The organism is Spongiimicrobium salis, assembly GCF_043678055.1.
GTDB lineage: Bacteria > Bacteroidota > Bacteroidia > Flavobacteriales > Flavobacteriaceae > Spongiimicrobium > Spongiimicrobium salis.
Genome location: NZ_JBHEQA010000007.1, coordinates 57,672 through 169,746 on the forward strand (window position 1 = coordinate 57,672; position 112,075 = coordinate 169,746).

Annotated in this window: 131 protein-coding genes and 1 tRNA gene (2 of these 132 only partly in view); 30 read left to right on the forward strand and 102 right to left on the reverse strand. The window is 38.9% G+C overall.

Annotation, left to right across the window (positions count from 1 at the left end; all coding sequences use genetic code 11):
- From ccoN to ACEXOE_RS21460, 6 genes are all read left to right on the forward strand, one after another.
- Positions 1–1,303, forward strand: partial view of a cytochrome-c oxidase, cbb3-type subunit I gene (gene ccoN / locus ACEXOE_RS21435; RefSeq protein ID WP_394750918.1) — the 3' portion only. 899 nt of this gene lie to the left of the window's left edge; only the last 1,303 of its 2,202 coding nucleotides appear in the window; the start codon falls outside the window, past its left edge; it ends in the stop codon at positions 1,301–1,303.
- 3 nt (positions 1,304–1,306) lie between these two features.
- On the forward strand, positions 1,307–1,504 hold the full coding sequence (locus tag ACEXOE_RS21440; protein WP_394750919.1) for a CcoQ/FixQ family Cbb3-type cytochrome c oxidase assembly chaperone: 198 nt from the start codon (positions 1,307–1,309) through the stop codon (positions 1,502–1,504).
- Complete coding sequence (locus tag ACEXOE_RS21445; RefSeq protein WP_394750920.1) at positions 1,501–2,433, forward strand: cbb3-type cytochrome c oxidase N-terminal domain-containing protein; 933 nt, start codon at positions 1,501–1,503, stop codon at positions 2,431–2,433. The genes ACEXOE_RS21440 and ACEXOE_RS21445 overlap by 4 nt, the downstream gene beginning before the upstream one ends.
- Before the next feature lie 66 nt (positions 2,434–2,499).
- A complete protein-coding gene (gene ccoG, locus ACEXOE_RS21450) occupies positions 2,500–3,921 on the forward strand; it encodes a cytochrome c oxidase accessory protein CcoG (protein ID WP_394750921.1) in 1,422 nt (473 codons plus the stop codon).
- A 132-nt stretch (positions 3,922–4,053) separates the two neighbouring features.
- Positions 4,054–4,500 carry a FixH family protein gene (locus ACEXOE_RS21455; RefSeq protein ID WP_394750922.1) on the forward strand — a complete coding sequence of 149 codons (447 nt, stop codon included), beginning with the start codon at positions 4,054–4,056 and terminating at the stop codon, positions 4,498–4,500.
- Positions 4,500–5,207: a sulfite exporter TauE/SafE family protein gene (locus ACEXOE_RS21460; RefSeq protein WP_394750923.1), complete on the forward strand. Its 708-nt coding sequence runs from the start codon at positions 4,500–4,502 to the stop codon at positions 5,205–5,207. The genes ACEXOE_RS21455 and ACEXOE_RS21460 overlap by 1 nt, the downstream gene beginning before the upstream one ends.
- A 165-nt stretch (positions 5,208–5,372) precedes the next feature.
- On the opposite strand, the gene hemN is transcribed toward ACEXOE_RS21460, so the two are convergent.
- The 4 genes from hemN to ACEXOE_RS21480 form a co-directional block, all read right to left on the reverse strand.
- Positions 5,373–6,734: an oxygen-independent coproporphyrinogen III oxidase gene (gene hemN, locus ACEXOE_RS21465; protein WP_394750924.1), complete on the reverse strand. Its 1,362-nt coding sequence runs from the start codon at positions 6,732–6,734 to the stop codon at positions 5,373–5,375.
- 17 nt (positions 6,735–6,751) lie between these two features.
- Positions 6,752–7,039 (reverse strand): hypothetical protein, encoded by a 288-nt coding sequence (locus tag ACEXOE_RS21470; protein WP_394750925.1) that lies wholly within the window; start codon positions 7,037–7,039, stop codon positions 6,752–6,754.
- Positions 7,040–7,198: 159 nt separating this feature from the next.
- Positions 7,199–7,654, reverse strand: coding sequence for a YHS domain-containing (seleno)protein (locus tag ACEXOE_RS21475; protein WP_394750926.1), 456 nt, complete (start codon positions 7,652–7,654; stop codon positions 7,199–7,201).
- 8 nt (positions 7,655–7,662) lie between these two features.
- Positions 7,663–8,049: a DoxX family protein gene (locus ACEXOE_RS21480; RefSeq protein WP_394750927.1), complete on the reverse strand. Its 387-nt coding sequence runs from the start codon at positions 8,047–8,049 to the stop codon at positions 7,663–7,665.
- A gap of 526 nt (positions 8,050–8,575) precedes the next feature.
- Between ACEXOE_RS21480 and ACEXOE_RS21485 the strand changes: the two genes are divergently transcribed.
- The 6 genes from ACEXOE_RS21485 to ACEXOE_RS21510 are packed head-to-tail and all read left to right on the forward strand — an operon-like array spanning position 8,576 to position 12,781.
- Positions 8,576–9,229, forward strand: a complete 654-nt coding sequence (locus tag ACEXOE_RS21485; protein WP_394750928.1) for a LysE family transporter — start codon at positions 8,576–8,578, stop codon at positions 9,227–9,229.
- A gap of 4 nt (positions 9,230–9,233) precedes the next feature.
- The gene (locus ACEXOE_RS21490) at positions 9,234–9,719 is read left to right on the forward strand and encodes a DinB family protein (RefSeq protein ID WP_394750929.1); all 486 of its coding nucleotides are present in this window, start codon (positions 9,234–9,236) and stop codon (positions 9,717–9,719) included.
- Positions 9,707–10,435 (forward strand): NRDE family protein, encoded by a 729-nt coding sequence (locus tag ACEXOE_RS21495; RefSeq protein WP_394750930.1) that lies wholly within the window; start codon positions 9,707–9,709, stop codon positions 10,433–10,435. Before ACEXOE_RS21490 ends, ACEXOE_RS21495 begins: the two co-directional genes overlap by 13 nt.
- On the forward strand, positions 10,432–11,475 hold the full coding sequence (locus ACEXOE_RS21500; protein ID WP_394750931.1) for a D-alanine--D-alanine ligase: 1,044 nt from the start codon (positions 10,432–10,434) through the stop codon (positions 11,473–11,475). The genes ACEXOE_RS21495 and ACEXOE_RS21500 overlap by 4 nt, the downstream gene beginning before the upstream one ends.
- A gap of 1 nt (position 11,476) precedes the next feature.
- The gene (locus ACEXOE_RS21505; protein WP_394750932.1) at positions 11,477–12,061 is read left to right on the forward strand and encodes a hypothetical protein; all 585 of its coding nucleotides are present in this window, start codon (positions 11,477–11,479) and stop codon (positions 12,059–12,061) included.
- A 24-nt stretch (positions 12,062–12,085) separates the two neighbouring features.
- Positions 12,086–12,781, forward strand: a complete 696-nt coding sequence (locus tag ACEXOE_RS21510; RefSeq protein WP_394750933.1) for a hypothetical protein — start codon at positions 12,086–12,088, stop codon at positions 12,779–12,781.
- A 9-nt stretch (positions 12,782–12,790) separates the two neighbouring features.
- Here the strand turns inward: ACEXOE_RS21510 and ACEXOE_RS21515 are convergent, their stop codons facing one another.
- Complete coding sequence (locus tag ACEXOE_RS21515; protein ID WP_394750934.1) at positions 12,791–13,408, reverse strand: transglutaminase-like domain-containing protein; 618 nt, start codon at positions 13,406–13,408, stop codon at positions 12,791–12,793.
- Positions 13,409–13,530: 122 nt separating this feature from the next.
- Between ACEXOE_RS21515 and ACEXOE_RS21520 the strand changes: the two genes are divergently transcribed.
- Positions 13,531–13,605: transfer RNA gene (locus tag ACEXOE_RS21520), tRNA-Val, on the forward strand.
- Between the two features lie 51 nt (positions 13,606–13,656).
- Here the strand turns inward: ACEXOE_RS21520 and ACEXOE_RS21525 are convergent.
- The 5 genes from ACEXOE_RS21525 to gldJ all read right to left on the reverse strand — a co-directional run bounded on the left by ACEXOE_RS21525 (position 13,657) and on the right by gldJ (position 19,067).
- Entirely contained in the window at positions 13,657–14,043 is a 387-nt protein-coding gene (locus ACEXOE_RS21525) for a thiol-disulfide oxidoreductase DCC family protein (protein ID WP_394750935.1), read from the reverse strand.
- 23 nt (positions 14,044–14,066) lie between these two features.
- Positions 14,067–14,735 (reverse strand): ABC transporter ATP-binding protein, encoded by a 669-nt coding sequence (locus ACEXOE_RS21530; protein ID WP_394750936.1) that lies wholly within the window; start codon positions 14,733–14,735, stop codon positions 14,067–14,069.
- Complete coding sequence (locus ACEXOE_RS21535; RefSeq protein ID WP_394750937.1) at positions 14,732–15,949, reverse strand: ABC transporter permease; 1,218 nt, start codon at positions 15,947–15,949, stop codon at positions 14,732–14,734. Before ACEXOE_RS21535 ends, ACEXOE_RS21530 begins: the two co-directional genes overlap by 4 nt.
- An 83-nt stretch (positions 15,950–16,032) precedes the next feature.
- Complete coding sequence (locus ACEXOE_RS21540; protein ID WP_394750938.1) at positions 16,033–17,307, reverse strand: UDP-N-acetylmuramoyl-tripeptide--D-alanyl-D-alanine ligase; 1,275 nt, start codon at positions 17,305–17,307, stop codon at positions 16,033–16,035.
- 71 nt (positions 17,308–17,378) lie between these two features.
- Positions 17,379–19,067, reverse strand: a complete 1,689-nt coding sequence (gene gldJ, locus ACEXOE_RS21545; RefSeq protein ID WP_394750939.1) for a gliding motility lipoprotein GldJ — start codon at positions 19,065–19,067, stop codon at positions 17,379–17,381.
- A gap of 454 nt (positions 19,068–19,521) precedes the next feature.
- On the opposite strand from gldJ, the gene porV reads away from it, so the two are divergent.
- From porV to ACEXOE_RS21575, 6 genes are all read left to right on the forward strand, one after another.
- Positions 19,522–20,667 carry a type IX secretion system outer membrane channel protein PorV gene (gene porV / locus ACEXOE_RS21550; RefSeq protein WP_394750940.1) on the forward strand — a complete coding sequence of 382 codons (1,146 nt, stop codon included), beginning with the start codon at positions 19,522–19,524 and terminating at the stop codon, positions 20,665–20,667.
- A 91-nt stretch (positions 20,668–20,758) separates the two neighbouring features.
- The gene (gene cdd / locus ACEXOE_RS21555; protein WP_394750941.1) at positions 20,759–21,241 is read left to right on the forward strand and encodes a cytidine deaminase; all 483 of its coding nucleotides are present in this window, start codon (positions 20,759–20,761) and stop codon (positions 21,239–21,241) included.
- Positions 21,242–21,662: 421 nt separating this feature from the next.
- Positions 21,663–22,661, forward strand: a complete 999-nt coding sequence (pdhA, locus tag ACEXOE_RS21560) for a pyruvate dehydrogenase (acetyl-transferring) E1 component subunit alpha (RefSeq protein ID WP_394750942.1) — start codon at positions 21,663–21,665, stop codon at positions 22,659–22,661.
- A gap of 3 nt (positions 22,662–22,664) precedes the next feature.
- A complete protein-coding gene (locus ACEXOE_RS21565) occupies positions 22,665–24,314 on the forward strand; it encodes a pyruvate dehydrogenase complex dihydrolipoamide acetyltransferase (protein WP_394750943.1) in 1,650 nt (549 codons plus the stop codon).
- Positions 24,315–24,405: 91 nt separating this feature from the next.
- Positions 24,406–25,440, forward strand: a complete 1,035-nt coding sequence (locus ACEXOE_RS21570) for a M28 family metallopeptidase (RefSeq protein ID WP_394750944.1) — start codon at positions 24,406–24,408, stop codon at positions 25,438–25,440.
- Complete coding sequence (locus tag ACEXOE_RS21575; RefSeq protein WP_394750945.1) at positions 25,440–26,120, forward strand: SDR family NAD(P)-dependent oxidoreductase; 681 nt, start codon at positions 25,440–25,442, stop codon at positions 26,118–26,120. Before ACEXOE_RS21570 ends, ACEXOE_RS21575 begins: the two co-directional genes overlap by 1 nt.
- A gap of 12 nt (positions 26,121–26,132) precedes the next feature.
- On the opposite strand, the gene ACEXOE_RS21580 is transcribed toward ACEXOE_RS21575, so the two are convergent.
- Entirely contained in the window at positions 26,133–27,026 is an 894-nt protein-coding gene (locus ACEXOE_RS21580) for a 3-keto-disaccharide hydrolase (protein ID WP_394750946.1), read from the reverse strand.
- Between the two features lie 28 nt (positions 27,027–27,054).
- Complete coding sequence (locus tag ACEXOE_RS21585) at positions 27,055–27,684, reverse strand: peptidylprolyl isomerase (protein ID WP_394750947.1); 630 nt, start codon at positions 27,682–27,684, stop codon at positions 27,055–27,057.
- 101 nt (positions 27,685–27,785) lie between these two features.
- Between ACEXOE_RS21585 and ACEXOE_RS21590 the strand changes: the two genes are divergently transcribed.
- The 3 genes from ACEXOE_RS21590 to ACEXOE_RS21600 all read left to right on the forward strand — a co-directional run bounded on the left by ACEXOE_RS21590 (position 27,786) and on the right by ACEXOE_RS21600 (position 31,000).
- A complete protein-coding gene (locus ACEXOE_RS21590; protein ID WP_394750948.1) occupies positions 27,786–28,388 on the forward strand; it encodes a SprT-like domain-containing protein in 603 nt (200 codons plus the stop codon).
- Between the two features lie 68 nt (positions 28,389–28,456).
- The gene (locus tag ACEXOE_RS21595) at positions 28,457–29,536 is read left to right on the forward strand and encodes a mannose-1-phosphate guanylyltransferase (RefSeq protein WP_394750949.1); all 1,080 of its coding nucleotides are present in this window, start codon (positions 28,457–28,459) and stop codon (positions 29,534–29,536) included.
- A 3-nt stretch (positions 29,537–29,539) separates the two neighbouring features.
- Positions 29,540–31,000 carry a DUF389 domain-containing protein gene (locus ACEXOE_RS21600; protein ID WP_394750950.1) on the forward strand — a complete coding sequence of 487 codons (1,461 nt, stop codon included), beginning with the start codon at positions 29,540–29,542 and terminating at the stop codon, positions 30,998–31,000.
- Between the two features lie 175 nt (positions 31,001–31,175).
- Here the strand turns inward: ACEXOE_RS21600 and ACEXOE_RS21605 are convergent, their stop codons facing one another.
- Both ACEXOE_RS21605 and ACEXOE_RS21610 read right to left on the reverse strand, forming a co-directional pair.
- A complete protein-coding gene (locus ACEXOE_RS21605) occupies positions 31,176–31,943 on the reverse strand; it encodes an ABC transporter ATP-binding protein (RefSeq protein WP_394750951.1) in 768 nt (255 codons plus the stop codon).
- Positions 31,943–32,680, reverse strand: coding sequence for an MlaE family ABC transporter permease (locus ACEXOE_RS21610; protein ID WP_394750952.1), 738 nt, complete (start codon positions 32,678–32,680; stop codon positions 31,943–31,945). The genes ACEXOE_RS21605 and ACEXOE_RS21610 overlap by 1 nt, the downstream gene beginning before the upstream one ends.
- Before the next feature lie 111 nt (positions 32,681–32,791).
- Between ACEXOE_RS21610 and pafA the strand changes: the two genes are divergently transcribed.
- Entirely contained in the window at positions 32,792–34,480 is a 1,689-nt protein-coding gene (gene pafA / locus ACEXOE_RS21615) for an alkaline phosphatase PafA (protein ID WP_394750953.1), read from the forward strand.
- A 33-nt stretch (positions 34,481–34,513) separates the two neighbouring features.
- On the opposite strand, the gene ACEXOE_RS21620 is transcribed toward pafA, so the two are convergent.
- The 7 genes from ACEXOE_RS21620 to ACEXOE_RS21650 all read right to left on the reverse strand — a co-directional run bounded on the left by ACEXOE_RS21620 (position 34,514) and on the right by ACEXOE_RS21650 (position 40,522).
- Positions 34,514–35,371: a glycosyltransferase gene (locus tag ACEXOE_RS21620; RefSeq protein ID WP_394750954.1), complete on the reverse strand. Its 858-nt coding sequence runs from the start codon at positions 35,369–35,371 to the stop codon at positions 34,514–34,516.
- Positions 35,372–35,387: 16 nt separating this feature from the next.
- Positions 35,388–35,924, reverse strand: a complete 537-nt coding sequence (locus ACEXOE_RS21625) for a methyltransferase (protein ID WP_394750955.1) — start codon at positions 35,922–35,924, stop codon at positions 35,388–35,390.
- A gap of 105 nt (positions 35,925–36,029) precedes the next feature.
- The gene (locus ACEXOE_RS21630; protein WP_394750956.1) at positions 36,030–36,533 is read right to left on the reverse strand and encodes a hypothetical protein; all 504 of its coding nucleotides are present in this window, start codon (positions 36,531–36,533) and stop codon (positions 36,030–36,032) included.
- Positions 36,530–37,123, reverse strand: a complete 594-nt coding sequence (locus tag ACEXOE_RS21635; RefSeq protein WP_394750957.1) for a class I SAM-dependent methyltransferase — start codon at positions 37,121–37,123, stop codon at positions 36,530–36,532. Before ACEXOE_RS21635 ends, ACEXOE_RS21630 begins: the two co-directional genes overlap by 4 nt.
- Before the next feature lie 79 nt (positions 37,124–37,202).
- On the reverse strand, positions 37,203–38,096 hold the full coding sequence (locus ACEXOE_RS21640; protein WP_394750958.1) for a flavin reductase family protein: 894 nt from the start codon (positions 38,094–38,096) through the stop codon (positions 37,203–37,205).
- A gap of 5 nt (positions 38,097–38,101) precedes the next feature.
- A complete protein-coding gene (gene fahA, locus ACEXOE_RS21645; protein ID WP_394750959.1) occupies positions 38,102–39,349 on the reverse strand; it encodes a fumarylacetoacetase in 1,248 nt (415 codons plus the stop codon).
- 15 nt (positions 39,350–39,364) lie between these two features.
- On the reverse strand, positions 39,365–40,522 hold the full coding sequence (locus ACEXOE_RS21650) for a homogentisate 1,2-dioxygenase (protein ID WP_394750960.1): 1,158 nt from the start codon (positions 40,520–40,522) through the stop codon (positions 39,365–39,367).
- A 135-nt stretch (positions 40,523–40,657) separates the two neighbouring features.
- Between ACEXOE_RS21650 and ACEXOE_RS21655 the strand changes: the two genes are divergently transcribed.
- Both ACEXOE_RS21655 and ACEXOE_RS21660 read left to right on the forward strand, forming a co-directional pair.
- Positions 40,658–41,233 carry a TetR/AcrR family transcriptional regulator gene (locus ACEXOE_RS21655; RefSeq protein WP_394750961.1) on the forward strand — a complete coding sequence of 192 codons (576 nt, stop codon included), beginning with the start codon at positions 40,658–40,660 and terminating at the stop codon, positions 41,231–41,233.
- 101 nt (positions 41,234–41,334) lie between these two features.
- Positions 41,335–42,258 carry a pyridoxamine 5'-phosphate oxidase family protein gene (locus ACEXOE_RS21660; protein ID WP_394750962.1) on the forward strand — a complete coding sequence of 308 codons (924 nt, stop codon included), beginning with the start codon at positions 41,335–41,337 and terminating at the stop codon, positions 42,256–42,258.
- An 11-nt stretch (positions 42,259–42,269) separates the two neighbouring features.
- Here the strand turns inward: ACEXOE_RS21660 and ACEXOE_RS21665 are convergent, their stop codons facing one another.
- The 34 genes from ACEXOE_RS21665 to ACEXOE_RS21830 all read right to left on the reverse strand — a co-directional run bounded on the left by ACEXOE_RS21665 (position 42,270) and on the right by ACEXOE_RS21830 (position 68,879).
- Complete coding sequence (locus ACEXOE_RS21665) at positions 42,270–43,460, reverse strand: alpha/beta hydrolase (RefSeq protein WP_394750963.1); 1,191 nt, start codon at positions 43,458–43,460, stop codon at positions 42,270–42,272.
- Positions 43,461–43,552: 92 nt separating this feature from the next.
- Positions 43,553–44,050: a ClbS/DfsB family four-helix bundle protein gene (locus tag ACEXOE_RS21670; RefSeq protein WP_394750964.1), complete on the reverse strand. Its 498-nt coding sequence runs from the start codon at positions 44,048–44,050 to the stop codon at positions 43,553–43,555.
- Between the two features lie 4 nt (positions 44,051–44,054).
- Entirely contained in the window at positions 44,055–44,765 is a 711-nt protein-coding gene (locus ACEXOE_RS21675) for a metallophosphoesterase family protein (RefSeq protein WP_394750965.1), read from the reverse strand.
- A 10-nt stretch (positions 44,766–44,775) separates the two neighbouring features.
- Positions 44,776–45,351, reverse strand: coding sequence for a pyridoxamine 5'-phosphate oxidase (pdxH, locus tag ACEXOE_RS21680; protein WP_394750966.1), 576 nt, complete (start codon positions 45,349–45,351; stop codon positions 44,776–44,778).
- Between the two features lie 112 nt (positions 45,352–45,463).
- The gene (locus ACEXOE_RS21685) at positions 45,464–45,928 is read right to left on the reverse strand and encodes a nuclear transport factor 2 family protein (RefSeq protein WP_394750967.1); all 465 of its coding nucleotides are present in this window, start codon (positions 45,926–45,928) and stop codon (positions 45,464–45,466) included.
- Positions 45,929–46,130: 202 nt separating this feature from the next.
- On the reverse strand, positions 46,131–46,823 hold the full coding sequence (locus tag ACEXOE_RS21690; protein WP_394750968.1) for a LytR/AlgR family response regulator transcription factor: 693 nt from the start codon (positions 46,821–46,823) through the stop codon (positions 46,131–46,133).
- The gene (locus ACEXOE_RS21695; protein WP_394750969.1) at positions 46,820–48,505 is read right to left on the reverse strand and encodes a sensor histidine kinase; all 1,686 of its coding nucleotides are present in this window, start codon (positions 48,503–48,505) and stop codon (positions 46,820–46,822) included. Before ACEXOE_RS21695 ends, ACEXOE_RS21690 begins: the two co-directional genes overlap by 4 nt.
- A 130-nt stretch (positions 48,506–48,635) precedes the next feature.
- On the reverse strand, positions 48,636–50,012 hold the full coding sequence (locus ACEXOE_RS21700; protein WP_394750970.1) for an alpha/beta hydrolase-fold protein: 1,377 nt from the start codon (positions 50,010–50,012) through the stop codon (positions 48,636–48,638).
- A gap of 153 nt (positions 50,013–50,165) precedes the next feature.
- On the reverse strand, positions 50,166–50,660 hold the full coding sequence (locus tag ACEXOE_RS21705; protein ID WP_394750971.1) for a DUF2306 domain-containing protein: 495 nt from the start codon (positions 50,658–50,660) through the stop codon (positions 50,166–50,168).
- 134 nt (positions 50,661–50,794) lie between these two features.
- Complete coding sequence (locus tag ACEXOE_RS21710; RefSeq protein ID WP_394750972.1) at positions 50,795–51,586, reverse strand: alpha/beta fold hydrolase; 792 nt, start codon at positions 51,584–51,586, stop codon at positions 50,795–50,797.
- Between the two features lie 239 nt (positions 51,587–51,825).
- On the reverse strand, positions 51,826–52,725 hold the full coding sequence (locus tag ACEXOE_RS21715) for a hypothetical protein (RefSeq protein WP_394750973.1): 900 nt from the start codon (positions 52,723–52,725) through the stop codon (positions 51,826–51,828).
- Between the two features lie 131 nt (positions 52,726–52,856).
- Positions 52,857–53,243, reverse strand: coding sequence for a VOC family protein (locus ACEXOE_RS21720; protein WP_394750974.1), 387 nt, complete (start codon positions 53,241–53,243; stop codon positions 52,857–52,859).
- 49 nt (positions 53,244–53,292) lie between these two features.
- On the reverse strand, positions 53,293–53,823 hold the full coding sequence (locus tag ACEXOE_RS21725) for a GNAT family N-acetyltransferase (protein WP_394750975.1): 531 nt from the start codon (positions 53,821–53,823) through the stop codon (positions 53,293–53,295).
- A 55-nt stretch (positions 53,824–53,878) separates the two neighbouring features.
- The gene (locus tag ACEXOE_RS21730) at positions 53,879–55,045 is read right to left on the reverse strand and encodes an alpha/beta hydrolase (RefSeq protein WP_394750976.1); all 1,167 of its coding nucleotides are present in this window, start codon (positions 55,043–55,045) and stop codon (positions 53,879–53,881) included.
- Positions 55,046–55,133: 88 nt separating this feature from the next.
- A complete protein-coding gene (locus tag ACEXOE_RS21735) occupies positions 55,134–55,961 on the reverse strand; it encodes a LytTR family DNA-binding domain-containing protein (RefSeq protein ID WP_394750977.1) in 828 nt (275 codons plus the stop codon).
- 65 nt (positions 55,962–56,026) lie between these two features.
- Positions 56,027–56,767 carry a DUF2268 domain-containing putative Zn-dependent protease gene (locus tag ACEXOE_RS21740; protein ID WP_394750978.1) on the reverse strand — a complete coding sequence of 247 codons (741 nt, stop codon included), beginning with the start codon at positions 56,765–56,767 and terminating at the stop codon, positions 56,027–56,029.
- 104 nt (positions 56,768–56,871) lie between these two features.
- Positions 56,872–58,233 carry a S41 family peptidase gene (locus tag ACEXOE_RS21745; RefSeq protein ID WP_394750979.1) on the reverse strand — a complete coding sequence of 454 codons (1,362 nt, stop codon included), beginning with the start codon at positions 58,231–58,233 and terminating at the stop codon, positions 56,872–56,874.
- A gap of 72 nt (positions 58,234–58,305) precedes the next feature.
- Positions 58,306–59,109 carry a helix-turn-helix domain-containing protein gene (locus ACEXOE_RS21750; RefSeq protein ID WP_394750980.1) on the reverse strand — a complete coding sequence of 268 codons (804 nt, stop codon included), beginning with the start codon at positions 59,107–59,109 and terminating at the stop codon, positions 58,306–58,308.
- A gap of 6 nt (positions 59,110–59,115) precedes the next feature.
- Positions 59,116–59,565, reverse strand: a complete 450-nt coding sequence (locus ACEXOE_RS21755; protein WP_394750981.1) for an SRPBCC family protein — start codon at positions 59,563–59,565, stop codon at positions 59,116–59,118.
- The gene (locus tag ACEXOE_RS21760; protein ID WP_394750982.1) at positions 59,562–59,990 is read right to left on the reverse strand and encodes a hypothetical protein; all 429 of its coding nucleotides are present in this window, start codon (positions 59,988–59,990) and stop codon (positions 59,562–59,564) included. Before ACEXOE_RS21760 ends, ACEXOE_RS21755 begins: the two co-directional genes overlap by 4 nt.
- Positions 59,991–60,104: 114 nt before the next feature.
- On the reverse strand, positions 60,105–60,383 hold the full coding sequence (locus ACEXOE_RS21765) for a lipocalin family protein (protein WP_394750983.1): 279 nt from the start codon (positions 60,381–60,383) through the stop codon (positions 60,105–60,107).
- Between the two features lie 190 nt (positions 60,384–60,573).
- A complete protein-coding gene (locus ACEXOE_RS21770; protein ID WP_394750984.1) occupies positions 60,574–61,077 on the reverse strand; it encodes a DUF1440 domain-containing protein in 504 nt (167 codons plus the stop codon).
- 20 nt (positions 61,078–61,097) lie between these two features.
- Positions 61,098–61,730, reverse strand: a complete 633-nt coding sequence (locus tag ACEXOE_RS21775; RefSeq protein ID WP_394750985.1) for an FMN-dependent NADH-azoreductase — start codon at positions 61,728–61,730, stop codon at positions 61,098–61,100.
- Between the two features lie 152 nt (positions 61,731–61,882).
- Positions 61,883–62,467, reverse strand: a complete 585-nt coding sequence (locus ACEXOE_RS21780) for a Crp/Fnr family transcriptional regulator (protein WP_394750986.1) — start codon at positions 62,465–62,467, stop codon at positions 61,883–61,885.
- A 137-nt stretch (positions 62,468–62,604) separates the two neighbouring features.
- Positions 62,605–62,850, reverse strand: coding sequence for a DUF1059 domain-containing protein (locus ACEXOE_RS21785; RefSeq protein ID WP_394750987.1), 246 nt, complete (start codon positions 62,848–62,850; stop codon positions 62,605–62,607).
- A 17-nt stretch (positions 62,851–62,867) separates the two neighbouring features.
- Positions 62,868–63,326 carry an SRPBCC family protein gene (locus ACEXOE_RS21790; RefSeq protein WP_394750988.1) on the reverse strand — a complete coding sequence of 153 codons (459 nt, stop codon included), beginning with the start codon at positions 63,324–63,326 and terminating at the stop codon, positions 62,868–62,870.
- Positions 63,323–63,649 carry an ArsR/SmtB family transcription factor gene (locus ACEXOE_RS21795; RefSeq protein ID WP_394750989.1) on the reverse strand — a complete coding sequence of 109 codons (327 nt, stop codon included), beginning with the start codon at positions 63,647–63,649 and terminating at the stop codon, positions 63,323–63,325. Before ACEXOE_RS21795 ends, ACEXOE_RS21790 begins: the two co-directional genes overlap by 4 nt.
- Positions 63,650–63,774: 125 nt before the next feature.
- On the reverse strand, positions 63,775–64,551 hold the full coding sequence (locus ACEXOE_RS21800) for a hypothetical protein (protein ID WP_394750990.1): 777 nt from the start codon (positions 64,549–64,551) through the stop codon (positions 63,775–63,777).
- A 112-nt stretch (positions 64,552–64,663) separates the two neighbouring features.
- On the reverse strand, positions 64,664–64,855 hold the full coding sequence (locus ACEXOE_RS21805) for a hypothetical protein (protein ID WP_394750991.1): 192 nt from the start codon (positions 64,853–64,855) through the stop codon (positions 64,664–64,666).
- Positions 64,856–64,998: 143 nt separating this feature from the next.
- Complete coding sequence (locus ACEXOE_RS21810) at positions 64,999–66,135, reverse strand: DUF4369 domain-containing protein (protein ID WP_394750992.1); 1,137 nt, start codon at positions 66,133–66,135, stop codon at positions 64,999–65,001.
- A gap of 83 nt (positions 66,136–66,218) precedes the next feature.
- Positions 66,219–66,977 carry a response regulator transcription factor gene (locus tag ACEXOE_RS21815; protein WP_394750993.1) on the reverse strand — a complete coding sequence of 253 codons (759 nt, stop codon included), beginning with the start codon at positions 66,975–66,977 and terminating at the stop codon, positions 66,219–66,221.
- Positions 66,978–67,137: 160 nt separating this feature from the next.
- Positions 67,138–67,836 carry a hypothetical protein gene (locus ACEXOE_RS21820; protein ID WP_394750994.1) on the reverse strand — a complete coding sequence of 233 codons (699 nt, stop codon included), beginning with the start codon at positions 67,834–67,836 and terminating at the stop codon, positions 67,138–67,140.
- A 6-nt stretch (positions 67,837–67,842) separates the two neighbouring features.
- Positions 67,843–68,334 carry a DinB family protein gene (locus tag ACEXOE_RS21825; protein ID WP_394750995.1) on the reverse strand — a complete coding sequence of 164 codons (492 nt, stop codon included), beginning with the start codon at positions 68,332–68,334 and terminating at the stop codon, positions 67,843–67,845.
- 74 nt (positions 68,335–68,408) lie between these two features.
- Entirely contained in the window at positions 68,409–68,879 is a 471-nt protein-coding gene (locus ACEXOE_RS21830) for a DinB family protein (RefSeq protein WP_394750996.1), read from the reverse strand.
- A 67-nt stretch (positions 68,880–68,946) separates the two neighbouring features.
- Between ACEXOE_RS21830 and ACEXOE_RS21835 the strand changes: the two genes are divergently transcribed.
- Positions 68,947–69,633 carry an ArsR/SmtB family transcription factor gene (locus ACEXOE_RS21835; protein ID WP_394750997.1) on the forward strand — a complete coding sequence of 229 codons (687 nt, stop codon included), beginning with the start codon at positions 68,947–68,949 and terminating at the stop codon, positions 69,631–69,633.
- A 64-nt stretch (positions 69,634–69,697) separates the two neighbouring features.
- On the opposite strand, the gene ACEXOE_RS21840 is transcribed toward ACEXOE_RS21835, so the two are convergent.
- The 13 genes from ACEXOE_RS21840 to ACEXOE_RS21900 all read right to left on the reverse strand — a co-directional run bounded on the left by ACEXOE_RS21840 (position 69,698) and on the right by ACEXOE_RS21900 (position 79,385).
- Positions 69,698–70,381 carry a DUF6090 family protein gene (locus ACEXOE_RS21840; protein ID WP_394750998.1) on the reverse strand — a complete coding sequence of 228 codons (684 nt, stop codon included), beginning with the start codon at positions 70,379–70,381 and terminating at the stop codon, positions 69,698–69,700.
- 132 nt (positions 70,382–70,513) lie between these two features.
- Entirely contained in the window at positions 70,514–70,873 is a 360-nt protein-coding gene (locus ACEXOE_RS21845) for a DUF6463 family protein (protein WP_394750999.1), read from the reverse strand.
- Positions 70,870–71,388, reverse strand: a complete 519-nt coding sequence (locus ACEXOE_RS21850; protein WP_394751000.1) for a DUF4442 domain-containing protein — start codon at positions 71,386–71,388, stop codon at positions 70,870–70,872. Before ACEXOE_RS21850 ends, ACEXOE_RS21845 begins: the two co-directional genes overlap by 4 nt.
- A 76-nt stretch (positions 71,389–71,464) precedes the next feature.
- Positions 71,465–72,010, reverse strand: a complete 546-nt coding sequence (locus ACEXOE_RS21855) for a TetR/AcrR family transcriptional regulator (RefSeq protein ID WP_394751001.1) — start codon at positions 72,008–72,010, stop codon at positions 71,465–71,467.
- Positions 72,011–72,071: 61 nt separating this feature from the next.
- A complete protein-coding gene (locus ACEXOE_RS21860) occupies positions 72,072–72,527 on the reverse strand; it encodes an ester cyclase (RefSeq protein WP_394751002.1) in 456 nt (151 codons plus the stop codon).
- Positions 72,528–72,580: 53 nt separating this feature from the next.
- Positions 72,581–72,973, reverse strand: a complete 393-nt coding sequence (locus tag ACEXOE_RS21865) for a nuclear transport factor 2-like protein (protein WP_394751003.1) — start codon at positions 72,971–72,973, stop codon at positions 72,581–72,583.
- Positions 72,974–73,098: 125 nt separating this feature from the next.
- Positions 73,099–73,845 carry an amidohydrolase family protein gene (locus ACEXOE_RS21870; protein WP_394751004.1) on the reverse strand — a complete coding sequence of 249 codons (747 nt, stop codon included), beginning with the start codon at positions 73,843–73,845 and terminating at the stop codon, positions 73,099–73,101.
- 39 nt (positions 73,846–73,884) lie between these two features.
- A complete protein-coding gene (locus ACEXOE_RS21875; protein WP_394751005.1) occupies positions 73,885–74,409 on the reverse strand; it encodes a DinB family protein in 525 nt (174 codons plus the stop codon).
- Between the two features lie 76 nt (positions 74,410–74,485).
- Entirely contained in the window at positions 74,486–74,875 is a 390-nt protein-coding gene (locus tag ACEXOE_RS21880; protein ID WP_394751006.1) for a nuclear transport factor 2 family protein, read from the reverse strand.
- A 213-nt stretch (positions 74,876–75,088) separates the two neighbouring features.
- Positions 75,089–76,171 (reverse strand): alpha/beta hydrolase family protein, encoded by a 1,083-nt coding sequence (locus ACEXOE_RS21885; protein ID WP_394751007.1) that lies wholly within the window; start codon positions 76,169–76,171, stop codon positions 75,089–75,091.
- 34 nt (positions 76,172–76,205) lie between these two features.
- Complete coding sequence (locus ACEXOE_RS21890; RefSeq protein ID WP_394751008.1) at positions 76,206–77,684, reverse strand: serine hydrolase; 1,479 nt, start codon at positions 77,682–77,684, stop codon at positions 76,206–76,208.
- 258 nt (positions 77,685–77,942) lie between these two features.
- The gene (locus ACEXOE_RS21895) at positions 77,943–78,293 is read right to left on the reverse strand and encodes a hypothetical protein (protein WP_394751009.1); all 351 of its coding nucleotides are present in this window, start codon (positions 78,291–78,293) and stop codon (positions 77,943–77,945) included.
- Between the two features lie 3 nt (positions 78,294–78,296).
- Entirely contained in the window at positions 78,297–79,385 is a 1,089-nt protein-coding gene (locus tag ACEXOE_RS21900; protein WP_394751010.1) for an adenylate/guanylate cyclase domain-containing protein, read from the reverse strand.
- Positions 79,386–79,669: 284 nt separating this feature from the next.
- Between ACEXOE_RS21900 and ACEXOE_RS21905 the strand changes: the two genes are divergently transcribed.
- Positions 79,670–81,019 carry a TlpA family protein disulfide reductase gene (locus ACEXOE_RS21905; RefSeq protein WP_394751011.1) on the forward strand — a complete coding sequence of 450 codons (1,350 nt, stop codon included), beginning with the start codon at positions 79,670–79,672 and terminating at the stop codon, positions 81,017–81,019.
- A 67-nt stretch (positions 81,020–81,086) separates the two neighbouring features.
- Here the strand turns inward: ACEXOE_RS21905 and ACEXOE_RS21910 are convergent, their stop codons facing one another.
- From ACEXOE_RS21910 to ACEXOE_RS21920, 3 genes are all read right to left on the reverse strand, one after another.
- The gene (locus tag ACEXOE_RS21910) at positions 81,087–81,518 is read right to left on the reverse strand and encodes a VOC family protein (RefSeq protein WP_394751012.1); all 432 of its coding nucleotides are present in this window, start codon (positions 81,516–81,518) and stop codon (positions 81,087–81,089) included.
- Positions 81,519–81,628: 110 nt separating this feature from the next.
- Positions 81,629–82,567 (reverse strand): LuxR C-terminal-related transcriptional regulator, encoded by a 939-nt coding sequence (locus tag ACEXOE_RS21915; protein WP_394751013.1) that lies wholly within the window; start codon positions 82,565–82,567, stop codon positions 81,629–81,631.
- 136 nt (positions 82,568–82,703) lie between these two features.
- A complete protein-coding gene (locus tag ACEXOE_RS21920; protein WP_394751014.1) occupies positions 82,704–83,069 on the reverse strand; it encodes a winged helix-turn-helix transcriptional regulator in 366 nt (121 codons plus the stop codon).
- 120 nt (positions 83,070–83,189) lie between these two features.
- Here ACEXOE_RS21920 and ACEXOE_RS21925 point away from each other — a divergent pair, with 120 nt between their 5' ends.
- Positions 83,190–83,804: an FMN-dependent NADH-azoreductase gene (locus tag ACEXOE_RS21925; protein ID WP_394751015.1), complete on the forward strand. Its 615-nt coding sequence runs from the start codon at positions 83,190–83,192 to the stop codon at positions 83,802–83,804.
- 94 nt (positions 83,805–83,898) lie between these two features.
- Here the strand turns inward: ACEXOE_RS21925 and ACEXOE_RS21930 are convergent, their stop codons facing one another.
- The 3 genes from ACEXOE_RS21930 to ACEXOE_RS21940 all read right to left on the reverse strand — a co-directional run bounded on the left by ACEXOE_RS21930 (position 83,899) and on the right by ACEXOE_RS21940 (position 86,080).
- The gene (locus ACEXOE_RS21930) at positions 83,899–84,579 is read right to left on the reverse strand and encodes a DUF4386 domain-containing protein (protein ID WP_394751016.1); all 681 of its coding nucleotides are present in this window, start codon (positions 84,577–84,579) and stop codon (positions 83,899–83,901) included.
- Positions 84,580–84,725: 146 nt separating this feature from the next.
- On the reverse strand, positions 84,726–85,577 hold the full coding sequence (gene lgt / locus ACEXOE_RS21935) for a prolipoprotein diacylglyceryl transferase (RefSeq protein WP_394751017.1): 852 nt from the start codon (positions 85,575–85,577) through the stop codon (positions 84,726–84,728).
- Between the two features lie 131 nt (positions 85,578–85,708).
- The gene (locus tag ACEXOE_RS21940) at positions 85,709–86,080 is read right to left on the reverse strand and encodes a DUF1428 domain-containing protein (RefSeq protein WP_394751018.1); all 372 of its coding nucleotides are present in this window, start codon (positions 86,078–86,080) and stop codon (positions 85,709–85,711) included.
- A 238-nt stretch (positions 86,081–86,318) separates the two neighbouring features.
- Between ACEXOE_RS21940 and ACEXOE_RS21945 the strand changes: the two genes are divergently transcribed.
- Complete coding sequence (locus tag ACEXOE_RS21945; RefSeq protein WP_394751019.1) at positions 86,319–88,280, forward strand: hypothetical protein; 1,962 nt, start codon at positions 86,319–86,321, stop codon at positions 88,278–88,280.
- Between the two features lie 52 nt (positions 88,281–88,332).
- Here ACEXOE_RS21945 and ACEXOE_RS21950 read toward each other — a convergent pair whose 3' ends face one another.
- The 24 genes from ACEXOE_RS21950 to nfsB form a co-directional block, all read right to left on the reverse strand.
- The gene (locus ACEXOE_RS21950) at positions 88,333–89,199 is read right to left on the reverse strand and encodes a Cif family virulence factor (protein ID WP_394751020.1); all 867 of its coding nucleotides are present in this window, start codon (positions 89,197–89,199) and stop codon (positions 88,333–88,335) included.
- A 7-nt stretch (positions 89,200–89,206) separates the two neighbouring features.
- Entirely contained in the window at positions 89,207–89,494 is a 288-nt protein-coding gene (locus ACEXOE_RS21955; protein WP_394751021.1) for a YdhR family protein, read from the reverse strand.
- A gap of 191 nt (positions 89,495–89,685) precedes the next feature.
- The gene (locus ACEXOE_RS21960; RefSeq protein WP_394751022.1) at positions 89,686–90,579 is read right to left on the reverse strand and encodes a hypothetical protein; all 894 of its coding nucleotides are present in this window, start codon (positions 90,577–90,579) and stop codon (positions 89,686–89,688) included.
- 158 nt (positions 90,580–90,737) lie between these two features.
- Complete coding sequence (locus ACEXOE_RS21965; protein ID WP_394751023.1) at positions 90,738–91,181, reverse strand: VOC family protein; 444 nt, start codon at positions 91,179–91,181, stop codon at positions 90,738–90,740.
- Between the two features lie 31 nt (positions 91,182–91,212).
- Complete coding sequence (locus tag ACEXOE_RS21970; protein ID WP_394751024.1) at positions 91,213–92,097, reverse strand: hypothetical protein; 885 nt, start codon at positions 92,095–92,097, stop codon at positions 91,213–91,215.
- Between the two features lie 104 nt (positions 92,098–92,201).
- The gene (locus ACEXOE_RS21975) at positions 92,202–93,848 is read right to left on the reverse strand and encodes a serine hydrolase domain-containing protein (protein ID WP_394751025.1); all 1,647 of its coding nucleotides are present in this window, start codon (positions 93,846–93,848) and stop codon (positions 92,202–92,204) included.
- A 65-nt stretch (positions 93,849–93,913) separates the two neighbouring features.
- Complete coding sequence (locus tag ACEXOE_RS21980) at positions 93,914–94,717, reverse strand: helix-turn-helix transcriptional regulator (RefSeq protein WP_394751026.1); 804 nt, start codon at positions 94,715–94,717, stop codon at positions 93,914–93,916.
- Positions 94,718–94,800: 83 nt separating this feature from the next.
- The gene (locus ACEXOE_RS21985; RefSeq protein ID WP_394751027.1) at positions 94,801–95,505 is read right to left on the reverse strand and encodes a CPBP family intramembrane glutamic endopeptidase; all 705 of its coding nucleotides are present in this window, start codon (positions 95,503–95,505) and stop codon (positions 94,801–94,803) included.
- Between the two features lie 202 nt (positions 95,506–95,707).
- Positions 95,708–96,247 carry a dihydrofolate reductase family protein gene (locus ACEXOE_RS21990; protein WP_394751028.1) on the reverse strand — a complete coding sequence of 180 codons (540 nt, stop codon included), beginning with the start codon at positions 96,245–96,247 and terminating at the stop codon, positions 95,708–95,710.
- A 149-nt stretch (positions 96,248–96,396) separates the two neighbouring features.
- Positions 96,397–97,704: a DUF885 domain-containing protein gene (locus tag ACEXOE_RS21995; protein ID WP_394751029.1), complete on the reverse strand. Its 1,308-nt coding sequence runs from the start codon at positions 97,702–97,704 to the stop codon at positions 96,397–96,399.
- A 61-nt stretch (positions 97,705–97,765) separates the two neighbouring features.
- Positions 97,766–98,479: a helix-turn-helix domain-containing protein gene (locus ACEXOE_RS22000; protein WP_394751097.1), complete on the reverse strand. Its 714-nt coding sequence runs from the start codon at positions 98,477–98,479 to the stop codon at positions 97,766–97,768.
- 351 nt (positions 98,480–98,830) lie between these two features.
- The gene (locus ACEXOE_RS22005; RefSeq protein ID WP_394751030.1) at positions 98,831–99,316 is read right to left on the reverse strand and encodes a GNAT family N-acetyltransferase; all 486 of its coding nucleotides are present in this window, start codon (positions 99,314–99,316) and stop codon (positions 98,831–98,833) included.
- A gap of 56 nt (positions 99,317–99,372) precedes the next feature.
- Positions 99,373–100,125: a class I SAM-dependent methyltransferase gene (locus tag ACEXOE_RS22010; RefSeq protein WP_394751031.1), complete on the reverse strand. Its 753-nt coding sequence runs from the start codon at positions 100,123–100,125 to the stop codon at positions 99,373–99,375.
- A gap of 88 nt (positions 100,126–100,213) precedes the next feature.
- Positions 100,214–101,248: a serine hydrolase domain-containing protein gene (locus tag ACEXOE_RS22015; protein WP_394751032.1), complete on the reverse strand. Its 1,035-nt coding sequence runs from the start codon at positions 101,246–101,248 to the stop codon at positions 100,214–100,216.
- Between the two features lie 158 nt (positions 101,249–101,406).
- Positions 101,407–102,225, reverse strand: a complete 819-nt coding sequence (locus ACEXOE_RS22020) for a DNA alkylation repair protein (RefSeq protein WP_394751033.1) — start codon at positions 102,223–102,225, stop codon at positions 101,407–101,409.
- A 76-nt stretch (positions 102,226–102,301) separates the two neighbouring features.
- Positions 102,302–103,069, reverse strand: coding sequence for an MBL fold metallo-hydrolase (locus tag ACEXOE_RS22025; protein WP_394751034.1), 768 nt, complete (start codon positions 103,067–103,069; stop codon positions 102,302–102,304).
- 74 nt (positions 103,070–103,143) lie between these two features.
- Complete coding sequence (locus tag ACEXOE_RS22030; protein WP_394751035.1) at positions 103,144–104,013, reverse strand: AraC family transcriptional regulator; 870 nt, start codon at positions 104,011–104,013, stop codon at positions 103,144–103,146.
- A 122-nt stretch (positions 104,014–104,135) separates the two neighbouring features.
- Positions 104,136–105,008, reverse strand: coding sequence for an RNA polymerase sigma factor (locus ACEXOE_RS22035; protein ID WP_394751036.1), 873 nt, complete (start codon positions 105,006–105,008; stop codon positions 104,136–104,138).
- 58 nt (positions 105,009–105,066) lie between these two features.
- The gene (locus ACEXOE_RS22040) at positions 105,067–105,474 is read right to left on the reverse strand and encodes a YybH family protein (protein WP_394751037.1); all 408 of its coding nucleotides are present in this window, start codon (positions 105,472–105,474) and stop codon (positions 105,067–105,069) included.
- A gap of 300 nt (positions 105,475–105,774) precedes the next feature.
- Entirely contained in the window at positions 105,775–106,266 is a 492-nt protein-coding gene (locus tag ACEXOE_RS22045; protein WP_394751038.1) for a hypothetical protein, read from the reverse strand.
- Positions 106,267–106,393: 127 nt separating this feature from the next.
- Positions 106,394–107,317 (reverse strand): LLM class oxidoreductase, encoded by a 924-nt coding sequence (locus ACEXOE_RS22050; RefSeq protein WP_394751039.1) that lies wholly within the window; start codon positions 107,315–107,317, stop codon positions 106,394–106,396.
- The gene (locus ACEXOE_RS22055; RefSeq protein WP_394751040.1) at positions 107,318–108,121 is read right to left on the reverse strand and encodes an SDR family NAD(P)-dependent oxidoreductase; all 804 of its coding nucleotides are present in this window, start codon (positions 108,119–108,121) and stop codon (positions 107,318–107,320) included.
- A gap of 55 nt (positions 108,122–108,176) precedes the next feature.
- Positions 108,177–108,479, reverse strand: coding sequence for a DUF1330 domain-containing protein (locus ACEXOE_RS22060; protein WP_394751041.1), 303 nt, complete (start codon positions 108,477–108,479; stop codon positions 108,177–108,179).
- A 25-nt stretch (positions 108,480–108,504) separates the two neighbouring features.
- Positions 108,505–109,158, reverse strand: a complete 654-nt coding sequence (gene nfsB, locus ACEXOE_RS22065) for an oxygen-insensitive NAD(P)H nitroreductase (protein ID WP_394751042.1) — start codon at positions 109,156–109,158, stop codon at positions 108,505–108,507.
- Positions 109,159–109,259: 101 nt separating this feature from the next.
- Here nfsB and ACEXOE_RS22070 point away from each other — a divergent pair, with 101 nt between their 5' ends.
- Complete coding sequence (locus tag ACEXOE_RS22070; RefSeq protein ID WP_394751043.1) at positions 109,260–109,616, forward strand: winged helix-turn-helix transcriptional regulator; 357 nt, start codon at positions 109,260–109,262, stop codon at positions 109,614–109,616.
- Between the two features lie 27 nt (positions 109,617–109,643).
- Here ACEXOE_RS22070 and ACEXOE_RS22075 read toward each other — a convergent pair whose 3' ends face one another.
- From ACEXOE_RS22075 to ACEXOE_RS22090, 4 genes are all read right to left on the reverse strand, one after another.
- On the reverse strand, positions 109,644–110,267 hold the full coding sequence (locus tag ACEXOE_RS22075) for an FMN-dependent NADH-azoreductase (RefSeq protein ID WP_394751044.1): 624 nt from the start codon (positions 110,265–110,267) through the stop codon (positions 109,644–109,646).
- Positions 110,268–110,331: 64 nt separating this feature from the next.
- Positions 110,332–110,913, reverse strand: a complete 582-nt coding sequence (locus ACEXOE_RS22080) for a Crp/Fnr family transcriptional regulator (protein ID WP_394751045.1) — start codon at positions 110,911–110,913, stop codon at positions 110,332–110,334.
- Positions 110,914–111,105: 192 nt separating this feature from the next.
- Positions 111,106–111,735 (reverse strand): DUF998 domain-containing protein, encoded by a 630-nt coding sequence (locus ACEXOE_RS22085; RefSeq protein ID WP_394751047.1) that lies wholly within the window; start codon positions 111,733–111,735, stop codon positions 111,106–111,108.
- Positions 111,736–111,791: 56 nt separating this feature from the next.
- Positions 111,792–112,075, reverse strand: partial view of a Crp/Fnr family transcriptional regulator gene (locus ACEXOE_RS22090; protein WP_394751098.1) — the end only. The gene runs 292 nt beyond the window's last position; the window shows 284 of its 576 coding nt (coding positions 293–576); its start codon lies beyond the right edge, outside the window — the gene reads right to left on this strand; its stop codon occupies positions 111,792–111,794.

Consider the following 112,075-nt stretch of genomic DNA (forward strand, 5'->3'; position numbering starts at 1 on the left):
GAGAACAGATCCGGTATTGAAGTTCATGGTAGTGGCGATTACTGGATATGGTATGGCCACTTTTGAAGGACCTATGCTTTCATTGAAAAACGTCAATGCCATAGCTCATTTTAGTGACTGGGTTATCGCACATGTTCATGTGGGGGCATTGGCCTGGAATGGTTTTCTGACCTTCGGGATGGTGTATTGGTTAATACCAAAATTATTTAAAACTACCCTCTACTCCAAAGCCTTGGCCAATGTGCATTTTTGGATAGGTACCTTGGGAATTATCCTATACGCCCTACCCATGTATGTCGCTGGTTTTGTACAAGCTTCGATGTGGAAGCAATTTAATCCGGATGGTACTCTTACCTATGGAAATTTCCTGGAAACAGTAAGTGAAATTATCCCTATGTATTGGATGAGGGCCATAGGAGGAAGTATGTTTGTGGTAGGAGCTTTGATCGGGATATACAATCTTGTAATGACGGCCAGACGCGGAAGTTCGGTAACCGATGAGTTGGCCGAAGCCGCAGCTTTGCAAAAAGTAACGAAAAAGAGAACAGGAAAAGAAGGCTATCATACCTGGTTGGAAAGAAGACCGGTAAAACTGACCATCTTTGCCACTATAGCTATTCTTATTGGGGGAATGGTGCAAATTATCCCTTCCCTGATCGTTGACGATTATGTTCCCGTGATCAGTAGCGTAAAACCATATACGCCCCTGGAATTGGAAGGAAGGGACATTTATATTCGAGAGAGTTGTGTCTCCTGTCACTCGCAAATGGTACGGCCTTTCCGGAGCGAAGTAGAGCGCTATGGAGAATATGCCAAAGCCGGGGAGTTTGTATATGATCACCCATTCCTTTGGGGAAGTAAACGTACTGGTCCAGATTTACTTCGAGTAGGAGGAAAATATAGCGATAACTGGCATTTGAATCATTTTTATGACCCCCAAAGTACCTCTTCCGGGTCGATCATGCCCTCGTACAAATGGTTGATCGGAAATAAACTCGATACTGGGAAAACCGAAGCAAAAATGAAAGCAATGGTCCGTTTGGGAGTGCCTTATAAGGAGGCGGATATTGCCAGGGCCCAAGAATGGATGCTAGAGCAAGGAGCGCAGATCGAAAAAAACTTGTATGCCGATCCCGATTTTGTAAAGACCTACGAGGCAGACAAGGCCTATGCGGCTGAAAATGGGTCTCCTTTCGTTGAAATGCGCCAACGGGAAGTGGTAGCCCTCATTGCCTATATGCAGCGTCTAGGAACGGATATTAAAGTAAAAAACACCACACAAACTACTGATATAAACCCATAGGTCATGCTAAAATTTATAAAAGGAAATCTAGAAAATATAGATGGGGTAGCCATTTACCCTATCATCTCATTACTGATTTTTTTCCTCTTTTTTACGCTGCTTTTTTGGTGGGTGTTCACCGCAAAAAAAGCCCATATCGAAGAAGTAGGAAATATTCCGCTGGAAGATGATACCACTAACCCTAACGAAACAGAACTATGAGAAGTATAGCATCATTAGTACGAATAACCGTTTTTGCTGTTTTTGCCTACTTTTTCTTAGAGTGGGTAGGAAGTGCCGGTGACGAGGTATCGGCCTTCGAAAGCTTTCCGTGGCTTTGGGCCGTATATGGAACCTTGGTTGTTTTTCATATCGCCATAGAAATCAGCGTGGGTTCTTTACAGGCCGTATTGTACAGTACCTTATCGCCCCAAGCCAAGGAGAAGTACGATGCAGATAAGGCACTGCGGGAATCCCAGCGTTTTGGAAAATTAAAAGGGCTTTATCAAAAACTATTGGGCAGTACCCCCATGGAAGAGGAACACGAAATTATACTGGATCATAATTATGATGGCATCAAGGAATTGGATAATAATCTGCCTCCTTGGTGGGTCTATGGTTTCTATGCCACCATTGTATTTGCCCTAGTATACATGATACGTTTTGAAGTGTTCCATGATTATAATCAGGAGGAAGAGTATGAGGCTCAGGTAGCGGAAGCTAAAATTGCCATTGCCGAATGGAAAAAGACAGCTAAAGACCTTGTGGATATCAATACCGTGGAATTGCTTACCGAAGCCAATGACCTCAGTGCGGGGAAAAAGATTTTTGATACCAATTGTGTGGCCTGTCACAAGGCAGATGGAGGAGGGGGGATAGGCCCAAATCTAACGGATGCCTATTGGATTTTGGGAGGTGGAATCAAAAATGTTTTCCGAACGATCTCGGAAGGAGGGCGCGATGGTAAAGGAATGATTTCATGGAAGAGTGAACTGAAACCAGGTCAAATGGCGCAAGTAGCCAGTTATATCTTGAGTCTACAAGGAACAAGTCCTCTGGAGCCCAAGGCTGCTGAAGGGGATCTATGGGTGGATCCAAACCAACCCGATAGCCCAACAGAAGAAGTAGTGAAAGACACGATTACCGAATAAAAATAAGCGGGTTTGTTTTTCTTGAAGTGCGAAAGAAGAACCCATCGTATACGATAAACTAGCATCATGGCAGAACAAGGTCAGGATAATTTTAGGGACACCATTGGAACGCTCAATGAAGAAGGAAAGCGCGCATGGGTATATCCCAAAAAACCATCTGGCAAATGGTATAGGTATCGCAAATATGTGAGTTATGGGCTCCTGCTTTTTCTTTTTGCTTCGCCTTTTATCAAGATTGGAGGAAACCAGTTTTTATTGTTCAATGTATTGGAAAGGCGTTTCAATATTTTTGGGTTTCCTTTTTGGCCACAAGATTTTCACCTTTTTGTCATCATGATGATTATTGGGGTTGTCTTTGTAATCTTGTTTACGGTGGCTTTTGGGCGTCTTTTCTGTGGATGGGTATGCCCGCAAACCATTTTTATGGAAATGGTATTCCGAAGGATCGAATACTGGATCGACGGGGATCGAGGGAAACAGATTCGCCTGGATAAAATGCCCTGGACCAGCGAGAAAATTGGAAAACGAATCTTAAAGTGGAGCATTTTTTTTATCATTTCTTTTTTGATCGCCAATGTGTTTTTGGCCTATCTCATTGGCAGTGATCGTTTGCTGCGCTACATCGTAGATGGACCACTATCCCATACGGGAACCTTGGTATCCCTTTTTATTTTTACTGGGGTCTTTTATTTTGTATTTGCCTGGTTTAGGGAACAAGTATGCATTATTGCCTGTCCATATGGTCGTTTACAAGGGGTATTGTTAGACAATAAGTCTATTGTAGTGGCTTATGATCATAAACGCGGTGAAAAAACCAAGGGCAGGGCAAAATTCAAGAAAAATGAAGATCGGGCAGAAAGTGGGAAGGGAGATTGTATTGATTGTTTTCAGTGTGTGCAGGTATGTCCTACCGGAATTGATATCCGGAACGGAACACAATTGGAATGTATAAACTGTACTGCCTGTATTGATGCCTGTGATCATATGATGGATGCCGTTAATCTCCCCAAAGGACTGATTCGCTATGCCAGTGAGGACAATATTGAGAAAAAAGCAAAGTTTTCTTTCACGCCAAGATTAAAGGGGTATACGGTGGTTTTGGGAATACTCATTACCGTTTTGGTAGGAATGCTTTTTTTGAGAAACGATATTGAAGCCCGTATTCTGCGATTGCCAGGGCAATTGTATGAACGTAAAGCAGATAATATTATCAGTAATGTGTTTACCTATAAGTTGATCAATAAAACCGTGGTGGCCATTGATGAAGTGCATTTTGAGCTGTTGTCCCATGAGGGAAGCATAAAATTAGTGCCCGAGCATCGGGTGGAGATTCCCAAACAAGGCTTGGCAGAAGGAACCTTGTTCATTGAGATCCACACCAAGGCCTTGAGTGGGGATAAAAATAAATTGACCATAGGGATTTTTAAAGGTGATGAATTGATAGAAACCACCACAACGGCCTTTTTAGGTCCCCGGACTTATCGGTAAGTGGCCGTATTAAAATAAAGTGCGCGAGGGATAGTAGTGGAAATCCTTTATGAGGAACGAATGAAGATTGTAGCGAATAGCCCGGCCTGAAAGGACGCGCAAAAAAGAAGAAATATTAAAAAAACGAAACAGATGAAATGGAACTGGGGAAAAGGATTGGTTTTGGGAATGGTATTATTTATGGGGTTTATCCTCTATTTTGTAATTACCATGAGTACAGACAAAACCTATAAACACGATTTGGTCACAGAGGAGTATTATGCTAAAGAAATGCGCTATCAACAGGAAATTGACGCGGAAACCAATGTGCGCAATATGCAGACACAAATAATCAGTAAACGAACAGAAAAAGGGTGGCTTCTCCGTTTTCCTTCTACTTGGGAAACTAATAAAATACAAGGAAAAGTGTTCCTATACAGACCGTCTAACCAAAGGCTGGATTATGACTTACCTATAGTCCTTTCCGGATCTGATTTGCTCATACCTGACAAAAATTTGGTAGACGGTCGATGGAACATTATTTTGGAATGGACCTATGATGGCGTATCCTATCTGTATAAAGAAGAAATGATATACTAATGTTTTGGACCGCTCTTTTATTTGGTTTGTTAGGCAGTTTTCACTGTGTGGGCATGTGTGGTCCCATTGCATTTTTATTGCCCTTAGATCGTAAAAGCGCAAGTAGACGTTGGTTGCAATTAAGTAGTTATCATTTGGGCCGTTTGTGTATGTATTCCTTGATAGGGCTGTTTTTCGGATTTTTGGGAAAACGGATCGGCTTATTTGGTTTTCAACAACAATTGTCCATAATAATAGGGGTACTCATGATCTTGTTGGTACTTCTTCCCACAAGGATTTTTAATCGTTTCTCTTTTTCAAAACCTTTTTATCGCTTCGCGGCCAAGCTAAAAAATGCTTTGGGAAAATCATTGACAAAAAGAGATCCAGGTACCTTTTTTACCTTAGGCTACTTAAACGGCTTGCTGCCCTGTGGATTGGTGTATATGGCCATTTTTGGCGCCCTGGCCAGTGAAGGTGTTTGGGAAGGGGGAGTTTATATGTTCCTCTTTGGCTTGGGAACAGTGCCTTTAATGACTACAGCGATTTACATGGGCAATTTTCTAACGGTAAGACTGAGAAAACGGATGTTAAAACTCGTGCCCGTCTTTGTAGGGATAATAGGCTTACTTTTTATCCTTAGGGGAATGGGATTGGGCATTAAGTACCTATCGCCCTCGGAAATGGTGACCCAGGAAAAAGTAGAGGCCCGTTATGAATGTCACTAAGGAACAATCGCTATTGTTTTTAAGTCAGAAACAAACCGAGAAAGGAAAGCTAAAGAAGGAAATGTCTTCGACCAAAGATAAAAGGCTACCTGCCCAACAAAACAGATAGCCTTTAGGGTCTATCAACCTACAATTAATCTAAATACTAAACGAATACTTCAACGTTTATATCGCCATGGAAAACAGCTGACTGTTTGGCTTTTTTCGCTGTAACCGCAAATCAAAAGGGGTGCATATGGTACGTACGAAAGCTTGCCCTTTTTTAGTGACGATCATTTTTTTTGATTGGAATTCTACTAGTCCATCCTTTTCCAACTCTCCTAAGGCAATTAGAACATCGGGTAATTCTGGAAAAAGTAAATCTCTATCTTCCCAAGAAGTTTCAAACCTACACATAAGGTTCCGGATGTGTTTTTGAAGGATGCGATCTTCATCATTCAGTAAATGGCCTTTGGATAAAGGTAGAATGCCATCGTTGACCAATTTTTGATATTCCTCTACATTTTTAACGTTTTGGGCAAAGCTATAACTGCTATCACTGATGGCAGATACCCCTAAGCCCAGAAGCAGTTGTGTTTTCTTGGTGGTATACCCCATAAAGTTTCGGTGGAGTGTTTTATTTTGAGCGGCTATGGACAAAGCATCGGTTTTTAAGGCAAAATGATCCATTCCGATAGCTACATAGCCAGCAGCTACCAACATCGCCTTTGCTTTTTCATACAGTGCACGCTTTTCATCACTATTGGGCAGATCTTTCTGGTCAAAACCCCGTTGTCCATTCCCTTTTATCCAAGGAACATGGGCATAGCTGTAAAGGGCAATGCGATCGGGCTTTAAAGCAATTGTTTTTGTGATGCTGTCCTCAATATCCTTCTGTGTTTGAAAAGGAAGGCCATAGATAAGATCATGTCCTACAGAAGTATATCCCATAGCTCTTGCAGTTTGGGTTGCTTGGGCAACGGCCTTAAAGGATTGTACCCGATTAATGGCTTTTTGGACGAGTTCGTTATAGTCTTGAACACCATAACAGACTCTGGTGAATCCATGGTTTTTCAACACTTCCAAATGTGCTTTGGTCGTGTTATTGGGATGTCCTTCAAAGCTGAAATCACAGCTGCCCCCTCTTTTTCCGATGGTGAAAATCCCGCTCAGTAACCGATCTAGATGTTCTGGAGCGAAAAAGGTGGGTGTACCTCCTCCTAAATGTAATTGTGAGATGATAGGTTTTTTATTGAAAATGCCGCAATACAATTGAAATTCCTTTAAAACCGCTTGGATATAGGGGATTTCAACATTGTGATTTTTAGTAATACGTTTTGTACATCCGCAAAAAGTACACATATGCTCACAAAAGGGGAGATGGATATAGAGACTGATCTCCCCTTTAGCATTGCTTGCATCAAAGCTTTTTGTGAGCGTACTTTTCCATCCGTTTAAGGAAAAGCTTGTCGTATCCCAGTACGGTACTGTTGGATAGCTAGTGTACCTTGGACTGGGAACGTTATATTTTTGGGTCAGTGAACACATTTTCCGCTTGGATTATTTTAAAATAAAAGACTCACCGCGATGACAAATACACTTATGGCTAAGCTCGTTATAAGCAAATTGAGTACAAATTTTGGTTTTTGAACCGTTAGAATAGAAGCGTTGTGCGCACTACAGCCAGCTACGACCAGAAAGGTAAGAAACATATTCCCTATACTATTCCCTTGCATTAGGGCTGTCATAACGGCAACCGATCCAACACAAGTGGATAAGATAATGGCGAGCGCAGAATAACTCGTGAAATTCTGGTTCCAGTCCGTATTGATTCTTGCATATAAAGTATTCATAATGTGAAGTATTTAAGATTAATACCCCAAAATTATGAGCTGGACCGTAGGCAAACGATGACTTTTGTCAGTTTTTCAATATTTGAATGGAAGCACAAAAAAAAGGTTGTCATTATGACAACCTTTAGCAATCTTGAAATAAAAAAGTTTTCAGAGAACTTAGTTTTTTGTAATAATTTTTTGCCAATTTTTATCTGCATTCTTTAGCAGTTGTTCCGCCCCTTCTTTAAGCCATATTTCTAAGGTATTTGTGGATCCGGCATTATAAAAAAGGTATAGTTTTCCATCCCGGATTTCATAGGTTTCCGGATTGATTTTTACCTTTTTTCCATTTTTGCCTATAGCATAAGCGCACCAACCTCCATATTGTGGGACGTACTTTTTAGGATTGGCTTTGAATTTCTCCAGATTGGCGGCACTGGAAAATCGAAACTTAGCGCCATCATGGGTCGTGCTAAAGTCATTGACCCCTTTTTTAACTTCATGGTCAAAATAGGCGACCACATCGTATCCTTGGGCTACGAACCCTTTTTTCTGATTGTAATTGGATTTTTGGGCATACGAAAATGTAGAAGTCAAGATGACCAAAAGAATTAAAAAATGATACTTTTTCATGAGCTATTTTATTTAAATTTTGTCCCTATAAGCGGGATATCTTTTTTGTAGAACCATAGGATTACAAGGCCTAATACAAAGAGTAGGATGCCCGTATAAAACAATCCGCCTTCGTCGCCTTGAACTTCAATTCCAAGCAGGGTCAAATGCATGAGAATGGCACCTGCCAGAATACCTACGGCCAATGTGGCTCCTGCCCATACCGTTTTTGGAATTAAAAGTAGGATGCTGGCAATGAGTTCCAGAATCCCGATCCCAATTCTACCGTAAGGCTCCATGCCTACTTTTGTGAAAATGTAGACGCTATCCGGATGGGCGCCAAACTTAAAGTAAAGGGTTTGGATCAAAAGCCCGGCCAAAAGCAGGCGAAGGGCAATTAAAAAATATTTTTTCATGTTGTTTGTTTGTTAATGTGTCTGTATTTGGTATGAATTCATGGGTATTCATTACAAGATACTATAATTCTTGGCAAAAATTTAAGAATACAGGGGGCTCCCTAATACCACTTTTTGTGAAGATGTTAGTTTTTTTTGGGACTTACGTCTAAAAAAAGCAAATTTTCTAAAATTATTAGTTTATTTTACAGGCAATTGTACCAAAAAAGTATTGTTTTAACTTTTTGGATAGTGAAAATACTCAGCGTACAATTACAACAGTTTTTGGATAAAAATTGTTTTGCACCTCTGTGTTAGGTTTCTCTAATTCTGAGACTTACTATAGAGAGTAAATTGAAATTTTGGAGTGATATAGAAACGCAGAGGGTTTGATCCAAAGGAAAAGGCCCGAATGTGGAATGGAACAAAAGAAATCTTTTTTACGGCAATGGCACGTATATTGCTATGTTATAAATAGGATATCATTACTCCAAATACATGTACCGAATAAGGTACTATACTATAAATGTAAATATTCTATCTGGGAATGAAACGATGGTTAAAAGTATATATGTACGGACTGCTCATAAGTTTTTTGGGCACATTGCCTTTTGGTACATTGAACATTACTGCGTTTCACCTTTCCGCTTCCAAAAGTGTTTCGGAAGCCTTTATTTATGTTACAGCGGTGGTTCTGGTAGAACTCATTGTGGTACGGCTTACCCTGATGGGGGACAGTAAAATAAATTTTGAAGGCAAATGGTCTTTCTATGTATTGCCCCTTGGTGTTTTGCTATTGATGTATTTGGCCATCTCCAGTTTTATTTCGTTAAGTGCGCCACAGGAATTAAGGGCTAGTGCCAATTTATTTCCGGCCATACAATCTTCTTTTCTATTAGGATTATTGTTGAGTGTGCTCAACCCAATGCATATTCCATTTTGGATTGGTTGGAACAGGTTTCTAATTGCAAAGAAGACGTTGGATTCTGGTAAAGGAATGTATGCTTCATATATTTTGGGCATTGGATTAGGTTCCTTGGGAGCATTCATGATCTTCATCTTTGCAGGAAAGTATATATTCCAAAATTACGAGCAATACAGTTTTATAATTACCTTTGCGCTGGGCTTACTGTATCTAGGCTTTTCATTTTATCTTTTGTTTTTAATCTACAAGAGAATACTAAAATTAAAAATTCAATAATATTATGTTCCGATCTTCTTTACAAACATTAGAACAATTTAAAAATGTTCTAAAGCAACTTCCTGAGCATTGTTATACTCAGCCTTGTGAGTCATTGGCAAAAGCTTCTATAGGTCAACATGCACGTCATGTGATCGAGCTTTACGAATGTCTTCAAGATGGGTATGCCTCTGGTGAAGTGTGCTATGATAAAAGAAAAAGAGACAAACGTATAGAACAAGATGTAGATTTTGCGGTAGATAGAATATGTGAGATTCAAAAAACTTTGGAACGCCCTGATAAAACCCTTACCGTAAGCTATGAACTTAATGAAGGCGAAGTGGTGATCCAATCCAACTATATGAGGGAGGTGATGTATAATTTGGAACATGCCATACATCATGAAGCATTGATCAAGGTAGGGATTCGTCAAATGACCGATATTCTCCTGCCGGAATCTTTTGGAGTTGCTCCTTCTACAATGCAGTACAAGAGTCAATGTGCACAGTAAGTTTTATATCCCGAAATAATAGGTATATCATCACGTCCAACCGCGATGAACATACTTCCAGGCCTACTTCCTTTGAACCAAAGGAAGAACTGGTCAATGGATGTAAAGTGGTATACCCCAAAGATCCCAAAGCAGGGGGTACCTGGTTTGCCATTAATGAAAACGGTACGGTAGGCGTGCTCCTCAACGGGGCATTTGAAAAGCATATTTCCAAAGGAGGTTATGCAAGAAGCAGAGGCCTTATTTTATTGGATATTATTAGCTCCGATGCACCTGGGAAACATCTTGAAAAGATAGATTTGGATAATATAGAGCCTTTTACCTTAGTGCTTTTTGAACATAATACCTTATTGCAATTTCGTTGGGATGGCAAGGAAAAGCATCGCAAACCCTTGAATATCGACGAAGATCATATTTGGTCTTCGGCCACATTGTACAGTCAGGAAATCAGGGCACATAGAGAATCGCTTTTCAGAACATTCTTAGGCTCCAGCGATACTGTAGATGCGGCAGCCATTGTAGATTTTCATTCCTCAAATAATGATGACTATGAAAATGGATTTATCATTGATCGATCTACAGGCCTTAAGACTTTTAGTGTGACTCAGGCCGTCATAGAAAAGAATGAAATTGCCCTTGATCATTTTGATCTACTTCAAGATAAGAAGCATTCCATAGTGCTTTCGCCCAATCATCTGTTGGATCAGTTGCAATGAATTATCTACAGCTACAATGGTATAAGGTATTGCACTGGGAGTATTGGCCCATGAAGGTGATTTATTATCCCATTTTTCCTGCTTGGTTGTTTTTTGCGATCAGAGCACGTTCTTTTTTCTTTTTCAATGCCGCGAACCCGTCTATTAAAAACGGAGGGATGGCCATGGAATCCAAAAAAGAGATTTACGATATGATTCCTTCACAGCATATTCCCAAGACGATACTGGTAGAAAAGAAAGCGGCCATTACGGAGGTTTTAAAACAAATTGAGGCAAAACAAATAGATTTTCCGCTTATTGCCAAACCAGATATTGGAATGAAGGCCTTTGGGGTATCCAAAATTAAGGATGCAAAAGAATTACAGGAGTATATAGATGGTATTGATCATGATTTTCTGGTTCAGGAACTGATCCAATATCCCAATGAAGCCGGAATTTTCTATGTACGTTATCCTGGGGAGGAACATGGGCGAATTACCGGGATAGTCTCTAAAGAGTTTCTATCCGTGATTGGAGACGGCAGCAGCACCATCGAGGCCTTGATCAAGAAAAACCCCAGAAGTCATTTTCAGTTAAAGGCCCTTCAAAAAAAGTATGGAAATCGCTTATCTGAAGTATTGGATAAAAATGAAACCTTTATTTTAGTACCTTTTGGAAGTCATACCCGAGGTGCTAAATTCATTGATGATTCTGCCAAGATTACAGAGAAGCTATATCAGACCATACACGATATTTGTGTTCAAGTACCCGATTTTTATTACGGAAGACTGGATATTCTGCTTTCCTCTATTGAAGAATTGGCAGAAGGAAAGAATTTTAGCATCATCGAAATCAATGGTGCGGGCAGCGAACCTACGCATATTTATGATCCTAAACATTCGTTGTTCTTTGCATGGAAAGAAATTATACGACATTGGGGCATGTTGAACAAAATTAGCATCATGAATAAGAAGAAAGGGCATAAATTTCTTAGTTTTAAGGATGGTAGGGCCATGCTTCGTGAAAACAGTAAATTGGAAGAACAACTAAAAACCATATAAAATGAAATCTATACTAAAGTCTACGCTGATTATTCTATGTTTTTTATGTATCTCTTTTTCCTATGCACAGGACACAACAGATGGGAGTGCATCCAATGGAACTAACCTGGCTTTTTCTGTTCAAGTATATCCGGCAGGTATTATTCCTACGGTGAACCTGGAGCAATTTGTCAATGAAAATTCATCTTGGGTGTATCGATTGGGAGGAAATTTTACGGATCGTCGGGACTTTAGTGATGAAAATGATAATGAGGAAGGTGCTGGCTTTGGAGGATCTGTTGGGTTTCGTAAGCATTATGCTGTAGGGAAAGGAAAAATCATTGCCGGTTTTAATGTGGATCTGTGGAATCTCTGGATCGATTGGGAGGATGCCTCTGCCACCCCCAATGAAGGGACTACTTATATTTTTGTGGTACAGCCTTGGTTGGAAACAGGTTATTTTTTTAATGTAGGAAAAAACAAATCTTCCCAATTAGGAATCACTTTGGGATTTGGACGTGAGATCAATGCGATTACGAGTGGTGACGATGTTGCTCAGGATTGGATTGGCAGTATAGGGGTTCAATATCAATTTGCCATTAAATAAGCTGCTAAGCCGTATTGGGAGAATATGAATTTTAAGTATTTCTATATTCTTGTTTTTTTGGTATCCTTGGGCAAGGCACAAACACCTATAAAAGAATTTCAGGAACAAGATTTCGATGAAACCACCTATGCAGCCTATGCACACCGAAAGAAGATTCCAAAAGAGATTCGACAACAAGCGCTTATTGCATTGTCGTATTATCCCGAGCTTAAAAATATTGATATCACATTTCGCCTGCGAAAGCGAACTACTCCTTTAACCTCCCGTCCCAGGTTTATTGGAGTGTTTCAAAAGAAAAAAAACAGGCGTTATGTCATCACCATAAGCACAAAATCCAATGCTAAGTTGGCCCCCATATTGTTTTCCAATTTGCCCTATAATGCACAGATCGGGGTTTTGGGACATGAGTTGGGACATATTGCCCACTACAATACGAAAAACACTTTTCAGATTATTGGACTTTCCTTTAAAATTCTGAAACCTAAATTTGTCGATAGCTTTGAGTTCAATACGGATTTTGTCTGTATTGAGCACGGTTTGGGATATCAATTGCGCGATTGGAGTACCTATGTGCGTAAGGCATTGAATATTGTAGCATGGAAAGGAGCTCCTGGAGGCGTTCCCACAAAAGATAATAATGAGGAAAACCAACGCTATATGAATCCTGAGACCATAAGCAAGTATATCGAAGCCAATAGCCTATATCAAACTACAAACTAAAAGTCTCGCTTAAATTTCTTCTTCCAAAAATAAATGGGGGTAATGGGATTTAATGTTTTGTTCAATAAAATCTAAGGGGACATCGGGAAAATGACCATAATCCTCCAGATATTCCATAAATAAATTTCCGTCAATGCTGTACTCTTGAAATACAGAATCTTCTTCCCCATTAAAATCCAATGGAGCTACATTACACTTTAGGCATAATTCCTTGTTGAAGGCTGGAGACGCTTTAAGCCATTTTTCATCAATAAAGAGATTTACCATCCCATGGGGGGTTAGTTCATTCGTACCCAGTTTTTCCATTAAGCGTTCTACGCCGATATGATTTTTTACTTTGGCCAAATGTATGCGCGCAGGAATACCAAGGGCCCTAAGGCCGCTAATATAGAGAATGGATTTATCCAAACAATGCCCTGTTTGCCTTTTTGAAATTAAACTGGATCGATAGCGATCGGCAGAGAAACTAACATCGTAGGGATTATAACGATAAGAATCGCGAATTAAAAGATAAAGGGCTTTGGCCTTTTCCTTTTGGCTCATGTCATTGGATTTAAACGGAGCGATCATTGTTTGTATCTCATCGCTTTCATAGTCAAAATAATAGGTGGGGGCCAAGTAGTCCATACAATGAATTTTAGGTTAAAGATAGGATTCTTTTTAGAATAGTTTTAGAAATATAATTTTAGGTTTAAAGTGGTCATAAATGAGAAATATTAGCTAATATTGCAAAACCTATTTTGTCGTACGGGGTATTAGCTCAGTTGGTTTAGAGCGCTGCCTTGACAGGGCAGAGGTCACTGGTTCGAATCCAGTATGTCCCACAAAAAAGTCCCGCATTGTTGCGGGACTTTTTTTATGATATGTACTGTTCTTTAGGAGGTCATTTGTTGTTTAAAGCTAATGGTACAGCTTTTGGATTTCCCGAACCATTTTACCCTATTTTTGGAGGCCATATTGTAAATAATATCACGGATGATTCTTGGAATATAGGCCAATAATGCTGCAACAAAACGCCATTTTGGAATTTTTGATACGATTCTTAAGAATCCATCCGAATGCGTATGGATACTGTTGTTCTCTACAAGGATAACTGTTTCCAATTGCTCAGTGGGAAAGCCATATTTTCGCAATAGGTGTTGACCCTCTACAGATTGAAAAGCTACAAATCTAAAAAGGTCATTGGGCGCAAAACGCAGCAACCAGCCAACGACTCCATTACATAGATTACACTCTCCGTCAAATATGATAATACTTTCCATAACGCTTTCATTTACAACTGCTTTTATAGTCGTACAGAACCGTCAATAATTTCAATAATGCGTTGGGATTTTTTTTGAATGCTTAAATTATGGGTTGCCATAATCACTGTTTTGTCTTTCGTGGCCGTAATTTCCTGTAGTAAATTAAAAATGGTAGCCGTATTTTTTTGATCTAAATTTCCTGTAGGCTCATCGGCAATGATTAACGAAGGATCATTGATCAGGGCACGGGCAATGGCCACACGTTGTTGTTGTCCTCCTGAAAGTTGATAAGAGGGCCGATCTGTAAATGCTTCCATTCCCATTTCCCGCAGTAACAAAAAAGCATCCTCCTTAATCTCTTCCTTCTGTTTACGACCTAATTTCAAGGCAGGAAGCATTACATTTTGTAAGACGTTGAATTCGGGCAATAAAAAATGAAATTGATATACAAAACCAATATGTTGATTTCTAAAGGCGGTTAGTTCATCTAAACTCAACTTCTTCACGTATTGATCATGAATAAGCAACTCTCCTTCAAAATCCGTATCCAAAGTAGATAGGATATAAAGTAATGTGGATTTTCCGCTACCAGATTCCCCAAAAATAGAGATCAACTCCCCTTTTTGGGCACTGAGCGAAACCTGATTGAGCACCTGATGTTTTTCTGGCGATAGAAAATACTTACTGATATGCTGTGCGTTTAGAATCATATGCCTCTGATGATGGTTACGGGATCTACCCTACTTGCCTTTCTAGAGGGAAAGTAGCCTGCGAATAGGGCAGTAAGTACGCCAAAAACGGCTCCCAACACATAAAAAAGTGGGACAAAAGTAACGGGATAGGTATCTGCAATTAAAAAATCTGAGGTTTCCAAAGGTGTAATGGAAATCGCATAACTGATGCCATATCCCAGCAGTATGCCCAAGACAGCACCTGTAAATCCAATAAGAAATGACTGTACTAAAAAAATAAATACAATATCTTTAGCTGTGTATCCCATGGTTTTTAACACGGCAATATCCTTTCTTTTCTGAATAACAGTAATGTTTAAGATGTTATAAATTCCAAATCCCGCGACTAGTAAAAGCGCAAAAGAAATGCTCCAAGTTAGTACGTTGCGCACTTTATTGCCGATAACAATGGTTTTGTTACTGTCTTTCCAATCGGAAACAGTGATGTTGTCCCAGTCTGCCAATAATTTGTTTTTTAGCTGGGTGTCTTTCCTGTCCTTAAGTTTAATGTGGATATGGTTGATCAGGGAAGGCTCATTTAACAGTTGTTGTGCCGTTTCTATATGGATATAGGTTCTTAGGTTGTCAACAGTAGTAATCCCAAAACTGAATGTTCCGCTTACTTCAAGTGCTTTTCTTGCTCCATTGGGCAAAATAATGGTTAAGGTATCTCCCTTGCCTACCTGTAGACGTTCCGCAAGACTTACCCCCAGCAGTATGGATGACTTTTTCTGAAGACTTTGAAAACCCTGTCCTTGGACCAATCGCCGATCCAAGTCTACCATTTTTTCCTCTCTTTCCGGGGAAACCCCATTAATGCTTATAGGAAATTGTTGGGTCTCACTGATGAGGATGGCAGGAGATATGAGTTGGCGGGAGAAAGCCTGGACATTGCTGTCTTTCCCTATCCGGGTCAGAATATCGTCAACATTTTCCAGAGCCGCCAACCGTGTGCCCAATATTCCTTTTTTGGAGGAAGCCTTGGCCTTTGTGCCCACAATAATGTCAGGGCTCCCGTTAAATACAGCATCGTCCAAAAAGTCATTGACCCCGGTCATAAAACTGATCATGACAATAAAAATGCTCACCCCCAATAACACGCCAATAGTTGCCAAAATACTTTGTTTTTTTCGGCTAATGAGGTATTGATATGCAATAAATAGGTTTACCCTATTGAAACCATTTTTGGACATAGCATTTAAAAATACAATTTGTAGGTACTAAAAAGGCCTTTTTGGCGTAAAAAAGTGAAAAAATAAAAAAGAAACAGACTAAACTAAAGCAGATCTAGTATTCTTTCCAAAGCCATTCCCCTGGATCCCTTGATCAAGATATGGCTGTTTTTCCATTTTTTCTCTTTTAGAAAAGTAGCCAAAAGCTCAAAGGTGTTGAATTGTTGCAGGGAAGTATGGATCGCATTGAAATTCTCCCCGATCAAAAATACTTCTTCGAAATCCATTTGCAAGGCCATATCGGCGATATATTGGTGTTCTTTTGCGGCAGTTTCGCCCAATTCAAACATATCCCCAAGAAAAAGAACTTTAGGTTCCCCGTCCAGGGCTTTAAAGTTGCGTAGTGCCGCCTCCATACTTGTTGGATTGGCATTATAGGCATCCAAAATAATACGATGACCGCTTTTTGAGATGATCTGCGACCTATTGTTTTGGGGAACATAAGCTTCAATAGCCGTTTTGATATCCTGTAGGGGAACATTGAAATATTTTCCCATAATAATGGCAGCAGCACAATTGGTAAAGTTATATGCCCCTATAAGCTGTGACTGTATTTGTAGGCCTTCCACTTCTAGGGATACGAAAGGATTGGCCTCTTTAAATTGTATTTGGAAATAGTTGCTGTTACGCGCACTAAAACCGTATTTTTTGGTGTAGGAAGATAGTTTTTCTTCTTGGATCGGGTCATCTGCATTCAAGAAAATGGATTTTTTATAGTCCATGAGATGAGCGTACAACTCACTTTTTCCTGCTATGACACCTTCGGGCCCACCAAAACCTTCCAGATGGGCTTTTCCAAAATTAGTGATATAACCATAGTCTGGTTGGGCAATAGTGCAAAGAAATTCAATTTCCTTTTGGTGATTGGCCCCCATTTCCACAATGGCGATCTCCGTATCCTTTTGAATGGAAAGTAGGGTAAGGGGAACGCCTATATGATTGTTGAGATTCCCTTTGGTGGCCACGGTGTTGTATTTCTTGGAAAGCACCCGGTGAATCAATTCCTTGGTGGTGGTTTTTCCATTACTTCCGGTAAGTCCTATGATTTTGGCATTGCAATACCTCCTATGGTGCGTTGCGAGTTCTTGAAGAGTCTTAAGCACATGGTCAACCATAAGGGTTTTATCTCCCAAAAGATATTCTTTTTCATCAATAACGGCGTATTTTGCGCCTTTTTGAACGGCTTCTGCCGCATATTGATTGCCGTTGAAATTATCGCCTTTCAAGGCAAAAAAGATACAATCCTTTGTTATTTTACGTGTGTCGGTGCATACGCCTGAAGATTCAAGAAAGTAAGCGTGTAATTGTGATATGGTCATGGCGCAAAGGTAAAAAAAAGCCCTGACGCTAGGTGCATCAGGGCTTTTTTTAAAGAGAAGCTAAAAGCGAATTATCTTCTAGCCTTTTTTGCTTTTTTTCCACGGATAGTTTTGTTCTTTGTTTTTGATTTAGAACCAACTCTAGACATGGCACATCGGAAACCGATATAATCAGTGGCCATATATTGTGGTAAATATCTTCTTTGCGCAGGATCTAACCAATACGCCCTGTCTTTCCAAGATCCACCTTTGTAGACTCTAACTTCATCATTGATCAAGGAAGTTCTGTGGTTGGATTTGTCATACTGACGTATAATATTCCCTAAGGAGTCACGCTCAACTTTGTGTTGGGGAGAATTGTACATGGTCTTTCTTTTTCCTCCTTCTTCCACTTCTTCCTCTTCTCCACTGAATTTGTCGAAGAATCGTGTAGAACCAGGCTCCCCATCTCTATAGCCTCTATTGTCACTGGAAGAGAAGTTTGTTCTTAAATAGGTTTCCTGATCATCTACAGCAACCATTTTAATTTCTCCAGGTAAGTTTACAGCAACTACTTTTCCATTGGGTAGGGTGTCATATACCACATCCTCCTTTAAAATGTTTACCTTACCATCTTCCCCGATGGCCGTTTTTAAATATACATTTCCTCTGTAGTAGTTGAAATCACTGATTTCATCATCAACGATGGGACGATATACATCGGCAACCCACTCGGCAACATTACCTGCCATATCATACAAACCTAAATCGTTTGGCTTATAGGACTTCACTTCGGCCGTAATGTCGGCACCATCATCGGACCATCCGGCAATTCCACCGTAATCTCCTTTACCTTGTTTGAAGTTGGCCAATTGATCACCTCTACCAACACGTTGTCCATTTCTGGTATATTCTCCTTCCCAAGGATATTTTTTTCTACCTCTGTAGTTATTGTATTCCCTTGATCCGGCCAATGCCTGCGCAGCATATTCCCATTCCGTTTCCGTAGGTAAACGGTATTCTGGAAGAATAACACCGCTACTTCTTTTGGCAAAGACAGAAACAGAATCTTTTTTCTTCTTTCCTTGTAGAGAGTCTATTTGTCCATTGTATACAGATTCAGGTCTGTTTAGATAAGCTGCTGTGCTAAAAGTACCACCATCGGATTCACCGTTCAAGGCCTTGTATTTTGCATCTTTGGCCAAGTAACCCTCTTTTTCCAACATCACTTCGTTTACACGATCCGTTCTCCATTCAGCAAATTGTACCGCCTGGATCCAATTTACTCCAACTACAGGATATTCTGCATAGGCCGGATGACGTAAATAGTTATCGGTCATGGTTTCATTGTACCCCAATCTGTTTCTCCATACTAAAGTATCGGGCAAAGCACCTCTATAAATATTGGCATATTTTGGATCGTCCGGAGGGTAAACACTCTTCAGATAGTCCAAGTATTCCATATACATCACATTGGTGACTTCGGTTTCGTCCATGTAAAAAGATTGCACATGTTGGGCGGTAGGGGTATTGTTCCAGTCGTGCATGACATCATCCTGTACTTTACCCTTGGTGAAAGTACCTCCTTCAATAAACACCAAACCGGGAGCAGTAGCCTGTTCCTTAAAGTTTGAGTTGTGTTGAAAGCCACCTTCTTTGGCATTGATTTTCCAACCTGTAGCTCTTGAAACACTACTCGACGAAGAAGACTTTTTACAGCTTGTTAGACTTCCTCCGACGATTGCACAAGAGAGTACAACTTTGATAAATTGTTTTTTCATAATTAGGACTTGAGTTCGAAATGTAAACTATCTAAAAAAGAGATAGCTTTAAATTCTATATTTTAATTCGACTTTGCGTTACTTATCGGCTTATAAAACGAGAACTTTTACATAATATTTTACAAGCTTGGAAATATTTTATTCATCACTTCAAATGTGCCGAACATTAGCTTTCCTAATAGAGTAACGATGCAAAATCTATTCTAGTATCAAAAAGCCGTCATTCTTTGGGGTCAAAGCAAAAAAAATGTCCTTGAATAATAGATAAATCTGGGAATTTTATGGATTTTTGCAAGACTTTTTACCCTTGTGTGGAATGTTAAATTAAATTAAATGCCTTTTGATACAAGATATTCCGTAAAAAGACGTTTACATGTAGTACATCTAATTTATTTTAGAATTATGGTGGGATTTAAGATATTTAAGCGCGAAAATATAAACTTACACTAAAAAAATGAAGAAAATATTGACACTAACCCTACTTGCCATGATGTGTAAAGTAGTTGCACAGGAGGATAGGGTTATTACTACTGCGGTCCCGTTTTTGACCATTGCGGCAGACGCTAGGGCAGCAGGTATGGGAGACGTAGGTGTTGCCACTTCGGTAGATGCTTTTTCACAACAATGGAATCCGGCTAAATTTGCATTCGCAGAACGCAAAATAGGAATAGGGGTAAGTTATACGCCTTATTTGGAAAGTATCATTACTGATATTGCTTTGTTGAATGCCAACTTCTACAATAAGATAAACGATCAAAGTGCCTTCTCCGCAAGTTTGCGATTTTTTGGTTTAGGGGAAATTGAATTGCGACAATTTGCCAATGATCCAGGAACTATTGCACAACCTAGTGAGTTGGCCCTGGACGGTTCGTATGCCTTAAAACTCTCCGATCAATTTTCCATGGCGGTCACGGGTAGATTTATACGATCTAATTTAAGATTGCCCCAGAATGGAAATGTAGATTCGCAGGCAGCAACTTCATTTGCGGTGGATGTTTCAGGATATTATCGCTCCAGAGAGAAAGCGTATGACAAGTTCGATGGTAGATGGAGAGCAGGTTTCAACCTTTCCAATCTTGGTGGAAAAATACAGTATGATGAAGGAGGGCAGGAGAACTTTTTACCCACAAACCTAGGCCTTGGAGCAGGTTTTGATTTTATCCTAGATCAGGATAATGTGCTTGGAATTACTACGGAACTCAATAAATTATTGGTGCCAACGCCGAGAGATTTTGATGGTGATGGCGATATCGATGCTGAAGATAATGCAGAATACCAAAATATAGGTTTCCTCAATGGTGTATTTGAATCTTTTGGAGATGCACCTGATGGCTTTAGTGAAGAACTTAAAGAATTTACATGGGCTTTAGGAGCAGAATATACCTATCAAGATTCCTTTATGCTGCGTACAGGGTATTTCAATGAAAGTGAGGAAAAGGGATCCCGTAAATTTTTTACTTTGGGAGCAGGCTTTAAATTTAAAGCAACGCAAATAGATTTATCCTATTTGTTCTCTACTTCCCAAGTAAGGAACCCTTTGGAAAATACACTTCGTTTTTCGTTGACCTTTAATTTAGGTCAAGAGTATTACAATGATTAAGAAGTACCACGGATTAAAATAAAAAATAGACAAAACCTGCCTTTGAGCAGGTTTTGTCTATTTTTATACCACTGATTCTAAATTTCAAGATGTGGAAAAACGTCAAATTGCCTTTGAACTTCTAGTGTATGATTCCTTGGAAGAGTTACAAGCCGAGGATCAGAAATTAATGGGAGCGGCGGTTGAAGCAAGGAAAAAAGCATACGCACCTTATTCGGACTTTCACGTTGGTGCGGCGATTTTGCTCGGGAATGGTGAAATTGTTTTAGGAAACAACCAAGAAAATGCCTCATACCCCTCGGGTCTATGCGCGGAAAGAGTAGCTATTTTTTATGCGGGGGCCAATTACCCTGGTGTTGAAATCAAAGCAATTGCCATTAGCGCAACCTCCAAGAATCATGTAGTAGAAAAGCCGGCTGCTCCATGTGGCAACTGTAGACAGGCCATATCGGAATATGAGGTAAAACAGAAAAAACCCATTCCTATATTAATGATGGGGGAAAAAGGACCGGTTTTAAAATGTCATGCGCTATCGGATATTCTTCCTTTGGCTTTCAACAATTCATTTTTATAAAATGTCTTTGTACTCACATCCTTCGACAAAAGAAGGTATGTTTTTCGATGATTAGAGAAGGATTCCCTTTAGTGTACGTAATCGTGTAATGCTATTACAAGACTGAAAGTTGTTCTTGATGAGAGAGGAAAAAGTGTTTGAATTGGATTTCTCTTCCCTCCCTAAGGGATTCTATTTTGTTTCCATAGCAAGGAGTAATGAAAAACAGACCTTAAAAGCAATAAAAAAATAGAAAAAGCGTAGTATTTTAGTCCCTTTCCCTAGTTTTATATAATTCTGGGAAACAAATCAATTTTTCATTTTTCCACTTTTATATTATGTGTTACTTTTGTTAATTCACGAGTAAAAAGTATTCCTTACCTTAGAACGGAAACAATACAAAAAAATCTCGGAAAATAAGTTGACATAATATAAGAGTGGAATGGAAAAAATCACCAAAGAAGTCTACCTAAAATGGTATGAAGATATGTTATTCTGGAGAAAGTTTGAGGACAAACTTGCTGCAGTCTATATTCAACAAAAAGTTAGGGGATTTCTACACCTGTACAATGGACAAGAAGCCGTATTGGCAGGTGCACTACACGCCATGGATCTTACTAAGGATAGAATGATCACGGCTTATAGGAACCATGTACAACCTATAGGAATGGGGGTGGATCCCAGAAAAGTAATGGCGGAATTGTACGGTAAAGTTACAGGAACTTCCCAAGGTATGGGAGGATCAATGCATATCTTCTCCAAAGAACATAGATTTTATGGTGGGCACGGTATCGTGGGAGGTCAAATTCCTCTTGGTGCTGGTTTGGCATTTGGGGATAAATACTTTAAAAGAGATGCCGTAACATTATGTTATATGGGAGATGGGGCCGTACGACAGGGGTCGCTGCACGAAACCTTCAATTTAGCAATGCTGTGGCAATTGCCGGTAGTATTTGTTTGCGAGAATAATGGGTACGCCATGGGTACTTCCGTGGCCAGAACTTCATATTCTACAGATATATGGAAATTAGGTTTAGGATACGAAATGCCATGCGGACCTGTAGACGGGATGGATCCAGTAACTGTTGCCAAAGAAATGAGCAAAGCCATTGAACGCGCCAGAAGTGGCGGAGGACCAACTTTTCTGGAAATGAAGACCTATCGTTATCGAGGTCACTCCATGTCGGATGCACAGCATTATCGAACTAAAGAAGAAGTGGAAGAATACAAAAAAATAGACCCCATTACGCAAGTATTGGATGTGATTAAAGAGAATCAATATGCTTCTGAAGACGAAATCGCCGCAATCAACAAAAGAGTTAAAGATTTAGTTTCCGAATGTGAGCAGTTTGCAGAAGCTTCAGATTACCCTCCAGTAAACCAACTTTATGATATGGTATACGAGCAGGAAGATTATCCATTTGTACAACATAAATTATAGGGAATGGCTGAAATTATAAACATGCCGAGACTTAGTGACACCATGGAAGAAGGTACGGTGGCTAAGTGGCTTAAACAGGTAGGTGATAAGGTAGAAGAAGGGGATATTTTGGCCGAGATCGAAACGGATAAGGCCACCATGGAATTTGAATCTTTTTATGAAGGAACTTTATTGCACATTGGTATTGATGAAGGAGATGGGGCGCCTGTAGATTCTCTTTTGGCTATAATAGGCGAAGAAGGGGAAGATATTTCTGGACTTTTGAATGGAAGTGCTTCCAATACGGAAACTCCTGCAGTAACCGAATCAGAACCAGAGCCTGCTGAAACGCCTAGTGCAGATACCAGCAGTGCCCCTGCATCGGAAGCGACCGCTATTCCCGAAGGTGTGGAAATAATTAAAATGCCTCGCCTTAGTGATACTATGGAAGAAGGAACCGTGGCTTCTTGGTTAAAAAATGTAGGTGATAAGGTAGAGGAAGGGGATATTTTGGCCGAGATCGAAACGGATAAGGCCACTATGGAATTTGAATCTTTCTATGAAGGTACTTTATTACATGTCGGTATCCAAGAAGGAGAGTCCGCTCCTGTAGATGCTATTCTTGCTGTGATTGGTCCGGAAGGCACCAATGTGGCACAAGTTCTGAATAGTGGTGTATCCGCAGGAAGTACGGTAGAAGAAACAAAAAAAGAAACTCCGGAAGCAGCGCAACCCACAGTGAATAATACCGCTGAAGTTTCATCGCCTGTTACCGATGGTAAGCGAATTTTTGCATCGCCTTTGGCAAAGAAGATAGCTTCAGATAAAGGAATATCCCTTGCAGATATCAAAGGAAGTGGGGATTTTGGGCGTATTGTCAAGAAGGATGTGGAAAACTATGTGCCCTCACAAGAACAAGCTGCACCAGCGGTTGAAGTTAAAGCAGAAGCAACTACAAATGCGGTTCCGGTTGCTCCGGTATTTGCAGGAGAAGAGCATAGTGAAGAAGTAAAAAACTCTTCCATGCGAAAGGCCATTACCAAGAGCCTGAGCAATTCCAAGTTTACGGCGCCACATTACTATTTGACCATTGAGGTAGATATGGATAATGCTAAAGCTTCGAGAGCACAGATAAATGGCCTTCCGGATACTAAAGTATCGTTCAACGATATGGTCGTTAAGGCCTGTGCGATGGCATTGAGGAAACATCCTCAAGTAAATACAACATGGACAGGGGAAACTACCACCTATCATAAACATATCAATATAGGAGTTGCTGTAGCGGTACCCGATGGCCTTGTGGTTCCAGTCGTAAAATTTACCGATCAGCTTGGACTTTCCCAAATCGGGGCATCGATCAAAGACCTGGCCGTTAGGGCAAGGAATAAAAAATTAGGATTGGACGAGATGCAAGGAAGTACGTTTACAGTTTCCAATTTGGGGATGTTTGGTATTTTGGAATTTACCTCGATCATTAATCAACCTAATTCCGCAATTCTTTCCGTAGGCGCTATTGTAGAGAAGCCAGTGGTAAGGAATGAGGAGATCGTTGTTGGGAATACCATGAAAGTTACCTTGGCCTGCGATCATAGAACGGTCGATGGAGCCACTGGAGCGCAATTTTTACAGACCTTGCGATCGTATATTGAAAATCCAGTAACGATGTTGGCTTAAATTGAAAAGTCATTCTATATACATTTAAGAGAGAGCATCCCAAGACTATTGGGATGCTTTTTTTATCTTTAAAAACGAAATACATTTTCTTATGAAACAAATCACTCTCTTTGCCATAGCCTTATTAATGGGTTGTGGAGGCACTAAAGTAAAGGAAAAGAATGCTACAGGTCCAATTGGAGGGCCAGAAGGACTTAAAGCCCGTATCGCTTCGAGCGAAGCTGCAACACTTACGGATAATGAAGGAATAACGTATATAAACCATTCCAATAGCGATAAAATAGGGGCTATTATGGAGTTTTTAGCTTCGGATGAATTGCAGGGGCGTGATTCCGGAAGTGAGGGCATTGCTAAAGCGGCAAGCTATATTGAAACTATTTTTAAGGAAAATGGGATTTCCCCCTACTTTGAAAGTTATAAAGATACCTTATCCAATTTTGAGCCTACGGCCTATAATGTGGTAGGGGTTTTGGAAGGCAATGACCCGGTGTTAAAGAATGAATATGTTGTTATTGGAGCGCATTACGATCATATTGGACGAATAAATCCGGAAAACGGAGATGCTATTGCCAATGGCGCCAATGATAATGCCTCCGGAACCACAACAGTCTTGGAATTGGCACGGTATTTTGGGAATGCAAAAGTGAACAAAAGAAGTTTGGTTTTTGCCTTGTTCAGTGCTGAAGAAAAGGGGCTTTTGGGTTCCAAACATCTGGCTAAAAAATTGAAGGCTGGGAATATGAATCTCTATGCGATGTTGAATTATGAGATGGTAGGGGTTCCTTTAGCGGATAAGGATTACTTAATGTATGTTACGGGCTATGAAAACTCGAATTTGGCGGAAGTCAGCAATACCTATGCCAAGGGGAAATTAATCGGTTTTTTGCCGACGGCCAAAAAGTTTGGCTTATTCCAACGATCGGATAACTATCCTTTTCACCAAGAGTTTGGCGTACCTTCCCAGACCTATTGTACTTTTGATTTTACAAATTTTAATCATTACCATAAAGTAGGGGATGAAAACGAACTGATGGATTTTGGACATATGGCAGAAGTAGTGAATAAAAGCATCCCAATGATCACCGGAATCTCCAATGCTGCCACCCAAGAAATTAAATATCAATAATGGGGCATATTATTATTACGGGTTGTAGTCGAGGAATAGGTTTTGAAATGGCGAAACTGTTTGCCGAGGAAGGACATCAAGTTTTGGCACTAAGCCGGAACGACGGGCCTATTGCTGCACTTCAACATAAAAATATTACAACTTTTCCCTTCGATATTGCCAAGACGGCAGATCTACAACGCTTGGCCTCTTTTTTGGAAGAAGAATGGGAACGGGTAGATATCTTGATCAATAATGCCGGAAGATTGCTCAGTAAACCCTTTTTGGAAACTACAGCTTCAGAATTTGAGGAAGTATATAAAGTTAATGTTTTTGGTGTGGCCAATCTTACCCGAATGGTTTTACCCAAAATGCCTAAAATGGGTCATGTGGTTACGGTGAGCTCTATGGGAGGGGTACAAGGAAGCATGAAATTCCCAGGATTGTCCGCCTATAGTTCCAGTAAAGGAGCTGTAATCACCTTAACAGAACTTTGGGCAGAGGAATTCAAGGAAACGGGCCCTTCTTTTAATGTTTTGGCCTTGGGCGCGGTGCAGACGGAGATGTTGGAGGAAGCTTTTCCGGGTTATCAGGCACCAACCACGGCCTTGGAAATGGCCACATATATTAAAGAATTTGCCTTAAATGGGCATAAGATGTACAATGGAAAATTGTTGCAGGTCAGTAATAGCACCCCCTAATTAACAATTCGCCTACTCAAAATACGATTGGTATTCTGTTGGAATTGCTTCTAAAGATCGAATTTCAATATTCTTGTAATAGAGCTCGGCGGCTTCGCTCTGCAATTGAATTTTGCCTTTGGTCATTGGTACTTTTTTGCCATCCTCTACGTAGCGGGAATTTCGCAGCACCATAGCCGTTTTTCCATTGACAATATGGATGCTTTTATCTTCAAAACAGATCAGTTCCAGTGTATTCCATTCGCCATGTGGGTTTTCATAATTTCCACTGCGCATACAGTAGCTGGGAATGGCTTCACCTTCACCGATGCCAATGAAATCCTGAGATACATCGGCCACGGGATTCATAATATACTCCGGAATATAAGCCCTGATATCGATAGCCGAATTGGCCTGATTCCAATAATCCCCAAGATGTCCCTCCATAATCTGGAATTCTTGGGAAAGCATCCAAGATCTCCAGTGTTCTACACCAAAAGGACCTATGGAATGATATAAAATGCCGGAATCTTTTAAAAGATTTTTTCGGGGATCCCATTTTTTATCTCCCCATTTAAACTGTATCCTAAGATGGTAATTGGCATATTCTTCCTTAGTAGAGACACATCCATATACCTCTCCGCTAACTTTTAGTACGGTTTCATGGTCTTCCTCAATGATACTGAAGACCTTAAAGGGATCTTTGTTTATTCCAATGGGAGAAATGGGGTTCCCTTCGTCATCTTTAGGGATGTCTCCATTATACCCCAATTGGTGCTTGTAACTTAGATAAGTATCCCAATGGCTGAGATCTTCATCCAAAAGTGAAGTCCAGTCCTCTTCTTGTTGATGTTGACAAGAAGAAAAAACTAAGGATAGCGTAATGAATAAGCAACAAACTTTAGTAAGGCGAAAAAGTATGAACATAATGCAGTTATAAGGAATTAAAAAAAAGTTACTTCTTATCTTTTAAAATGGAGATTTTTAATATTCGATCAAGTTTTGGAAATGCTTTAAAAAATTCCTCAGGCTGGGTATAAAGTAGATTTAATTTCCCTCCGGGTTGTTCCCGATATCCTCCATGAAGGTCCAGCACTACATCCATTCCCCTTATGACCTTGCCGAAGGCAGGAAAACCTTTGACCCCATTGTAATCCAACGTATCCAAGCGGCTATTGTCCACAAGATTAATGAATAGCGCAGCATTCCTAGATTCCTTTCCACCTCGGGCAAAACTTAAGGTGCCCTTGGTATTCCCTAACTTTACTTCCTCATCGGGAACTTTAAAGGCGCCCCATTGATTGGATATTTGGGGTTTGGTATCCCCAAATTGGGCAACAAAGCCTGGAACCACCCTATAGAAGACGCTTTCATCGTATAAATGATGCTTCACCTGTTGGTAAAAGCGATCTACCGCTTTGGGAGACCATTGTCGCTCTATGGCAATATCAAAATCACCTTTGGTCGTCTCAAATCGGACCGAAAATTGTTCAGGAGCGGATTGGGTAACCCATTTGGATTTAAAAGGTTTTGACGTACAACCTAGACATATGAGCAATAAAGCAAACGTGTAAATGTATTTCATAAGGTACGATGCATAATTATAAGGGGAAATTAAGGGTTTCCCTCCAGATAATCAATTTCTAAGATTTTATTTCACTTACGAAAAAGCCTATTTTTGTAATAATGGATGCAATACTAAAAAAATACCTCCCCGAGAGAGCCGTTGTTCCGTGTTTGGAACTCATCCAGAAAAGTGAAGTACACTTAAAAATTGTGAATGAACGCGTCACAAGGCACGGAGATTACCGAAGACTTCCCAATGGAACACACCAAATTACGGTAAATGCGACCTTGAATAAGTACCGTTTTTTAATTACGCTAGTGCATGAAATTGCCCATTTGGTAGCATTTAAAAAATTTGGAAGGCAGATTAAGCCCCATGGGCCGGAGTGGAAACAGACCTTTAAGTATTTAATGCTACCATATATTCGTCCGGAAATCTTTCCGCCTAAGCTTCTTCCGCTATTGGCAAAGCATTTTAAAAATCCAAAGGCCAGCAGCAGCACAGATGCCAATTTATCCATCGCCTTAAAACAATTTGATGAAGGTGATAAGGAAATTACCTATGTATATGAATTGCCTATGGGAAGTATTTTTAGAATTTATAATGGAAAGCTTTTTCAAAAAGGAAATAAAAGAATAAAAAGATACGAATGCGTTGAAATTGCTACTGGAAGAATGTATCTTTTTCAACCCAATGCAGAAGTAGAATTAATAAAAGATTAGTTTTAAAAAAGTAATAATAATCTTACAAGAACGTTGATCACTATATGTGATGTAAATTCCAAATAATTATGAACACCAATTATTATGCAGTATTAATGGCAGGAGGCGTAGGATCACGTTTTTGGCCGGTAAGTACCACCCAATATCCAAAACAATTTCACGATATGTTAGGTACCGGAAGTACCTTGATTCAAAGAACTTTTCAGCGATTGAACAAGTTTGTGCCCACGGAGAATATATTGATTTTGACCAATGAGCGCTACAATGATTTGGTGTTAGAGCAATTGCCCCTTGTAAAACAAGATCAAGTAGTGTTAGAGCCAGCTATGCGCAATACGGCTCCCTGTATTTTATATGCAGCACTTAAAATTCAGAAAAAAAATCCCAATGCGGTAATGATCGTAGCTCCTAGCGATCATTGGATCGAAGATGAAGAAGCTTTTGCAACAGATGTGAAAACTTGCTTTGATCAATGTGAAAAGGGTGAAGTCCTCTGTACTTTGGGGATCACGCCTACTTTTCCCAATACGGGTTTCGGCTATATTGAATATGAGAAAGAAGATGTGGCCGAAGTAAAGAAAGTGCGACAGTTTCGGGAAAAACCAAATTACGAAACGGCCAAAGATTTTCTGCGACAGGGAAATTTCCTTTGGAATGCCGGTATTTTCATGTGGAGCGTCCAAACCATTGTGAATGCCTTTGAGGCATATCAACCTTCGCAATACGAATTATTTTCCAAAGGCATACCCTCCTACAATACCGAAAATGAGCGCCACTTTATCCAGGAAAATTATGCTAAAGCGGAAAATATTTCTATAGATTATGCTATATTGGAACAATCTAAATCCATTTTTGTCCTTCCAGCGACTTTTGATTGGAACGATTTAGGAACTTGGGGTTCCTTGTACGACAAATTGGATAAGGATGCCGATAATAATGCCGTTGTGAATAGCAAAACCCTGGTTACCGATGCCAAAGGAAATATGATTCGGTCATCCCAAGGAAAAATTGTTGTGATTGATGGGCTCAATGATTATATTATTGTAGATAAAGAAGAAGTTTTGCTGATTTACCCCAAATCAAAAGAACAAGACATAAAAAAAGTGCTTGGTAGTGTGAAAGCTAAATATGGTGACCAATACACTTGATATATGGAAGAAAATACAAATCAAACCAATACACCACCTGAGGAGAATGCTGCTGGGGGTGAAGATGTAAAAAAAGATTTTCAGGGTCTTTTAGGGAGCTCCAAAAAATTCTTGTTGGATTTATTGGATATCCGAAAAGATACGGATCAGGAAGCTACCAAAGCATCCATTATAGCCGATATTCCGTTCAAAGGGCATACCTCCTGGATTCTTATCTGTTCTATTTTTATCGCCTCTATAGGTTTGAATGCAAATTCTACGGCAGTGGTCATCGGAGCGATGTTAATCTCCCCCTTAATGGGACCTATTTTGGGAATGGGAATGTCTTTGGCTATCAATGATATCGATACGCTTAGAAGGTCGCTAAAAAATTTGGCAGTAATGGTGGTTTTAAGTGTGTTGACGGCTTATTTGTTTTTCGCATTTTTTCCCCTACGCGATGAGTCATCTGAATTATTGGCTCGGGTTAAACCGGATATACGGGATGTGTTGATTGCCTTCTTTGGTGGATTAGCCTTGGTGATTGCAAGAACCAAAAAAGGAACTATTGCCAGTGTAATTTTTGGTGTGGCCATTGCAACAGCTTTAATGCCACCGTTGTGTACTGTAGGGTATGGATTGGCGATTCGGAATTGGGAATATGCCGGGGGTGCTTTACTGCTGTTCGGAATCAATACCATCTTTATTGCTTTAGCTACTTTTTTAGTACTTAAACTGTTGCGCTTTCCTATGGTGCGTTATGCCAATTCCAAAAGACGTAAACGCATTGCCCAATTGGTATCTGTGGTCGCATTGGCCGTAATGATTCCTGCAGGCTACATTTTCTATAATGTATATACCGAATCCCGATATATGAAAGATGCCCAGGAACTGATCAATAAGACCATTGGAATTTATCAGTTTAAAAGTGGCGGGCGTTATTTGGATGATCTCACAAAGATCAATTATGTGAGAGATGGGAATTCTACCATTGAATTGGTGTGTATGGGCGATGAACTTATTCCTGAAAGCGTGATCAATACTTGGTTGGTACAAAAGAATGATTACAGTTGGTTAGACAATACTGAACTTAAAGTAGTACAGGCAGGAAGGGACGATTCCGAGGAGAAATTCAACTATGTGAGCGAACTCTACGAATCCAAAAAAGCCGAGCTGCTTGGGAAAGATGAACAGATTAAGGTTTTGGAAAGTGAAGTGGCCCGTTTAGGGAAGCTGACTTCCAAGCAGATTCCCTTTGCAGAAATCAGTGCAGAAGCCAAAGTCAATTATGAAAACCTAAGGAGTTTAGGTTTTGCTTATGTGGTGAAAACCGATTTTAGTAAATTGGATACGATCCCCACCTTTGAAGCAAAATGGAAAGACGGCTTGGATGATAATACTATTATTGCAGCACAAAAGAAATTGGGCGACTGGCTTAAAATTCGTTTAAAAGATCCTAAAATTCAATTAAAGGAAGCCGAATAGAAAAATCATAACTCATATACCGCAGTACAGGTGTAAAGCTGATAGGTTTCTAAGCCCTTGCAGAAGATTTTTGGGGGTAGAGGCGACTGCCTTAAATGATGGGAATTGAAAAAACCGTATACGCTAAAGTTGGGTCTTTTGTTTGAAAACAAGTATGTTTTCGAACTTAGAACCCTTAATTCCGTTCTTCAATGTACATTTGTCGTACTTTCTTAAAGAGTTCCGAAGAGTACACAAAATTGGTCACGGCTTCATTATCTGTTTTAAAAATTTCCTTATGGGTACCTTCCCACTCTTTATAACCATTCTTTAGGAAAATAATTTTTTCCCCAATTTCCATTACGGAATTCATATCATGGGTATTGATTACAGTAGTAATGTCAAACTCCTGCGTAATCTCCTGGATAAGATTATCAATAAGGATAGCCGTTTTGGGATCTAGTCCAGAATTAGGTTCATCGCAAAATAAATATTTAGGGTTCATTACGATCGCTCTTGCTATCGCTACCCTTTTTTGCATCCCCCCGGAGATTTCTGAAGGAAATTTATGATGGGCATCAATGAGGTTCACCCTTTTAAGTACAGTATCTACACGGTCATCCATTTCTGATGGCGCTTGCTTGGTAAACATTTGTAAGGGGAATTTTACATTCTCGCATACCGTCATGGAATCAAATAAGGCACTCCCTTGGAATACCATTCCCATCTCCTGACGTAAATCGCGCTTTTCATCATCCGAGAGTTTCGCATATACCTTATCATTATAGCATATGGAGCCTTTTTCCGGGGTAAACAAGCCCAACAGGCATTTTAAAAATACCGTTTTTCCCGAACCACTTTGCCCGATGATCAAATTGGTTTTTCCTTTATCAAAACAGGTAGATATGCCCTTTAAAATATGGGCATCACCAAATGATTTATGAATGTCGTCTACAATGATCATCAGCCCAATAGTAATTGTGTTAACATATAGTTTAAAATTATAATAGCCACGCTGGTCCAGACAAAGGAGGTCGTACTTGCTTTCCCAACCTCAAGGGCACCACCTTTCATATAAAATCCATGAAATGATGGTATGGTTGCAATGAGAAAAGCAAAAACGATAGTCTTGATAAAGGAGTAGGTAACGTGAAAGGGGATAAACTCCATCTGCAAACCTGTAACAAAGTCGGCACTAGACAGGAAACCGCCAAAAACTCCGGCGACCCAACCGCCAAACATCCCCACATACATGGCGATGGCGATGGCAAAAGGATAAATCATTAAAGCAATGATCTTAGGAAATACCAAATAATTTAGGGCATTGACCCCCATAACCTCAAGCGCGTCTATTTGCTCCGTAACCCGCATGGTCCCAATACTGGAAGTGATATAAGAACCTACTTTTCCTGCCATAATGATTGAGGTAAATGTAGGGGCAAATTCCAGTATAACAGATTGGCGTGTAGCAAAACCAATAAGACTCGAGGGAATTAAAGGGTTATTTAGATTCAATGCAGTCTGTATGGTGACCACGCCACCGATGAAAAAGGAAATAAAAATGATAATTCCTAAAGAGCCAAAAATAAGCTCATCTATCTCCTTGAGAATGAGAGATTTCATGATTTTCCACTTTGTCGGCTTTTTAAAAACCTCACGGATCATAATGAAATAACTCCCAATAGACGAAATATAATTCATAGAATGTAAATGACTTCTAGCTGTAAAAATAGCAATATTAGCTGTCTTTTAACCTTCATTTAAATTTTAAAGGCCTTATTTATTTATTTTTGCATCTTTAAGAAATATACAATGCACCAGAAAAAAAACTTTCTTCTCATTTTAGTCCTTTTTATTCTTCACTGGCCAACAGAAGTGGCAGCTCAAAAAAGGGCAAGAAAAAAGTCAAATAAGACCCTTGTTGTGAACCAAAGTAGTGCGCAAACTCCAAAGTTAGTAGTGGGTATTGTGGTAGACCAAATGCGTTTTGATTACTTGACCCGTTTTTGGAAACATTATGGGAATGGCGGATTTAAACGCTTGGTGAACGGGGGTTTCAATTGTAAAAACAATCATTTTAATTATGCCCCTACCAGCACTGGCCCGGGCCATACCTCGGTCTATACAGGAACAACGCCGGCTACCCATGGTATTATCGGGAATACTTGGTACGACAAAGATTTGGATAAAGAAGTATATTGTGCATCCGATGAAGCCTACGAATCTATAGGAACAACTTCCAATGCGGGAAAAATGTCACCGCATCGGATGGGAGTTACTACCCTTACCGATCAATTGCGATTGCATACTCAAATGAAGGGAAAAGTAATTGCGATTGCACTCAAAGATAGGGGAGCGGTACTCCCTGGAGGACATACAGCCAATGCGGCGTATTGGTTCCATGGACAGGATGAAGGAAAATGGATCAGCAGTTCCTTTTATATGAAAAAGCTCCCAAGATGGGTCGAAGATTTTAATGCGGCCCGGAGCGTTGATCAATACAAAAAAGCATGGACAACGCTAAAAGATATTGCTTTGTATGAAGAAAGCGGTTCGGATAACAATAGTTACGAAGGGAAATTTAACGGAGAAACTACGACTGCTTTTCCTCATGATCTGCCCAGTCTATGGAATACGAATGGGGCCTATGACATGTTAAAAGCAACGGCTTTTGGAAATACGATTACAGCAGATTTTGCCCTAACGGCCTTAAAAGAGGAACAATTGGGCGTGGATGCGATTCCTGACTTTTTGGCCGTGAGTTTTTCTAGTACAGACTATGTAGGGCACAAATATGGCGTGAACTCTAAAGAAATTCAGGATACATATTTGCGTTTGGATCAAGATTTGGAGCGTCTCTTCAATGCCTTGGATGCTCAGGTAGGACAGGGCGAGTATACCGTTTTCTTAACGGCCGACCACGGAGCTGTACAGGTACCGCAGTATTTAAGGGATCAAAAAATTCCCGCGGGTTATATGGATTACAATGAAATGAGGAAGGAACTGGAGGAGTTTTTAAAATACACCTACGGCACCACCGATATCGTAAAGAATTTTTCCAACAATCAGATTTTCTTAGATCATAAAATTATCCATAACCTAGATTTGGATGTAGAAAAAGTACAAGAGAACATTGCCAAGGAATTTTTGAGATATAAAGATGTATACCGTGTATATACGGCTCAGCAAATGTGGAAAAATCACTATACCAAAGGGATTCCTTATGTTTTACAGAACGGATACCATCAAAAACGATCGGGAGATGTGCTGATTGTGTTGAATCATGGAACCAGCAACTACTCTAGAACTGGATCTACGCATGGTACTTCTCAAATTTATGACACTCATGTGCCGCTATTGTTTTACGGAAAAGGAATTACGCAAGGGAGTACGGTCAATAGAACAGAAATTCCTGATATAGCACCTACAATTGCCAGTTTATTGGGAATTGCGTTTCCGAACGGTACCACGGGGAAACCTATTACAGAGGTGTTGAAATAGCATTGAAAAGATGTAGGTCAAAGGACGGTAATACTACTTGCGAACTATTTTTTTCTTGATATTAGTCCAGCGTAGTTTTCTAATGAACGCACCTTCCTCCACCGTCACTAAGAAAGGGACTTTCTTTTTTTTAGCTTGATGATATCCTTTCATATTATCAAAAAAAGCATTGATCTTTTTCTGATTCCAAGCCATTTTTAAGGAGGCAATACAGCTAATCCAAAAACCGTAACGCATGGTGTACATCGCTTGACCCTGCAATAATTTGGCTTTTTTATTATACGCCTTTCCTAAAGGGCGTAGGTGCTTTGTTTTTAATTGGTCCACAGTATGGATTTCATACCCGTGATATTGCGCCAATAATTCATCTACAGTGTCCCAACCCATAGCATTTTTAAGTCCACCAATGGCCTGAAAACAAGTTTTGGAATAGGCTTTGAACGCTCCACGGACATGATCTTTGTTCATAGGATGGTTTAGTTCCCAATCCCCATTTTTATTTTGTTCGTAGGCAAAGCCGCCAGCGATGCCTACCTGCGGATATTCTTCAAATACGCTGGCAATACGCTCAAAATAATCTGCGGGCAAAATAATGTCGGCATCTAGCTTCACAATAAAGTCATAAGTTTCCGGAATACGATCAATACCTTTATAGAAGGCATTGATTACCTTGCTTCCGGGCATGTGCACATTGGAAGAAGTTGTATCTACTCTTTCAAAGATGTCACTCTTCGCCATAAATTCACTGGCAATGGCAGCCGTACGATCGGTAGAGTTATCATTGACGACGACCACTTTTTGCGGAAGTCTTGTTTGTATGAGAATAGCATCCAAACAAGAAGCTAAAAAGGCCTCTTCATTATGAGCGGGAATGATAATACAGTAGTTCATGGTGCTATTGCGTTAGCTATTTTAGGGTATCTTTTGTTTTCTCCGCATACACAATATAGTACCGTGGCGTAAAACGTCTTAAGATAGGACGTATTCCAATTTTATTGACAGGATTGGTCCATTGGGCTCTGTCCTTGATTTCCCATCCAGATTTTTCCAATAACCAATCGAACTGCCAATCCTCAAATTCGTGATAATGACGGTCCCACGGGTCTGTTTTACTTTGGTAAGCAGGTGAAAACCATAAGCGCATAGGAATGCTGGCCACTAGCTTATCCGCTTTAAGCTCACGCAGCACATTAAAAGGGGCAAGAAGGTGTTCAAAAATCTCAAAAGCCGTAACTACTTGGGCACCCGATTGCCGTACGGTACTAAAATCAATATCCAAGTCTTCCCCTTTGGTGTTTTCTACTTGGTATCCATGCTCTTTCATAATCGTGGAAAATGGATTTTCTACCCCCAGATCTAAAATGTTTTCCGTGTTTGGAATGTGTTTTTGAAGGAATGTCAGCGTGTGTTGAAAACGCTTATTGGGAAATGTCTTTTCGTACATAAAATAGATATTGGTTGCTCAAAGAACCCTTAGGATTACGAAGGTAAAAAAATAAAATGCAAGGACCGTTATGGAACTAAGGAAGTACTATTCTGAAGTGAGGGGTTAATAACCCACATGGGCCAAATACACTATGGCGTAGGTGAAAATACAGAGAATGCTTCTGGCGTGAAATTGATCCAAAATGTTCTGTTTGGGGCCTAAAGGCTGCATGCCATAACAGGCCAAAATCCAGAAAAATACGGAAACCACAATGTCCCAATAATCAAACCGACCATTGGTAATATGCACTAATTGAAGTAATTCCAATCCAATGGCAAAATATAAAGGAAGGTAAGTGCCGTTCAATGTAAAAGTTCCCAGCTTCAGAAAGAGGTTTTTAGAGGTTAGGGTAATAGCAAAGACCCATAAACCTTCTGGTAAGGAGTAGACTATAAAGGGGTGTAGGCGTATATTGCCATGGATGAACTGTTTTAAATAGATATAGTTTTCTTCTGTAATCAAGGTGCTGAAAACCGCATTGATCACTGTTTTTTCAGTTCTAAAGAATACATAGATGAACAGACTGACCGTTAAGGAGAAAAAGATAAGGAAATACTGTTTTTTCACGGTTTAGAAAAAATTAAAAGCTTAAAGTAAGACAAAGGTCTAAATTTAATTTCGTTTAAGAGGATAAACTGCCGCAATGTTATGAGTTTTTCGCTATAAAAAATGGATTTGAAATGAAAGAATTTGGAAAAAGGATGAAAACAGATATCTACATATTTTAAAATGGTATTTGGCGTAAAATGATTTAAAAGAAAGAGTTTGCCATTTGGTTTGAGCACCCGGTACGCTTCTTCCAGTATTTTTTCGGGATCGGGTACCACGGCGATAACATGGGACAATACCACATAGTCAAACGAATTGTCTTTAAATTTTAGTTCTTCTCCCTTCATAAGATATAAGTTGGCCGAGTATTTGTTTTTTTTATGGGCGATTCTTAACATGCCGGGCGATGTATCTATCCCCGTCACAAGATGGTTTTGATAAGCCTTCAAATGACTTCCATTGCCAATGCCAATTTCTAAAAGTTTTCCCGGAGCTTCTACATTTATTTCGTTGAACAACCGTTTTTTTTGAGGTTTAAAAAAAAAGGCAACAAGAGGATAGAGGGAGGAAAACCAATTGTAGAACCTGCTTGTTGCGTTTTTTGCCATCGAGAGATTTTCACAGCGTTTAATTATGGAAAACTAAGGTAAAAAAAGGGACATAAAAAATTGTAGGGAATTTAAATACTCAATCCAAACAGCAGAGAATTCCCAATGCCTTATCAACATCTTTATCTTCAAGGACCTTAAGGGCATATTGATGTAATTGCCTAATTTGTAATGCTCTATCTTTTATGTCCAAAATGGATTGTATTTCTTGGGACGCTTTTAAACGGGTCAGTGTTTTAGGGTCGGGCAACTGTTCCGTGTTCCCCAATCTTCCCAGATGATTTCCGGTCAAGACATTGCTCTCTAGTACATGTTTGGGCAGTTGATCTACGCCAATCCCCTTATTTTGTAAGGGCTTTGGAATCTCAAAGAGTGCAGTTTCATTGGCTCGGCAATACCAATTTCCTCCCATACGGGCTACTAGGTCTAATTTTGTGGTATCTAGTTCGGCGTTCTCGTTGAGATATTCCTCCTGAATATGAATACGTTGTACCCGGGAAATCACCAGATTGCCGGCACCGCCTTCCTTGCCCAATTCCATAACCGAATCCACTGCACATTCAAAAGCTATAGGGGATTCTGCTACTCGGGGAGGGCGTATGGTTTCTGAAGGAATAGCTTTAAAGCCCGCTTTGGTAAATTCATTGATTCCACGGTCATATTCCGTACTGGATAGGGACATCTGTTCCACCATAGGATAATTCACAATATTGATGACTACTTCCGGAACGGCTTTTACATTTTCATAAGTATGCTTTACGGTATTGTCCCTTCCGCGTCGTGAAGGGGAAAAAATTAAAATAGGAGGGTTGGCACTGAACACATTAAAAAAGCTGAATGGACTTAAATTTATAGTTCCTTGGGCATCTATGGTACTTGCTAAAGCAATAGGCCTTGGAGCCACCGCAGACAGAAGCAAACGGTGTAATACCGGAGTACTTAATTGCTGGGGATCGATTGTTTTAATTGCCATGACCTTTAATCTTTAGCAGATAATAGTTTGGTGCGAACCTCTCCAAATCCTACCCGGATATGGTCTTTTTTTCCAAAACCGCGCATAATGACGGTATCATGGTCTTGAATAAATGTACGCTCGCTGCCATCATTCAGCTTCAAGGGATTTTTTCCGCCCCAACTTAATTCTAACATGGATCCATAAGAATCCTCGGATTTTCCACTAATCGTTCCCGAAGCCATCATATCACCTACGTTGATGTTACATCCATTGATCGTATGATGCGTTAGTTGTTGAACCATATTCCAATACATGTACTTAAAGTTGGAACGGCTGATAACAGTTTCTTGCTGTTCTTCGGGTTGGAGGGCAACCTCGAGATGAATATCATAGTTCTTTTGGCCCGAATATTCCAAATAGGGAAGTACGGTGGGTTCCTGTTTAGGGCCATCCACACGGAAGGGTTCCAGGGCTTCCAGCGTTACGATCCAAGGGGAAATGGAAGAGGCAAAGTTTTTGGCTAAAAAAGGCCCTAAAGGCACATATTCCCATTTTTGGATATCTCGGGCAGACCAATCATTAAAAAGTACTTTTCCAAAAATATAATCTTCAGCTTCGGCAGTACTTAGCGTAGTGCCAAGAGTGGTATTTTTTCCAATAATGAAACCCATTTCCAATTCAAAATCAACGCGCAGTGAAGGACCATATACCGGATGTTTTTCCCCGATGGGTAGGGTTTGTCCCTTAGGTCGGTGAATATCTTGTCCGCTGACAATAATGGAAGAGGCCCTTCCATGATAGCCTACCGGGATATGTTTCCAATTAGGCAGTAAGGCATTTTCGGGATCACGAAACATTTTGCCTACATTGGTGGCATGTTCTATACTGGAATAGAAATCGGTATAGTCACGGATATAGACCGGAAGATGCATGACAACATCTTTTTGAAGTATTAAAACGGAAGGGTGATTTCTTAAAATGGAGTTATCCGTAGTCAATTCCTTCTGAATAATGTGCCGCACTTCATTGGTAATGTTTTTACCCAGATCAATGAAGGCATTGAGGAATTCATTTTCAAATACACTCTTATTGAAGTTCAAAGGGTCAAAAGTTCCAAGTTCCGCAGCCTTTGCCAGATCAAGGATATGATCCCCTATGGCACAACCTACCTTTTTAATATCGTTGCCCTGGGAGAAGATTCCAAAAGGAATGTTATAAATAGAAAAATCTGAATTTTCGGGTATAGGTACCCAGCAGTTTGTTGGTGTCATCTCAATAAAATAATATTATTCCAGCCATGATTTATGATAGGATTCATCTCCTATTTTAATGGCATCTTCGGTTAGTTGTAAAGGTTTAAAAGTGTCTACCATGACCGCAAGTTCTTCGGTCTTTGTCTTGCCAATACTTCGTTCTACGGCTCCTGGGTGAGGCCCATGGGGAATGCCGGCCGGGTGTAAGGAAATATGCCCGGGTGCAATATCGTTTCTACTCATGAAATCCCCATCAACATAATACAGAACCTCGTCACTGTCAATATTGCTATGATTGTAAGGAGCAGGAATGCTTTCGGGATGATAATCGTATAGACGGGGAACAAAGCTGCAGATAACAAAAGCACTGGTCTCAAAAGTCTGATGTACCGGAGGCGGCTGATGTACCCGTCCCGTGATGGGCTCAAAATCATGAATGGAGAAGGCATAGGGATAATTGAATCCATCATAGCCTACTACATCAAATGGATGTGTGGCGTAGACCACATCGAAAATATCGTTCTGTTTCTTGATCTTTATCAGGAAATCTCCCTTTTCATCATGGGTTTCCAGAACCGTAGGACGCCTCAGATCTCGTTCACAATAGGGGGAATGTTCCAGCAGTTGCCCAAACCAATTTCGATAGCGTTTGGGGGTATATACGGGGTGGTAAGATTCTACGATGAATAGGCGGTTGTCTTCCGTATCAAATTCTATTTTATAGATCATACCTCGGGGGATGACCAAATAGTCGCCATAAGAAAAAGTGAGATTGCCCATATGGGTTCGTAGTGTTCCATTGCCCTTATGGATAAAAATGACTTCATCTGCATCCGTATTCTTAAAGAAATAGGCCTCTTGGGATTTCTTGGGCGCTGCTAAGATGATATTGCAATCACTATTGGTCAAAACGATCTTTCTGCTTTCCAAGTAATCATCTTCAGGCTCCACTTGAAAACCACGAAGCTTATAAGAGGTAATATTGTTCGCTTTCGCAATCTTTGGAGCAACACTATATTGACCCTTTATCTCCTTTACTTGCGTAGGACGGTGTTCGTGATAGATGTTAGAGGACATTCCATCGAAACCGATGGTTCCAAAAAGTTGTTCATAGTACAAATCTCCATTAGGTTTTCTAAAGATCGTATGGCGCTTGTGCGGAATTTTTCCAAGTTGATGATAGAATGGCATAGCTTAAACATTTGTTCTATCAAACATAAACAAATGTTGATATAAAAACAAATTTACTTTATAGAAACCTAATTTTTGTTTTAATTTGTACCAAGTGTGAACCGCTTTAATTCGCCAACACGTTAAAATTTGTAGATGAAATTTAGCACGAAGAAGGAAGATTTTTTACAGGAATCACTCAAGTTGATTCACGAGAAAGGCTTTAAAGCCACTACAATGCGTGATATTGCAGATCGCATGGATTTTGATGTATCCAATAGTTATAATTACATTAAATCCAAACAAGAAATCTTAGAGAGTTTTCTTTTTAGGGCCTCAAACGACTTTCACTCGGCCTTGGATAATATTATGGCTTCCAATTACACTTTGGATGAAAAACTGAAACAGATAATTTCATGTCATATCCAAATTGCATCACAAAGACCGTATGAAGTAGCATTGATGGTCAATGAATGGCGTAATCTAAAGGAACCCAAGTATACTGAGTACACCGTCCTTAGAGATAAATATGAAGAGAAGATCAAAGGGTTGCTACAAGCAGGAATGGAGGAAGGCGTATTTAAAGAAATGGATGCCGACATTGCCACTGCCGTTATTTTATCCTCAATTCGCTGGTTCTATGATAAATACACTCAAAAAGATACTTCTTTGAATCCAATAGAGCTCGAACGACAAATTGTGGATTTCGTTTTCCATGGAGTCATCGCCTAAATTCAATAGGGGCAATGGGTTCTTTTTTTCGTCGACCACAAAATAAAAGGTATATTCTATAAGGAATTCAGGATGATACGTCTAATTATAAAAAGCGTATTATGGCAAATGTCTTTCACAGCGGAGAATTGGAAATTCAAGCAAAGTTTGGAGAACTGGAAATCGCAGGTCAAATAGGGCAGATGATTCAAAAAAGCATTCCGCCCAGAGCGGTTGGTTTTTTGGAAGCTCAAACCAATGCACTGGTGAGTAGTATGGATGCTTCCGGAGCTATTTGGGTCTCTTTTCTTATTGCGGATGGCCCTATTGTTACTGTGGACGGACCAGAAGAAATGTCTATTAACCGAACAAAAATTGTAAGCTCGGAGCACGACATTTTGTATGCCAATCTAAATGCAAATTCCGAAGTGGGCTTACTCTTCATCATTTTGGCCGAACGAAAGCGATACCGCATCAATGGAAAGTTAAAGCTGTCCGAAACAAGAATGAAGGTCAAGGTGAATGAAGCTTATGGCAATTGCCCAAAATATATCCAAAGAAGGTCTGTTTCTGTGCCGACTACAGCATCCAAATCTTCCCAAATACAAAAGGGCGACAGCTTGCAACCACATCATTTGGAATGGATCAAAAGTGCGGATACGCTGTTTCTGGGTACCCAGAGTAACGATTTCAATATGGATATGTCGCATCGTGGTGGGAATCCAGGTTTTGTTGAGGTTATTGATGATGGAGTATTAAAAATACCGGATTATCAGGGCAATATGATGTATAATTCTTTAGGGAATATAGCTCAAAATGGCAAGGCAGGATTGTTGTTCGTGGATTATAAAAATAAAAGGGTTTTGCAGCTCAGCGGGAAGGCAAGCTTATTATTTGATCAAGATGGGGAAGAAGATGCGGTGAAGACTACCGGAACGGGACGATATTGGTTATTTCATACCAAAGCCTGGGTCGAAACCGATAAGCATCACAATATGGATTGGGAATATATAGACGCTTCTCCTTTTAATCCAGAGATTAATTAAATGAACTTTGCTTATTTATTGCTTTTAGAAACCTTTTTTCGTAAAGCTTGATAATACGTTCTCATTTCCTTTGATGGTTTTTTGTTTAAGGATAAGACTTTTTCCATGGTACTTAAAGCCAAATCTAGAGCACCTTTGGTATCGAGGGCTTTGGCATAGTTGTAGAATGCATTTGCCGAATGGGGATGATAATCCGTATTCAATTGGAAAGCGGTAATGGCCTTTTCAATTTCCCCTTTTTTTAGTAGGGAATACCCTATGTTGTTCAAATCGTTCTCATCGGGTATTACCCTGTACCCAAACTCTTTTGATAATAGATCGTGTTGGGTTTTTACTGCTGTCAAGCCTTCGGAATCATATAATTCCCAGGGTTTATCCCAATTGGCATACAATTTTCTTAGTGCTAGATAGTGTCCGGGAATAGGGGTTGTTCCGTGAGAGTCGTGTTCATGAAAAGTAGCTTCCCATCGGGTTGGATTATGGATGTTCAACAATGATTCAAATTGAAAAAAAGCTTTTCTTATTTTCAAGCTTTCTTCACCGCCCGCGTTAACATAAAAAAAATGATTTCCAATTTTTCCTTCCTCCAGTTTTTGAGAGGCCTTCGAAATCAATTTATAGTTGCCCGCCCATAAAGCGGGACTGAAAGCAAAATGGGCCTGAAAAATAGCATTCTCGGCTAGTAGGTCATTCAATGCAAACAATCCACCTCGAGAATGCCCGGATAAAATACGATAAGGAACTGTTCTATAGGTGGTGTCGATATATGTGGTCAACTCTTCTTTTAAAAATTGGGTAAATGTCTTTGCATTTCCCAACTTCGTGCTGGAGTGCATAGGGATATCATTGGGCGTATAATCCTGTTGGCGTGTAGTTGAAGCCGGGATGGCTACAATAAGAATCTCTGGCATTTTATGCTTACGCGCAAGGGTATTGGCTATTAAGGTCAATGACTTGATATTTCTTTCCCCATCCAATAGATAGAGAACAGGATATCTTTTTTGTGACATTTGCCTATAACTCAAGGGGAGTTGAACGATAATTTCGCGGGGATGATCATAGTATTTAGATATGATCGAATGATGTATTGCAGGGTTTTTAGCCTCTTTTTCGAAGTAGTTTTTGTAATTGGAACGTTCTTTCTGTTGTGAAGATAAAGTAGTGATACAGAGTAATGCAACTAAAAAAAGAATAGATTTCATGATTATTTTGATTGATGTGATGATGTATAGCCTTTTCTAATAATTTTTTTCTTTCATATAATTTGCCTTCTAAAAATGAAGATATAACAAGCTCATTTGACGTTTTTTCGTATTAGCTGTAATCCCCATCTATAATGACTAGACGTATTTGAAATGAAATAAGCCCCCAATGAGGTACTTCCGGTCCAATGGTATTTTCTTTTTTCAAATAATTCTTCGTCGGTATGGCAAGCTATCGTATCCATAATTTTTTTATGGGACTGTGCTAAAAGACTTCGTACTTCGTTAAGATCATTGCTTTGGTATAACTTCCAGATTTCTTGATTTAAAGTTGGCGTATCTTTCCAACGATATCCTGTACTGGGCATGTCGGGTTTTTTGCCTTGCATCCCTACGTCATACCAGTTGAGCATCAGGAGGTGCCAATGGTGGATGTGGGCAAACACATCCCTGATATTTCGGTTCATGGTACCCTTTGGAAACTCTCTTTGCCGCAAGTCCATAGGTAAGGCATCAATAAAATCTAGCATTTTTTTAAAATTCACTCGACTTTGATCTAGCAATTCCTCTTTTGAGCGGGGTTTTGGCATTGGTTTAGAATAATATGAGTTCGGTTTGTATCCCTTCTTCTTTAAATTCTAATATACGATATCCAAAAGTATCCTTATTTACCTGAATTTCGTCCTGTGTTTTTGCAACCTGATAGGAACAGGCTGGGGTAATGTATTGATGGATATTTTTATACTTCTGCTCATCTTCCAGATGGTAATGTCCACAGAATATAGTTACCTTATTGGGAATACTCGATAAGATATTCCGAATCAGTTCACGGCGATGCAAGGCATAACGTCTATCCATGATCACTTCCACGGCTAAAATAGGATGGTGTACAAAAACAACAATGGGTTTGTCAGTCTGAACCGCTTTTTTTAACCAGCTCAATTGTTCTTCTTGAATAGTTTCTGTACTGGAATCCAAGACGATACAACGATGGGAAGGAAATTCCTGTACATAGTATAGTGCCGATCGCTGTGGATGGAGGTGCTGGGTATAATGCTTTTTTACCGTATGGAAATCATCGTGATTTCCCAAGGAGATATCAATGGTATGCGCTTTTAAATGATCAAAAAACCAAGCGTTGGTCGCTTTTTCTCCAATATCTCCACCCAATATGATATGTTGGATGCCCCTGGAAGAAATATCATCTAGAACAATTTGCCAATTTTTATTCGCATCTACACCAATACTCTTAGGAAACTCTTCATCTAGGTGCATATCCGTTACATAAGCTATTTTTTTACTCATAAGTTGAGATTTAAGGTTGTAGGATAGCTACTGTCCAGTCATCGTTTGCTCTGGTATAAAGGGTCCTTTGATGCAGTCTGGTATTTTGAAATTCCATGAATTCTATTCTTCTGGGAGTGATAGCGATGCCGCCCCAATCTTCAGGGCGTGCAATGGGCCCATTCCCCACCTTCTTTTTCTCTGTTTCAAAAAGCGCCTCTAGGTGAGTGATGTTTTCCACAGGTTTTCCCTGCTCAAAAACAGAGGAAACAATTTGGGAATCTCTATTCCGCTCCTGAAAATAAATCGTTGCTGCAGCTTCGGAAATTTTATGGACATCGCCCTGTATCCGGACTTGTCGCTTCATGCTGGTCCACCAAAAGGTCAGGGCAGCTTTGGCGGAATGCCTTATTTCTTTTCCTTTTCTGGAATCTAAAGGGCCGGTTATGATAAAGGCTTCGTCCATAACTTCTTTTAAAGAAACAAAACGGGCATTGGGGTACCCATCTTCACTTAGCGTAGATAAGCAACAGGCTGCGGGAAGGTCTAAAGTACTTTTTTCCAACTCTTCCGAAAACCATTGTTTAAATAGGGATATTGGATTCATTTTTAATATTTGTCAGGATGGATGTAATCAGTTTTGCCACTACAGATGCATAGTTTAGTTTCATTGGAAAGCCGCTGAAGTGTGTAGGTTTAATAGGGATGATTCATAAATACTACCAATATTCGAAAATTCTGGAGATTTGCCCATTTTTAAATTCAAAAAAGGTCATTTGGGGCTCCCCTTCGGTGACTTTATCTTCTTTCTTCTCCACATATATTCGCTCCACCACCACAGCATTCAGTCCAATGATCGTATTGGGGGTTTTAATATCAAGAACACTACCGTCATAACCTCCGTTTTTCTGGTTTCTGACATAACCCTTGTACAGATCTTCCCTAGTATAGGTTCCTCCGTATTTAGGATGGACATAAGTGAAATCGTCCGAGAATAAGTCAAAAATGGCATCAATATCGGAAACTTTGGAATTTGCTTGAAATGCTTTGAGGTTTAATGCATAGTATTTTTTGACGAGCGTCTCTAAGGAATCTTTATGTGCTGTACTAACTTCTTGTGCTTTGCCCATGCTGATCATAAAAAATAGGGCAAAAGTTGAAAGGATTGGTTTGAATGATTTCATCTTGTTTCATTTAGAAGTGAAGGTTAGCCCTTCAAAAATAAAGTATAGGGGAGAAAAAAATGTTAATGGTGCGTTAATTGTAAACGAATGGAATAGTAGAGCCTACTTGGCATTAAATACAGATATACTGTAGACTTCAAAAAAAACAGGCCATTGCCATGTATTGGGTTTTGACCATACGCCTAGATGGCGCGTAACCTTCTTAGGCTTCTTCCTTAAAATATATCTTATAAGCTTCACGACTTAAGGGAATGATCTCTCCAGCTTGCAACGCAATACTATATTTTCCTCCTCCATGTTTTAACACCTTCGTTATTTTTGTTTTTGGAACAATATAGGAACGATGAATTCGTATAAAATCCTCAGGGAGCAATTTTAAGAGTTTTTCCAAATTTTTATCGTGCAACAACGCATTTTTTTTAGAAGTATGTATTTCGGAATAATTCCCTGAGGCTCTAATAAACCGAATCTGTGCTATTGGAATAAGTTGAACAACGCCTTTGGACTTCACGGTAAGGGATTGGGTTTTTTTCCTTTGGGCATTAGGGCCTTCTAAAAATCGGGAGATGGCCATTTCAAAGCGTTTTTCACTAATAGGTTTGGAAATGAAATCCAAAACCCCAAAATCAAAAGCAGCTAGGGCTTCTTCCTTGTTGGCCGTGATGATTATGGTTTGAAAGGAAGTGGATAAGGAAGATCTTAATAGCTCAAAACCATTTTTTCCATTGAGGTTAAGATCAAGAAAGAGCAGATCGTAAACCTCTTCACGAAGGCGTATTTGTGCTTCTTCCAACCTATGGGCAATAGTCACTTTTGCATTAGGAAGGTGTTCTTTGGTCAGATCAGCAATACGCTCTGCCACTAAGGTGATATCTTCAATGATGAGTATTCTCATGGCTTTAGATGAATTTCAATGATTACTTCCCAACCTGCCGGCACTTTACGGGAATGCAAATTCCATTTTCCGGGATAGCATTCTTCCAAACGAGCTTCAATATATTTGAATCCGGTACCCGATCCGGGTTTGGAAGATGCCAAGCCAGTCTTACTGTCATTCACAAGGCGGTATTGGATACCAAATTCCTTTTCTTCTTTATGAAGTTCAAAATGGGCATCTTGATTTCCGGAGTATCCATGTGTTATCCCATTTTCTATCAAAGTATGGATGATCGCCGGAGGAATGGTTTCGTGTCCAAGAATGCCTTTGGTCGTTAAATAATAATGGGCTCTTTGTTGAATGCTCATGATTTTAAGATGGTTGTGGCACATCTCTATTTCCTCTTGTATGGGAATCAACTTTTTCTTGCCCATGGCGGCCAATACATGAAATTCTTCGGATAGGGCTTCTACCATTTCGCTGGCTTTATCGGGCTCTTTGGATATCAGCTGTTGTAATGACATTAAGGAGTTGACCAAGAAATGGGGAAGAATCCGTTTTTGTAGAAACTGATATTCTAGACGATTCAGTCGAAGTTTGGCCTCATTAAGGGCCATGGTCTTGGCTAAGATGCTTTTTGCCGAACTGAAAATCATCATTAATGCAAAAATAATCATGCCCAAATTATCCAGTTTATAGATAATTGAAGTCACCATATAATGGCGATTTACAAACTCAAAATTTTCAATAAGATTAAGGTCGTCTATGAGGTTAAATAGGAAAACAATACCTAAGGCAGCAGGAATCAAGAAACGATCCTTACGACAGAAAAATATACTGAATATACAAGGCACACTACTTAGTACTAAAGCTTGTGGGAGGTTTAGAAGGTAAGAAAGCCCATAGACGAAGAGGAACCCAAGAATCCCATACCCCAATACTTTTTTGGAAAGCCCATATTCAAAATACACTACAAAGAGTAGGATAAAGTATACCAGATATTCCAAGATACTTCGTAAAGCATGGCTGTGGACCAAGGAGGTAGCGTCCACGAGGCCATTCCAGTACCCTACTTCGTAAAGGACCAAAAGGCTATTGACAAAAAATAGTAATGCCAGAACTATAAAAGTCTTTTTTCGCTGTAAAGCGAAATACAATCCCATATTGATCAGAAGTGCAAATAGAAATATTCCACTGAACAATAGCGGGGCAAAGGTCATTATGAGACTGTTTTTGTGAAAGCTGCCCAAGGGGCCAATAGCCAAGTCCTGAATTATGGTGGCATCTTGATTTTTATAATTTGAAAATGTGATGATAATGGTGTTCTTTCCGGGAAAGAGTTGCTTTCTGGGAAGACGGTGTTGCACAAGATTCTTCCCTGGAACTAAAGCGGAGGAACGCGATTTTAATACACCGTTCTTAAAAAGCAGCTCGTCATTAAGGTAAACCGATGCTGCGTAGATATTGCTACGGAATTGCAGCCAAACATCCTCCTCTTCCATCATTTTTTGTGTAATTGTAAAGGTGGTGGACAAATGCCAAAGGTTTTTTTCCTGGCGGACGGTCTCATAAATCCCTTTTACATTTAATCCATCGGCAATAAATTCGCGTTCAGCACCCTTGTACAATTGGGATGCTGGATAGTTGATCAAATCAATGGCATTGCCCAAATAAACCGGTGTTTCATCCTGACCCATCATAGGAGTTAATTCAAACAAAAGGAATATGAAGGCAATGACGAGTTTCAATTGTTATGGGATACGATTACGCTAACGAATATACTTCATGGGACTGAATATGCCAATGACTATGAAATGACTGGGAAGTAAATTAGTTGCGGACCAGTCTTTCCTTTATTTTTTCGATGTTTTTTAGGTGAAGCTGTATTTTTTCTTTGCCTTTATCTGTTTTTTTGGCAAGGGCGAGCGCTTTCCGATGCATTTTCAATGCTTTTTTGAAATCTCCTAGTTTTTCATGGGTACTCCCAAGGTTGTTGTAGACAAAAGAGGATTCTGGATACCAGCCTAAAGCCAATTCCAACAGGAAAATGGCTTTTTCATACTGCCCCTCGCTTGCATATCGGCGCCCCATTCGGGTAACGACATCTTCATCCGGTTTTTCGGCAGCAGTATAGATGTTTTTTTTAGCAATACCATAGGTAAGCCAGTTTTCATAGAATGAAGAGTTTCCGCCAATTAAAGCAGAATTGGGATGATAGTGTTGCACCCACTTAATTAAATTCTTAAGTACGTTTAGATTGGGGACGAAATTCACATAATAGTTTCCCATATTTCCTAATTCCCGTTCAGATGGAATAACGGTATACCCAAATTCAGCTGAGGTTTTATCAAAATGGGCCAGCAATTGTAGAAATGTCATGCTTTCATAATCCTCTATTTGTAATTTGTGAGGCGCGTATAATTTTTTAAAGGCCAAATGCTGCCCTATGAAGGGGGTTGTTTGGTGCCCGTCTACAGTACTGAAATCAAAATCATAACGAAGTCCTTCTGGCGCATGGGTCTCGAATATATTTTTTACCTCTTTAAAGGCATTTCTCATTTTATAGAATTCGGCTCCGCCGACATTCATATAAAAATAGGTTTTTAGATCTGGATGCTTCTGGAAGGTCTTTGCCAATAATTCCCGTTGTTTGGGAATATGATGTGAGGAAGGACTAAACGCAAAACGGGCCTTAAAAAGATCGGGACGTTTAATTAGGGAATGAATGACAAACAAGCCACTATTGGAATGCCCGGATAATATCCTGTAGTCATTCGTGCGATAATTTTTGGCCATAAAGGGAATGACTTCATTCGCTATGAAATTCAAAAAGTGATTTGCGCCTTCATTGACTTTATCGGAATCTCGAAAAAAGGTTTTGTAATCGCGATCTCGCTGTCCTGTATGGGGAATGGACACAATAATCATTTCAGGGATATGTCCTTTTTGGGATAAATAATCGTGGATGAAAATCGTATGTTTTTCCAAGTTTTTTGCATCCAAAACATAGAGGACGGGATATTTCTTTGCTTTGTTTTGATAGTAACTTGTCGGAAGTTGTACCCTAAAAGGCCTAACTTCATTTAAAAAAGTGGATGGTATCGTTGTGGTAAACGAAAATTGATGGCCGGCAGGATGGTCCTGTCCTTGTAAACTAGAAATATGGACAAAATAAAGGAGGAGAAAACAGATTTTGAAAGATTTCATGTGCTGCGTTTTTTGATGATAATTAAAAAATGAAAACACAAGAATAGCGGTTTTGAAAAGTAATTTTTTGACCAAAAATGTGAAACGCACTAGGGTCTTCCGAATAACACACATAGGCATAAAAAAACAATGAAGTTGGGTGATACTCTGTCTTTATGCGGAACGAAGCTGTTCCCAGCCTTTTTTATATTTCCTAAAATATCGGGAACCAATACCGCTAACGATAGCAATAGAAATACCGACCAATGCATAAAAAATGGAAAAAAAGTGCTCCTCTACTTCAATGAGAAAGGGGATACGCGTAAAAACTTCAGCGCAGAAGGCACAATAGAGGCCAATAACACTCCAATACATAAAACTGACATGATAACTAAAATAATTCTTTGGCTTTCGGAGAACCATGGGAATCATTCCGGCCAATAAGGTCAGGCTACTGATCACGGAAAATAGGTGTAGTATGCCAAAGGTGCCATGCAATCTATAAATCATAAAGGAAGACCCCAATAAGATACTCATGGAAAAGACATATAAATACCCCACTTTTCTATGGATAGGACTTCCTTTGGTCATGACAAGAACAAGGGTGCCCGTTAGTAGTGCAATAATGGAGGCGATCAAATGAACGATTCCTGTAGTGTTTGAAAACATGTTTTTTTAACAAACCTATTTTTTACACCGAAATGGACAAAGTTCAAGATACCGAATTGTAGTTTTTAAGGTCTGAACTGTAGTAAAAGCGTTATCGGTTTTTTGATCAAAAACAACAAAAGAGGCTTATGGATCTACTTCTTTGTAAAAAAAGTTTTTGATTTCTGTATAAATTCTGCCTTGGTCTCGCCTTCATGGGCCCCGTGCGCCACATTGGGTAGGATCCAGAGGTCGGATTTCGGTAAATTCTTTCGAACTCGTGCAATCTCAGTAATATCCATGCCTTCATCATTGTCGCCAACCATAATCAATACTTCGGGCTGTATGCGCTGTAATTCCTCATTGGAGAGTTCCACAATATAATTATTGAATTGTGTCATGAGCGCCTTTATTTTTTCATCGGATTTGTGGTAGTCCGATAGCCAGGGGAAGTTCTCTTTTTTCTCGAAGGTAAAGGCTTTTTGGTACTCCGGAAAATCTTTGACGGTCCAGGTGCCAACCGCTCCTATAGTAATCATGGATGCTATCAATGAAGGATTGAGCAATGCCAGTTGATAAAGAACATCTCCCCCAAAACTAAAGCCTATGGCTTTGATTTTATCTAATTTTAAATACTGTGTCAGGGCATTGAGGTCTTCCGCTACGGATTTTATGGATAGCTTTTCTTGGAATATATCGGATTTTCCATGTCCGGTTAAATCAATGAGGTAAACTTCGTAGTCTTTTTCGAAATCCTGTACATAAGGTAACCAAGACTGTGAAGAAAGGGTATAGCCGTGTAAAAGGAAAAGGGGAGTGCCTTTACCGTAGACTTCATAATAGATGTTTTTTCCGTTAACGAATGTAGATTCTGCTTTTTTAGGTGTTTGCGCATAGGTAGGGAGGGTCATTAAGAGGAGAAATAAAAAAGTAATAGCTGTTTTCATTTGAATTGTAGGTTTATAGGTATATTATTTAGCTGTTATACCGAAAAAATCTGGGGAATGATTATGGAAAATCAATACGATGTTGTGCGAGGAAGAGATTTTTTCTCGGGATAACACTGCAAATATAGTGTTTTAAGTGCTTTGTTGTACATGATGCCTTTGGGACTGGAAATGGAGATTCCCCAATGAAGGATAGTACCCCTTACAAGCAACCTATTTCACATGAAGGGCCAATACAATTATAATTGTATTTTGCGAATGCCTCCACCCGGACCGTATTCTGAAATATACAGGATCTTATTTTTTTTATCACTCGATATTCCATTGGGATAGTTTAAGGAAGCCGATTGTAGAATGCCGTTTACAGATTCCGCTTTTCCATTGCCTGTAAAGATTTCATAGGAGCCATCCAAAGAAACTTTGAAAAGCTTGCTTACGGCAATACCCGTGGCATAGATCGTATCGTCTATAACCGTCAAGTAGCCAATTCCCCATCCTTGTACAACGATATCTTTTAAAGTAACAAGCTCTTTGATCACTCCTTTCGAATTAATCAAGAATATGGTAGCCGTATAAAAATTAGATACTACAAGTTCTCCCTTGCTGGTAAAATCGATTCCCACACAACCTGAGAGACGCGGATCTTCGGCAAAGGTACTTACAGTGCCATGGGCATCTATCATATCTATTCTTGGAGCATTGTAATTGGTAACATATAAAGTACCTTGGGTATCCATGGCCATACCGCTGGGCCAACCTGGTAATGTGGCAAAGACTTTTCGATCTCCCTCAGGGCTAATGCGCAGTATTTGACCTCTAGTCATATTATTATCATTGTTAACATAAAGGTTGTTGTTTGCATCGGTTACTGTGCCCATTGGGCCAGATAGATTAGAAATGGTATCCAGAATTTTCCCGGAAGCATCCAATTTAAAAATGGAATTTCCATTGCCACCCGTATTGATAAAAACCCCGTATTCGGAGATGTTGACGTGGCCATCTTGATCTACGGATACCGCCCCGTTTGCCCTGAAATTAGGAGCCAAAGTTTCTACTTTAATGGATTTATGATCTTGTGTTTGGCCTAAGAGAATACCAGAATAAGATAAGGCAAGCAAAAAAAGTAAAGATGTACGCATTGGTTTTAAGATTATTTTGTGCTGTTCTAAAATAAGCGCTTAAATTGTTTTTGGGGTACGCAAGGGTACAACGGGATGTTTTTGTCTAAATTGATCGGGGCATAGCTGTGGCGTATAGTTGTGGTATGAACCTATACGGTAATCTCGATAAGGTTTCCTTCAAGATCGGAAATGACACTTTCATAATATCCATCTCCAGTGGTTCTGGGTTCCCCCACAACGTAATACCCATTTTCCCGTATGTGATCTGTTAATGCATCTACCTTTTCCTTACTTCCTACAGAAATGGCAAAATGAGTAATACCTAATTGCATTTTCTTTTGCTGCAGTACACGGGCAATTTCGGGTTGATGCATCAACTCAATGCGGGCTCCACTTTTAAAAGAAAGAAAGTAGGAGCTAAATTCCTTCTTTGGATTGTAATATTTTGTATTGGAATGAAGATCAAAGAATTTTAAATAAAAAGCTTTCATCTGTTCTAAGTCCTTTACCCAGATTGCAATGTGTTCAATTTTCATGTAAAAGAATTCAAAGGCGATGTTATATGATATTCTGTTTATTGCTATTTTAATTCAATGATTTGGACATGACCGTGAATTCAAATTTTTCCTTTCCGATTTGAAAATCATGCTGGCCAATTTCTTGCAATCCATTTTTTCTATAGAAGCTCAACGCCCTCTCATTGCTATTGAGAACAGATAGCCAGATGCTATGAAACCCTTTTTCTTTTGCTTTTTCAAAAAGGGCATTTTGTAACCCAAATCCAATCTTTAAAGAGAGATAGGCTTTGAGGACATAAATTTTTTGGAGTTGACAAACCTTTTCCGAATTAATGAATTCGGAAGGGGAATTCAATTTGAGTTTTGCATATCCTACCGCTACCTGATCTTTGAAGGCAATCCAATATACACTATCGGATTTTTGCATGCTGGCATCAATTTTTCGTACCGAAAAAGTAGCATCGCAATAGGCGAATAAGTCTTGTTTATCCCTAAAAAGATGACCAAAGGTCTCTGTAAAGGTAACCCTTCCCAATAAGGCTATAAACCGAACATCATCTTTATTTGCAATGCGTATGTCAACACGATCTCCTGTCATAAAACTGTATCATATGGCCAACCCTAAGATACGTCTTTACGACTAAATTCCGTTGCTATGAAGCTATCCGTTTGAGACATTCTCCAAGAACGGCATGAAATTTTTCTGTTTCATCTAGCCAAATCATATGACCAGATTGTTCGAAAATGTGCATTTTTAAGGTTTTGGTTTCTTTAAGGTAACGGTTGTGGAGCCTTAAATTCCAATCCCCTATTTCATATCTGCCCAAGATGTATGTAATAGATCCTTTGTGTTTGTGAATCTCTGGTAAGTAGTTTATTGGGGAACTAAATTCGTTGGTATTGTTCACATCTAAGGTCCCTTTTTTAAATTGCCTTTCTTTCAGGTAATATCGTATTCCGTACCATAAGGGAATATTGCTTTCAGGACCAATGATTTTATTTATTTTTTGGTTGAAATATCCAATGCCTCCTTGCGTATTGCGCCAACCGGTAAAATCATAAATTTGAAGCGCGGAAGATTGTATTTTCCAGCGTAAGTATACATATTCGCTAGATGTTGTATCTAAACTTTTATTTAATTGAAGTAGTTCCTCATTGACCGCATTTCTATTTGCGAAGCTATCCCGTTCTCTTTGAGAGGTGAAAATATCATAAAGCCCGGCATTGGTTGAAGGAAATTTGGGCGTAAAACCTGAAATTATAATAATGTCATTGATCTTATCTGGAAATCGCTTCATATACTCATAAACTAAGACTGCACCCATAGAATGGGCAATAATAGTAAGCTTTTCTTCTTTCAACTCACGCCTTAAGAGTTCTAGATCATTGACCATATTATCCATAGTAATGTATTTATCCAAATTGTTATTGGGAACAGAAGAACGTAAGGAACCTCTTTGGTCATAATATACCATATGATAATCTTTCTCGTAAGCGCTTAAAAACGAGCGCATATAATCATGAGACATTCCAAAGCCCCCGTGAAGACTCACAATAGTTTTTCCCTTCCCAGCTTCCAAAACATATAAGGGAACACCATCGGGAGTGACCAAAAACCATTCGAAGGAATCTTTCTTTAAGTAATTGGAGATATGTCTTTTAGAGAACCTATTTTTAGCATTTGAAAGTGCAGGTAAATCGTAAGTAGTTCCAGCTTGTTGAAAAACAAAATAAAGACTGACGCCAATACTGAGTAGGGAGCCTATCAATACTAGTTTTTTGCGTTTGCTCAAGCCTTTATAGAAAGAATAAATCGACATCTTTTTTTTGTAAAAAAACCTTTAAAATGGCGATGTATTGGAAGATTTCTTTTAAACTGGGGTGTTTTTCAATTGAATGGGACTTCTGTTAAAGTGGGCGTACGACCCAATCTTTAAAAGCAGAGGATCTGGCATTTGAAGTATAAAAAGGAGTATGGATGTCAATTAAAGTGATTGCTAATCGGTCTTTAAAATAGGGTTCATATCCTTGAATAACATTAATGTTTATAATTTCTGATCTATTAATCCTAAAAAATAAAGAAGGATTCAATTGTTCTTCCAAAGTATTTAGTGTCGTAATGCTTAGTGGATATTTTACTTTTTCATTTTTGCAGGCGAAAATAACGCCTTCATCCATTTTAAAATAGGAAACTTTGGAGGTGGGTATAATAGTGGTTTTTTTGTTCGATGTTGAAGAAACCCGTTGCAAGTAACGATTTAAGGCAATGCTCATTTCATTATTTTCATGACGCAGGGACTTATTTTGTTTTGTTACGGCTTTTGTGAAATACGATATGGTCAAATAGGCAAGTACAATGATCAATTCAAAATTGACCAATAACATTTGTTCTTTTAAAAAGGTGAAATTCAGTGTCCAGGTTTTATGGGTTAAACCGTTTATAAGCCATGAAATCAGGAATAGTAGAAATAAAGTACTAGCTAAACTTATAACAAATTGAACAATGTAAATACGCTTAACAAACTGCACATTTAAGCTATTGATTTTAGAATCGATTTGATGAGCGATAATCACGCCAATGATACCAAAAAGACCCATGAACAAACTAGAATCTTTATAATAGTAGATAGAGTCGCTGTCTTGAGCAAACAGAACAGCGATCATTAAAGTATACCCCAGCGCAAAGACAAAGATCAACAACGCTATTAAAAGATATTTCTTTTGAAGAAACTTCATGCGTTAAAAGTAGCGTAAATCAATTGAAAAAAGAATACACGAAGTGCTTATGAATGTTAGCATCATCAATATCCAGCAATTTCTAAGATTTCCTCAGGACGGTATTGACTCATTTCTAGAATCCCTTTTTTAGCATTTGCCATTGCTTTTCGTACCATAAAATTCCCTGTTCTATAGCCTATGGCCAATCTCCCATCCGGGTGTTCAAACATCCATTCCCTGTAGTTTGCATTTTTGGGCAGTGCCAAAATTTCTTTGGCCCATTGCTCAGCAATAGCATCTTCAGGAGGATTATCGGCCTTTAAGATGATTTGGGTGTATTCTTGGGAAAAAACAACGGCCAAACCTTCGTTGATCGCCGCGATATCTATTCCCTGGGCAAATGTATTGTCCTTAATGGCCCAACCTCTATAAAGGTGGTGAAATTCATGAAAAAGAGTAGATTTTAAGTAGGTGCCTATCGATGTAGTAGGACCCCCGGGAAATTTGTTCGATAGTTGAATGGCCACAAAGGGAGGGGAGTTGGTCTCTGTTCTACCCGTGACACCGCCTACAGCATCTAGGTCCCAATCTACGATTTCTATTTCCACTTGAATTTCTTTAGGTAATTTGGGTAAAAGTGCGCGTACTTCTTTTTCGGAAGCTAAGACGACTTCTTGAATCAATTTTTTTTGATCATTTGTGAAGGTGTCAATTTCTTCTTTATAGGTGATACTTGCTATTCCGCTTGCGGTTGTTGTAGGCTTGCACTTGCAGCCAATTCCTAAGAATAGAGCAATGATGGTGTAGCTTTTTAATTTGTTCATGTTATGCTTTTTCTTGAAGACAAGAAAAAACCAAAAGGGTTACATGTTCCTTTTTTTTAACAGAAAATCCTTGTGTGAAGACATTGTGGATTTAGAATTTTGTTTCAAGGAACATGGGGTATTTTGGTGAGTTCCATTGGCGAATCTATGCCGATCAATTGTTTTACCTCACCTTTTTCATTGAATATAAATTGAATTCTTTCCTTAAGATTCCCTACTTTAAATATGTGATTTTCTAGGGGAGTCAATGCCATCTTACCGCCTTTAGATCGCATTTGTCCGTAAAGATTGTTGTTCTCCAAGCTAATGGTAATTTGGATCGCCCCTCCCTTGTATACGCCCAAGTATTTGGAATAGATGCCAATATCCACAGGCGCATTATTTTTAGATGAACTGATAAAGGAAATTAAATGCTCATAATTGGAAGGGTGCACCTCCTTGATATTCTTTTCTTTGGCATACTCTAGTGCCATGCGGTATGCCTTGGGAAAGGCGGTACTACCCTTTACCTGATGATGGGGAATGACGCCAATTTTTTCAAAACTGGTTTTAGTGATGGCATTGATGGTTTCCTCGGTGGATAGTTGTATGCTGAAACGGTCATTTATTTCGTGAACCGATGCCCCATTTCCCGCTCCGGCAGTAATTTCTCCAATAATCGTTGCCCTTTCCAAATGTTTGAGCATATAGGCAAAAGATTCTGCTGCCGATCCCGTATTTGCGTTGGTCAGAACATATAATTTGATATTGGGCAATTTGGTCCCCAAAATATTGGGATCCGTAGAGACGCCATAGGTGTGATCATGTAAAGTACACCGATAATCGGAAAGGTGGATTGGTGTTTTGCTGTCAAAAAAGTAGCTGATATAATGGGCGACCATTTCTTCAAAACCTCCGCCATTATTTTGTACATCCACAATAAGCGCATCAGTATTTTTGAGTATTTCAAAAGCATTGGCAATGACAGGTTTAATAGCCTCTAGGTATTGGTGCCGCGTGAAATGTTTAATTTTTAGATAACCAATATTGCCCTCCAGAATCTTGACTTCACTTAGGCCATAATTGGTCCAAGGTCCGCTTTCATTAACCTGTATGGAGGAGGTGTTTTCCGTTGCCATTTCCCTTGGGGACCTATAAATCATATCCATGTGTAAATCCCCGTTAATAGCCCGTAAATCTGCACTAAGGGAATCCGAGAGTATCCGCGGATCGGTAATCGTGCTATAATGACCTTTGCTATTTTTGACTTGGATATAATCTACGATTTGTTGTCCTATTTTGGGAGTGATGTAGTACCGTGGAACAAGAGCGGAAATAGAGTCGATGAGCGTATTTAGTTCTGCACGTGAAACTTGGTCAGCAGCCTGTTTTTGAGCGTGGATTCCGGTATGGAATAGCGAAATTAAAAGGAGTAAAACTAGTTTTTGTACACAGAAAGTGCTTAAGGTTTTGCAATGATGGTTCATTAGATTCGTTTTTTGATGTCTGTAAAAGTAGCGGGAAAGAAACGTCAAAAATAGAATGAGATTAGCCCATCGCTAAAATCTCCTATACCCTTTTGGTAAAAAGTGCGTCTGTTGTTTGAAATTTCGTATGAAATGACTTTGATCCGTAAATCCACAATAAAATGCAATTTCTGAGAGTGACAAATCCGTGTTTTTGATAAGATCTATACTCTTTTCAATTTTCAACTTCCGTTGATATTCTCCTAGGGTACATTGAAAGTACTTTCGAAAATTTTTTGAAATGGTCACCGGATGGGCGCCAACATGGATTGCTATCTCCTGAAGTGACAGGGATTCATTCCATTGGTCATGTAACAGTTCCATTAAAAGTTCGGCCCATCTGGGAAGAGAAGCATGTTTTTTTTCATTTTGATATGAAACAAGCTCCAATAACAATTTGGATAGATACTCGCCACCATGCTGTTGCAACAGTTCATGCTGCATTTTCAATATCAAAGCTTTGGCATTGATATTGGAGTGAATGGCCGTTTTAATGTCTTCTTGCTTAAGGTCATATTCCTTGAGAAAGGAATCTTCAATTTCAATATTGGCACTTTTAGCAATGGGAGTAGGGCTGATCCATCGATGTTGTTCCTCTGCATGATAAAAGAAAATACTACCTTCTTTTTTGCTATACCTAGTCTGGTGTTTTGTTTGGGATTTGCCGCCTTCAAATACAAAGCAAATATGAAGATTTTCATGATAGTGCCATTCGGGATTGTTTTTTTTGGCTGCATACACCGTGTTGGTAATCGTACAGCCTTCCATTTGATGACTGCGAACAATATCACCCGTATATTCTCCTTTGTTTAGAACCGTCATTTCCGAATATTCCATAGAACGTTACTTATTATCCTTTTTTGCTTCTAAATACGCGTGTAAACGCTCTTTGATAAAGTAATTCCATCCGGCAACACCGCTTTCTCTCTTAAACTCTGGAATGGTATCGGGGAACGGCTCCAGAGTGGTGAAGCTGAAATTCAATTTTGTTCGTGTATCCGAAGGGGTAAGTTCAAAATAAGAAACTCCACGACCTGGATACCCCTCAAAGGTCCATTCATAGGCTATTTTATAGGGGGCATCTACTTCCATTACCTTCCATACATGTGGAAATACCCTATCTTCAACTTCAATAATAAAACTTGTTTTAAATCCAATCCGAGTTTCAAAAGTAGGAATATTGGAAAAGTACCATTGTTTCATTTCCTCGTGTACCGTCAATGCTTTCCAAACAGCTATTATTGCGCTGTTAAAAATATGCGTTACAAGAATGGGTTTGTCCTCATACTTCATTTTTTGTCTTTTCTATGGTTTTCAAACATTTCTATGGCAGATTTTAACATTCCTAGTAGGCCAATGGCCAATATTATGATGCCAATGGATAGTTCCTTTAGGTTGCTATTGACACTACTAAAATAACCAGTTAAGCCTCTTATCATGAGAAATAGTGTAATAAGAAACATCATACCGATAAGCACTTTTCCCTTTACGGGATGTTCCCAAATTTTTCTGGACAATTTATTTTGTGTTTTTGTGGTGTCCTGAAGTGTCGAGAAACTTATCCCAAGGCCCATAAAAATTAATACATTATTGAATTCTTTAATTATCCCATCTATATCCATATCATTAAAATGGGGTTTAATGGCAAAGTATAATGCAATGAGCATTAACGGATATTGCAAATAACTGATATAGTGAAATGCTAATTTAATATTCATTTTATAAAGTTTAGATGTGGTTGATCTTTTTTAATTTTCATCTGTTTTTACGTTGAGATGATGCAATGTATAAGAGCCTTTATGGCAACGTAGGGGGCAAAGGTTTTTGTAGACCTACTCTTTTAAATAAAAACGGAACTCCCCAGACGATACTATCAAAGTGTCTTCTGTTAATTTCTGAATACTAAATTCCTTGCTTTCCCCTTTAACACTGATGGTTAAAACACTATCCTTAAGCTTCCATATGCCTTTTAGTGTACTCCCAATTTGGGTAATCATAGCTACAGTATGGTCGGCTTTGAAATGATAATTCATTTTGGGGTAAATGTCCAAAGGCTTGGTCATTCTTTCCATTTTGGTCACCCTCCACCGCTTTATTATGCGCTGTTCCATGTTGGAGGTACATGATAGTATAAACACTACTAATAAGATTCCGATTTTGACCAATCTATGCTTCATACGGTCTTAAAGTTCGGTTATTTTTTTATTATTTAAACCTTCACCAATAGAAAAAGCACAAGTGATGGACTTGTGCTTAAGCTATAAGGGATGGTTTGAAAGGGAGTTGGTTTCCAAAAAAAGTTTACAACATTTCCTTTTTAGGAAGGTAATTGGAAGTGATCAGGGCAATAGGCAGTCCTACCAAGACCATATGCCATGCAATTCCTATTAGCGCCAGACCAAGGTCAAAAGGAGATTTTGGAATATTGGTATAAGGCAATATAAGTAGATTCATGACCAACCATATTCCTAAACCGTAAAAAAGCCCAATGACGATAACGTTTCCCCGCAATACAGCTAGGGTAGAATGGGCAAAGAAGTATATGATGGCTACCACATAAGCAATTAAAAAATGAAAGAAGAGCCCGGCAAGAATCATGGATATTCCCCCATTGATAGCCTCGGGGCCATAAACTCCTGCAGCAATGAATTGCAAGACTTGTAGCGGATTTAAATCGAAATAAAAATAATAAACGATTACTCCGGCTATGGCATCTAGAATGCCCGCTATTAACCCTGACCAAAGTAAGGTTTTAATTGAACTGGATGACTTTGTAAAGTCAAAGAGAGACACTGAATTTATCATGACGTTTTTTTTATTTTTTGTTATACATCTTTGGAATACGCCAATTCCTTTGTACGCAATAGGGCTGCTTCAAAATCTTTGATGGGGTCCTCTGTCAATAAGGATGGCTGAAATCGCAATTCTTCAATAGCCGTGATGCCGATCATGTTTAACCACCAATGGAAGTAATTGGAATGATAGTCACTACCGTATTTTGGAGCTGCCCCAGGTGCATAGACTCCGCTGGTGTAAAATAGGGTTGCTTTTTTTCCTTTTAACAGACCTGAGTACCCATTTTCGGGATCAAAACCAAATAATAACCCGGGTTGGGTAATGATATCTATATATTGTTTCATTTTATAAGGGATCCCGCCATTCCACATAGGTATGGCAAATACATAATGGTCGGCATCGAGAAAGCGTTGCGTGATTTGCAAGACCGTATCCCAGGCCGACTTTTTACTTTCATTCATTTCCCCATCACCAAAGAAGGTCATTTTTGCTGCGGCCCTATTGGCGTCGAATTCTGGCAGCTTTTCCTTCCAAAGTTCTATAGCATCAACGGAAATGTTCTTGTCTTTTTCTTTAAGAATTTCCAAATACGTATGTGATAAGGCTGCGGATTTGGAATGTACTCCCCGAGGGGAGGCAATAATTTGAAGAATTTTGCACATTAGAGTTTACATTTAAAGGTTAAGGCAAACACTTTAAGTGCCTATCCAAGAAGACATCCAATGTTTACCAATTGATAGTGCAAAGTTGGTGTAGAAAAGAGAATTTAAGGTTCAACTAGTTGAACAAATACAGTTCAGATAGACGAACATTCTTAGTGGTCAAAAGCCAATTGATTTCGAATTTCGCTTAAGTATTGTTTTGATATTCCCAGATAGGAAGCTATCATATATTGGGGAATACGTTGTTCAAATTGCGGATATTCTTCTCTAAAGAGAAGATACCTTTCCTTAGCGGAATAACTCAAATTATAAATGATACGTTTCTCCAAGGATATGGAAACATTTTGAAAAAGCGTACGAAAAAAATATTCCAAGGGAGGCACTTCTTTATATAAGACCTCTAAATGCGCCAATGAAATTTGAACTACTTCGGTTTTTTCCAAACACTGCACACTGGTATTTGCAATACCTTTTTGGATAAAACTGGGAAGGTCCGTGGTCCACCAATTTTCAATGGCGAACCTAAAGATATGTTCTTTTCCTTGCGCATCTATATGGAAAGTCTTTACCGATCCTGAAATTAGAAAATTAAGGTAATGGCAAGAATCTCCCTGTTGTACCATATACTGACCTTTTAAATAGGTTCTATTTTTGATTCTTGCCGATATTAAAGCGATTTCCTCATCGGAAAGTGAAATGGTACGACCTAAATGCTGGAAGAATGCTTGCGTATTCATTTATTGGACATGATTAAAACCCTTGTTCAAAAGGAATAGGGGGTAAAACGGCCCTATTTTTAAACCTAAATATAATCTATAGTTTCCTTACAGCACTATGGATGTGAAAAAATGATTTTTTTCTGGAAAATACTATATTATTCATGCTCGGGAAGCGCATTGAACTCCTCTCTTTTCGCATCAAACCAAGCTTTCATGGCCTCAGGGGACTGGGTCTTCATATTTTCCTTCATTTGGTTCATGACCTTAATGTGGGCCTCATCTCCTTTTTGGTACATTGCCATTCCATGCTTTTTACTTTGTGCTACCATTTCTTCAAAGGAGTTTGCACGAAATTCCATTTCGCATGCACCTCCCAATTGTTTGCAGGTCATTGTTTTCATAAGCCATTTTGTATTGATTAAATATTTTTAAGAAGCTCCTCAAGACGGTCAAATACACCGCCCCAACCATTCATAATACCCATTTTTTCCTGTTGTATCTTATAGGCTTCCGTAGGGTGTACCACTTTGAATGTAAATTCAGTTTTGTCGTCTTTTGCCGTAAACCAGGCTTCAATTTCCACACCTTCGGTCATAGGCCTGAAATTTGCTGTGGAAATAATTTTTTTGAATTCTTCAATTTCCGTGTATTCCCCTTCAGCGATAAATTCTTGTCCATTGGGCATTGGCATAATGTACTTCCATGTACCGCCTACGCGAAAATCGTGTGCTACTACTTTGGTGGTGACTCCCTTTGGACTCCACCAAACGGCAATATGATCTGCCTGTGTCCAGGCTTCCCATACAAGGTGTATTGGAGCATTTAAGATTCGCTTGATCGTAACGGTTCTTTTCTCTTTTTCGCTGGATGTATTCATTTTGAAGTTGTTTTAGATTGTAGTTGGGTTACATATTGTTCAAAGGCATCTATTTTGTCTTCCCATAATTTTCTATACTGATCGATCCACATAAAGGCGGGAATTAAATTTTGGGGTTGAATAAAACACAAACGTTCCCGGCCTTCTTTTTTAAAATCAATAATATCACATTCCTTCAAAATCTTTAAGTGTTTTGAGATTGCGGGGCGACTGATGTCAAACTTTTCGGCAATAGCATTCACAGTACGTGTTTCTTCGGCCAGGAGTTCAATGATACCCCGGCGGACCGGATCGGCAATGGCTTGAAAAACATCTCTTCTCATAAGAATTATGTAACTGTTTGGTTACAAATATAAATGTAATCATTTGGTTACGCAAATTTATTTTTAAAGACAAGCAATGGAAACGTACGTTTCTAAAAATAGGTGGGGAAATAAGCGCAAAAGATTTATGCTTCTTTTTTCGTGCCCAATAGATATAGGATAACCCCTGGCCCGGATTTTACTTTATTCATTTCCCAATCATAGTGTTCAGTTCCTTGCAAGTCTTTGACCAAGGCATTCATTTCTTTTACGGAATAGGTGCGGAGCGCAGAAACAATACCATCCCAGAATACAAAGAGCGGCACTATAGGAATAATATAGGTAAAGAGGATACGTCCCCATTTAAAGGGACGGATAAAGGGAGTGGTCAGCAATAAGCTCAAGGGAGAAAATAGCATGGCCAGAATACTAGGAATGCTTCTTTCCTGAGCCTCAAAGATGGCAATTGCGCTATGGCAATCCATCGCATTTTGTAAAATTTGTTTGGCATCTTCGGGTCTAAAATGATGCAAAGACAAGAATTGCGTTCTGAGACCTTTCAATTCTGGAGGTACTTTCCGGGCATCTATTGATTTTTCAATGAAAGTAATGTTATTTGCTTGTTCTTGGGTGTATTTAAATGCTGGAATATTGGGGTAGAGATCCGTTACCGTTATACTAAGGTCGGGGATATTTTTTTTTAACTCCGTGTTCAACCAAAGTAGTCCACCACCTCCGCCGGAACCTAAATCAATAATTTTGGAGGTACCACTTTTACGAAGTCCTTTTTCAATAATTGGAAGTACGGCTTTGTACATTTTTGTTTTATTGGACAAAAATTGTAGAAAGTCAGTTCCGTAGTTTCTCAAAAAAGCTGGAAACCATTTTTGGTCTTCAAATTCGAACAAATGTACTCTTCCCATAATTTTCCCTCAAAAACACTATTAAAATACTTCTTTTAAGCGAGCCAGGAAAGAAAGTTGCCCCAAAAATGAAGCAGTTTTAGGAAAGGGTGATGTTATGCGACTTTAGGATTTAGGAAGCTCCGTTGGACCTGGAATTTATGATGATCAATGGAGTCAATAATAAACCTACGCCCAAGCCCATGAAACCACCCTGTAACCCATCTGATAAAGGGAGGTAATACGAACTAATTTGGGCAGCTGCGATTAAAAACAGTCCAAAGGGAATTAAGAATAAGGCTTTTCTTCTTCTGAAAGTATTCATGGTTTTCTTTGCTATATTCTATAAGTAACATCTTTGGCGTTTTGTTACATGAAATGGGCATACTTTATTTTTCCCGTGAAAGCCAGAAAAGAATTGCTTCCAGAGCAGAAAGCAAAAAATAGTCGTTACAAATGATCCGTGAATCAATTTAACGCTTCTTCAATACTTTGAATGGTAGTATTGTCAAATCCGGTCCATTTGTTCACTACTTTTCCTTCCTTGTTGAATAAATAATAGGTTGGTGTTCCTTGAACATTGTATTTTGTATAGGTTTCACTATGTCTCCCATCTTTATCCCATAAACTAGACCAACCAGTGTTGTTTTTTTCATTTGTTTTAAGCCAATCTTCTTTGTCTTTATCCACATTAAATGTTACTACTTTTAAGATGTCTACTTGAGCTTTGGCCAGTTGCTTTATGTTGGGAAGGGCCATTTTACACCAATTGCAATGGGGAGAGTAAAATTCTAACAACACATACTTTTCCTCTTCGAAAAAATCTGAAAATTCAATAATCTGCCCGTTCTGGTTTTCAGCTTTAAAATTGTAAAAATGATCATCTTTTTGTAGCACATCGTTGTTCAGGTATACCTCAAGTGTTTTTGCATATTTTGTGGATTTGAGCTTGGGGTCGATTTTTTTGAGTTGTGTAACAATGTATTTTTTGGATAAATTGGCCTTCATACCACTAAGTTGCATAAGTCCATAGTGCGTATTAATATGTTTCTCTATGAATTCTTTGGTAACCGTCAGTATCTCATTATCAATTTTAGTAAGAATACCAGTTTCCCCGTAATACGTAGATTCTAAATCACTGCTCCATTTATCTTGATTTTTGAGTTCCAACATGTTCTGAATTTCTTCATCGTAGGCTACATATAGAGGTTCTGTTTTCTCTTCCAATGCAGATTTCAAGTTTTGATGGGGGGATCCCTTTATGTTCAGCTTGGCAGGGAAGTCATCGGCACTTCCTTGAACGGTCACATTTTCATTCCCAATAAAAATAGAAGTAAACTTTGGTTGGTTTCCGTCGTTTGGTAGAATAACAATACTCAATTGCATAGGACTGCTTTCCAGTTTTCCATTAAATTGAAACATACCATCTTTGATGCGTACCGAATCTAAAATTTTGGCGCTTCCCGTTTCCGATAAAACAACTTTTGAGTTTTCCGAAAACCCTTCAAGGGTTGCTGTTATTTTATACCCTTGATTTTCTTCTTGACAGGAGTTGAAAGATGAAATAAGTCCAATAAGGATTACAATGAATAACAATTTCTTCATGATTATTGGTTTTAAGCAATACAAAGAAGAACATAATTGGGAAAGCATGCATTACACAAAAGTGTAGTTTTAACTTTTTTGGTTCAAATCAAGTTGTTGTTGGAGCCAAAAGAAATGGCTTCCGTAATATTGGACACTTCCAGTTTTTCAAAGAGTTTTTTTCGATGAAATTTAATCGTATCCGGGGAGACAAATAGTTTTTTTGAAATATCATTTATGGTAAAACCCCTAGATGAAAGGCGTAGAATTTCCTTCTCCCTCTTACTCAACTCAACGATTTCGGAAGAGGACCAGCAATCATCCTTTAAATTGTATTTGAACATTTTATTATCTCCATCCTTAACGACCACAATATTTCCAGAATCACTGGCAGTGGATAAAGAAACAATACAGATTGCTTTCCATATTTTTCCATCTGCCGTTAAGAATAAAGGTGTCAATTTCTGATTCAACAAGATAATATTATCTTCTTGGTTCCTCAGGTGAAAATCATAGGAAATCGAGTAGTTTATCCTATCTTTTAAAGGTACTTGGTCATAAAAATCAAAACCGATTTGGTTAATTTTTAAAAGGAGGTCCAAATCTCCCGGGATCACATATTTAAAATAAAACTCATATCCCATTTCCTTTACTTCGTCTGCCGTGTGCCCACACAGGAACAGGGGGTTTTTGGAAACAAATTCAAAACCTTTTTTTTGATAATCGATAATGTAAATGCTTTTATTCGTAGTTCGGGAAAAAGCTCGTATAGGAGCCAGATAATCTGTCAATTGGGCTTGCTCTGCATCAGAAATGTTTTTTATGGTATTCTGAAATGAAAAAAAGTCATTAATATTTGCCAAGGATAATGATTTTGAGATTTAGAAAGGATTTCGCTTTCATCATAATCTAAATGTAAGGATTTTGTTTTTTAATCTCAACTTCATATCATGCATTGGTCACATTCCACGCATTCTTGGTGTTGACCAAGATTTTATCGGGCAAATTGAAGGTAAAGTTACGTCAATGCCTACGCCTACGGGTAGTGTCGGGATCATCGCTTAAATACATAGGCTTGCCTTCATTGGATGTCAATGCCAACACTTTGCCATATTTTTTGGGGAGGCCCAAGGTACTGGCTTCCTGCCATTGCCCTTTTCCTATAACGGCTATTTTTTCACCTTGTTCCAATATTCCCTCTTTATAGCGCAAGGTTTTATTAAAATTGAATAGACCTTCACTTTCATGTCCTTTACTGTTTAAATATTTTTCCAGATGATCGGTAGCGTCGTTTAGAAAGCCTGAGGAATATTCTTTGTCACGAACAATATAGCTGTTTATATGAGTGTCATTGATAAAAGCGTAGCTACCCCCTTCTTTGATCAAATATGTACTATTTCCTTCCTCTTCGATTATCTTTTTCCAATGTGAACTTTTCCCGGAAGAAACCTTTCGTTCCACGAGCACATAAAAACTGGCGCATTTTCGCATGGAAAGAGGGGCCTCAAGGGGTGTTTCAATAATTTCTACTGTACCCACAATTTTAGCAATATCCCCATCCCTAAAACTGGCAATCCTTTTTTGGTCAGTTTTCTTTAATTTGCGCTTTATTCTAGCTTTTTTAGTATAATAAGAACTTACAATTGCTACAATCAATATCCCTCCAAGTATCAAAAGAGGAGTCAAGCCAATTTTTGCGAGCATAGCATTATAGTGTTCCATAGGTGTCTAAAGGTATTTTTCTTTGATGATATGGATATGATGCTTTTCATGCCCGATAATAGATTTTAAAAAATCTTCGAGGGTAATTTCATACTGTTGTGCCATCCCTTGTATCTTTAGCTGTTCTTCAGACAGTCCTTGGATAAAACTAAGGGACGCCTTTCGTACCGCCCTAAAGTCGGTAATTAGGGCTTCAAGCGTCATTACTTCAAAGCGACTATTGGCCACCAAACGATTTTGATCATAACCCCACAGGGCTACAGCTTCTTTTCTGCTCAGTAAAAACGCTCGGGACATCTTTATTCTTTCGTGATCGGTAATATGTCCAACAATTTGTTGTATACTCCATTTTTCAGGGGCATAGCGATAGCTTGCTTTTTCTTTAGGGATGCTATCCAAAAAGGTAAACGTATCAAAAGCGGAAAAGAGAGATAAGTAAGAAGCGTCTTTTACGAGTTCAAAATAGTAAGGGAATCCAGCATCTGGCGTATAGTTCATATTTTAAAACTACGTAAAATATACGGTCTGTTCAAAAGAGATCTGCCCTAAAAGTATGCTTCAATGCGTTTAGGTCAATCCCATACCTGCGGTCTCTCAAGGCCTGCTGCCCGTAAGTAAGTTAGTAGCTGTCCGGTATGAACGGCTTCATGATATGCGATCCTATTGAGATAATCTCCCAGGAGTTTGCTTTGCCCAACCTCCGTACGTTCAATACGGACATTTTCCAGATCGGATACTGCCAATCCTTTGATCATGTCCAAGAAAAGACTTCGATATTTTTCTGAAAACTCCAATTCGTTTTTTAAATCGGAATAGGGCATGTTGTGCCATGGGGACTGATAGTCACCAAGGTTTCCGCGGTTCTGGATAATTTTATGGAAGAGATGTTCGCATTCCAAGACATGACGAATCATTTCAATGATGGAAAAGGCGCTTTGGTCCAGTTTCCAATCTAGATATTCCTCCGGAATACCTTTCCATAATTTAATGCTCCTTCTTCGAATTTCCGAAAAGTTGATCAAGATAATTTCCAATGCTGTCATTTCTAATTTTTTAGTTGTGACAAAGTAAATGAGATGCTTACTTTTATAGTTCATTTGAAAATGAATAATGGAAGAGAAAAACTTTGTTTTCGTAACATCCTTATTATGCGAGCCTTCCAGAGCAAAGATCGTATGGAATTTATTGGATGGGAGGGCCTATACAGCCAGTGAGTTGGCCTTGGTTTCCGATTTGTCCCCCAGTGCAGTGAGCAACCATTTGTCCAAACTATTGCAGGGAGGGATTCTTCGGGTAGATACGCAAGGAAGGCATCGCTACTACTCTTTCGCCAATACAAATATTGCCTATGCCGTTGAGGCGTTGGCAAATTTGGCCAATGGAGAATTAACGGCTAAAACTAATGGTGTGTCCCCTAAAAAAAGAATTCAATATTGTAGGAGTTGTTATGATCATCTCGCTGGTTTTATAGGGGTGACCATCACAGAAGCTTTAGAGAAACGGCAGTATCTTTTAAAATCTGGAAAGGAATATCGGGTTACGAAAGAAGGGTGGCAATGGTTCTCCCAATTTGGAATTGATCAAGAAGAAATGATAAAACATCGTAGGCCTTTAACGCGGCAATGCCTTGATTGGTCCGAACGCAAGCCACACTTAGCAGGGTATTTGGGGGCCATTTTTTTTAAAAAAATGCTGGAAAATTGTTGGTTCAAAAAAGTTGAATTTTCAAGGGAGCTTGTCATCACCTCAAAGGGGAGGACATCGCTATATGATTTTTTAGGGATTGTTTTAGAGTAGTCCAACGCATCCCATGTCGTACCTTTTTTTGATACAAAAAAAGATGACAGCCGCCTTATTATTTTTATTGGAGTTGTTGGATTTCTGTTTCCAGTTCCTGCACTAAGGATTCCCCAATATCACGCAACTTTACATATAGTTCCAACATATAACTATCGGTGCGCAAGGCCCAAAGAATGGTTTGTTTAAATTCTAAATCATGTATCAATTGATCGTAATCCAAAGGTTCTAAGGCATACCCTTTCAAATTAAATTTTTGAATGATCAGCGGTTTCATATTATTGATATAGTGCTCATAATGCTGCCTCTCATTGGTTTGGATTTTTTCATACTCAAAATCATAGTAGAGCGATATTTTTAATCGAATACTATCGTTGGTTATGGTTTCCAACCCCCTGGATTTTAAAGTTTCATAAGGACCGATATTTGACAAAAATGTGGTGACGCCCTGCATATAGGGGAGATGGTACTTTAGGGTATCGCTTAAAGGAAGCTCTCCATCGATATGTTCCAGTATGAGTTCGTAGAGGTATACCCTTTTGCCAAATCCAGAAATATTCTCATTGATATCCACTAGATCTTGGCGAATGGCATTTTTTATTTCTTGGATGGACTTTAATTCTGTTTTGTTGGATTTCTGTGTCTCGTTCCAATTGTTAAACCAAATGGCCATGGTGATTCCTAAAAATATTAAGAGCAATTCCCCTATGGCATATTTCCAGTTAATTTCTTTGAGCGCTTTTTTCAAAATTTGAATTCAGTTTAATTATTCTCTTGGATTTTAGGGCATCTTTTTGGAACCGTAACATTGTCCATACCCAAATCATGCCTATACCGGATTAAAAGTAGGGAATATTCCTTTAGGTCAAAGCATTGAAATTTATGTAGTGCTCTTTTTAGGGGAATGTATTAAAATTAGAACAGAAGGTAGCACCAAGGCCCAAAAACCAGATAAAGGTAGCGCAGTGGCTCCTAGAATAGTTGAAGCCAATAACCACCAACCCAAGCTTCGGGGAACTTGAAGCCCTTCTTTTTCCAGATATCCAATGGCGAATCCGAACATCAAAAATACCAATCCGGTAAACGTAAACCAAAGTGCTCGGCCTCTGGTATCGCCCTCTGCAGTATTCAGCCAACCTTCGGATAACATCCCACCAAAGACAGAGGAAAATTTAACAAGGCCTAGGAGGAGGTGTAGTACACCAATTATCAGGATGATGATACCTATTTTGTTTTTCATTTTTTGTTTCTTTTGGCTTTGTAATATGATTTTTTGGCGATATATAGGGTTTTCTGGACCTCGCAATAGATCGTGGATTTGTTTTTGTTGGTGAGTACTGTGGTCTTTACAATTTCAATTTCATTCTCTTGCTGCACACGCTCCTGGATTTCCTTAATTTCCTCAACCGTATATAAAAAATCGGCATAAAGATGTTCTTTTGCCGGTCGTTTAAATCGGATGGTGGCCGATTTGTCCCAAACCACATATTCTTCTCCAATAATATTGATCAGTTGAACCATTGGAATGGGATCTACAGCAGAGAACATACTACCTCCAAAGATAGAATTGACGTAATTCTTATTTTTCCAACTGATCGGGATTTTTACGCTTACCTCAAATAAATTTTCGGAAGCAGAGATCACTCTACCCGTACTTCTTCGGTACATAGGCGAAAAATTAAACCCATACTTAAAAAATTTGTGTTTGGGAATGTATTTTGTGCCGATGGCCGTAATTTTCTGATAGAAAGACATCTTCGTAGTTTTAGTATGGAACACCGCTGTTTTTCGAAAGTATGAAATGTAGGAACTATATTTTAGACGCTACCGTCTAATGGGGCGCTTTGTTTTTGAAGGCCTGGACCATTTCCCTTAATTGCAGGAAGTAGGTATTTAACCAATCCCGATCTAACTGTGCTTCGGTTATCTGCAAAAAGAAGTTGTCTACACTCAGTTTTAATACAAGACGGGCCAAATAAGAGTTGTTTTTCAATTCCAACATGTTTTTCCATACCTCCATGATTGCAGTGCCGGCCACCGCATTGGTCTTGTGCAAATAATGTTCAAATTCAGGTTTTTGTCTGTGGATTCTGAGTTGCCTGTTAAATAAAAGATGGGTTTTGTTATCTAGGAGTATTGCCGTTAAATCTTCCAATGTGATCGCCTTTTCCAAGGCATTGGCCATGGCACAAATCTGCGTTAAATGATACTGTAGCAATTCTTCTTGAAGAATCTCTATGGTTGCAAAAAAATGATAGAAAGAAGATTTATTTTTTCCTATCGTCTTTGCCAATCGTTCTACACGCATCTCGCCTGGGCCTTGAGAGGCGAAAAAATGATACCCTTCCTCAATCCAAATTTTTCCGTTATCGGTCATTCAAGTTTTTTATAACAGTTCCCTTTAATCAATTTTAGTCTCCAATGCGCTGCTTTTGTATTTAAACAAAATTGTTTTCTTCCTTACCGGAAATGAGTTGCTGATAGAGTTCATGTGCACTTCGCTCTACCCAACATTTCGCAAGTCGATTATCCCGAATGGTCCAAATGGCTATACCGGTAAAAGAAATCAATTGCTGATCCGCTTGAAGGCCAAAAAGCCCATTGTTTTTCCCGGAACAGTTCCACCTGGAAACCACTTTATCTCCGTTTTCATTGAAAAAAAGATCAATATTCTCTGTTTTTGCATCCAGCAACTGTTTTTGAAATTCGCTGATCCAATTTTTAAATACAGATCTTCCTATAAGTGTCTTTCCGGCAGTAGTAATGGAATAGTCCTCGGTCATTAACTCATCTATGGCGTCCAGTTCATGTGGGCTATGCCAGACACGTTCAAAGAATTCCAATACCAATTTTTCCGGAATGGGCCTTGTGACAGGTTTAGCGTGTTGTTCCATAACGTATTTATGCTGCGGTTTTTAGAATATAGGAGTCTGTGGCTCCCTTATATTTAACTGTTGTCCGTGATCTTTTTAATTTTTCCAAGGTCAAATTCAAATTCTGATACCCCTTTTAGTTCCAGTAGATCTCCGGCTTTCATGCCATTGGGAAGGTCAATGGCCAAAACGGCTTGATAATCGATTTCAATGCTCACATGAGACTCCTTAAAACGCCAAGATAGTATACGTTGTTTGCGTTGGGTGAAATAGTGTTTGGAGGCCTCTGCTTGTTCCTTAAACTCCTGGATTCCCTTGGTTCGCAGATCTACTTTTCCATTGGTGGTATTCTCAAAAATTACCTCTGAATCTAGATTTTTCAACATCCCTTCTACGTCAAATGCATTGTATGAGGTAATATAGTGTTCAATGATTTGCTGTTGTTCTTCTTTCATAAGGCTTTCCATCTGTTCGTACTTCTTAACTTCTAAAATACGCAATCTCGGAAAGATATTCGTCTGTTTCGATCTTTATATAGCGCTCTTCTTACCCGGGGTATACAAACAATGAAAGGAGCACTTTGGATTTGAAATTAACTTTTGAGGTACCAATCCCTGGCATTGGTATAAAAGATGCGTTCTTGCTCAATCGCATTGAAATTCTCTTGGATACGTTGGATATCCTCAATCCTAAAGGGAGTTTTCGCCCTTGTAGAAGGCAAGTCGGTTCCAAACATTAATGCATGGGGATTGATATCATAAATTTTCCGCATAACGGGTATGGGGTCAAATTCAATTCTTCCAAATCCCGTTGCTTTGATTTTAATCCCTTTTTCGGCCCAACGATAGAGATTTAAAAGGCCTTTTTTTGAAAGGCCTAAGTGATCAATTGAAAACTTTGGGATTTTGACCAAAATAGCCTGCAAGTCCTCAATGGCTGTACTATCCATGTAGAGTTCTGTATGCCAGTTATAGTCATGAAATAATCTATTGGACAGCTCAACCATATTTTGAATGCGCTCAGAACCTCCACGTTTGAGATTAAACCGTACAGCCGCGATATTGGCCTTGTTCAATCTGTCCAATTCCTTTGGCGGCATTTCCAAAGAAATATTGGCCACGCCATAGTAATTCTTGCCAAGTTTGTCCAAAGCAGCGATTAAGTATTCTTGGTCAAATTTTTGAAATGAACCGGAAACAACAGCGCCTCCTACAATCTTAAGCCCTTTTGTGGCTTCTAGGTAGTTTGGAATAGTGAACTTGGGGGGTAGGTATCCATTATTTTCAAATAGGGGATAGGTGGGATCTATAATGTGGAAATGTGAATCGAATAGTTTCATTTTTCAAAGTAAAGCCTTTAGGTCTTAAGAAGGCTATCGTTATTTCTTTAGAATACTTAGATAATTTATCCAAGGGCCAACTTCCTCTGTATATTGTTTGGCCATAGTTCTTGAGATTTGTCCAATATGTCCTAAATCGTTTACGGTCCAGGTGGCAATGAGTTGCGCTAAGGTAACTAGGCCAAATTCTGGGTGAATTCCCGTTAGTGCCAAGTCACTTTCGGTAATTTTCAAGGATTTCAAGGCGTTCAGGTTTTGAAATCTCAGTTCCCGGAAGTGTTGAAGTAATTCTGAAATAGGTTTGCTTTGGTCTTCCTGAAATTGCGCAAATCGATCAAAAGGCTGGAAGGATTTACTCCCTTTCCCATTTAAAATGACCTTGATCCGAACCATCCAATCTGTTTTTTCACCAAAAATGAGATGCCCCACAACATCATAAGGGCTCCACGTATCTTTCCCTTCATTTTGTTTGAGCCATTCATCAGATAGACCTAATAGGTAAGCTTCCAGAACAGCAGGTGTTCGCTCTAAAATTTTTATGGATTTGCCAAGTTCAAATTGCATTTGTTCTAAAATTAATAGGGATGGATATCAAGGCGTACTACGCAACGCTAAAATAGGATCTTAAAGAAATCCTTTCTTATGGGGTGGACTTGCCATTGTAATGTTCAATTTTTCTTTCCTCATGGATATCGCCAATATGATAATGGGCAACAATTTCTTGGATCAGATTGTTTTTTGCGTAATACCATTCACTGACATCCAAGCTGAAATCGGTTCCTTGTCTGGCGGTATAGCGAACGCAGGCCTTTTGGGGTTCATAAAGCGCATCGTGAATTTCAAAAACATAGCCTAAGAATTTATCTTTATTTGCCTCTACGATATCTGTATAGGCCTTTTTGCCTTCGATAGTGCCAAAAGGACTCGTGTGTTTAAAATTTTCAGCGATGGGAAGGCCAAGAAAATCTCCTTGCTTCCATTTGTCAAACCAGGTCGACACCAATACTTTTATGCTCATTTCTTGTTTCATAAGGTTCGTATGCTCTATAAGGGGTGCACTACAATCAGAGGAGCACTGAATGCCATTCCTTCAATATGCCTAGATTTTAATTTTTAATCCGTTGTTGTCCCAATTTAATATGTTTTTTTGAGATAGCCTGTTTTGATTAAGGTCTTTTTAAGGCGTTTTGCGGTTTCTGTAAAGGAAGAAATTCAGCATTTTTAAGATATCCTAGCATTGTTGTTAAGGACCTATTTCGTTTAACCAATCCGTTATGGCCTCCAAAAAACCTGGGGAACGGATCCAAGGGAGTGCATTATCTTGAAATTCATAAAAACCCCCTGTTTTACAGCGGAAAAGATTGTGATTGCAATCCGGGAAAGATTGTATGCTCAATGCTGTATTTTTAGCAAGAGTCCTTGCATATAACGCCTTGGTTTTTTTCCAGTCCACATTCCTATCTTTTTCTCCGAACAGGGCTAATACGGGACATTTTATATTGGATAGAAGGGCCTCAAAGTCTTGAATATAGATTTGGAGTCCGCTAGCCTCGTCAAGTGTTTCTTGCATAAAGGTTTTTTGATAGGCATAATAATCCGGGGCCGTAATAGTGGTATTATTTCGAAATCGCTTGAAAAAAGTATTGTTTCTAAGATTTTTGGTGGCGTTCATATACGTTTCAAAACTTGCACCAGAATGTGATAATCTCGCTCCTGCTTTCAATTCATTGCTCAAAAGGCGAATAGAATCCTTTGGAGTGCCATTGATTTCTAGGTTTTGTTCCAATAAATAATTGAAATTTTCCTTATCATCCACACCGCTGACAGAAATCCAAAACTTAATGTCTTTATATTGGTTGATTACGATAGGATTGATCCATCCTGCCCTGCTAATGCCCCAGAGACCAATTTCTTGGGAACCGGCTATGTTTTTGTTTTTTAAAGTATTGATTGCAGCAATAACCTCTAAGGCACTATTTTGAACAGATTGATTGTAATCAAAGGTGCCTCCGCTCTTGCCACAGCCCATTTTGTCCCACATATAGGTGGCATAGCCTGCCTTTAAGATAGCCTGTCGCACATCGAGGTGTAGTTCTTGCGCAATGGCATCGGTACGTCCCGAGCCATGGACCAGTAATACGATACCCCTAGGGCTTTTGCTTTCAGGGATATTTAATATGCCGTTCAGCTGTACGCCCTCAAATTCAAAGTCCAAGATGCGTCTTTCACTTTGGGCCATGGCTTTGCATCCAATGAGAAGTAGGCATAGGATGCTAAGATATTTTTGTACAATGCTTGTTGCGGTATTTGCGCTGTGGAACCTCATATTCAATTTGATTATTTTGTAGTACCTGTAGAAGTTACTTTGCCAATAATGCTTCCAGTTTTTTTCTGGAAAAATCTTGGTCAGGATCTATTTTCAATGCTTTTTTATACCATTGAATGGCTAAAGCAATACTGTCCATGGCGCTGTAGGCATCCGCAACACTATCGGGCCACCCGGCATCTTCAGGTTCCAATTCTACATTAAACGTAAACAGTTCAAGTGCCTTTTGGGGCCGATTTCTATCGAGCAACCAATAGCCCAATTCATCGATATAATTCCCCGATACAATATACTGCTGAGGCGATTTTTGTTTCTCGGAAAAATAAATTTCTTTGGTTTTGGCAATACCCTCTTCTAGTATGTGGTTTTTGAGTTTTAGGTGAATCGGTGCCCGCCATGAAATGGAATCATTAAAGATACTGTTGGCTAAAATCACCCCTGAAGCCTGATTGGACCAGAAGTAATCGGTATTGGCCATCATTACGATAGCTGATTTTTTCTCGGGAACAAATCCAAAGAACGTACTATATCCGGTATCTCCGCCTTGATGAAATACGACTGTATTTTCATGTAAACTACCCAAAAACCAACTTAAGCCAATACTTCTTCTATCATTGATCTTGAGCTGGGAACTGGTGAGGAGGTCATAGGAGCTTTCCTTATAAATTCTTTTTTCATTAATAATACCTTTGTTGAGGTTCATCTTTGCCCATAACAACATATCCTCTACATTGGAATGCAGGGTAGAACTTCCGGCATGTATTCTGTTATAAGGATAAATTTTGCTCACTCTAGGTTGAAGATCTTCTCCGATAATATGAGGTTTGGTTGCCCACTTTTTAGGGACGTCCGGTTTTATGAACGTACTATTTTTCATGCCTATAGGCTCAAAAATATAAATCCACATATAGTCTTCGAAGGTCATTCCTGAAACCTTGGAGATGAGATCGCATAAAATATCAAAAGCGGCATTGCTGTAATTGAATTTTTCCCCTGGTGAAAAATCGAGTTTTACCGAACCAAAGCTTCTGGCATATCGTTCTGCAGCTCCCTCATCGTATTGTGGTTTGTCCCATTCGTAGTCCTCTACATCGGGGATACCTGAGGAATGATTTAGCATATGGCGTATGGTGATATCTTTATAACGTTCATCGGCCATTGTGAAATAAGGCAAATAATGTATCAATCTTTCATCCAAATCAATTTTTCCCTGTTCCATAAGTTGCACTATGGCGGTAGCCACAAAAGGCTTGGAAACAGAAGCCATGTGAAATAGGGATTTTGTAGATAAGGAATCTTTAATATCCAACCCTTGAACGCCATGGGCTTTCGTATAAACGACTTCGCCATTTTTGATGACACCTACGGCCAGGCCAGGAACGTCAAAAGATGTTTTTTGTTGAAGGACTAGCTTGTTAATTTCCGGGTCTTCGGGAGTGGAAACCGTCTCTGTAGTTTTTTGTTGACAACTTAGAAGGGCGATTAGAATGAAAGTACTGAGGATATTTTTCATCTGAATTCGTATTAGGTGGTTAATAGAATGATGAAAAATTATATGCGCTGTTACACTAATTCCGATTTATTTTGGGCAAAAGATGAGCGATCCTATTCAAGGAGGCCTTACTTTATGATTTGATGTATATGATGTTCTAAATGGTCCACATAATCCTTAAGCAAAAATCATGGATTCGAAAGTCTACCATTGGGGAATACGATGTTGTAATTTATGGTGTTTTCAGATTGGGCTTTCAGGATATGTTTAATCCTAAGTTTATTTTTTCTGAAAGAAAAATTCCGGTCTCCTAAGATAAGTTGCAAAAATTACCCCAAGGACAACGAGCGCCGCTACTTCAAAAGGTTTTCCTTTATACAGGTGTATAAAAACAATACAGCTCATATAGCAGGACAGGATAGTGGTTCCCCAAATTAGGGTTTTGGGATAGAGAAATAAGGCCGTAGCGATCAAGAGAATGATGCCTACGGTTGACATTACAATATCGTTGCTAATAATTTTATCCATCTGATCCGAACGAAATATTTTCCCAATACCATTTTGAATATAAATCATGGATAGCACCACAGAGGGCAACCAAATCAATATTTTCTGTATTTTATTTTTCATCTACTATGCTTGTTTTTCAATGGTAAATAAGTTTATTTTTTCATTTCTACCCCTTAGTTTGGTTTCTCCCAATACTTTTGGTCTAAACGCTTCCCCGCCGTCCAGCTCTTGAATTAGCCTTTCGGAAACCAGTACGTCTACTCCATAGGTATTGCAAAGCCCTTGTATCCTGGCTGTTGTATTTAAAACATCACCAGAAAAGATAATTTCTTTTTTGATGACTCCAATTTCGCCCGTGGTCACTTTGCCAAAATGGATACCGGCTTTAAAAGTGGGGGTCACTTCATATTTGGATTGGTATTTTGGTGCCCTATGGGCCAGTGCTGCTTTCATGGCAAAAAAACAATTCAAACAGTTAGGGGCAAAACCTTTTTTGAGTTTCCAGGTTACCACAACTTCATCCCCAACATATTGATAAATTTCCCCGCCATATTGTATGATGGCATCCGATAAGTCCTTGTAATATTCGGTTAGCATCTTGAAATACTGTACATGCCCAAGTTGTTCTGCAATAGTGGTGGAGGATTTCATGTCAAGAAACATAAAGACTCGTTCTTCCTCAATAGGCTGATGATATTTTCCGGTAAAAAAATTAAGCAATACGGCTTGGCCTATATTATCACTTACTTCATTATAAAACAGACAGAGTACAACGGCCATGGAAAAATATAGCAGTATTGTCCAGAAAGCAAAATCAGAAAAAAATAAAATAAAATTATCCCATACCTCTTTATCTAGGGGGCTGACGCCTAACTCATACGCATTGGTCAAGGTTATGATGATAAGCAAAGCTATAGTTATGATGAAAAGGTAAACAACTGTTTTAAAAATTATTTTTTTGCCCAGACTTCCTTTTTGAAAACGTTTGCTGAGGAACAATACTTCAAAAACACCAATAAACAAGCCTAAGATCAGCGATATTATTGCAGGAACAATGAACTCAAAATTATAAGGGTTTCCTGTTGAAGGATAGATAGGGTAATCACCTAAAATTCCCTTTTCAAGTAAGGAATACATTATGCTAAATGCCAAAGAGATGAGGCCAAAAGGAACAATTTGTAAAAATATTCTCTTGTGTTTGGGTGATAGCATAGTTTTCATTTTCACCTAACAGACCTATGTGGTTTGTTATATTTGGTTGCATAACGAATTTAGGAAATAAAATGGTTGTTTTCTTGAGTTCCAAACTGTTTAGAGTGAAAACAGGAGCGAACAAGTGAAAGAAGAGGGTTATACAGTATATTGTCCTTCTCCTAGAACAACCTTTATGCATAAAATTGGGTATCAGGGGGTTGGGTGAAAACTAAAGCAAGGCACTTCATTTTTGGCTATTTTCAAATATCAAAATATGTATCTTTAGTTTTTATCTTAGAATCATGCGCAAACATATCAGTACACTTTTTGCTGTTTTCATAGGCCTGTCACTCTACGCAAATTCAGGAAAAGTAATACTTTCTGGACAAGTACAGCAACCTGCCGCTTCTTCCATAATGATTACCTATTTGGACAATCAGGAATTGATCTCAGCAGAACTCAATGCCAATGGGAACTTTAAGATGTCTGCGGACATAGAAGAAGGGTATTACCTTCTTGAATACGGTCGGAATACGGCCTATCTCTACCTCTATCCTCAAGACGAATTTAAGATTGTTTTCAATGCAAAAGATTTTGAAAATACACTTGTCTATAGTGGCAAAGGGGCTTTGCGAAATAATTACCTTGCAAAAAAAGCCATAATGGATACTGAACTGACCAAAGATTTGGAAGCCTTTTATGCTACGGATGAGGCGGTGTATCTTAAAAATATTGAAGGGGTTAAAAATGCACATTTAACGGCCTTGTCCAAATACGATGTTCCACAATTCTTCAGGAAAGCAGAGCAGAAATCCTTGGAATATGAGCGTCTTCTGAGCATTCAAAATTACAAGTCCAATATTAAATTTTATCTTGGGAAAGAGATTGCCCCATCGGCTAAATTTTATCAACCTATTGCAAACTTGGGTTATAGTGATGCAGATTACAAGAAACAGCCGTATTACCGTTATTTGATGAATTCTATTTGGAGTAAACGGATCGATGCTGCCCCGGATGTGGACAGGATGCTCAACGTGTTACGAAAGGTGCCCTCGGAAGCTCTGGCCATTACTCTTATCAATGGATGCTATTCCAAAATATCTTCCCATAAGGAGCGGGCAGCGGATTATTTGAACCTTATTAAAAGGGTAACTACCTATCAACCTTTTATTGAAGCAGCAGAGCAGCAATATAAAGAAGTAATGCATGCCAAAGGGTTAAGGAAAGGTGATGCTTCCCCAGGATTTCGTTATGAATCCATCGATGGAAAAATAGTCAGTTTAAGTGACCTTAAAGGAAAGTATGTCTACATTGATGTGTGGACTACCTGGTGCGCCCCTTGCATTAAGCAAATACCTTATTTAAAGGAATTGGAAGAACATTATAAAGGCAAAAATATTGTTTTTGTGAGTATCTCCGTCGATAAAGAAGAAGTAAAACCTACTTGGAAACAGATGGTCAAAGAGAAACAACTTGGTGGACTTCAACTGTTTGCAGATAAGTCTTTTGACAGTGCATTTATGAATGCCTTTGCGGTGAATTCCATCCCGCGATTTATAGTAATAGATCCTGAAGGTAAGATTGTGAATCCGGTTGCACCCCGTCCTTCCTTTGAAAAGACCAAGACCCTGTTAAATACATTGTTGCAGTAAGGAACTGGGATAGTGCCAACAAAAATAGGATGTGCATTTTTGTTGGCATATCATTTATGTGGCTATCCTATTCTGTGACCCTGTCGTAGCTATTTTTTTCATGCACCGCTTCACTGAGGTACTGTACAAATTCGTATTGGTTGCCATCGGTATCCGCAAAATAATCTCTGATTCTAAATTGTTCTACCTGTTTTGGATAGTCTCTTTGATAACCTGCGCGCAATAAATCACGGGCAATATGTGCTACATCTTCTACGACAAAGCCTAGATGGTTTATTCCTATTTTGTCATAGTTTTTATTGGTTTTCAATGCATTCTCCTTAGCTTGGTTAAGTGCCACATAGGTATTGTCATCCCCAAGATGGACCCACTCCCGCATATCGTTTCCGCCTCCTCTTATCCTAAAATGTGGAAACGCAGTTTGGAAAAACCGAATGGCTTCTTGTAAATCACTTACCGTAATGTTTGCATGTTCCAAGTATATTGCTTGTACCTTCATAATATTCAATTTTTAGTTCGGTACAAAGGTCAGTAGTAATGAGAGGCGAGAAAACGGACTTATGTACGGAATTAAGGCTGTACTTTAGTACAGGTGATAAAGAAAATGGATTAAATACCTAAAAACCCTCGCTTTAGGCTAATATCTACCGCTTCGGTACGATTCTCTGCATTGAGTTTGGAAAGTATGGCGCTAACATGAAATTTAACCGTACGCTCGGTGATGAAAAGGCGTTTGCCGATCTGATCATTGGTAAGTCCTTGCTTGATAAGGGTAATGACTTCCAATTCCCGTTTTGTGAGGGGCAATTCTGGATAGTGAAATGCATTCTCCTTCCGAGGAGCCTCCTTCTGTTCCGCCGTTTCTTGATGTAAAAGTGACAACTGTTTTTTAAGGTCTGTAGCCCTTTCCATTGCCTCTTGCAAATTTTTTTTGCTGCTATTTTCAGTATCAAGACAAGCAATTAAGGCTTCTATTTTTGGAAGAAAGACGCGCTCCAAAATACCAGAAATAGGTGTGGTGACGTGGTTGTTTTTGCTGTAATGGGAATGCTGCAATCGGGTACGCTGAATAGCGGTTCCTATCAATTCACTGACCGTGTTGAGAATGGTCAATTCCTTTTCATCCAACTGCCGGGTTTCTTCGCTCAATAAATTCATAAGCCCCACTTTTTGACCGTTGACGATAATCGGGATTACGGCATGAAATTTAAGGCCTTTGGTGCCCGCACTGATGTCTTTAAGGCGTGAGCAGCTAATTTCACTGATATTCATTGCCTCGTCCATATCGTCAGATAGGTATTGCTTTATGCAATAGCACCAGCCCGATAATCGTTCGGGATGATTGCTCAAAGCAGGGGGCAGATTATGGGAAGCCGCTAGATAAACCGATTTGTTATCGGGTTCAGTAAGCCAGAACCACGCAGTCTCTACCTCCAGCATTTCTGCGGTCATTTCTAAAGATTTACGAAGGGTGGAATGTAATGAAAACTCCTTGTTCAGGTGACTTGCGATTCCATATAAATGCGAAAAATAATTGGTGTCGTTCATGATGAAGCACTAAATTATAGAAAAATAGCAGAGCGGAGGTTTTTAATAAGTATAAAATTAAAAGCTTTCCCGTCTATTTAAGATCTTGACATTCTAATAGTTTATCGATCATATAGCTAATACGGAAGGCTTATTTCTACGCCTTTGTACGTGCCATTATTTTTTTTCGATGGGCCAATCCCCAATCTCTCATAGTTTCGATGACGGTATCCAAAGATTTTCCATATGGGGTGAGGCTATATTTTACCGAAACAGGGATGGTATCAAAAACTTCTCTATTGACCAGACCATTTATTTCAAGATCTTTTAGCTCTTTGGATAGCATTCTTGGGGTAATTCCTTCAATTTGCCGTTCTAGTTCCTTAAATCTATGATTTTTAAAAGAGAGCGCTATGATAATGGGCAATTTCCATTTTCCCCCGATCAGGTCAATAACATCCCGAACGGGAAGAATAAATGTTTTGCATTCCGTAACGGTATATGCTTTTTTTTTGGATTCCATTCGCAGTAATATGAGTGGGTTACTATACTAAAGTATACCAGTATACTTTGGTATATCAGTATACATAGTATAGCTAAATTACTATAAATTTGTTGTCATTATTAAAAATTGCGATAAGAAATGAAAAAAACGCTCATTGTAAGTTATACACCAAGGATAGACTCCAACACCAAAAAACTAGTAGATCATTTTGTAGCCAGGAATGCTTCAAAAACAGACATTACGCTTCTTGAGTTATCCGAAGAAGCGCCTGATCTACTCTTAAAGGAAAATTTGAACCTATATGTCCAGAGAAATTTTGCGGGCCTGGAATTAAATGAGCAGCAGCAGCATGTCCTGGCCAAGAACGACAAGATGCGCGATCAATTGTTGGATGCAGACTTTATCGTTCTGGCGAGCCCGATATATAATATGTCGGTTCCTGCAACGGTAAAAGCTTGGATCGATGCCATAATACAGGCAGGAGAAACTTTTGAGTCCACGGCAACTGGAATAATGGGATTATGCGAAAATAAGAAGGCCTTGGTGTTAATGACAAGTGGAAGTGATTTCGCCATTGAACCCTTAAAGAGTGTCAATTTTGCCACCACTTTGGCCAGTGCTTGCTTAGGCTTGATCGGAATTCCTTCGGAAACCATAACGGCCTTTGGTTTCCAACAATATGCCCATAAATCTGAGAAAATGATAGCCCATGCAAAAAAGGAGATTGATGCTTTAAGTGAAAAATGGTATTAACTATCCGAAGTGAAATTTTGAAGGGTATAATGCACCCTCCCCACGAACATTTCTTCTTACCGTTAACAAATCTAGTTCATGATGTCCATTTGAGTTATTGCAATTCGGCTTCCACTCTGGACAAATTCAACCCCTTGACCATTAGCCATAGAGGAAGAATTAATTGAACAAGTCCTATGGGAAGAAGCATATTCATGCTGATGCTATTTCCCAAAATTGAACACAATAGTTCCGTAAACATGAGGATTACGGCTATTATTCCAAAAATAGAAATTACTCTTGGAATTAATTTGGAGACGTATAGAATGTAATATAAGGTAGCAAGGGAAAAACAAGAAAGGAGTAAACTCAAGTAATGCGTCCACCAATGTTTTTCATAAAATACGTTCCCTAAGGTATCAAACATCACTGTATTGCCCGTTTCATTTTTAGTGTATTCCTGACTTAATTCCAACAGGGATATTACGCTGCTATTGTCAATTGATATGGCAATAAAGCCGACGATACTAAAAGCAAAATATAAAAATGCCAAAGTACTGTTGTAGTTTTTAAAAATTGGTAACAATAGCGCTGCGATAATAATGGACAAGATACCGCTGGTATATAACAGTAAAATCGATGCGATGATTTCTTGTGAATGGGTAGCAGTGCTTTTCAGAAAGTTATCCGCAAATAACACAGGTCCCTGTAAAAGTTGATAGACGATAATGCCGGTTACGAAGATGAGTAGAAAGAGCAGTCCTACCAGTCTTCCTGTTTTTTTGTTTGATTTCATAGTTTGGTTGATTGGGGATAAGACGGGATACGTTATAGAATGTTACAAAAATGCATGAATTTTAGTGTATGCCTAATGCTTCTGTAAAACCTTCATGCTCAGATTTTATGCCTTACTTTTTGGTTTGAAGGCTCCATCTTTCTACACTATTTTTTAATCTTATTTGTGATTATTTTTGATTCCCCTATACGTTCTCTCCAATAGATGATAGCAAAACCTAAAACTATAAACGGAATGCTCAGGATTTGTCCCATGTTTATGGCTAAAGCATCTTCAAATCCAACCTGATTTTCCTTGAAGAATTCTATGAAGAACCGAGTTGCAAAAAGTAGAATCAATAGGGTTCCCACCAAAAGCCCATTTTTATGTTCTATTTTTCTCGACCTATAGATCAATAGTAAAATAACAAAAATCGAAAAATAGGAAAAAGCCTCATAGATCTGCGTTGGATGACGTGGAATAAGGTCGTCCCGTTCAAAAACAAAGCCCCAATTTCCATTGGTGGGTTTTCCGTAAACTTCGGAATTCATAAGATTGCCAATCCGAATAAAGGCGGCCGTAACTGCTCCTCCAATGGCAACCCTATCCAATATCCATAATAAGTTTGTTTTGGTTTTTCGTGCATAAACCAATATTCCAATGATAACGCCAATAACCCCACCATGACTAGCAAGTCCTTGAAATCCAATAAACTGAAAAGATTCACCTATTTTTTTTATCGGTAAAACAATTTCAAGTGGATTTTGAAAATAATATTCAGGTTCATAAAAAAAGCAATGCCCCAGTCTTGCACCTAAAAATGCCCCAATAAAAATATACATGCTTAGCTTTTCCAGGTTTTCAAATGGAATATTTTCCTTTTTATAGATCTGCTTTACAATAACATATCCCAAACCAAGCCCTAACATCCAGCAAAGTCCGTAATATCGCAGCGGAAAAGTGTTCAGTATGGTGAAAATTTCAGGATCAACATTCCAATTAATAATTCCGTTCGTCATAAGGATCTGCTCTGGTTCAATTTTTCAACTAGCCAAGATAATTAATTTATAGAAGAGTAAAGGCAATAGAATAGCGATTCCTATACACCCCATGAATATTCAGAGTTTGTCAAAGTATATTCGCCAAGCACCTATTGAATGAGAGGTAGAAACCCACCATAAGCCATTCGTTCGGCATTAAAAACCATTTTGGATGGGTCCATCAAGGGAACAATTAAATCGTTCATTCTGGGATCTGCAGATACCTGTTTATTGGCAAGGTCACGTGTTTCTTTAGAAGCAAATACCACCCACCCAAATACTACGACCTCATGCTCTTTTGCCCCGATACATTCGGGAAAAGAACGTGTGCCTTCCAAGTGTAGATCCTCGCCCACATATTCAAAATACTCAAGCGCACCATATTCCTTCCAGATTTGGGCAACGGCTTCCGCTGCGCGCTTGTATTCGTCCAAGTGTTTTTCTGGAATTGGGAGGACGAACCCATCGATATAATTAGCCATGTTTTCTTTTTTTTGGTTTTGCTTAAAATCTGTTTTTCAGACGACTAAGCGTTTTTTGTGCCTAACTAAGATACGATTTTGCAAGAAATTAGTTTCGATAAAACAAGTCTTTCCTATCTATTTGATTGCGCCCTTACCTAAGGCGCTGTTGATACCTATGAAAGTCGTCAGTATTATGTTCTACCACAATACTTAAGTTTTATATATTTGGTTTTTTATAAAATTAACCAATCAAACCATGAAAAGACACATTATACTACTTTTTACCCTTCTTATTGGTGTATCCCTTAAAAGTCAGGAAGTAAAGGAAATTTCTAGAAACTGGACTTCCTTTGCCCAATCTTTAGAGGTTACCGCAGATTCTTTGAAGAAATTTAGAGTTGTTGCCCATGCAAAAGTGGAAACGAGTGATGAAGAAGCTTGGGCCGGAGTTTGGGCAAGGGTAGATAATAAACCTGAGCAAGGACGGGGTTTTTTTGATAATATGGGGAACAGGCCCATAAAATCCGATACATGGAATTCATATACTGTTGAAGGTTTTATTGATTCAAAATCGGAAAAACTGGTTTTTGGGGGGATTTGTTCCAATAACGGTAAATTTTTCTTTGATAATTTTGAACTCTATATCCAAGATGATACCGGAGAATATCAACCGGTAACAATTGAGAATCCCAGTTTTGAAACCAAAGTGGCCAATGCTGTTATTCCGGGATGGAATCCTGGTATTTCCAGAGGAGAAATCATTTCAATTAAAGAATTTACAACCACTAGTAATGAAGATCGTGTAGATGGAGATTTTTCGGTTTTGATAGAAGGTAAAGGAATATCAAAAAATACAGGAGATCTTGAAGCTATCCTTCCTCATATAGGCATAGGGATAAGCCTGTTATTCATTTTAATCGTAATCTTTTCATTTATGACCTATGCCTCTTCTCCTGAAGATGACAAATGGTCTGGATTTTCACGTATTGGATTTAGATTCTCAAGTATCTATTTCTTGCTGATTATCTTTTTCCAAAACAATGGAGCGTATCCGTTTTTTGAATACATAGCAAGAAAGCCAACCGAGTTGATGCAAAAATTTGCCCCTTGGTTCGGCAAGCAGATTATAGGCATTCCATATAATATCCGTACGGGCCCCAATGGTAGTGGGGATACTACCTATGATTATTTGGTCATATGTATCATTTTTATCGTCGCGATAGTAGGTACTTTAATTTGGTCTATTTTGGACAGAAATCGTCCAAATTATAAGAAATTATATTATTGGCTGACTATGGGCATCCGGTATTATGTAGGGTTGATGCTTATTAGTTATGGTATGGTAAAGGTGATTCAATTGCAATTTCCCGCGCCTTATTTTGATCGACTTTTACAACCTTATGGGGAATCTTCCCCAATGGGATTGGCATGGACATTTTTAGGGTTTTCTGAAGGCTATAATATGTTCATGGGCATTGCTGAGGTTTTGGCGGGATTATTATTATTTAGAAGAACCTTGACTTTTGGCGCAATTATTACTTTAATGACGGCCATGAACGTCATGGCAGTGAATTATTTTTACGATGTTCCTGTGAAGATACTGTCCACACATTTGGTGATCATGACCTTATTTCTTTTATCTCGGGATATTAAGAAGGTGTTATTATTTTTAGTGACAAATAAACCCGTTGAACGCCTAACGACCATCCAACGCCCTCAACTTAAAAAAGGGATTCATATTGGGATGAATGTCGTAAAAGGTTTGGTAATTGCCTATGCTTTAGGGTACGGTTTTTATTCTGCTTTGGAAGCAAGAAAATTATATGGCACAGATGTACCCAAACCTGTATTGTATGGGGTCTATGAAGTCACAAATTATGTCGTCAATGGAGATACATTGACCCATTACATGAGCGATAAACGTTGGAAAAACATAAGGTTTGAACGGGAAGGAAGGGCACAAGTACGTAAAATGAACGAACAAGATGTTTATTTTAATATTGTGGTAGATTCTACAGCACAGGTGATTAAATTTTCGCCTACCGATGGTTCTGGTCAATTTGATTTTAAGTATACTAAAACGGAGCATACTTTGGATTTCAATTATATTTACGAAAATGATACCATCATAGGTCAAACGAAGCGATTCGGTAAAGAAGATTTCTTATTGACCAATAGAGGTTTTCATTGGATCAATGAATTTCCTAATAATAGGTAGTGGCAAATTTTAAACTAAAAAAGCTCAGGTCTGGAGGTTATCCTGTGGTCATTTAAATATTGGAATCAATATAGATACTCCAGGTTCCATTGGCTTGTTTTTTCCATATAAGGATGTATTTTCCACGATAACTTCCGCTGCATTGTCCAATTTCAAAGGCATAGTTGGCATTGATTATTTCTAATTTGAGAGGGTGCAGGTTTAAGGAATATGTTGTATTGTTCATATAATCATACGCCTTGATCAGGTCTTCTCTTCCCTTCACAATGGGTTTGTGATTAAAATACATGGTATGGGGACTGTAAAGTTGTTCCACTAGGTTTCTGGCGTTGTGGGCATTACAAAGTTCTATCCACAATTTTCGTCGTTTAGCGATAGCGGTAGTATCAGGGGTAATAGCGGTTGGATGGCGTTCTTGGGTAAATTCAAATATTCTGCCTTTCTTTTCATCCTTTGCACTCCAAATGAGAAGTTGAACGTATTCCTTGGTATTCACTGTTTTGTAGGTAATGATGTCATAGTGAATAGCACGCTCTGTATTTGCCTCAAGACTGAATAAGGATTGTATGAAGGTAATTTTGTTTTGATGATTTTTATAATATTGCGCTATTTGGGGAACCCCATTGAGGATACTATCGGGTGAAATGATCTTAACGGCATCTGCCGCATAGGAATTTTCTAGCGCATCATCATCCTGCTTGTTTATCGCTTTGGTCCATAGGTCAAGATGGTCGGGAATCTTTTGGACTGCTGAAGACTCTGTTAGTGAATTCGATTGTTGTTCATTTTTAGGCTCTTTTTGTTTACATCCTAGGAGGATTAGTACAACCAATACAAAGCATGTTGTTTTTAATTTTTCTGAAGAAAGACGAATAAATGTTACCCGCTGTTGAAGCCCCCTTTGTGATGAACAATACATGATGTGCTTATTTTCTTAATTGAAAAAGAATATCCATAATCTCAATGTCGGGAGCTTCGGTAATCTGATATGCTTCTGGAATACTTCTCGCCAAATCCGATTCCCGATAGGATTGTAATGATTCGGCAGAATCCCAAACATATACACCCCCATATTCTCCTGCTACACCTGTCTTTACATAATACTTCTGAAGCAGACCGGGAATAGCGTTGAACTGAGGTTCCCTTTCCTTAGCTTTTTTTAATAATTCTTCTTCGGGAAGATTTGATTTCAATTTTATAAGTTGTAAGATCATACCCTTGTATTTTATTTTACAATTGAAAACAAGATAATGAATTGTAAGGAATCTAAAGAGGAACGTGCCTTATATGGGACGCACACCTTAGCATTACAACATATAGAGTTTAAGGATAAAGGCTTACAAGACAAAAAATATGGGCAATTCCCAATACCAACTCAAATAATAATTTCACCACAAAGCAATTATTAGGCTATGGAATCATAATTTTTTAGGGTTTTCAGAGCCCATAAAGTCTGTATCCCTGCCCATTCCAATTTCATTCCTTCACTTATCCCATACCAAGTGTCCCACCTTCCATCTTCCTTTTGACGTTTGATCAACTCACCGAGGTCAGCATTCACCCTTTCTCTGGAAAATATAGGGTATAGGACACTCTTGGGTGAAGGAGCATAATTTAAAGCGTGTGGTTTTCCGTATAAGCCCCAACCTTCGTCCGCTGTATCTTTGCTCAGTACATCATCTGCCAATATCCATTTCTTTAGGTCATCAAGTGCTTTTGCCGCTTTTTTTGTACGCTTAGTGTATTCCAAAAATTGCAAACGTCTGGGTACGCATAAATAACAAAATACATGCTTCTCTTTAATTCGCTCAATTTCTTCCCAAACAAACTGCTCAGCTTTTTCCATCCATGGAATCTCAATTTGATATTTCTCCAGAATGCCCAACAAGGGCGCCGTGGTACTCAAAGCGGCCCATTCTTTAACGGTTTTAAAATGTCCTTCGCAAGGGTAATCACTTTTGGGGCGAAACATCCAGGGAATACCACCTTTATCGGTTGTTATGTCCTCAAAATAGGGCATAAAATCAGTTAAGATTAAATCCTTGGTGAGATAGCCTACTTCGTCTAATGTTTCCAGGGCCATAATACTAAAAAGGGGCTGACTTTCCGGAGAGGCGGTATCAGGCTCCATCCCATGACCAAAGCCGCCATCGGCATTCCGATACGCATAAACGGCATGAAAAACTCCTTTGGGATCATCATTTTCAAAATGGTATTGAAACAACCGTCTTTCGATCATCCGGGCGTTGGTCAATATAAAATCCTTGGCTTTGATATAATTGTTCTTGGATAGCTTCATCTTGTCTTATGGTTGGTTTGTTTTATGCCTTGTAACTTAAACTTTGGTTCATTTCTGGAGAATATAATGGGAATTCTCGAATAATGAATCATGTATTCATGACTAATTTATGATGTGGGGTGCTGGCAGGGAACCATAAGTAATCTTGCCAATTGGTTTTACTGCCAAGATTGCAACTCGATCAAATTCCCTTCAGGATCTCGGGCATATACAAAAGTTATCTCTCCAACACCTTGCACTTTTCTTTTTGTAATTTCTCCAGAGGTTTTTCCGCCGTTTTTTACTACATTTTCAAGTACAGTTGCTACACTTTCCACTTCGAAGGCAATATGCCCGAAGCCTCTTTTGTTGGGAGGAATGCTTTCTTGCTCCGCTATATGTTCATATTGGTAGATCTCAAGAGTAGGTCCATTTTCCCCATATCCTGGCAATAAAAGATGGGCACCTTCCAGGGAAGCATCTTGTAAACCGGTTCCCTTATCGAGCCATGATCCGGATTGATTCCTTATCGGAGGGACAATTTTACATTGGAAGATTTTGATATAGAAGTCCACAAGTGTCTTCCAATCCCTGCTGACGATGTTGGTATGGGCGTATCTCATTATATTCAGAATTGATGAGGAGTGTTAAATTTTAAGGTGTTGTAAAGATCGTATAGTTTCTGGACCATTTTCCGGATTGACCAGGTGTAATGTGTATTTTAAAGAACAATTCCGGACTAATCACATGCTTCCATCCCCAAAGGTTTACTTTATCTGTTTGAAAACTGCCAGTTTCCGAAATACCAATTTTGCTTTTAAGATGTGCTAGTTCCCATGCGGCATTGACATTTTTTCCGCCACTAAGATTACTAAAAAAGAAGGGTTCCCCGGGAACACTGTTCCATTGAATCTGGTCATGTCCAAGATCAACTTTACTTTCGGGATTCACTACAGCATCAAAGAGCTCCGGTTTTAATTCAAAGGGGAATTTTAATAGGTAATGGGCTCCAATAGGGTCCTCATTGATTGCCGTAAAATTATGGTTGTATTCTTCGGTGATGATATCTTTTTCTCCTGTATTCTGCAAATCATATTGAATGCTAAAACCACTCTCGTGTAGTTGGATTTCTTTTTTCAATACATAGGCATATCCGTGAAGACTTTGGGAAGTACAATGGATAGTAAGGCTATTGGATGTTGGTATAACATGAAATTCGGCGGGCTTGATTTTGTAGTTCTTGTGAAATAGGTATTTTGTTCCTTCTTTCTTTAAGAGGCCTATTCCTATTTTGTGAAACCATCCCCCTGGGCCGGCGTCCTCAAAACCCAATGCCGTATCCATACCAAATTCATTATAAAACCCCTTTCCAAAATGATGCTCGTTCTGATCATCGGGACGTTCAATAGTTGACAATAGGTGGTTTTGGAATTTTAAAGTCGTAATTTTCCCGGTCCAGTCGAATCTTGAAAAATTATAATTTTCCATAGGATTATCGATATGGACTTCTAGCGCTTTGTTTGTAAGGATATGGGTCATATGCAGAAAAGAAGGCATTGCTCTTAAAAAACATAAGATACTACTTCTTCCGCAATTTGCAGCCATTGAACGTAGCGCCCAAAACCAATTAAGCCATATATGCCCTATTTCTTTGGCAATATGGCCGGCAATATATAATGGGTCATCATACGATCCACATTGGAATGGGCATAGGGCATTCCGTAGGCCGAGGCCGTAATTACAATGACAAAGGGAATATTTTTAAATACGAAGATTTTATTACCGCCATTGCCCGTACAAAATGAAACTTCATAATCGCTGCCATTTACCGTATATACCCTGTTCCAGAACAGATAACCATAATACCCATCTTCCATACCCGCATAGCTTTGGGATACCTGCTTGGCCAAACTTTTTTCTACCCAGGATGGCGTTAGAATTTGTTTGCCGTTCCATTTTCCTTTGTTCTTGTAGAGCTGCCCGTATTTGGCAAAATCAACTGCTCTAAGCTGTATCCCACCTGCGGTATTCCCTACTTTTTGGGGTGTATATTGCCATTGGTAATTTGTAATGTTTAGTGGAGCGAACAGTTTTTTATCGGCATAAGAAACAAGTCCACCAGGAACCGATTTATGAATAATATCGCCCAGTAGTACTGCTCCAGCTGTAAAATAGGTGTAATCCTTACCAATTATTTTGTCCTCGTGCATGGGGAGGTCGAGTCCAAATTTAACCCAATTATCGGTAGGGTACATGTTTTCCTCATTTCCAGGATTACTGTAATCGGAATCATCACCATCAAAGCCTGAGGTCATGGTCAAAAGGGACTTTAAGGTAACGGCATCTTTCTTTGTACTGTAATTTTTGTACGACTTTAGATCGTAAAAATCTTTTAACAGGGCATGTTCATTTGTGATAAAATCCTCCTCAATGGCAATGCCCAACATGGTTGAGGCAATGGTTTTGCCCACAGATCTGGGGTTGTGTAAACTTGCTCTGGAAGCCCCATTAAAATATTCCTCTACTAAAAGTTGATTGTTCTTGATGACAACAATTCCGTTGATATCTTCGAATCTGCCTTCGGCAATTTTTCTGTTTAAGGCTTCAATTTTAGACTTGTCAAAATAATCTTTGGAGATTTCCCAACCACTATTTGCCTGTATTTTTTGAACGAGAACCAGTTTTTCATCTATTGGTATTTTTGGTACTTCTACCGAAATAGTTCCTTTTGCCAAAGAAGGCCCCAATTTTAGGCTACCATCATTTACATACGGCTTTACGTCTATACTTAAGTTATGTTTCCCTTCGGTCAATGCGTCTTGTCCGCCATGGAGTTTCATAAACCTTTTCCACATATACCAACCCCACCAATCTATTCGTTCTGGGGTGACCAAGGGTATGGATAAATTAAGCTGTTCCGTTTTAAAGGATTTCGACCCAGCTCCGGTGTTTAAATTTTCTTCATAAAGCAACGCTCCATCGACGGTATATGAAAATTGAAAATTTCCTTTGCGCAATAATTCTTCTTTGGATAAGGTCGGGGCCAATGCTTGAAGACTCTCGATTAGGGGTTTGTCCAAGGTAAAATGGATACTCAAAAATCCATCTTTATGTAGATTGAAGTAATCTGCATACCTGAGGGCAGCGGCTTTCGTTTTTGATAGATCATCTTTTGAAAAAAGCAAATTCCCGATATCCTCTGTAGCTGTGGGCTTCAATTTTGATTGACTGTTATTTTTGCAGGATAACAATAGGCATAGCATAAAGGCAAAAAAATAATTCGATTTCATGTTTGTGATTTAGTTCAACACAAAAATCCAATTTTCAAGAAGGGTATAATTGTATATTTTTAACATTAGGAAATTAATCGTAAAAATTTAGTGGGGGTCATGTTATAGATCGATTTGAAACTGGATATAAAATGGCTTTGATCATAGAAACCACATTTGTAACAAATTTCCGTCATGCTATATTGTTGGGTAGATATTAAGATGATCGCTTTATTCAGTTTAAGTTGCCGCATGTATTGCCCGAGTGTGGATCCAAAATATTTATGGAATTCTCTGGATAAATGAACCGGGTGGATGTTTAATTCTTTGCTGAGTGCATTCAGGGAATAATCCACCTCGCTATCTAAAATGAGTTCGGACATTTTTCCTACCCAAGCCGGCTTTTTTGAATGCGCATTCAAAGGTGGCGTTTTCATTTTATTGAAGATATCCAAAATCAGCAACTCAATGCTTAAAGGGCTGTGATGGTCATTAATTCTGGTTTCCAAATACACTTTGTACATCAAAGATTTAATATGGGGATTTTCCAAATGAAGGCTTCCTTCGAAATCCAATGCAGCAATATCATATTTTTGGAGCCAACTTTTTTCAAGCTCCAAATGGAATCCACTGGCCTTATCCGAATGCTTTGAACCATAGTGAACCTCCTGCCAATTGGTAAACATTAGACCTCCAGGTGGAAGTAGGGTTTCAATTCTCTTATTGGTGTCCTTCATGTTTCCATGCAATACAAACATAAAGTAGGGGTTTTCATGATAGTGCCAGGGCGTGCGTTCTCCATTGTAACCGTAATTGGTCAATAAAATCCCATCGAAACCCATTTTCGTGTTGAGGTTCCCATAATATTGTCCTTTTGTTGAGATGATCATTTTGTGTCCCTTTATTAACTAAAACGCTAGTGAAACCAAAAAAGTTGTATTCATATCTTTATAAATTCATGATTGCACAATGACTAGACTCTACCCATCATGGACATGGTGTTTAGGATAGCATGAGCAATAATTAAGGGCCATAAATTCCGTCCAAATTTCACATAGGCGATGCCCATGATCAACCCAATAATGCCCACCGTAACCGATCTTTCCGATAGATCATAAGAATGTCTAAATCCAAATAGCATGGCTTGTAAAAGAACAGCAATAGCTGTTGCAAAGTACGTTTTGGAAAACAACCTTTCCAACCAAGTGATTAAGAACCCCCTATCCAATAGCTCCTCTAAGGCAGATTGCAATAATACAAAAGGGATAATCATAAAAAAATGAGGCCAATTGCCCTTTAATGGACCAAATTTTGAAACTGCATTTTCGGATGATTGATCCGGTGCCAATGAAAAAGGTAAAAACTCCTGAATATTTTGAAAAATTACAATGCAAATAGGAACTGCTATTAAAATACCAGCAGTAACCAACAAACTTTTTAGCATCTGATTTGGTTTTCTTAAGCCTAAATCATGCCATGATATATTCCGAACTTTCATTCTCCATGTGGCCACTGCCAAGGTGGAAAAGGACCATAAAAGCCCGTTGGCAATGAAATGCAATTGGTCAAAATACACTTTTCTTACCAAAAACATTACCGAAATATAAAGGACCAGATCCAGAAAGAATCCCTTGAAATGGGGTTGCTTGTAGGAGGTTTTTGTGGTTTTGGTACTCACGATGGTTATTTTATACTATAAGACGATAATTCGCCATATTCGTTACAGCTATGGATTTGGTCTAGTAAGCCAATGTTTGCATGTAACCTTCATGAAGAAGCCTGAACGATTGCATTAGGATTGGATTTAACCCTGGACGGCTCGGATAATGTTTTTTGCTATACCGCAAAAGCAAGAATGAGTTCTGGTTGTCGGATGCAGTTTATTTTTTTCTTTTATAATGATGCTGGGTGATTTGATTCAGAAAGATTTGTGTTTCGATCAGTTCAAACTGCAAGGGATTGGGAAGTTCCTTGAATAAGGGAAAACCCCCGCCCAAAACCACGGGAATTGTGGTGAGTATCATTTCATCGATCAAATCTGCTTCCAGAAAACTTCTAATAGTGGCCCCACCATCAATATAAAGACGTTTGAATCCTTTTTTATGGATTTGTTGCACAATTTCTGTCAATGTTCCTTGAATCAAAAAAGCCTTTCCTTGTTGACTTTCAGGGATTTCTTTTAGCGTATTGCTCAAAACAAAAACGGGCTTGTCATAGGGCCAGGCAACATCAAATCCACAAACGGTTTCAAATGTGGTACGCCCCATGACCAGGGCATCTATGGTATCATTGAATTTTAGATACCCCATATCGTCATTATCTGGGTTTGGAATGCTGTATAGCCAGTCAATTCCTCCATTTTTGTCGGCAATGTATCCGTCCAAACTTGTGGCGATAAATACACTATTCTTTTTGTCCATGATTTTTTCCGATTTACCTTGCTTAAAGGTCATAAGGCGCTTGCTAAAGGTACGGAAAGTTCCCTGTTTATGCAGGGAGCTTACGATGGAATAATGTTTTCACGCAATAAGATTTTGCCTGTGATTCCCTGTGAAAATGGATGGGGAGCTTATTTTTTTGAGGCTATGATGTTTTCTAAAATTGAAAAGGGGAGGGATCCGTTTTCCAAAATCATCTGATGAAATCGCTTTAAATTAAAATCTTTTTGTTTTTCAAATTCTGCCTTTAAGGTTAAGATTTTGTCCGCTCCATATTTATACGTAATCACTTGACAAGGCCATCGTTTCATTCTGGCAATTTCCCGTAACCCAATACTGTCTTGTTCGGGAATATGCTGTTGCCAGAACTTCAATGCCTTTTGATCGTTCCAACCGTAGTAATTTATTCCAACGTCCATGGCTACCCGTACCGATCGGATGATATCCCATTCCCATTTTCCCAATTCATCATAAATGTCGCGATAAGCACCAATTTCGTACCCAATTTCTTCAACATAGGCCGCCCATCCTTCTCGATAACTTGAGTATTGAAACATTTTTTGAATGTCCGAACGCTCCAACATATTCTCTAACATGATCTGGTAATGATGCCCTGGCATGGCTTCATGAATATAAATCCAACTGATTTGACGTTTGTTAAAAGCTTGGTCAAAAAAATTATAATAGAAAGTCTCATTTCTATAAAAGGCAGGAACTTGGGCCAAATTCTTATTTGTGCCACGTGCAATTTTTACCTCTGGAATCAAATCTACATCTGGGAAGTTTTCCGCTAAGCCCTTGGCGATGATTTTTTTTATTTTTTCAAATTCTTCTTGAACAACTTCCACGTCTTCATAATAAAAATCGGGCGTATTGATATGCGTTTTAAATGTTGAGTCATCCATTTTTGCCCTAGTTTGTACCGTTTTCATACGCTTTTTTACGCGTTCTATCTCCTTTAGGCCAAACTGATACATTTGGTCTGGAGTCACTTCTAAGCCAACCCAACGTTTCAAGAAGTAGGTGTACAGCTCCTTCCCGTTAGGCAACAGGAAAATACCGCTATTTGAAATGTCCTGAACTTGCGCATCATGCCATTTTTTCTCTTGGGCAATTCTGAGCAGATTCATTTCCGTTTCATACCGCATCAATTCAAAATCCAATCGATTTTTTTTCGATAGGTCTTCGGGATGTATTTCGCTTAAATAGGAAGCGGCTTTTTTAAAAAATACTTCTTGTTGTATCACCGAATCTTCGCTTTTAATAGATTGGAGGTTGGCCACATAGGAAAGTTGGGTGGGAGGAAGATTCCATTTTTCGAACCCTTCTCTAAAGTGTTTGGCAAAGGTTTCAAAGTTAGGGGCAGAAGCGCTTGTGCTATCCTGACAATTTGCGAAGGGGATTACGAAAAAAACAAAGAGAAAAAAATAATTCTTCATAAGGAAGTTTTCGTAAAAGTAGAAATTCAAAAAAGGAAGTATTTGTAAAATCTTGCGAATTTTAATCCTCAAAAAAGGAGGAGGGTGGCCTCCCAAAATGCTTTTTGAATTGATTGGAGAAGGCGGCCAAATCTGAATATCCTAAACAAAAAGCAATGTCGGTTATGCGCATTTCTTTGGTCAGCATCATTTTTTGCGCTTTTTGCATTCTTAATAATTCTTGGAGCTCAAGGGGGGATCGATGAAAACAATTTTTAAATAATCGGGAAAAATGAAACTTAGAAATACCAGATTCCCGGGACAGCTGATCTAAAGTGATTTTGTGGGTGTAGTTTTGGTAAATAAAATCTTTTGAAGCCATCAGCTTGCAAAGGAGCATCCTTTTTGTCTCAATTTTTTTTACATATATGCCCAACCTGCTCTGTAGTTCAAATACTTCCTTGGAAAACGAAACCAATTGGGAAGAAATGGAATCAAGAAGGGCGATAGCATCTGTTTTTTGATCTGGTTTTGGCCATAAGTGCTGGAGTGCGTTTCCTAAAGCGGAGGAACCACCACAACTAAAGGAGGTTTTAAACAAGAGTTCATTGTTATATAAGTTGATTAATTTTTCATTGGTATCCAGATTCAAGTCAATACAAACGCCTTGGGTAAGATGTCTTTTGTTTTCAAAAGCAACGGTATAGGGTTCATCTTTTTTTAGAAGCAAAAATCGTCCTTGGTGCAAAGGCAAATCCATATCTTTTATTTGGTAATTTTCCGTTCCTTCCACCACATACTTCAAAGCAAGCCCTTTTGTCTTTCCTTGGTATTGGGATTTGCTTTTTGCTTGGGAAAATTTAATCTCTCCTGTAGTTTCCTTGTATTTTTGAATGTTTACTGCGATATCTTCAAGTTTTGATGCTAGTGAAATGCGTATTTGCGTTTTCTATAGCGGGAAGTTCTGCTTTTTATTAAAAGTAGTGAATATTCTTTTAGTAGAGACATTGGCCTTGCCCTGATGATCAATGACGAAAATAAGGGGCGCTATGGATATGGTTTTATTTTAAATACTTTCAATGATATTAGGGTTTGTTGTCATTGATATCACTTTGATGTCCTAAGGTATGGTGACGAATTTTAAATATCATCTTCTTTTTAATTCGAATACAAAACAGCAGCTTCCGTTAAAGTTCCTTTCTTCCACAAATTCAAAACCCAGTCTTTTATAAAATTTATGGGCTTTGACATTGGTTTTTAATGGATCGATTAAAATTCCATCGACCTCAGGTATTTTGAAGCAGCGTTTAATGGCCAGTTGCATCATAATTGTTCCATATCCTTTGTTGAGGTCTTTTTCCTCACCGATCCAGATATCAATAGCCCTTTTTCCTTGTTCTACCTTTCCCCAATACTGGGTTTCTTCAAAATAGGGATCAATGATTTGAATACACCCAATAGGCCTTCCATGGAATTCAGCAATCCATTGTTCTCTCCATGACGGATTGGCCTTCAATTCATTTTCCCAATCCCAATCATCATCCGGATCAGCGTCAATAACATGTTGTTTGGTATCCCAATACTGTAATAGGGTCAAATCCTCAATAGTGGCCTCTCTTAATTGAATATTCATAGATCATGTTATATTTAGGATTGTAGATCACAGTCTCTTGATATGGCCCCAAAAAGCTATCGACAAACAAAAATCTGTTTTCCCGATTGATCATTGAAGGCATCTTCCTCAAAACTTCCAAACTTATGGAGAATGGTGAAACCTTGCCATTGTAGGTAGGCATCCAATTCTTGAGGGAAATACATTCGCATATCCAGGTTTTGGATAGAATCAAAAACTCCATTGATATGATAATGCCAGGCAATACGATTGATCTGTGTGTTGCTTTCATATTGCATGGTCTGTTTAATTGCTATTTTCCTTCCATCTTCGGTAGTATATTTTGCAATTTCGCTCTGTTCTTTTTCAGCTTCTACAAGAAATCGTATATCGGGGTTAAAGCAATCGAACAAAAACAGGCCTCCTTCTTTGAGATGGTTCTTCACTACCTGAAATGCCTTAAACAGATCTTTATTCTCATATAAATGATGAATGGAATTGAATGGGATAAATATAAGATCATATTTTTCCGATAGCTTTAAATTGCATATGTCCGCTTCAATGAAAGGAATTTCCAACCCTTCCTCCAGAGCTTTTGTTTTAGCTTGTTCCAGCATAGACGGAGTATAGTCTACTCCACTAATTTTATGCCCTTCCCTTGCGATCGGAATCGTAAGTCTGCCTGTGCCACAACAAAGCTCTAATATATGCGCATCTTTACTTTCCGGTAGCCATCGTTTGTAAAAGTCCAAATCTGCCAAGTCGGTATTTAAGCCATCATAAATGTGTGCATCATAAATTAAATTCCCAACCTTATAATTTCTATCCATATTTTTCCTTTAAAATCGATTAGGTTATCCAGCTATTCCCTTGGTATGGAACTCCGAAGAGATATCACCTAAATGCTACGGAATGCCTTTACGAACTTTTTTGCCTTTTCAGTATTTTGACAATTCTTGTATTTATGATTTCGGACAAGTTCCAATTGTAAAGTTTGGAATCCGTAGTGCTATAGAATTCAATAGTTACCGCATCAAGATCTTTGTGATATTTAGCAAAACTTTGATAGCCCGGGACCCAACCGCCATGTTCAAACTTATAAATAGAGGCGTATATTTCCTGTTCCTTCCCTTCAAATAAGGAACCATCGTTTAAGGCTCGGAGAAAAGTGCCCACATCCGCTGCCGTAGCCAACATCCCATGTTCGTCCGCCTTTAAATCCAGAGGGTGTCCTACATGATAACCACTCATTACATTCCCCATATTTACTTCCTTAAGGGAACCAAAGGTATTGTTGAGTTGCAGTGGCTTTAGAATTTCCTCCTGAATGAATTGAAAGTTGTCATAGCCTAAGACATCATTCATGATTTTATTGATCAATAGATAGTTTGTATTGCAATATTCGTAATCTTCCCCGGGCTCAAAGTTGGCCGGCTTGTCCAGGATCAATGCAAGGCTTTCTTCGTAGGTCTCCGTTGGAGCCGCCCAAAAGTTTGGAGTATCTGTAAAATTGGGGATGCCACTTTTGTGCTGTACCATCAATCTCAGCGTAATTTTATCCGCATTTTCGATCTTCCCCTTAAGTTCGGGTAAATATTCAGCAAGAGTTTTATCTAGAGAAAGCCGTCCATCACCTACCAATTTAGTGACTGCTGCCGCATCATAAAGCTTACTAATACTCGCTATCTTAAACAATGCATTAGGTTTAGCGGGTATCTTTAATTCTCGATCATGCCAGCCAGAAGCAAAATATTGTGGCGATTGCCCAGCTTGGTCCACATAGATGATCATACCATCAAATCCGTGACCAATGGCTTCGTCCGCTTGTTCCTGTATGGTGTCTGGCAATGGAAGTATCCAGGCTTTGACCAAAAGCCAAGGAACAAAAAACAGGGAAGAGATGCCTCCACCAATAAGTACGATTCTGATGATCTGTTTTTTTGTTATGTTCATTTGGAATGCCCTACTTTTTAATCAAAAGTATAGCATTTATTGCAGCTTTTTCCTGTTTTGCTCGTTTTAACTGCTAGACATAACGGAAATAGAAAATCAGCAAACATTTTAAAAAGAGGCGCAAATAAAAAGCTACGGGCTATTCTCCTTGTAGAAGTTTAGCCTTTGTCAATGGTTCTTTTGGCCCGTTTTATGATTTTTTCCGTCGCTTTGGTGGGACTTGTTTTTTGCCATTTTTCACAAAGGGCAATGACAAAATCTGGTCGCGTCTTGCTGGCATCATTCAACCAATTCCCCACACTGTCCTGCACATATTTTGAATCGTCTGCTTTAAGATTGTTTAAAATGGGCAAAGCAAGTTCAGGGGTTTCTTTAAGTCGGTCAATGTGCTTGCACCAAACACCTCGTGGTCTGGTAGCTTCGGTGGTAAATCGCCTAATATTTTCATCCTTGTCTTTTGTCCATGTAGCTAAAAATTGAATCGATTTTTCAAGATTCTTGTCGATTTCAGGCCGCAACGCCATCCAAACCACTTCTCTTACACCAAAATGTGTATCGGCCACTAAGTGTTGCGCGCGTGCCATTTTTTCTTCAAGGGTCAGGTTTTCATTTAAAGCAATAAGATATGGGGCATAGCAGCGAATGGAATCGGACAGATGCGTACTTAATTTATCTAAAATGACCTCCAAACCCTTTGTATTGGAATAATGTTGGGAAAGGCTTGTTCCGACCAACCTGGTCGTATTCATTGCCGAGGGTTTTTTCTGTGCCTGTATTTCTTTGATGATGGCATCAATTGTAGTTTTTTCAATGCCTAAATCCGGAAATACCGCTTGTATCAACGCGTTATGATCAATAGCGAGCCATTCAGTCAGGTTTACCGTTTCTATTTTTCCCTTATTCAGTAATTCCACAACTTCAGCGGGAATGTCAGCAGCTTTTCTTGCTCCTTTTCTATTAAGAATGTCTTTGTTCATTTTTCAAAGGATTATTAGGTTTTATCAACGGTACGCAACGCGTATAATGCTGTTCCAAATCTACGAAATAGTAGTATTAGAAGATCATATGTTCCCCATCATTGGGAATCCATACTTTTTCAGTAGATCCTATTGCAGCAACTTCCTTTCTCAATTGTTCCTTGGTCGTTGGGCAGTGGTTAACAGATTCCATATGGTTGGCAAAGACTTTGCCTGGAGCATTTTGAACAAAACGAAGGATATCCTCCATAGTCATTAACAAGGGTTTGAAAAGATCAAATTGTGCAGATCCGGCAGCTAGTACACTAATTGCCGGCCGATATTCAGTAAGGACCTTGTGCACATCATCGGTATAAATGGTGTCCGAACTGATATAAACACTGGGTTGACCCGGAAAGTCAATATAAAAGCCCATAACATTTCCCGCGGGCTTGGCAATAAAACCATAGCCATGTCTTGCGGGGATTCCCTCTATTTTTCCGCCTAAAAAATCGGTTCTTTTCCAATAGGCCACGGTTTGCAATACATGTAATCCTTTTTTTCGTAAAGAAGCTTCGTCCTTTATGCTACAGATTATGGGGATGTTTTTAGAACGAAGAAATGCTTCCGCCTTTTTATCCAAATGATCCGGATGGAGGTGGGTGATCAAACAATGTGTTGTTTTTTTGATCAATTCCTGTGCATTGGAGGGTAGATTTACCGTAGGGTTTCGCTGGGGCTTAAAACGAAAAAAAGTAAAAGGAGGTCCCGCTTCCCCTTTTTGGCTGAGCATGGGGTCTACTAAGATTACTTTGTCCGCTGTTTCTAGGATCAAAGTTGCATTTCGTATATGATGAATTTTCATTTTCTTTTCGATCTTTGGATTCTTATGATGCAAAGGTCAAAAGATGAAGTGGATAGCAGGATACCAGATAAGAGTCAATTCCTACCATTTTGATAAGACCCGCGATATTCTTTTGGAGTTAAACCCGTTTGGTTTTTAAAAAAACGCGAAAGGTGGTTGGATTCGGAAAAATGAAACAAATCGGCCAACTCCTGAATAGTAGCAGAGGTAAACAACAGTTTCATCTTAATTTCATAGGTGAGACGGGATTTTAAAAAATCGGTTGTGGTCACATTGAATTGCTTGGTAATGGCCTTATTAAGGGTAATGCGACTAACATTCAATAGACTGGTATAATCAGCGATGCGTTGCTTTTCATAAATATGTTGCTCTACCAGTTTTCTAAATTCATAAGCCAAATTATCATTTGAAATAGTGGAAGTAATATCGAATCGTTGGGAATAAAGTCGGTTAAGTTGAATTAAAATATAGTATAGAATAGCCCGAATCAAATGGATACTATCGCTTTTAGAAGCGACCAAATCTGTTTTAATTTCCTTCAACTTAGCTAGATAGTCGTCTGTAATGTTCTTTGAAACCTTGAGGTGCAGTGGAAGTTCTATTTGATAAAAATACAGCAGGCGATAGGTGAAATACTTATCCGAAAAAAACTCATTTAAAAAGTCCTCTTGAAAAACCAATAAGGTAGCGTCAAATTTTTCCTGATCAATGTTCCATCGATATTTTTGATTTTCTGAAATAAATATAATGCTATTGTCTTCTAAACTAATGGTTTGGTCGTTTAATAAGAGGGTACCATTTCCTTTCTTGATAAATACAATTTGAAAAAAATCAGTAGTGTACAATTCGTTGGCAAATACCATGCTGGCGGTATTTGGACTATGCAAGACATTAAGTAGAAGGTCTACCCCGCAGAAACTTTTATTGAATTTTACATGTTTCATGGCCTATATTGGACATCAAGATAGCTAATGTACAGATGATATGCACCATTGAAGGGTTTCTTACTACCTTAAATTTTGGAATAAGGACGCTTTATATATGGTATTACACCTTACAATTTCCTTTAGTTGAAATTAAAGGTTTGTTTTATAGTTTCCGAAGAGAGCAAATTCTTAATGGCTTCCAAGGCATCTGGGCTCTGTAAAAAAGGATGTTCTTGAAATAACTTTTGATACTCAGATTTTACGTCATTCGTATAGACTTCAACTTTTGTGTCGATCACTTTATTGATTTCGGCAATGGTGTTTCTCTGAAAATGCAAATTAATGGGGTCAACAAATCCCATTTTTATGAAGCTGGCAGTTTTTCTGGCACAACGACAAGGGTTGTTTTTATGTACAAGACCACATTTGTTGTCCATAAATTGATATAACTGTTTTTTCGCCCTGTGCAATTTCACTCTAAAGTTTTCTTTTGAGATTTCCATGATCTCACTGCCTACACTATCCGGGAATTCAAATAAAGCCCCAATAATATAAATCATTCGTTGCTCGCGATCCAGACATAGCAGCATTCCTTTCATACAGCTAATTTTGGCTTCTTTTACCAGAAGCTTATTTTCAACTTCATACGAATAATCCGAAAGGGATTCATTGGGCAATTGATCAAGTCCCTGGCCAAATTCTTCAAATGTTGGGGCGTCGACCTCGTATTTTCCTCTTTCCATATTTAAGAAGTGATTCTTTAGAATGCGATACACCCAAGTCTTAAAGGCACTTTTTTGTTTAAAGGAGCTGAGCTTTGTGATGATTTTCAGCAATACCTCTTGTGTTAGGTCGGCCGCACTATCTTTGTCGCCTACAAAAGTCAAGGCAACATTGTATATCCAATCCTGATACTTCTTGATCAATTCCTCCAAGGCCGTCTTATTTCCGGCAAGGGCGTTTTCTATAAGAACGGTATCCGAAGTTGTAGTATCAAACATTTTTTTAATCATTAGCGCTGTGTAAAATAGCACAATTTGCCTTTCACTGCAAAGACAAATTGTGCGGAACTTATTTGGTCATTAAGAATTGTCCGTGCGGATTATCTATAGTCATTAACCATTCCCCATTTTCTTGCTTGCGCAATACGGCAACGGATAATCCACTTTGTTCGATCGCTGTTCCATCTGGGGCTTTTGCGGTCATTTTCCAAGGTGCAATATGTGTTGCAATATTTCCTGTAACGAATACCTCATGTCCACTATAGGTGAATTTCGGATTTACATTGGACATTTCCGTAAACATTTTTCGTAGGATATTCGCGTCCGATACGGGAGATTCGGGTTCAAATACCACTACTGCATTGGGTTCATAACAAGCCATGACGGCATCAATATCCTTATTTTCAAAGGCTTTTGTCATTTTTTCAATGGCCTGTATTACTTGTTGTTGTACTGTTGTCATCTTTGATGTTTTCATAGTTTGAGCGTAAAAACTGATTGAGGTCATACTGCATAGTATGACAATTGTTAATTTTAATCGGGTGTTGTACATAAAAAGTGTTTTTTTAGCAATGCAGTGCTTGCTTTATCTTTGGACACAACAGAAAGATGACCGTTACAGTAAAAGTCTATTTTTTAAAAATAATTCTAAGTGCTATTCGATATATTAAGGAAATAGCTATCCTATTCACAACATTCAGGTAGTGTGTGAAATCTGAAGAATTCGCCAAGGGTAATTTTTATACGGGGAAGGATGTACGCGGCAAGCTGTATTTTGTTATTCAATGACCAATTGGACCAATATTTGCCCTTCCTCATTTCTATATTCCCTATTGAAAACTCTTTTTCCAATAAGCTCTTTTGCTTTTCTCATACCATCTAAAAACCCTCCAAACTCATACCTATAGGTATTTGGATTGGCATCATTTTCGTTTTCAAGGAAATCAGAAATATGCAGTAGATACTTATCTAGAATATCCTCCAAAGGGTATTGGTTATTGCTTTCGTCCAAGGCTAATTCGTACGACAATATCATGCGGTATTTTTGTTCACTATCATCGTTTAGATCCTCATAAATTCCCTCCTCAATAAACCTGTATTTGGAGGTGTCAGCATATTTTGAACTTTTTTCTAAGGAAATATTTTTCATAATGTTGTATTCCAACCGAAGTTCCTGCTCATAGACAGATTCCGGGTTCTGCTTTTCCGTCTGACCGAATAATTTGCTGAAAAATCCCATGATTATAAGTAAAGTGACTAGTTTTTTCATGTAGTTTGCCGGATTTGTTTTTCAGCATACAAGATACTTTAAATAAATGATAGGGCAGTTTAAAGTTACCTCTAAACCCCCGACAAACATACGACTGATACTGGTTTTATTATTGGAGGGGAAGTGGTCAGGAAAAATGGGGGAGGATCTGTTCCCCAATTTCTTCGATCATTTCCCCTGCAGGTCTGGAACCGTATTTTAGATTTAGAATAACATGGTTTACGCCATGGGATTCCAATAATTTTAGATGTCTCAGCAAATAGGCCGTACCCGATTTAAACCCAAGATGGATTGGGCTTGGTTTTCGCTGCGTATCTTTAGTAACATCCACATATAAGGATTGCATAAAAGGTTTCCATCTTTTTTCAAGGCTGGTCAAGGCTTCTTGCCATTGTTGCATGACCAATGCCAAGGTTGCAAAATCTCGAGGATAATACAACCAACCATCGGCATGTTCAGCAATCCAATCCAAGGATTGTCCTGAATGTCCTGTGACAAACATGGGCGTTTTATGATCATACTTAGGAAGTAGATCTATTCCTCCATGGGTGGCGCCATAAAACTTTGAGGCATACTTGGGGAAATCCCCTTGCAAGGCCTTAATATAAAAAAAGCTATCCCTGAACAAAGCCGACTTATGATTTAATTCTTGATTGAAAGCGGGATATTCTATGGGACGGTCCCCGGAGGCTACCCCTAAGAGCAATCTTTCGTTTGAAAGTATCTGAAGACTATGGATGGATTTTGCGGTATGAACAGGATGACGCAGGGGAAGAATTATACTGCCCGTAGCCAAGGCGATCTCTTTGGTGTGATTCATGATGTGGGTCATGTAGATCCAAGGGTCGAACAGTTGCCCTGCATCACCAAAGTTGGGGTCGTTAAAAGGCACATCTCTAAACCAAAGTGCAGTAAAACCCAATTCCTCCGCTCGCTGGGCCAATTGTTCCTGCCCTTTCATTTTTGCTATTGGACCATGGTATGCTTCCAAGGGAAATACCAGTCCCAAAGTTAGTTTCCCCTGAGTAGCTACTTTTGAAAATACACGCATTTATATACCTAAAATTTTATTGGTTTCAGTAATTAGATCTGCAACAAGATCCAGATCATAAGCATTCTTATGGGCTTTGGAAAAGTTACCTTGATCATTGTCGAAGTAATTTTCCGCCCCAGGAGTAAATTGATTTGGGATAGCCAATTCGTATAGGATTTGAGCCCCTTTATCGGCAGAAGACCAAAATTGGCCATAGGCTTCTTGAGCCATTCTAGTGTTCAATAATGAACCTGGGTTAACAGCAACTACATTAAGGAAATCCTGTTGTTTTGAGAGGTGAAAACTCCACATGGTCAAGGCTAATTTACTTTGTGCATAGGCCTCTTGTTCGGATACAATTTCATTGCCCCTTAATGCCTCTATGGAAACTGGTGATTGCGCAGCCGAACTTAAATTGATCACTTTTGGGAAAGGGCTTTTTTTGAGCAGTGGCATCAATCCATTGGTCAATAGATAGGGGGCAAAATAATTGACCGCAAAGCGTAAATCCAGACCATATGGATTAGATTGGATTTTGCTTTTAAACACTCCTGCATTGTTGATCAATACATCAATTTTTGAGTGATTATCGGATAATTCCGCAATCATTTTTTGAATGCTTTTGAAATCGGAAAGATCGGAAACAAAACCATGGATGTTCCCATTGTCCGTAATCGCTTTAATTTCGACTATTGTTTCTTGAAGCTTTTTATGATTTCTTCCATGCAAAAGCATTTGATGGCCATCCTTTGCCAATTGAATCGCTACCAATTTGCCAATGCCATCGGTACTTCCGGTGATCAGTATTGTTTTTGTCTCCATTGTTTTTACGTTAAAGGAGTTTTATCCTAAACAAAGATGTTTTTAAATGGCTTTTTTAGGCCAAATCGTCTTTTGCTTCCACTAAATAATGATGGCTATTGGAACCCGCTGTTCTTGCCTTTAGGTGCGGTGCGTATTCCGGGTCTTCCATAAAATTCAGAGCGGCTTCTTTGGATGGCCATTCAATAATAATTCGTAGGGCAGCTTCTTTTTTATCACCTTCCACTTGTTCATGCTTGGTAGTTCGGGCCAAGTATCGCCCTCCGTGTTTTGTAACAAGGGTATTTGCCGCTGGAATATAGTCCGATATCCACGTATCTGTTGAAGGGGTTACGTCTAGGATTGAATAGTAGTTCATTTTGATGTGATGTTTGAATTCATAACTAAATTTCCGTGATAATTTCCTCTTTTGGCAATCTGGATTTAGGCAGTTTGGCATTAAAATCATCAGAAGCCCGGTAACCTAATCCTACCATGACTAAAGCGGTGAAGCCCTTTTCCCGTAATCCAAATTCCTCATCAAGGGCCTTAGTATCAATACCTTCCATGGGGACGGCATCGATGCCCAGTGCTGCTACACCCAAAAGAAAATTGCCAATGTTTAAATACACTTGTTTCTCCATCCAATGTTGGGCATCCTTTAAGTCATATTTATGGATATTGGTAAACAGTTGTTTTGCGCCAAAATTTTGCATCTTGAAGGCTTCTTCTGCAAGTCGGCCATCATCATCTTCCTTATCCGTTACATGCTGCAAAAAGGCATCATTTATTTCTGTTTTGGCACAGAAAAGGACCACATGCGAAGCGTTAAGAACCTTAGGTTCATTAAAACTGAAAAAACCCGAAGTCCCTTTGGCCAATCTTTCTTTCCCGGCTACAGAACTGGCAATGATAAAATGCCAAGGCTGCGAGTTGATCGAAGAAGGACTCATTTGCAATAAAGCCTTGATATTTTCTTCATTTTCCGGATTTATTTTTTGGGAAGCGTCGAATGCTTTTGTCGTGTATCTCCAATTCAGTATTTCTTGAATGTTCATGTGATCTATTTAATAATTTATTTACTATATTAATTATAGTTGCAAAACTAATTATAGTAAATTACCTTTGCAATAACGGTCAAAAAGGATAGTAGCTATTTATGGGAAAAACAATACCGAAAAAACATCAGTTTCGAGGGAAAGAATACCCTTGTTGTGCAAGCTTAACCATGGGAATCATTGGAGGGAAATGGAAAACTGTGATACTCTTTCACTTGATGAATGAAAAATTACGATATAATCAATTGAGAAAGGCGATGCCCACGGTAACCGAAAGAACCTTGAGTTTACAACTTAAGGCATTGGAAGAAGATGGTCTGGTAAAAAGGAAGGTCTACACCTCAAAACCTCCCTTAAAAGTGGAATATTCATTAACCGATTTTGGAAAGACGTTAATTCCAATTATCCAATCCATTGCGGATTGGGGCGACAGTGTTGCTGAAAGGTATTCCGGCTAAAGCATCACGGATGTTGGGCCATGGCTTTTATATTTCTTTGATTTCTTGATAAATTTTTCTTTTGGAACGCTCAAATAGTTCCCCTCCAAATTCTTCATTGTCCAAAGAGATGATAGAAATATCTTGTACTCCCATAATGCCAAATACAAATTTCAAATAACTTGTTTGAAAATTCATATGTTCGTTTTTTTCATTTTCCCCATATCCTGTGTCACCTCTACTCGATAAGATGAACATTTTTTTGTTTTGAAGAAGCCCTACGTAATCCCCGTCCGGTTTACCTGAACGGAACTTCCAGGTTTCGTTAATTCTCATGAGCTGGTCTATGTACGATTTCAAACCACTAGGAATAGACCAATTGTACATGGGGGTCCCTATAACATAAATGTTGTGCCCTTTAAATTCTTGGACAAGTGTATTACTGTACTGGACCGCAGATTGATTTTGTGCTGTCCTGTCCTGTGGCCGTACAAAGGCACTTGCGATCCATGCTTCATCTATTGGTGGAATTTTCTTCAATCCAACCTCCCGATGGGTGAAGATGTCTTTAGGATGTTTCTTTGCCCAGTTTTTTTCGAAAAGTTGCGTTAGTTTTCGACTTTGAGATCGTTCATTTCTTACACTGGCATTAATGATAAGTACTTTGTTCATTTTTTCAGATTTTGAATAATGAAGCAAAGTTCCGAATTGGAAAAGTGATAAAAATTGACCTAGTTTAAGATGCTTCTAGTTTTTTTCGAATTCTACTCAAAAATTCAGCGGTAATTCCCAAATAGGAGGCAATGAGATAATTGGGGACTTTAGCAGCAATTTCAGGGTAGCGCTGTATAAAATCCAAATATCGTTGTTCCGCACTCAGAACATTATTATTAATTATTCTTCGTTGCAGACTACTGAGATAGTCTTCAAGGATGATTCTAAAAAAACGTTCTAGTTTTGGAATTTGTCTTAGCATTTCTTGAAACGAATTCCGGCCAATTTGTAATACTTCTGTCTTTTCAATGGCTTGAATATTATAGATAGAAGGTTTTTGTTTTTGAAAACTCTCAATATCCGTTGCCCACCAATGGTCCACCGCAAAAAACAAGATTTCTTCTTTTCCCGTATTAGGATTTATGTAAAATGCTTTTAGGGTCCCGTGAATTACGAAATTGTCCGTTTTACAAATATTTCCGTTTTGGAGCAAATAGGTTCCTTTTTCAAGCGTTTTTTTAGTCCAGAATGCCTTGATTTGATCTTCTTCCTCGGCATTCAATGGGATGTATTTGGTAATAGATTGAATTAAAGACGCTTTCATTGCAATAGAGAGTAGGATGATAAGGTACAAATTAGCACGGAAAAGAACATGGGTTTTCAGGTTTTCCGAGCGATAAGTTTGATGAACATCATCATATTTTTATGTAAAGAGTTGTGTATTTCAACAAAATTAGCAAATACCCATCGATTTGAAAACTCCGTCTTAGTGCTGTAAACAAGCCTGTTTTAACCATTAACCTGAGAAATGCTCAATGGCTGAAGATTTCGCAGGTTTATGGTATACTTTAAATCCGGTATAAAAAATCCAGGCAAAATAGAAAAGGAATACAATTCTTTGGCCAAATGCCGGGCTACCGGTGAATACAAATGGCCAGGTACCGAATATTATGGTCAGATAGGTGAACATGAGTGTTGGTTTGCAGGCACTTTTCCAGTAAGCCGTTTTTTTCATGGGTTCGGAATAGCTAAAAGCACCTAATAAAAAGAAAAGATAACTCCCAAAACTCCCTACCGTATGCAAGAGCATTGTTGTTGATGTTCTATGCTGACAATCCCCAGGGAAAACCCCCGAAATAATCATGAATATGCCACTTAAAAGAATACCATAAAAAGGTAATTTACTAGATTTTGTTTCTATTACGTTTTTGTAGAGACCCAGGGCGTAGATGGCAATTAAAGTTCCTGTAAAAATATATCCAAAAACATTCCATAACCATTTGTTTGGCGCGTCAACGGAACCAAGTTCGCTTATGGCTTTCGTATACATAGAATATTCCGGGTGCATTGAAGATAGGATGGCGTAAGCGATCACAAATGCAATGGGGGCAAGCATTCCCAGTATCCCGTAGAATTTATGGTTCATATGCTAAATTTAAGGCTAAAGGTATAGAGAATACCCATCTCTTTTTTTGATATAAATCAAAAAGTATCCTGTATTGCCCTAACCCTACTCAATGTCTCTTGTGTCATACTCAAATGGGAAGCCAACATGCCCAAGGGTACTCTGGATAATTTGTTTTTTGAGGTTCGTTCAAAAAAACGATAGCGTTCTTTGGCGGTGTTGAATTGAAGGGAAATTATCCGTTCTGATTGTTCCATAAAGTAGGTAGAAATCAACATACGGCCGAAGCGTTCCATTTCGGGAAAATCTTTAAAGCAATCTTCCAAGTCATCCAATGCAATTTTAATGACTTCCGTTTTTT

Coding starts and splice junctions, on each gene's coding strand:
- hemN (WP_394750924.1), bottom strand. CDS start 6,734: ATGTGTTCACTGACCCAAAAATATAACGTTCCCAGTCCAAGGTACACT.
- ACEXOE_RS21675 (WP_394750965.1), bottom strand. CDS start 44,765: ATGAGTAAAAAAATAGCTTATGTAACGGATATGCACCTAGATGAAGAG.
- ACEXOE_RS22010 (WP_394751031.1), bottom strand. CDS start 100,125: ATGGATAGAAATTATAAGGTTGGGAATTTAATTTATGATGCACACATT.
- ACEXOE_RS21755 (WP_394750981.1), bottom strand. CDS start 59,565: ATGAAGTATGAGGACAAACCCATTCTTGTAACGCATATTTTTAACAGC.
- ACEXOE_RS21800 (WP_394750990.1), bottom strand. CDS start 64,551: ATGGGAAGAGTACATTTGTTCGAATTTGAAGACCAAAAATGGTTTCCA.
- ACEXOE_RS21875 (WP_394751005.1), bottom strand. CDS start 74,409: ATGCAATTTGAACTTGGCAAATCCATAAAAATTTTAGAGCGAACACCT.
- ACEXOE_RS22040 (WP_394751037.1), bottom strand. CDS start 105,474: ATGAAAACATCAAAGATGACAACAGTACAACAACAAGTAATACAGGCC.
- ACEXOE_RS22050 (WP_394751039.1), bottom strand. CDS start 107,317: ATGCGTGTATTTTCAAAAGTAGCTACTCAGGGGAAACTAACTTTGGGA.
- ACEXOE_RS21925 (WP_394751015.1), top strand. CDS start 83,190: ATGAAAAAAACGCTCATTGTAAGTTATACACCAAGGATAGACTCCAAC.
- ACEXOE_RS21900 (WP_394751010.1), bottom strand. CDS start 79,385: ATGCTATCACCCAAACACAAGAGAATATTTTTACAAATTGTTCCTTTT.
- ACEXOE_RS21565 (WP_394750943.1), top strand. CDS start 22,665: ATGGCTGAAATTATAAACATGCCGAGACTTAGTGACACCATGGAAGAA.
- ACEXOE_RS22030 (WP_394751035.1), bottom strand. CDS start 104,013: ATGAAACATGTAAAATTCAATAAAAGTTTCTGCGGGGTAGACCTTCTA.
- ACEXOE_RS21620 (WP_394750954.1), bottom strand. CDS start 35,371: ATGAACTACTGTATTATCATTCCCGCTCATAATGAAGAGGCCTTTTTA.
- ACEXOE_RS21975 (WP_394751025.1), bottom strand. CDS start 93,848: ATGAAATCGAATTATTTTTTTGCCTTTATGCTATGCCTATTGTTATCC.
- ACEXOE_RS21930 (WP_394751016.1), bottom strand. CDS start 84,579: ATGAAATCAAACAAAAAAACAGGAAGACTGGTAGGACTGCTCTTTCTA.
- ACEXOE_RS21665 (WP_394750963.1), bottom strand. CDS start 43,460: ATGAAATCTATTCTTTTTTTAGTTGCATTACTCTGTATCACTACTTTA.
- ACEXOE_RS21745 (WP_394750979.1), bottom strand. CDS start 58,233: ATGAACCATCATTGCAAAACCTTAAGCACTTTCTGTGTACAAAAACTA.
- ACEXOE_RS21810 (WP_394750992.1), bottom strand. CDS start 66,135: ATGAAGAAATTGTTATTCATTGTAATCCTTATTGGACTTATTTCATCT.
- ACEXOE_RS21505 (WP_394750932.1), top strand. CDS start 11,477: ATGAAATCTATACTAAAGTCTACGCTGATTATTCTATGTTTTTTATGT.
- ACEXOE_RS21880 (WP_394751006.1), bottom strand. CDS start 74,875: ATGAAACAAGAAATGAGCATAAAAGTATTGGTGTCGACCTGGTTTGAC.
- ACEXOE_RS21605 (WP_394750951.1), bottom strand. CDS start 31,943: ATGATCATTGTAGACGACATTCATAAATCATTTGGTGATGCCCATATT.
- ACEXOE_RS21540 (WP_394750938.1), bottom strand. CDS start 17,307: ATGACCATATCACAATTACACGCTTACTTTCTTGAATCTTCAGGCGTA.
- ACEXOE_RS21735 (WP_394750977.1), bottom strand. CDS start 55,961: ATGAAGTTTCTTCAAAAGAAATATCTTTTAATAGCGTTGTTGATCTTT.
- ACEXOE_RS21705 (WP_394750971.1), bottom strand. CDS start 50,660: ATGTTTTCAAACACTACAGGAATCGTTCATTTGATCGCCTCCATTATT.
- ACEXOE_RS21850 (WP_394751000.1), bottom strand. CDS start 71,388: ATGTCTTTCTATCAGAAAATTACGGCCATCGGCACAAAATACATTCCC.
- ACEXOE_RS21775 (WP_394750985.1), bottom strand. CDS start 61,730: ATGTGCAAAATTCTTCAAATTATTGCCTCCCCTCGGGGAGTACATTCC.
- ACEXOE_RS21955 (WP_394751021.1), bottom strand. CDS start 89,494: ATGATCTTACAACTTATAAAATTGAAATCAAATCTTCCCGAAGAAGAA.
- ACEXOE_RS21720 (WP_394750974.1), bottom strand. CDS start 53,243: ATGAAAATTGAACACATTGCAATCTGGGTAAAGGACTTAGAACAGATG.
- ACEXOE_RS21855 (WP_394751001.1), bottom strand. CDS start 72,010: ATGACCGATAACGGAAAAATTTGGATTGAGGAAGGGTATCATTTTTTC.
- ACEXOE_RS21770 (WP_394750984.1), bottom strand. CDS start 61,077: ATGATAAATTCAGTGTCTCTCTTTGACTTTACAAAGTCATCCAGTTCA.
- ACEXOE_RS21730 (WP_394750976.1), bottom strand. CDS start 55,045: ATGTCGATTTATTCTTTCTATAAAGGCTTGAGCAAACGCAAAAAACTA.
- ACEXOE_RS21525 (WP_394750935.1), bottom strand. CDS start 14,043: ATGGAAAGTATTATCATATTTGACGGAGAGTGTAATCTATGTAATGGA.
- ACEXOE_RS21660 (WP_394750962.1), top strand. CDS start 41,335: ATGGCAAATGTCTTTCACAGCGGAGAATTGGAAATTCAAGCAAAGTTT.
- ACEXOE_RS21700 (WP_394750970.1), bottom strand. CDS start 50,012: ATGAAATCTTTCAAAATCTGTTTTCTCCTCCTTTATTTTGTCCATATT.
- ACEXOE_RS21585 (WP_394750947.1), bottom strand. CDS start 27,684: ATGAAATACATTTACACGTTTGCTTTATTGCTCATATGTCTAGGTTGT.
- ACEXOE_RS21685 (WP_394750967.1), bottom strand. CDS start 45,928: ATGAAATCATTCAAACCAATCCTTTCAACTTTTGCCCTATTTTTTATG.
- ACEXOE_RS21635 (WP_394750957.1), bottom strand. CDS start 37,123: ATGGCAAAAAACGCAACAAGCAGGTTCTACAATTGGTTTTCCTCCCTC.
- ACEXOE_RS21915 (WP_394751013.1), bottom strand. CDS start 82,567: ATGAACGACACCAATTATTTTTCGCATTTATATGGAATCGCAAGTCAC.
- ACEXOE_RS21920 (WP_394751014.1), bottom strand. CDS start 83,069: ATGGAATCCAAAAAAAAAGCATATACCGTTACGGAATGCAAAACATTT.
- ACEXOE_RS21960 (WP_394751022.1), bottom strand. CDS start 90,579: ATGAAGCTATCCAAGAACAATTATATCAAAGCCAAGGATTTTATATTG.
- ACEXOE_RS22085 (WP_394751047.1), bottom strand. CDS start 111,735: ATGAACCATAAATTCTACGGGATACTGGGAATGCTTGCCCCCATTGCA.
- ACEXOE_RS21825 (WP_394750995.1), bottom strand. CDS start 68,334: ATGAACTATACGCCAGATGCTGGATTCCCTTACTATTTTGAACTCGTA.
- ACEXOE_RS21965 (WP_394751023.1), bottom strand. CDS start 91,181: ATGAGATACGCCCATACCAACATCGTCAGCAGGGATTGGAAGACACTT.
- ACEXOE_RS21490 (WP_394750929.1), top strand. CDS start 9,234: ATGTTCCGATCTTCTTTACAAACATTAGAACAATTTAAAAATGTTCTA.
- ACEXOE_RS21610 (WP_394750952.1), bottom strand. CDS start 32,680: ATGAATTATATTTCGTCTATTGGGAGTTATTTCATTATGATCCGTGAG.
- ACEXOE_RS21970 (WP_394751024.1), bottom strand. CDS start 92,097: ATGACCCATATCCTTACAAACAAAGCGCTAGAAGTCCATATCGATAAT.
- ACEXOE_RS22060 (WP_394751041.1), bottom strand. CDS start 108,479: ATGAACTACTATTCAATCCTAGACGTAACCCCTTCAACAGATACGTGG.
- ACEXOE_RS21790 (WP_394750988.1), bottom strand. CDS start 63,326: ATGAATACATCCAGCGAAAAAGAGAAAAGAACCGTTACGATCAAGCGA.
- ACEXOE_RS22080 (WP_394751045.1), bottom strand. CDS start 110,913: ATGAAAGCGTCTTTAATTCAATCTATTACCAAATACATCCCATTGAAT.
- ACEXOE_RS21750 (WP_394750980.1), bottom strand. CDS start 59,109: ATGGAATATTCGGAAATGACGGTTCTAAACAAAGGAGAATATACGGGT.
- ACEXOE_RS21715 (WP_394750973.1), bottom strand. CDS start 52,725: ATGCGTACATCTTTACTTTTTTTGCTTGCCTTATCTTATTCTGGTATT.
- ACEXOE_RS21570 (WP_394750944.1), top strand. CDS start 24,406: ATGAAACAAATCACTCTCTTTGCCATAGCCTTATTAATGGGTTGTGGA.
- ACEXOE_RS21725 (WP_394750975.1), bottom strand. CDS start 53,823: ATGACAGGAGATCGTGTTGACATACGCATTGCAAATAAAGATGATGTT.
- ACEXOE_RS21690 (WP_394750968.1), bottom strand. CDS start 46,823: ATGAGAATACTCATCATTGAAGATATCACCTTAGTGGCAGAGCGTATT.
- ACEXOE_RS21820 (WP_394750994.1), bottom strand. CDS start 67,836: ATGGAACACTATAATGCTATGCTCGCAAAAATTGGCTTGACTCCTCTT.
- ACEXOE_RS21845 (WP_394750999.1), bottom strand. CDS start 70,873: ATGAAAAACAAAATAGGTATCATCATCCTGATAATTGGTGTACTACAC.
- ACEXOE_RS21695 (WP_394750969.1), bottom strand. CDS start 48,505: ATGATGGGTCAGGATGAAACACCGGTTTATTTGGGCAATGCCATTGAT.
- ACEXOE_RS21795 (WP_394750989.1), bottom strand. CDS start 63,649: ATGAGAAGAGATGTTTTTCAAGCCATTGCCGATCCGGTCCGCCGGGGT.
- ACEXOE_RS21440 (WP_394750919.1), top strand. CDS start 1,307: ATGCTAAAATTTATAAAAGGAAATCTAGAAAATATAGATGGGGTAGCC.
- nfsB (WP_394751042.1), bottom strand. CDS start 109,158: ATGAACATTCAAGAAATACTGAATTGGAGATACACGACAAAAGCATTC.
- ACEXOE_RS21655 (WP_394750961.1), top strand. CDS start 40,658: ATGAAATTTAGCACGAAGAAGGAAGATTTTTTACAGGAATCACTCAAG.
- ACEXOE_RS21865 (WP_394751003.1), bottom strand. CDS start 72,973: ATGGAAAGCCTTATGAAAGAAGAACAACAGCAAATCATTGAACACTAT.
- ACEXOE_RS21480 (WP_394750927.1), bottom strand. CDS start 8,049: ATGAAAAAATATTTTTTAATTGCCCTTCGCCTGCTTTTGGCCGGGCTT.
- ACEXOE_RS21895 (WP_394751009.1), bottom strand. CDS start 78,293: ATGAAAAATAAAATACAGAAAATATTGATTTGGTTGCCCTCTGTGGTG.
- fahA (WP_394750959.1), bottom strand. CDS start 39,349: ATGACACCAACAAACTGCTGGGTACCTATACCCGAAAATTCAGATTTT.
- ACEXOE_RS22055 (WP_394751040.1), bottom strand. CDS start 108,121: ATGGAGACAAAAACAATACTGATCACCGGAAGTACCGATGGCATTGGC.
- ACEXOE_RS21910 (WP_394751012.1), bottom strand. CDS start 81,518: ATGAAGGTACAAGCAATATACTTGGAACATGCAAACATTACGGTAAGT.
- ACEXOE_RS21500 (WP_394750931.1), top strand. CDS start 10,432: ATGAATTATCTACAGCTACAATGGTATAAGGTATTGCACTGGGAGTAT.
- gldJ (WP_394750939.1), bottom strand. CDS start 19,067: ATGAAAAAACAATTTATCAAAGTTGTACTCTCTTGTGCAATCGTCGGA.
- ACEXOE_RS21535 (WP_394750937.1), bottom strand. CDS start 15,949: ATGTCCAAAAATGGTTTCAATAGGGTAAACCTATTTATTGCATATCAA.
- ACEXOE_RS21710 (WP_394750972.1), bottom strand. CDS start 51,586: ATGAAAACAGCTATTACTTTTTTATTTCTCCTCTTAATGACCCTCCCT.
- ACEXOE_RS22015 (WP_394751032.1), bottom strand. CDS start 101,248: ATGAACATAACAAAAAAACAGATCATCAGAATCGTACTTATTGGTGGA.
- ACEXOE_RS21495 (WP_394750930.1), top strand. CDS start 9,707: ATGTGCACAGTAAGTTTTATATCCCGAAATAATAGGTATATCATCACG.
- ACEXOE_RS21805 (WP_394750991.1), bottom strand. CDS start 64,855: ATGAATACTTTCAGAAGAAGAAAAGCCTTATTCTTAATTCCCTTTGGA.
- ACEXOE_RS21950 (WP_394751020.1), bottom strand. CDS start 89,199: ATGTATTGTTCATCACAAAGGGGGCTTCAACAGCGGGTAACATTTATT.
- pafA (WP_394750953.1), top strand. CDS start 32,792: ATGCACCAGAAAAAAAACTTTCTTCTCATTTTAGTCCTTTTTATTCTT.
- ACEXOE_RS22070 (WP_394751043.1), top strand. CDS start 109,260: ATGGGAAAAACAATACCGAAAAAACATCAGTTTCGAGGGAAAGAATAC.
- ACEXOE_RS22025 (WP_394751034.1), bottom strand. CDS start 103,069: ATGAAAATTCATCATATACGAAATGCAACTTTGATCCTAGAAACAGCG.
- ACEXOE_RS22075 (WP_394751044.1), bottom strand. CDS start 110,267: ATGAACAAAGTACTTATCATTAATGCCAGTGTAAGAAATGAACGATCT.
- ACEXOE_RS21580 (WP_394750946.1), bottom strand. CDS start 27,026: ATGTTCATACTTTTTCGCCTTACTAAAGTTTGTTGCTTATTCATTACG.
- ACEXOE_RS21940 (WP_394751018.1), bottom strand. CDS start 86,080: ATGGCTAATTATATCGATGGGTTCGTCCTCCCAATTCCAGAAAAACAC.
- ACEXOE_RS21885 (WP_394751007.1), bottom strand. CDS start 76,171: ATGAGGTTCCACAGCGCAAATACCGCAACAAGCATTGTACAAAAATAT.
- ACEXOE_RS21595 (WP_394750949.1), top strand. CDS start 28,457: ATGAACACCAATTATTATGCAGTATTAATGGCAGGAGGCGTAGGATCA.
- ACEXOE_RS21515 (WP_394750934.1), bottom strand. CDS start 13,408: ATGGACTACTTGGCCCCCACCTATTATTTTGACTATGAAAGCGATGAG.
- ccoG (WP_394750921.1), top strand. CDS start 2,500: ATGGCAGAACAAGGTCAGGATAATTTTAGGGACACCATTGGAACGCTC.
- ACEXOE_RS21530 (WP_394750936.1), bottom strand. CDS start 14,735: ATGATTCTAAACGCACAGCATATCAGTAAGTATTTTCTATCGCCAGAA.
- ACEXOE_RS21670 (WP_394750964.1), bottom strand. CDS start 44,050: ATGCCAAAACCCCGCTCAAAAGAGGAATTGCTAGATCAAAGTCGAGTG.
- ACEXOE_RS21470 (WP_394750925.1), bottom strand. CDS start 7,039: ATGAATACTTTATATGCAAGAATCAATACGGACTGGAACCAGAATTTC.
- ACEXOE_RS21945 (WP_394751019.1), top strand. CDS start 86,319: ATGAAAAGACACATTATACTACTTTTTACCCTTCTTATTGGTGTATCC.
- ACEXOE_RS21445 (WP_394750920.1), top strand. CDS start 1,501: ATGAGAAGTATAGCATCATTAGTACGAATAACCGTTTTTGCTGTTTTT.
- ACEXOE_RS21760 (WP_394750982.1), bottom strand. CDS start 59,990: ATGAATATTAAATTAGCATTTCACTATATCAGTTATTTGCAATATCCG.
- porV (WP_394750940.1), top strand. CDS start 19,522: ATGAAGAAAATATTGACACTAACCCTACTTGCCATGATGTGTAAAGTA.
- ACEXOE_RS21890 (WP_394751008.1), bottom strand. CDS start 77,684: ATGAAAAATATCCTCAGTACTTTCATTCTAATCGCCCTTCTAAGTTGT.
- ACEXOE_RS21765 (WP_394750983.1), bottom strand. CDS start 60,383: ATGGAACAGCGCATAATAAAGCGGTGGAGGGTGACCAAAATGGAAAGA.
- pdxH (WP_394750966.1), bottom strand. CDS start 45,351: ATGAATCCAATATCCCTATTTAAACAATGGTTTTCGGAAGAGTTGGAA.
- ACEXOE_RS21625 (WP_394750955.1), bottom strand. CDS start 35,924: ATGTACGAAAAGACATTTCCCAATAAGCGTTTTCAACACACGCTGACA.
- ACEXOE_RS21510 (WP_394750933.1), top strand. CDS start 12,086: ATGAATTTTAAGTATTTCTATATTCTTGTTTTTTTGGTATCCTTGGGC.
- ACEXOE_RS21870 (WP_394751004.1), bottom strand. CDS start 73,845: ATGAAACTATTCGATTCACATTTCCACATTATAGATCCCACCTATCCC.
- ACEXOE_RS21780 (WP_394750986.1), bottom strand. CDS start 62,467: ATGAATACGCAAGCATTCTTCCAGCATTTAGGTCGTACCATTTCACTT.
- ACEXOE_RS22035 (WP_394751036.1), bottom strand. CDS start 105,008: ATGATTAAAAAAATGTTTGATACTACAACTTCGGATACCGTTCTTATA.
- ACEXOE_RS21995 (WP_394751029.1), bottom strand. CDS start 97,704: ATGAAGAATTATTTTTTTCTCTTTGTTTTTTTCGTAATCCCCTTCGCA.
- lgt (WP_394751017.1), bottom strand. CDS start 85,577: ATGACGAACGGAATTATTAATTGGAATGTTGATCCTGAAATTTTCACC.
- ACEXOE_RS21600 (WP_394750950.1), top strand. CDS start 29,540: ATGGAAGAAAATACAAATCAAACCAATACACCACCTGAGGAGAATGCT.
- ACEXOE_RS21640 (WP_394750958.1), bottom strand. CDS start 38,096: ATGGCAATTAAAACAATCGATCCCCAGCAATTAAGTACTCCGGTATTA.
- ACEXOE_RS21860 (WP_394751002.1), bottom strand. CDS start 72,527: ATGGAACAACACGCTAAACCTGTCACAAGGCCCATTCCGGAAAAATTG.
- ACEXOE_RS21590 (WP_394750948.1), top strand. CDS start 27,786: ATGGATGCAATACTAAAAAAATACCTCCCCGAGAGAGCCGTTGTTCCG.
- ACEXOE_RS21575 (WP_394750945.1), top strand. CDS start 25,440: ATGGGGCATATTATTATTACGGGTTGTAGTCGAGGAATAGGTTTTGAA.
- ACEXOE_RS22020 (WP_394751033.1), bottom strand. CDS start 102,225: ATGAACAAAGACATTCTTAATAGAAAAGGAGCAAGAAAAGCTGCTGAC.
- ACEXOE_RS21650 (WP_394750960.1), bottom strand. CDS start 40,522: ATGCCATTCTATCATCAACTTGGAAAAATTCCGCACAAGCGCCATACG.
- ACEXOE_RS21460 (WP_394750923.1), top strand. CDS start 4,500: ATGTTTTGGACCGCTCTTTTATTTGGTTTGTTAGGCAGTTTTCACTGT.
- ACEXOE_RS21485 (WP_394750928.1), top strand. CDS start 8,576: ATGAAACGATGGTTAAAAGTATATATGTACGGACTGCTCATAAGTTTT.
- ACEXOE_RS21830 (WP_394750996.1), bottom strand. CDS start 68,879: ATGACAGCATTGGAAATTATCTTGATCAACTTTTCGGAAATTCGAAGA.
- ACEXOE_RS21990 (WP_394751028.1), bottom strand. CDS start 96,247: ATGGACAAAAAGAATAGTGTATTTATCGCCACAAGTTTGGACGGATAC.
- ACEXOE_RS21475 (WP_394750926.1), bottom strand. CDS start 7,654: ATGAAAAAGTATCATTTTTTAATTCTTTTGGTCATCTTGACTTCTACA.
- ACEXOE_RS21835 (WP_394750997.1), top strand. CDS start 68,947: ATGGAAGAGAAAAACTTTGTTTTCGTAACATCCTTATTATGCGAGCCT.
- ACEXOE_RS21455 (WP_394750922.1), top strand. CDS start 4,054: ATGAAATGGAACTGGGGAAAAGGATTGGTTTTGGGAATGGTATTATTT.
- ACEXOE_RS22045 (WP_394751038.1), bottom strand. CDS start 106,266: ATGAAAAAACTAGTCACTTTACTTATAATCATGGGATTTTTCAGCAAA.
- ACEXOE_RS22005 (WP_394751030.1), bottom strand. CDS start 99,316: ATGAATATTCAATTAAGAGAGGCCACTATTGAGGATTTGACCCTATTA.
- pdhA (WP_394750942.1), top strand. CDS start 21,663: ATGGAAAAAATCACCAAAGAAGTCTACCTAAAATGGTATGAAGATATG.
- ACEXOE_RS21980 (WP_394751026.1), bottom strand. CDS start 94,717: ATGATCATCTCAACAAAAGGACAATATTATGGGAACCTCAACACGAAA.
- ACEXOE_RS21905 (WP_394751011.1), top strand. CDS start 79,670: ATGCGCAAACATATCAGTACACTTTTTGCTGTTTTCATAGGCCTGTCA.
- ACEXOE_RS21740 (WP_394750978.1), bottom strand. CDS start 56,767: ATGAACAAATTAAAAAGCTACACCATCATTGCTCTATTCTTAGGAATT.
- ACEXOE_RS21785 (WP_394750987.1), bottom strand. CDS start 62,850: ATGAAAACAATGACCTGCAAACAATTGGGAGGTGCATGCGAAATGGAA.